We start from the raw sequence: 111,918 nt of genomic DNA, 5'->3' as shown, positions 1-111,918 counted from the left end.
CCGCCAGCGCTCGCGCCACCACGGCACGCGGGCGGCGAAATCGATGGTCGGATAGGCCAGCTGCCACGTCTGCTGCCACTGCGCGATCGCGGCGTCCTCGTCCGCTTCCCGATAGGGACGCAGGGTGAACGTTGAGGTCACCGCTCGGTCAGCTTGAGCTCGATGCGGCGGTTGCGGCGGAAGGCCTCGTCGGTGTTGGCGGCATCGAGCGGCTGGAATTCGGCGAAGCCGGCTGCGACCAGGCGTTGCGCCGGCACGCCGAGCGAGATCAGATATTGCACCACCGAGATCGCGCGCGCCGACGACAATTCCCAGTTCGACTTGAACACCGGGCTGTTGATCGGACGGACATCGGTGTGGCCGTCGACCCGGAGCACCCAGGAGATCTCGGCTGGAATCTGCTTGTCGAGATCGACCAGGGCCGTCGCCACCGAGTTCAGCTCCTGCTGGCCTTCGGGGAGCAGGGTCGCCTGTCCGGTGTCGAAGAACACCTCCGACTGGAACACGAAGCGGTCGCCGACGACGCGGATGTCGGGACGATTGCCGAGGATCGCACGCAGCCGGCCGAAGAATTCGGAGCGGTAGCGCGTCAGCTCCTGCACCCGCTGCGCCAGCGCGACGTTGAGGCGCGAGCCGAGATCGGCGATCCGGCTCTGTGATTCCTTGTCGCGCTTCTCCGAGGCGTCGAGCGCGTCCTCGAGCGCGGCGAGCTGGCGGCGCAGCGCGCTGATCTGCTGGTTCAGCACCTCGATCTGGGCCAGCGCCCGCGACGTGACCTGCTTCTCCGAGTCGAGCGCCCGGTTGAGCTCGTTGGCGCGGCCCGCCGCGTTGCTGCCGGCATTGGCCAGCCCGTCATAGAGGCCCTTGACGCGGTCGCGCTCGGACTCGGCCGAGGCCAGTCCCGCGCGCAATTGTCCGATCTGGTCATCCAGCGTGAGCTTGCTGAGCTTCTCCAGCGACAGCATCTCGTTGAGCTGCGCGATCTTGGCGTTCAATTGCTCCAGCGCCTTGTCCTTGCCGGTGACCTCCTGCGACAGGAAGAACTGCACCACCAGGAATACGGTCAGCAGGAACACGATCGACAGCACCAGCGTCGACAGCGCGTCGACAAAGCCGGGCCAGTAGTTGAGGCCTGAATCTCCGCGGCGGGTACGGGCAAGCGCCATTCAGCTTCTCCTCAAGTAGCTATCGGCCTGAGACATCGTCTAACGATTCCCGATAGAACCGATGGCGGATCTGCGAACTCGGTGCACCCTCTCCCCCAGCGCGATCGCGAAGCGATCGTCGCGATGTGGGAGAGGGTGGCATGGTCGAGCGAAGCTCGATCATGCCGGGTGAGGGGTCTGTCTCCGCGGATGCAGACCCCTCACCCGGCGTGCATATCGCTGCGCTCATGCCCGCCACCCTCTCCCCTTGTGGGAGAGGGTGCACCGCCACTGTGGCGAGAGCATTCAGCACGGTAGCCGTCAACGGCGACGACCTCCGGTGCCCAAGCCAATCCATCTGGTCAAGCCGCGATCACGCTGCTCAACTCTTCTCCGTCTGCCGCGCGAGCCGCTCCAGGAGACGTTTGATCTCGCGGTTCTGCTCGCCCTGGCCGTCGGCCCATTCGCGGATCATCTGCTGCTCGGTGCGCATGTGTGCAACCAGCCCCTGGATGGCCTCGGCAAGGTTCGCCATCGCCGCGGTCGCGCCCCGGCCCGACCCTTCCTCCATGGCCGTCCGCAGCCGTTCGACGGCGATCGCGATGTCTCCGCCCGCGCCGTCGCCGCTGCCGCCAAATTCACGCACCGTGCCAGCGAGCCAATCCTCGAGATCGGTGTAGAATCGATTCTGGGCCTGGCTCGACTGCAGGTCGAGGAAACCCAGGATCAGCGAGCCCGCAAGGCCGAACAGCGACGACGAGAACGAGATGCCCATGCCGCTGAGCGGGGCGGCGAGGCCTCCCTTCAGCGTGTCGAACAGCGCACCGGCATCGCCGCCGACCTTCAGCCCATCGATGACCTTGCCGACCGAGCCGACGGTCTCGATCAGGCCCCAGAAGGTGCCGAGCAGGCCGAGGAACACGAGCAGGCCCGTCATGTAGCGGGAAATGTCGCGGGCCTCGTCGAGCCGGGTGGCGATCGAATCGAGCAAATGACGCATGGTCTGCTGCGAGATCGACATCCGCCCGGTGCGCTCGCGGCCGAGGATCGCGGCCATGGGGGCGAGCAGGATCGGATGGCGGGGCACCGCCAGGCCGGGATCGGCGATACGGAAATTGTTGACCCACGAGACTTCCGGATAGAGCCGAATGACCTGGCGGAACGCCAGAACGACACCGATCAGCAGCACCGCCCCGATCAGGGCGTTGAGGCCGGGGTTGGCGAAGAAGGCCAGGATGATCTGTTTGTAGAGCACGACGCCGACCAGGGCGCACAGCACCAGGAAGACCAGCATCCGCACCAGGAATATCCGGGGCGAGGACAGCTTGGTCATCTCGACGTCCATCGCGGAGCGGGTAGGGGAGCCTTGAGCCATTGTCGATGACATCCGTTGCGGGGACCGGTCTCGAAAATCCACTATGGCACAGCAGCGGCAGGAGAAAAGCCGCGATCGGCGCAATCCCCGTCCTCTGCGCGGAACATGGCTGAAACCGGCGGATATCCGCGGCGTAGTTAGTTCCGTGGCTCATATCTAGCGGGAACGCCCGGGCTTTGTCATGACCATCGTTGAATATCTGCAAGCCCTGCTCGCAATGGCGCTGGCGCTCTCCCTGCTCATGGCGGCCGCCTGGGTCGTGCAGCAGCGCACCGGAAATTCCGGCTGGGTCGACACGATCTGGACATTTTCCATCGGCCTGGTCGGCACCCTCGGCGCGATCTGGCCGGCAGGCGGCGCGGCGCCCAACGCGCGGCAATGGCTGGTTGCGGTGCTGGTGGCGACCTGGTCGCTGCGGTTGGGCAGCCATGTGGCAGTGCGGAGCCGCGGCGTCGCCGACGATCCCCGCTACGCCGAATACGCACGGCAATGGGGCGCCGCCGCGCCACGGCGCATGTTCTTGTTTCTACAGCAGCAGGCCTGGGGCTCGAGCCCGCTGTTGTTTGCGATGTTCGTCGCGGCCCATGCGCCGGCCATCGGCTTGCGTCTGCAGGACTATCTCGGCATCCTGGTTCTGCTCGCCGGCATCGCGGGCGAGGCGCTCGCCGACGCCCAGCTGAAGGCCTTCCGCGCTGATCCCGCCAACAAGGGCAAGGTCTGTGACGTCGGCCTGTGGCGCTGGTCGCGCCATCCCAACTACTTCTTCGAGTGGGTGTGCTGGCTGTCCTACCCTGTCATCGCGCTGTCGTTCGACAACCCATGGGGCCTCGCGAGCCTGCTTGCGCCGGTGCTGATGTACTGGTTCCTGGTGCACGTCACCGGCATCCCTCCACTGGAGCAGCAGATGCTGCGCTCGCGCGGCGAGCGCTATCGGGCCTATCAGGCGCGCACCAGCGCGTTCTTTCCACTGCCGCCTCACAACGGAACGGCTGCGTGAACGCCGCCGTGTTGGTTTCGTCATGATGAAGGCCGCGAATAGGGGCGTCCGTCGCGGCCGCCCGCGCCCGGTTAACTCATGGCCGGACGCGGCAGGATGCCGCGGGAGCCGTTGCGGGATTCGGACTTCGCTGCCTGGAACCGCTCGGAACCTGCTTGCCACAAAGCGCTCACAATTGAGTGAGTCGTCAAAAGGCGCGTTCGATCAAGCAAGTAGTTGATGTGACATCAAGCCGCCCGGCCTCCGCGTTGCGTCGCAGCACCACCTTTCTATGTTGCAGGCAACGTTCGGCGCCAGAATGGCGCCATGACCAGGACATCTGGTCGGCCGTTTTTCATCGCAATTGAGGGGGCTCCACCACCCATGACTCGTTTTCGCGCGTCGCTGGTCGGCAGTGCATTGATGCTCGCAGCCGCCGCGCCGCTGCTGGCCGGCTGCAATGAGGCGACCCAGGCTCAGGCCTCCGCCAATGAGCAGGTCGTCATTCCCGACGTCGGGATCGTCACTGTCGAGCAGAAGGCGCGGGCCATCATTCGCGAGCTTCCGGGCCGCATCGCGCCGACCCGCGTCTCCGACGTGCGGCCACGCGTCTCGGGCATCGTGGTCGAGCGCACATTCCGCCAGGGCAGCGAGGTGAAGGCGGGCGATCCGCTCTACCGCATCGATCCGAAGCCGTTCGAGGTGGAGATCCTGTCGAGCAGGGCGGCGCTGGCCAAGGCCGAGGCGGTGCATGAGCGCGCCGTGCAGCAGGCCCGCCGCATCGCCACGCTGTTCAAGGAGCGCGCCGCGCCCGAGGTCGAGCACGAGAAGGCGATCGCGACCGAGCGCGAGGCCGCAGCCGATATCGAGGCCCGCAAGGCCGAGATCGCGCGCGCCCAGCTCAACCTCGACTACGCCACCGTGCGGGCGCCGATCGACGGCATCGTCGGCGCCGCCCAGGTCAGCGAGGGCGCCATCGCGGTCCAGAACGAGACCAGCCTGGTGACGATCCAGCAGCTCGATCCGATCTATGCGGATTTCACCCAGTCGGTCAGCGAGCTCAACCGATTGCGCCGGGCGTTCGAATCCGGCGACCTCGACCAGATCGCGTCCGACGCGATCAAGGTCCGGCTCGTGCTCGACGACGGCACGCCTTATTCCCTGCCCGGCAAGCTGCTGTTCTCCGACGCCAAGGTGGATGCCGCCACCGGCCAGGTTACCTTGCGCGGCGAGTTCGCCAACCCGAAGCGCGAGCTGTTGCCGGGCATGTATGTGCGGGTCCGCATCGAGCAGGGCATCGACAGCGATTCGGTCGCGGTGCCGCAGCAGGCCGTGCAGCGCAACGCCGCCGGCGGCGCCGAGGTCTTCATCATCCGCGATGACAATCGCGCGATTGCGCAGCCGATCCGCACCGGCCCGATCCAGGACGGCGTCGTGCTGATCACCGACGGCCTGCGGGCCGGCGACAAGGTCGTCGTCGATGGCTTCCAGAAATTCGCCGCCGGCGACAAGGTCGTGCCGCAGGCCTGGACCGAGGTCAGCGCGGCGAGCCAGCTTCCAGTGCCTTCGAAATAACGGTCAGCCCGATGCCGAGCTTCTTCATCGACAGGCCGATCTTCGCCTGGGTCGTCGCGCTGTTCATTTGTCTCCTGGGCGCGATCTCGATTCCGCTGCTGGCGGTGGCGCAATATCCGATCATCGCGCCGCCCTCGATCTCGATCTCGACCAGCTATCCCGGCGCGTCTCCGGAAAATCTCTACAACAGCGTCACGCGGCTGATCGAGGAGGAGCTCAACGGCGCCTCCGGCATTCTCAATTTCGAATCGACCAGCGACTCGCTGGGACAGGTCGAGATCACGGCGAACTTCGTGCCGGGCACGTCGACCAACGACGCCTCGGTCGAGGTGCAGAACCGCCTCAAGCGCGTCGAGGCGCGGCTGCCGCGCGCGGTGATGCAGCAGGGCATCCTGGTCGAGGAAGCCTCCGCCGCGGTGCTGCAGATCATCACGCTGCAATCCACCGACGGCCGGCTCGACGAGATCGGCCTCGGCGATTTCATGATCCGCAACATCCTGGGCGAGATCCGGCGCATTCCCGGCGTCGGCCGGGCCACGCTGTATTCGACCGAGCGCTCGCTGCGCGTCTGGCTCGATCCCGCCAAGCTGATCGGCTACGGGCTGACCGCCGACGACGTCACCAAGGCGATCGGTGCGCAGAACGCGCAGGTCGCCTCGGGCAGCATCGGCGCCGAGCCCGCGACGACTGCGCAGCGCACCTCGGCGCTGGTGCTCGTCAAGGGCCAGCTCGATTCGCCCGACGAGTTCGGCTCGATCATCCTGCGCGCCAATGCCGACGGCTCGACGGTGCGGCTGCACGACGTCGCCCGCATCGAGATCGGCGGCCTGAGCTATCAGTTCAATACCCGTCTCAACGGCAAGCCGACCGCCGGCCTGTCGGTGCTGCTGTCGCCGACCGGCAACGCGCTGGCGACGGCTGGCGCGGTCGACGCCAAGATGAAGGAGCTGTCACGGTTCTTCCCTGCCAACATCACCTATGACATTCCCTACGACATCACGCCGGTGGTGAAGGCGTCGATCAAGCGGGTGCTGATGACCCTGGTCGAGGCCGTCGTGCTGGTGTTCGTGGTGATGTTCCTGTTCCTGCAGAACATCCGCTACACGATCATTCCCACCATTGTCGTTCCGGTGGCGCTGCTCGGCACCTGCGCGACCCTGATGCTGGTCGGCTACTCCATCAACATGCTGACGATGTTCGGCATGGTGCTCGCGGTCGGCATCCTCGTCGACGACGCCATCGTCGTGGTCGAGAACGTCGAGCGCATCATGGCGGAGGAGGGACTGTCGCCCAAGCAGGCGACGCGCAAGGCGATGAGCCAGATCACCGGCGCCATCATCGGCATCACCCTGGTGCTGATGGCGGTGTTCGTGCCGATGGCGTTCTTCCCCGGCTCGGTCGGCATCATCTACCGCCAGTTCTCGGTGACGATGGTGGCGGCCATCGGCTTCTCGGCGCTGCTGGCGCTGTCGCTGACTCCGGCCTTGTGCGCGACCTTGCTGAAGCCGGTCGAGGCCGGTCACGGCCATGCGAAGACAGGCGTGTTCGGCTGGTTCAACCGCTTCATGGATGGCAGTCGCAACCGCTACACCGGCGTGGTCGGCGGCGCGCTGAAGCGCACCGGGCGTCTGATGCTGATCTACGCGATCTTCCTGGTCGGGCTCAGCTTCGCCTTCATCCGTCTGCCCGGCGGCTTCCTGCCGGTCGACGACCAGGGCTTCATCACCACCGACGTACAGACGCCGGCCGATTCGTCCTATGCGCGGACGCAGGCGGCCGTCGAGGCGGTCGAAAAGTATCTCGCCAGGCGCGAGGGCATCGACAACGTCACCTTCCTCACCGGCTTCAGCTATGCCGGGCAGGGCGTGAACACGGCGCAGGCGTTCATCTCGCTCAAGGACTGGTCGGAGCGCGGCAAGAAGGACAGCGCGGCGGCGCTCGTCGCCGATGTCAACCGCGATCTCGCCGGCTTGCGCGATGCCAAGATCACCGCGCTGCAGCCGCCGCCGATCGACAATCTCGGCAATTCCTCCGGCTTCAGCTTCCGGCTGCAGGACCGCGGCCAGAAGGGCTATGCCGCGCTCACCGCGGCCGCCGACCAGCTGATCGCGGAGGCCAATGCGAGCCCGGTGCTGCAGAAGGTCTATGTCGAAGGCCTGCCGCCCGGACCGCAGGTCAACCTGATGATCGATCGCGAAAAGGCGGGCGCCTTCGGCGTCACCTTCGAGGACATCAACAACACCATCTCGACCAATCTCGGCTCCACCTACGTCAACGACTTCCCGAACCGCGGCCGCATGCAGCGCGTCGTCGTGCAGGCCGACCGCCTCAGCCGCATGAACGCGGACGATATCCTGAACTACAGCGTCAAGAACACCAGGGGCCAGCTGGTGCCGTTCTCGTCGTTCGCGACGATCCAGTGGGCCAAGGGGCCGAGCCAGATCGCCGGCTTCAACTACTATCCGGCGATCCGCATCTCCGGCGAGGCCAGGCCGGGCTTTACGTCGGGCGACGCGCTCAAGGAGATGGAGCGCCTTGCCGGCAAGCTGCCGCGCGGCTTCGGCTATGAGTGGACCGGCCAGTCGCTGCAGGAGAAGCTGTCGGGCTCGCAGGCGCCGCTGCTGCTCGGGCTGTCGGCGCTGGTCGTGTTCCTGTGCCTGGCCGCGCTCTATGAGAGCTGGACCATTCCGCTCGCGGTGCTGCTGACGGTGCCGCTCGGCATCCTCGGTGCGGTGGTCGCGGCCAACCTGCGCGGGCTCTCGAACGACGTCTACTTCACGGTCGCGCTGATCACCATCATCGGCCTCGCCGCCAAGGACGCTATCCTGATCATCGAGTTCGCCAAGGACCTGCGCGCCCACGGCAAGCCGCTGGTCGAGGCGACGATCGAGGCCTGCTCGCTGCGCTTCCGGCCGATCATCATGACCGGCCTCGCCTTCGTCTGCGGCGTGCTGCCGATGTCGATCGCCACCGGCGCCGGCGGCGCCAGCCAGCAAGCGCTCGGCACCAACGTGATGGGCGGCATGATCGCGGTGGTGATCCTGGCGCTGCTGATGGTGCCGGTGTTCTTCGTCTCGGTGCAGCGCGTGCTGGCTGGCGATCGGGAGAAAACGGTGCCGACATCGCAGAGCGATGCTTACGGGCCTCCTGCGCCGGTGAAATCGTGATTGTCTGGCGTTGTTCGCGATCGTGTAGTCGCGGACACGGTGCTCACCTCTCCCCGCTCTTGTCCGCCGTAGCTCGAAGAGCGAAGGCGGATGCGGGGGCGCGACGAGCTTCGCTCGCGCTGAGAGGTCGGATTGCATCGTCAGATGCAATCCGGGTGAGGGGGTACAGGTCTCTCCACTCACGTTTCCCGAGCGTCTGCCCCTCACCCCAACCCTCTCATTGCGAGCGAAGCTCGTCGCGGCGCCGTAAGAACGGGGAGAGGGAGCCTACTGTCCGTGCCGCCACACCGCGTGTCTCATCAAAATCTACGCTGCCACTTTCGTTCGCTCTGCGGCCCGCCGGCACGGCCTCTGGAGTTCCCGGCTGTCTGAGTGTATGATCTGTCGACATGTAACGGTAACGGCATGTCGATGGTCTTTCGCAACACTGCTCTCGCGTTCGTGCTCGCCGGACTTTGCTTTGGCGCTCACGCAGCTCACGCCCAGACGGCTCCCTTGAAGTATTGGCTGCCGGGCTGGCCGATCGGCTTCAGCGATTCCGGCGGCAGCCAGGGCCTGGACTCCTACGGCAACTTCCCGAGCTTCACCGGCAACGCCAGCGACAGCGGCTTCTTTTCGCGGCGCTACAGTGTCGCGAACAACTGGTCGGCGCTGTCAGGCGTTGGCCTCAGCTCCAACATCGTCAATCGCTACGGTTCGCTCGGCTCGTACACGACCGAAGGCGCGCAGTACGGCTATACGTTCAAGAGCGGCGTCAGCTTCTATGGCGGTTTCGATACGCTGAAATACAATCCCGGCCTCGGCGGACCGTTCGCCACCTTCGATTCGCGATCGACCTCGACACCCGCTTACGCGATCAACGGCGGCGTCGAGTTCAAGCCGACACCCAATGTCAGCCTGTCGCTCGGCTTCAGCTACGCCGGCCAGTCGTCGGACCGCATCGACAGCGACATCACCTCGCCGGCGCTGCCGGGCGCGACGCCACAGGCGTTCACCAGCGGCCGGCGGTAGCGTCCGCTCGGTCGAAGAACAGGCGAGGCCAACCCAATCCTCGGTGTCGTCCCGGACAAGCGGGCGGCACGCGCGCGCAGATCCGGGATCCATAACCCCAGGGAGATCTTTGAGGCACGCTGTTCGATCGTTCTCGTCAGGCCATGACCGACGGTGGCTATGGGTCCCGGCTCAAGGCCGGGACGACCTCGAGTGTGAGGCGAGTGGCGACGTCACCATACGAAGGCGAATTGCGGCGTCGCGCTGAATCAAACTACCCAGCCGCCTTCAGCACCTTCAACAGCTCGCGATGGATGACCTCGTTGCCGCAGATGACATGGCCCGTGGTCAGCGCGTCGTCCTTGCCGTCGATACCGGAGATCGTGCCGCCGGCCTCGCGCACCATGATCAGCCCGGCTGCGATGTCCCAGGCCTGCAGGTCGCGCTCCCAATAGGCGTCGAAGCGGCCGGCGGCGACGAAGGCGAGGTCGAGCGAGGCCGCGCCGAAGCGGCGCAGCCCTGCGACCTTGGTCTGCAGTGCGGCGATCTCGCGCAGGAACAGCTGATGGTCGCCGCGGCCGATATGCGGCAGGCCGCAGGCGATCACGGATTCATTGAGCTGGCGGCGCGCGGCGACGCGCAGCCGCTGGTCGTTGAGGAACGCGCCCTTGCCGCGCTCGGCGATATAGAGCTCGTCATTGGCCGGATTGTAGATGACGCCGGCGATCACGGTGTCGTCGCGCTGGAGCGCGATCGAGATCGCGAATTGCGGAATGCCGTGCAGGAAATTGGTGGTGCCGTCGAGCGGATCGACGATCCAGGTGTGCGACTTGTCGCTGCCTTCCCGCTTGCCGCCTTCCTCGCCGATGAAGCCGTAGCCGGGGCGGGCCTTGGAGAGATCCTCGTAGAGCATCTCCTCGGCCTTCTTGTCGGCACGCGAGACGAAATTCGCGGGCCCCTTCAGCGACACCTGCAGGTGCTCGATTTCGCCGAGGTCGCGCTTGAGGTTGCGGCCGGCACGGCGCGCGGCCTTGACCATGACATTGATGAGGGCGGAATGGATCATGAGCTCGATGCGCTGGGCTGACCGCACCTTGCGGTGCGCGCCTCGCCCATGCACGGGCGGAGGCGGTTGAAAATGGCTGGCTGTGGGTGCCCTGCCGGCGCCGCCGCGTCAAGGGCGGATCAGCTGCCGATCATTTGATGGTGCCGAGCCAGCGCTTGGCGGCCTGCTCGCCCTTGGCGCGGTCCTCCGGCGGCATGTCGGCGAACTTCTCGTCCAGCTTGGGGTCGCCCTTGCCCGCGGTCTTGGCGACCAGGTGCCATTTGTAGCCCTCGATCTTGTCCATCGGGGTGCCGGCGCCGTAATAGAGCACCCACGCCAGCCGGTTCTGTGCGATCGGGCTGTTCTGCCGGGCCGCCCGGCGCAACAGCGACACCGCGGCTGGCTTGTTCTCGGGTGTGCCGATGCCGTTGTAGAGCGCGATCGCGTATTCCACTTCGGCATCGACGTTGTCGGCGACGGCCGCCGCCTGCAGCAGCCGGGCGGCCTTTTCCGGGTCCTTTGGGACGCCGGTTCCTTCCTTGTAGAAGGTCGCCAGCGCATATTGCGCTTCCGGGTTGCCGGCATCCGCGGCGATGCGCAGCAGCTCGGCCGAGCGCTTGAGGTCCTGCGGCAGGGTCTGGCCGTCGAGATAGAGCAGCGCGAGATTGTAGGCGGCCTTGGGCTCGCCGAGCTTGGCGGAGGAGGCGAGCAGCCTCACGGCCTCCGGCTTGTCGACCGTGCCGCCGCGTCCGGCGAGCCGCATCATCGCCAGCGCGAACATCGCCTCGCGGTCGCCGGCCTCGGAGGCGCGCTTGTACCAGATCGCGGCCTTGTCGTAGTCGCGGCGGATGCCCATGGCATTTTCATAGAGCTGCCCCAGCATCGCCATCGCCTTGGGATCGCCGGCCTGCGCACGCGGCGAGGCCAGGTCGAAGGCGGTCTTGTACTGGCCGCGCTGATAGGCGCCGTAGACCAGGTCCGCATTGGGATCCGGGGGAGCGGGCGGCGGCGGCGCTGGCGCCGGGGCGGCCGGCTTGGCCGCTGCGGCGGGCGCCGGCTTCTTCGCGGCCGCGGGTGGCTTCGGCTTCTCCGCCTGCTTTTCGGCAGGCTTGGGCTTGTCGGCCGGCGGCGGCTGCAGGGCGGGGGGTGTCAGCGAGATCTGCGCGCGCGCCCCCGCCCCCAGGACCAGGAGCGCTGCAAACAGGCATGTCAGGCGCAGGATCGTCATCGGTCGCCGTTCAGCTCTGTCCAGCGGCGTCGACCGGCGCTGCCGCATGGACGTTGCGGATCGCCGTGGCGATCTCGCCCAGCGCCGCTGCCGGACCGCGGGCGTCGCTCCAGACGAGGTCGTCGACCAGCACGAAATCGGCTCCGGCGGCGACGAAGTCGGTCGCCTCCTTGAGCGAGACGGCGTAGCCGACGCAAGGCGGCTCGAACAGTTCGGCCCACCAGGCCAGGCGCTCGTTGACGGCGTCGGGCGACGGCCGCCGGCCCTGCGCGTCGCGCTCGCCGAACAGCACGTAGTCGGCGCCGAGCTCGCCCGCGCGCATCGAATCATGGCGGGTCGAGAGGCCGCCGCTGCCGGCAATGCGGTCCGGCTTCAGGCTGGGCAGGGCGTCCTCGAGCGCGGCAATGCCGGTCAGATGCGCGCCGTCGGCGCCGGCGCGGGCCACGATGTCGGGATGCCCGTCGATCAGCAGCGCCGCGCCCGTGCTCTGGATGGCCGGCGCCAGCGCCTTGACGATCGTGATCATGCTGCGCGGATCGCTCTCCGTCAGCCGCACCAGCACCGCAGCGACGTCGGCGCCGGCGAGGAGCGCAGGCAGGCTGGCGGCAAGCGGCGCCGGATCGGTCACGACCGGCGTCGCCAGATAGAGCCGCGGTGTGGGCCGCGCGGAGGTGGTCTTACCGGACAATTTATGCCGCCTTCTCGAGTTCATGCGTCCACTGGCCGCGGCTCGCAAGCGCGTTCATGCGGGCGCGGTGGGTGAAGGCGCGCTGGCCGGCGGGGACGTTCGCGGCCTTGCCGGACCAGGCCCGCTGCGGCGCCGCCTGCAGCGCGCGACCGTAGGAGAAGGTGAGCTTCCATGGCAAGGGACCGAGCCTGTTGATGGCATCGAGATGTGCCGTCGCATCCTCATCCGACTGGCCGCCGGACAGGAAGGCGATGCCCGGCACCGCCGCCGGCACGCACTCCTTCAAGAGCTGCACGGTCCTTTCGGCGACCTCGGCGACGCCGGCCTGGACAGGGCATGTCTTGCCCGAGACCACCATGTTGGGTTTCAGGATCATGCCCTCGAGCGCCACTCGCTGGAGGCGCAATTCGCGGAACACCTCGTTGAGCACGGGCCGCGTGACGTCGAAACAGCGTCCGATGTCGTGATCGCCATCCATCAGCACCTCTGGTTCGACAATCGGCACAATGTTCGCGGCTTGGCACAGCGCCGCGTAGCGGCCGAGCGCATGCGCATTGACATGAACAGCGGTCATCGAAGGGATCTTGTCCTTGTCGATATCGATCACCGCCCGCCATTTGGCGAAGCGCGCGCCCTGCGCGTAGTACGCCGCCAGCCGATCCGCAAGCCTGTCGAGGCCGACCGTGACGGTCTCGCCGGCGCAGCCGGGCAGGGGCTGCGTGCCCTCGTCGACCTTGATGCCGGGGATGCTGCCGGCCCGTTCGATCAGCTTCACCAGCGGCGTGCCGTCCGCAGCGTTCTGCCGGATGGTCTCGTCGTAGAGGATGACGCCGGAGATGCAATTCATGCCGTCGCTGCGGAACAGCATCTCGCGGTAGTCGCGGCGAGTCTGGTCGGTCGATTCGACCTTGATCGCATCGAAGCGCTTCTTGATCGTCCCTGTCGATTCGTCGGCGGCGAGAATGCCTTTGCCGGGCGTCACCATCGCAACGGCAACTGCGTTGAGTGCGGAGATGTCCATCATCTGCTCCAGACTGCACCTGCCCTGCGCGTCAAAATAGACGGTTCTCGGGCGGTTGCCGAGCAAACATTGGCCGCAGCTGAGGCAGGCTCTCAGAGAGGTGAACGACGAGTTGCTCGGAGTTGAGCGTTCATGCGGTGCACCGGCACCCTCGCTACCACTTCACAGCGCTCGTCAGGATTGAGCGGGAGCTGCGTGCTGCGAGCTCGGTGCTCACCTCGCCCCGCTTGCGGGGAGAGGTCGGATTGCATCGAAGATGCAATCCGGGTGAGGCGGACTCTCCACGAGCTCGCTCTGCGGAGAGTCCCCCTCACCCCAACCCTCTCCCCGCAAGCGGGCGAGGGAGCGCTCCTCGGTGTGGGAGGAGAGTTGCAAACCTCCGCACGGATGAACCGCTCACGCCACCTTGGGGGCGAGCTCACCCTTGGCGTAGCGCTTGGCCATTTCGGCTGTCGTTAGCACGCGCTTGATCTTGGAGGCCTGGCCCGCGGTGTTGAACTCCTGCAGGCGCTGCTTGCACAGCTTGGCCATCGCCTCCATCGCCGGCTTCAGGTACTTGCGCGGATCGAACTCCTCCGGATGTTCCGACAGAACCTTGCGGATCTGGCCGGTCATCGCCATGCGGTTGTCGGTGTCGATGTTGATCTTGCGCACGCCGTTCTTGATGCCGCGCTGGATCTCGCTGACCGGCACGCCCCAGGTCGGCTTCATCTTGCCGCCGTGGGCGTTGATGATCTCCTGCAGGTCCTGCGGCACCGACGACGAGCCGTGCATCACGAGATGCGTGCTCGGTAGCTTGCGGTGGATCTCCTCGATCACCTTCATGGCGAGGATGTCGCCGTCCGGCTTGCGGGTAAATTTATAGGCGCCGTGAGAAGTCCCCATCGCGATCGCGAGCGCGTCGACCTGGGTCTCCTTGACGAACTTCACGGCCTCGTCGGGATTGGTCAGCAACTGGTCGTGTGACAGCTTGCCTTCGGCGCCGTGGCCGTCCTCCTTGTCGCCCATGCCGGTCTCGAGCGAGCCGAGCACGCCGAGTTCGCCCTCGACCGAGATGCCGCCGAGATGTGCCATGGTGGTGACGGTCTTGGTGACGCCGACATTGTAGTCCCAGTCAGCCGGCGTCTTGCCGTCGGCCTTGAGCGAGCCGTCCATCATCACCGAGGTGAAGCCGGACTGGATCGCGGTCATGCAGGTGTCGGGTCCGTTGCCGTGGTCGAGATGCACGCAGACCGGGATGTGCGGATAGATCTCGGTGACCGCGTCCATCATGTGCTTGAGCATGATGTCATTGGCGTAGGAGCGCGCGCCGCGCGAGGCTTGGATGATCACCGGAGCGTCGACGGTATTGGCCGCCTCCATGATCGCCAGCGCCTGCTCCATGTTGTTGATGTTGAAGGCCGGAACGCCGTAGTCATGCTCCGCCGCGTGATCGAGCAATTGCCGCAACGTGATACGAGCCATGGCTGGAACTCCTTAAAGGGCTGAGGACCGTGCGGCTGATGACGCACGCGTCGAAACTGCTGCACCGTGCATAACGCGCCGGTCGGCAGATTCCAAGGCTGGCGGCGACGCAGGCGGCCGGAGCGGCGGTTCGGGCGACGTTTAGGCTATCCGGCCTGGCCGACCAGCTGGCCCTCAGCGAGCTGGTAGCTCGTTAACTCGTCTTTCCTTCGAGAGCCGCGACACGTTCTTCGACCTCCCGGACGCGCTCGTCGAAGTCGCCGGCAGTTGCACGCATCATGACGAGCATGCCAGCGCTGTCGCGGCGCTGCTTGCGGATGAGCGTCTCGACCCGCTCAAAGCGTGTCTCGACCGAGTCCCTGAACTGCCCCATCTCGGATCGGAGCACAGCGATGCTCTCCTGAATCTTCATCAGGATGAGAGGAACGGCGTCTGTTGTCGATGTATCGGCCACAAATGGAACATAACAGAAACATCCATGGCCGACAAGGTCCGAGAAATCAGATCTTCAGCACCTCGACGCCCGGCAGCGGCTTGCCTTCCATCCACTCCAGGAAGGCGCCGCCGGCGGTGGAGACGTAGGTGAAGTCTGAGGCGACGCCGGCCTGGTTGAGTGCCGCGACGGTGTCGCCGCCGCCGGCGACCGAGACCAGCTTCTTGGCCTTGGTGCGCTCGGCTGCATGCTTGGCCGCCACCATCGTGCCGCGGTCGAACGGGTTAAGCTCGAAGGCGCCGAGCGGGCCGTTCCAGACCAGGGTCGCGGCATCGTCGATCGCCGAATGGATGCGCGCGGTCGATTGCGGGCCGACGTCAAGGATCATGCTGTCCGGCGGGATCGCGTCGAGGCCATAGGCGAAGGACGGCGAGTTGGCCGCGAAGTGGAAGGAGACGGTGGCGTCCACGGGCAGGATGATCGCGCAGTTCGAGGCTTCCGCCTTGTCCATGATCCGGAGAGCGGTGGCTGCCAGATCCTTTTCAGCCAGGGACTTGCCGATCTGCACGCCCTGCGCATGCAGGAAGGTGTTGGCCATGCCGCCGCCGATCACCAGCGCATCGACCTTGGTGACGAGGTTTTCCAACAGGTCGATCTTGGTCGAGACCTTGGCGCCACCGACGATCGCGATCACGGGCTTGGCCGGCGACCCCAGCGCCTTCTCCAACGCGACGAGCTCGGCCTGCATGGTGCGGCCGGCATAGGCCGGCAGCTTGTGGCCGAGGCCCTCGGTCGAGGCATGGGCGCGATGCGCAGCCGAGAACGCGTCGTTGACCCAGATGTCGCCAAGCTTGGCGAGCTCGGCCACGAACGCCGGATCGTTCTTCTCTTCCTCTTTGTGGAAGCGCGTGTTCTCCAGGCACAGCACGTCGCCGTCCTTCATGGCGGCGATCGCGGTCGCGGCTGGCGCGCCGATGCAGTCATCGGCAAAGGCGACCGGGCGCTTGATCACCGCGGACAGCGCGGCGGCGACCGGCTTCAGCGACTCCTTCAGATCACGGCCCTTGGGCCGGCCGAAATGGGCGAGCAGGATGACCTTGCCGCCCTTGGTCGCGATTTCATTGATGGTCGGCGCGACGCGCTCCAGGCGGGTGGCGTCCGTCACGTGACCATTTTCCATGGGGACGTTGAGGTCGACGCGCAGCAGCACGCGTTTGCCTTTGACGTCGACGTCGTCGAGGGTGCGGAATTTTGTCATGTCATGCTCGCTTGTTGGCCGACATCATGAGGGGCCCGGCGGCTGATGCTCTGGCGGGTTGCCCTCTTGCTGAGACGAAACCTTGCCGCCCTGACGGACCCCATACACGATCAAGCCGATCAGCAGGATCACGCCGGGAATTCCGAGCCAGTGCGGAAGGGCCATGATGCTTCCTCAGTCGTCATTCCGGGGCGGTCCGCAGGACCGAACCCGGAATCTCGAGATCCCGGGTTCGATGCTTTGCATCGCCCCGGAATGACTGGGAGATAGTTACAGCAGCTTGCCGATCGCGACGGCCGTGTCGGCCATGCGGTTCGAGAAGCCCCACTCATTGTCGTACCAGGACATCACGCGCACGAGGTTGCCGTTCATGACCTTGGTCTGGTCCTGGTGGAACGTCGACGAATGCGGATCGTGGTTGAAGTCGATCGAGACGTTCGGCGCGGTGGTGTAGCCGAGGATACCCTTGAGCTCCTGCTCGCTGGCGCGCTTCATCGCCTCGTTGATCTCCTTCGGATCGGTGTTGCGCTTGGCGACGATCTTGAGGTCGATCACCGAGACGTTCGGCGTCGGCACGCGGATCGCGACGCCGTCGAGCTTGCCCTTCAGCTCCGGCAGCACCAGGCCGATCGCCTTGGCCGCGCCGGTCGAGGTCGGGATCATCGACATCGCCGCCGCACGGCCGCGATAGAGATCCTTGTGCATGGTGTCGAGCGTCGGCTGGTCGCCGGTGTAGGCGTGGATCGTGGTCATGAAGCCGGTCTCGATGCCGACCGTGTCGTTCAGCACCTTGGCGATCGGCGCCAGGCAGTTGGTGGTGCAGGAGCCGTTGGAGATGACGAGGTGCTCCCTGGTCAGCGTCGCGTGGTTGACGCCGTAGACGATGGTGGCATCGGCGCCGTCGGCCGGAGCCGAGACCAGCACGCGTTTGGCTCCGGCGGTCAGATGCGCGGAGGCCTTGTCCTTGGAGGTGAAGATGCCGGTGCATTCCAGCGCGATGTCGACGCCGAGATCCTTCCAGGGCAGCTTCGACGGGTCGCGCTCGGCCGTCACCTTGATCTTGCCGTTGCCGATGTCGATGCTGTCACCGTCGACGGTCACCGTGTGGGGGAAGCGGCCATGCACGCTGTCGAAGCGCAGCAAATGCGCATTGGTCTCGACCGGACCGAGATCGTTGATGCCGACCACCTCGATGTCCTTGCGGCCCGATTCCGCGATGGCGCGCAGAACGTTGCGGCCGATGCGGCCAAACCCGTTGATCCCGACCCGGATTGCCATTTTCGTCTCCTTCAATGACGTTTCTCGTCCCCGTCGGCGGCCTTCCTGAAGGGCGCCACGAGGGTTTTGGAACTATGCCACCCGGTTCTGCCGGGCGGGAGCGGACGATATGGACCTTTGGTAGCCCTTTTTCGTGCCAATCTCAACCGTCTGGTGGCGATCCTGATCCTGACGGCCTTGCCGCCGCGATCAGCGCCAACAGCTCGTCGCCGTAATGCTCGAGCTTCTTGTCGCCGATGCCGGGGATGTCGCGGAGCTGGCCTGATGTCGTTGGACGCGCGGCTGCGATGCCGTCGATCGTGGCATCGTGCAGCACCACATAGGCCGGCACGCCGCGCTTGCGGGCGATGTCCGAGCGCCACGCCCGCAGACTCGCGAGCAGGGGTGCATCGGCTGCCTGGCCCGGCCGCGGCACCAGATCGCCGCGCCGCGATTTGCTGCGGATCGCGCGCGCTGTGCTCGCCGTCTCCTCGCGCAGCATCACCGCGGTCTCGCCCTTGAGGACGCCGCGCGACGTCTCCGTCAGCTTCAGCGCGCCATAGGCTTCGCTGTCCGGCGCAAGATGGCCCATCGCCACCACCTGGCGCAGCGCGGCGCGCCATTGCTTCTCGTTGAGCTCGCGGCCGATGCCGAACACCGACAATTGATCGTGTCCGAACTGCTTGACGCGCTCGGTCGCGCGTCCGACCAGCACGTCGATCAGGTGCATGGCGCCGAACCGCTGCCCGGTGCGATAGGCGCAGGACAACAGCTTCTGCGCGATCACCTTGCCGTCGCGGACCTTCGGCGGCGACAGGCAGTTGTCGCAATTGCCGCATGTCTCTGCCGCTGGGCTCTCGCCGAAATAGCTCAAGAGCAGCCTGCGCCGGCAGCCGGCGGTCTCGGCGAGCGCCACCAGCGCGTCGAGCTTGCGGATCGATACCCGCTTGAACGCCTCGGCGCCATTGGACTCGTCGATCATCCGGCGCTGCTGCACGATGTCGGACAGGCCGTAGGCCATCCAGGCGGTCGAGGGCTTGCCGTCGCGCCCCGCACGCCCCGTCTCCTGGTAGTAGGCCTCGATGCTCTTCGGCAGATCGAGATGCGCAACGAAGCGTACGTCCGGCTTGTCGATGCCCATGCCGAACGCGACGGTGGCGACGACCACGATGCCGTCCTCGTTGATAAAGCGGTCCTGGTTGCGCGCACGAACGCCAGCGTCGAGTCCGGCGTGATAGGGCAGCGCCGTGATGCCGGCCTCGGTCAGTGCGGCCGCGGTGTCCTCGACCTTGGCGCGCGACAGGCAGTAGACGACGCCGGCATCTCCGGCGTGACGGTCCTTGATGAAGGCCTTGAGCTGGGCCGGTCCGTTATTCTTGTCGACGATCTCGTAGCGGATGTTGGGACGATCGAAGCTCGCCACGAACTGCGGCGCGTCAGTGAGGCTAAGCCGCTCGGCGATCTCCTTGCGGGTCAGCTCGTCGGCGGTCGCGGTCAGCGCGATGCGCGGCACGTCGGGAAAGCGCTCGGCGATGACCGAGAGGCCGATATATTCGGGGCGGAAATCATGCCCCCATTGCGACACGCAATGCGCCTCGTCGATGGCGAACAGCGCAATCTCCGCGCGCTCCAGCAGCGACAGGCAGCGCGGCGTCACCAGCCGCTCGGGCGCGACGTAGAGCAGATCGAGATCGCCTGATATGAGCCGTCGCTCGACCTCGTGGGCTTCCTCGCGTGACAGCGTGGAGTTCAGCACCGCGGCGTTGACGCCGGCCTCGAGCAGGCCGGCGACCTGGTCGCGCATCAGCGCGATCAGCGGCGACACCACGATGCCGCAGCCTTTGCGCAGCAAAGCCGGCAGTTGATAGCACAGCGACTTGCCGCCGCCGGTCGGCATCAGCACCAGGCAGTTGCCGCCGTCCGCGACATGCCGGACCACCTTCTCCTGCGCGCCCCGGAAGCCGGGGAGCCCGAACACCGAATGCAGCACGGACAGCGCGCGATCGGCCGTGTCGGTGGTGGCGTTGGGGGCTGGGGGCATGGTGGGAGAAAGCGTCCGCAGGTCAAACGAACAGGCGCGTCAAGCCGCGCCCGTTCTCGTATTGTCCCCGTCTTTGCGCGTCATAGTCAATGCCGCTCCTCATCCTGAGGAGCTTGGCGAAGCCAAGCGTCTCGAAGGACGAGGCCGGCACTCTGGCCTCATGGTTCGGGCCTCATGGTTCGAGACGGCGCTTTGCGCCTCCTCACCATGAGGGTTGGGCTCCGAGACTGACCATGTAGCTGCTTGCGCCAGGGCGATCAGCCCAGCCGCTTGACGGCCGCTTCCACCGCCGCCTCGGCGGTGATGCCGAAATGCTTGTACAGCTCCTTGGCCGGGCCGCTCTCGCCGAATGAATGCATGCCGACGAAGAGGCCGTCCTGGCCGATGACCGCATCCCAGCCCCAGCGCACCGCGGCCTCGATCGCGATCTTGACCGGCGCCTTGCCGATGATCGCCGCCTTGGTCTCGGCGGGCTGCTCCAGCAGCAGCTCCAGCGACGGCACCGAGACGACGCGCGCAGGGATGCCGCGCTCGGCGAGCTGCTTCTGTGCGGCGACCGCGATCTCGACCTCGGAGCCGGTCGCGAACAGCGACACCTTGGCCTCGCCCTGGGCTGCGACCAGCTCATAGCCGCCGCGGCTGCATGGATTGTCCGCCGGCGCCGAGGTGCGCAGCTGCGGTAGGTTCTGCCGCGTCAGCGCCAGCACGGTCGGGCCGTTGGTGCGGTTCAGCGCGATCTCCCAGCACTCCGCGGTCTCGACCGCATCGCACGGGCGGAACACGCGCATGTTGGGGATCGCGCGCAGCGCCGCCAGATGCTCGACCGGCTGATGCGTCGGACCGTCCTCGCCGAGGCCGATGGAGTCGTGGGTCAGCACGTAGACGACGCCCGCGCCCATCAGCGCCGCCAGGCGCATCGCGCCGCGGGCATAGTCGGAGAACACCAGGAAGGTGGCGCCGTTCGGCGCGAAGCCGCCATGCAGGAAGATGCCGTTCATGGCCGCGGCCATGCCGTGCTCGCGGATGCCGTAATGGATGAAGCGGCCCTTCGGCGTCTTGGCCGAGAACGCGGTCACCGACTTGGCCTTGTTGTTGTTGGAGCCGGTCAGGTCGGCGGAGCCCGCCAGGAATTCGGTCGGCATCGCAGCCGCGATGACCTCGATCGCGGCCTCGGAGGATTTGCGGGTGGCGGCGTTGAGCGGCGTTTCGAGCAGCGCCTTCTTGTGGTCCTTCAGCGCCTTGGCCAGTGAGGCCGGGCGCTCGTGGCGCAGCCGCCGCTCGAATTCGGCGCGCTTGCGCGGGCCCATCTCGGCGAGCCGCGTCTCCCACTCGGTCCTGACAGCTGCGCCGCGCCGGCCGGCCTCGCGCCAGGCGGCGAGCACGTCGTCGGGCACCGAGAACGGCTCGAGCGAGATGCCGAGCTTCTCCTTGGCGCCCTTCAGCTCCTCAGCGCCGAGCGCCTCGCCGTGCACCTTCGAGGTGCCGGCCTTGGTCGGCGCGCCATAGCCGATCGTCGTCTTGCAGGCGATCAGCGATGGCCTGGAGGACTTCTGCGCCCGGGTGATGGCGGCCTCGATGGCCTGGGGATCATGGCCGTCGATCAGCTCGGCGGCCCAGCCGCAGGCCTTGAAGCGCTTCACCTGGTCGACCGAGTCGGCGATCGAGAGCGGTCCGTCGATCGAGATGCCGTTGTCGTCCCATAGCACGATCAGCTTGTTGAGCTTCCAGTGCCCGGCCATCGCGATCGCTTCCTGGGAGATGCCCTCCATCAGGTCGCCGTCCGACGCCAGCACATAGGTGTGGTGATCGACGGTCTTCTTGCCGTATTCGGCCTGCAGCATCTTCTCCGCCAGCGCCATGCCGACCGCGGTCGAGATGCCCTGGCCGAGCGGGCCGGTGGTGGTCTCGATGCCCTTGGTGCGGAAATTCTCCGGATGCCCAGGGGTCAGCGAATCGACCTGGCGGAAACGCTTGATCTGGTCGAGCGTCATGTCCTCGTTGCCGGTCAGATACAGCAGCGCGTAGAGCAGCATCGAGCCGTGGCCGGCCGACAGCACGAAGCGGTCGCGGTCCGGCCAGGCGGGCGCTGCGGCATCATATTTCAGGAAGCGGGTGAACAGCACGGTGGCGACGTCGGCCGCGCCCATCGGCAGGCCGGGATGGCCCGATTTCGCCTTCTCGACGGCGTCCATTGCGAGCCCGCGGATGGCGTTGGCCATGCGGGAATGTTCGACCTGCGTCATGCTGGAATCCGTCCAAACGTGAAATGCTGATGACAGGAGCGTCGCCGGTATTGCTGGCGGGCCGGGATTTTGCGGGCTGATTAGCACCTCGGTTCCGGGAATCAAAGGTTATGCAACGTCGGGAACCTCCCAAAAGTTGCTTAGTAGTGCATAGTTTCGGCCGAGCGTTGCGCTTGGCTCGCCCAGCACGTAAGATTTTGCCTGTAAGCGCTTGCCGGACAGCGGCTTTTGTCGCAATCCCCAGCGCGCTGTAAGGGCCTCGCATCCGTGCCATGAACGATCACCCTGCCAATCTAGCCGGCCAGGTGGAACCCGGCGCCGCCGATCTCGAGGCGGCGACGCGGCGACTCATGACGGCCCTCGACGCGCTGGAGAGCGCGGTCGAGCGGCGGCGCGAGGCCGATCGCGACGAGGACGAGCTCGCCACGCGCATCCAGGCGCTCGGCGCCGACCGCTCGCGGCTCGCCGATGAGCTCGATGGCTCCCTGATGAAATCGCGCCGGCTGGAGCGCACCAATCGCGAGATCGCCGAACGCCTGGACACAGCGATCGGCACCATCCGCGCGGTGCTCAATGGCGGCGAGGCGCAAGACAACGCGCACGATGATGAGCAAGACGACGAGGATGACGAATGAGCCACATCAACGTCACCATCAACGGTCGCCAATATCGCATGGCCTGCGAGGAAGGCCAGGAGCTCCGGCTGCTGAAGCTCGCCGAGAGCCTCGAGACGCGCATCACCAACCTGCGCGGCAAGTTCGGCGAGATCGGTGACGCCAGGCTCACCGTGATGGCCGCGCTCACCGTGTGCGACGAGCTGATCGATGCCAACCAGCGCGTCCAGGTGCTGGAGCAGGAGCTCGAAGGCCTGCGCAACGTGCGCAACCAGGCGAGCGACCGCGCCCGCGCTACCCAGGTCGCCGTCGCCAAGGCCCTGAACGCCGCCGCCGAGCGCATCGAGAAAACGACGCAGGTGCTCAACCGCACCATCGGTGGTGGGGTGGCGATCGGGTGAGGCTGTTACGTACTAATAGGTTCTCGGCGCACTGGTTCTGCCAACTTCTCCGTCATTGCGAGCGCAGCGAAGCAATCCAGGCGGCGCAAAAATTCTGGATGGCTTCGCTGCACTCGCAATGACGCCACGAGATCGAACTAATAGCCGCAGGGTGGGCAAAGGCGCGCCCGCGATGCTGCTGCGTCATACGCAGATGTCTCGCGCGACGTGCCCACCGCTCTCACGCGTGGAGGCAATGGTGGGCACGGCGCGCCGGGCAATGGTGCAAGCCGCGAGAGCCCCGGCGCGCCTTTGCCCACCCTACGCGTTCGTACTCACAGCTGCGACTCGATCGCGGCCTTGTCGATGACCGACCACACCTCGGCGATCCTTCCCTCGCGGAATTCGTAGAACACGTTCTCGGTGAAGGCGACGCGCCTGCCGTTGACGGCGAGGCCGAGAAATGCGCCTCGAGGCCGGCAGTCGAAAATCAGAATGCTCGCGACATAAGGCGGGTCGGACAGCAGCAGGCGGATGTCGAAGCGAAGGTCGGGAATGTCGGCGAAGTTGCCCACCAGCATGTCGCGATAGCCGGAGAGCCCAAACCGTCGGCCATTGTGCACGACGTGATCGTGCACGAAGTTACCGAGCTGCGGCCAGGCCTGTGCGTTCAGGCAGGCGATGTAGGCGCGATAGAGATCGGCGAGTTCGGGTCCGGTCATGGCGCGGCGATCCGTTCGAAGCTGAGCGACACTAAGCCGCTCCCGACGCCGACTGTTCCCACGATGTGCCGTCGGCTCAGAGCCCGTCCACGATCAGCGCGATGGTTTCCAGCGGGAAAGCTGCTGCCAAGGCACCGACGCCGAGGCCGATGAGGCCGAAAACGACGGCGCCGATCCAACCAATCCAGTGAAAGCCGAGCGCTGCACCCAGCGATGTACCAATCGCAAGCGTGCAGATGGCCCAGAGCGTTTGAAGGATGTGTCCGATCGTCCTCAGCATGCGTGACCTCGCCGCAGCGGTCTCACCCGTTCCCTCTGATTCGTCGCGCCGGCGTCCCATTGTGCGGCCGCGAAGCCGATCAAATCATCGCGATGCGATTGTGTTGCAACCGCTTGTCGTTCTCCGCCGCCTGACCTAGCCTTGAGGCAGCGGACCTGTCGAATCTCGCAAGCCATAAGCGGGATCGTCCGCGCATCAGGGAGGTGCACTTGAATAAGCTGATCCTCGCGGCCGCGGCCGTCGCGTTCACCACGATCGTCACGCCGCTCGCTGCCGCGCCCTTGCCGGAGGCGAAGCCCGACGATGTCGGCTTCTCGCAAGGTGGCCTCGCGCGCATGGACGACTTCTTCGCCCGCGAGATCGCGGCCAAGCGCGTGCCTGGCGCGGTCGTTGCGATCGCGCGCGACGGCAAGCTCGTGCACTACAAGGCCTATGGCGAGCTCGATCCGGTCAAGGGCACGCCGATGCCGCTCGACGCGATCTTCGCTTTGGCCTCGATGACCAAGCCGATGGCCGCGGTCGGCGCGCTCACCTTGATGGAGCAGGGACGGCTGCCGCTGCAGGCGAAGCTGTCAGACTATTATCCCGCCTTCGCCGACATGAAGGTCGGCGTGGCGCAGGAGGACGGATCGCTGCTGCTGGTGCCGCAGGCGCGGCCGATCCTGATCCACGATCTCTATCGCCACACCTCCGGCCTGATGTATGGCGGCCGGCCCGACAGTTCGAGCCCGGTGGCAAGGCTCTATCCGGACGGCACGGCGCCGGCAGTCGAGGGCGACACGCAGGCCTTCATCGAGCGCATCACCAAGCTGCCGCTGGCGCACCAGCCGGGCACGCAGTTCGAATACGGCTTCTCGATCGACGTGCTCGGCGCTGTCGTCGAGAAGGTCAGCGAGCAGCGCCTCGGCGAGTATCTCTCGAACAATCTGTGGAAGCCGCTCGGCATGGCCGACGCGACATTCGCGCCCACGGACGCGCAGCGGCCGCGGCTGGCGCGGCCGTTCCCGAATGATCCGCTCACCGGCAAGCCGCAGGCGATCAGGCTACTGGACACCCCGACCAAGTCGGACTGCGGCGGCGCCTGCTCGTTCGCGACCGTGGGCGATTATATCCGCTTCGGCCAGATGCTGCTCAACGGCGGCGAGCTCGACGGGCAGCGCATCCTGAGCCCGAAGACCGTTCATCACATGACCTCGAACCATCTCGGGCCGGAGATCAAGAACACCGTCGCCACGATCGAGCCGCATCGCGCTGGCTTCGGCTTCGGGCTCAGCGTCGCCGTGCGCACCGGCGAGGGCCTGTCGGCCGTGCCTGGCAATCCCGGGGAATTCAGCTGGAACGGCGCCTTCGGCACCCAGTTCTTCTGCGACCCGAAGGAGCGCCTCGTGGTGGTGGTCGGCACGGCTGCGCCCGGGGACCTGCGCAAATATTATCGCGAGCAGGTGCAGAACATCGTCTATGGCGCGATGGTGCGGTGAGTGCAGCCATCGTTGGACGTCAGCGCGCGGCGCGGCCGCTTTCGGTCCAATCAGGCATTGGTGTGGAACGGGCGGCTCGAGCGCCACTGCTCGACCAGGAAGTCGACGAACAGCTGCGTCTTCGGCGAGGCGATGCGAGATGGTTGAAAGAGAGCATGGAGCGGGACGGGGGCCCGCTCCCGCTCGCGCAAGATGCGGTGCAGCCGTCCCACGGCAAGCTCCCGCTCCACCTGCCATAGGGGCACCCGTGCGATACCCGCACCGTCGACGGCCGCCGCGACCAGCGCGTCCAGGCTGTTGACCCAGAGCCGACCGGTGACCCGGACGGTGCACTCCGTTTCCGGATGCCGAGCGAAGCGCCAGACGGCGGCGCCTGGACTATCCGAGAACACCAGGCAGTCATGATGCGCCAGGTCATCGGGCGATTCCGGCACACCGCGCGCGTGGAGATAGGCTGGCGACGCGCAGACGATCATCTGCAGGTCGGCGAGCTTGCGTGCGACCAGCTGAGAATCGGCGAGGGCGCCGATCCGCAATGACAGGTGGACGTCCTCTTCGACCATGTCGACGGGGCGGTCGACCAGCAGCAGATCGACCGACATTGCCGGGTGGCTGCGCAGGAATGCCCCGAGCAAAGGTGCGATCAGCTGCCGTCCGATCAGGCTTGGCGAACTGATGCGGACACGACCGGATGGTTCGCCGCGACCTCGCGACAGCGCCGCTTCAATGTCCTTGACGTCGCTGAGAATGGACTTGGCGCGCACATAGAGGATGCGACCATCGTCCGTGAGCGCAAGCTGTCGGGTGGTTCGCAGCAGCAGGCGGGTGCCGAATTGCTGCTCCAGGGCGGCAATCTGCCGGCTCACCGCCGTCAGCGAACTCGGCAGCGACCTTGCTGCAGCGGACAGGCTGCCCGTCTCCACGACTTTGACAAAGGCTTCCATCGCAGCCAGCTGGTTCATCGGCATTCTTCCGAATTTCGCAAGATAGCTCCCCTCAATCTACCGATACCGCCGGAATGCGAAAGGCACTACGTTGGCCTCGGTGCTCGTTGCGGGCGCAGCCAGCGCCAGCTGCGATGGCCGCCGGCGTCGGCCGTGTTCGGCGATGGCGTTGATGCAGACAGGGATTGTGATGTTCCTCCTCGACGTCTCCGAGTTGGTTGAACTGGCGCTGCTCCTGGTCGCGGTCGGCGCGGTCGCCGGCTTCCTTGCCGGCGTCTTCGGCATCGGTGGCGGGGCCATCCTGGTTCCGGTGCTCTACGAGTGTTTCCGGATTGCCGACGTTCCGCTGCAAGTCCGCATGCCGTTGTGTGTCGGCACGTCGCTGGCGATCATCATCCCGACCTCGATCCGCTCCTACCGGGCGCACTTCCAGCGCGGTGCGGTGGATATGGCGATCATCAGAGCCTGGTGGATCCCCATCGTGATCGGGGTCGCCGCCGGCAGCGTGGTTGCGCGCTTCGCGCCGGAGCGGTTGTTCAAGATCGTGTTCGTCGGCGTCGCCTATGCTGCCGCCGCGCGGCTGCTGCTGGTGCGCGCGACCTGGAAATTCGGAGACGATCTGCCGACCGGTCTGTGGATGCGGGTCTATGGTTTCGGCGTCGGCATCCTCTCGACGTTGATGGGCATCGGCGGCGGCCTGTTTTCCAATTTGCTGATGACCTTCTACGGGCGGCCGATTCACCAGGCCGTCGCGACATCATCGGCGCTCGCTGTGCTGATCTCGATCCTTGGCGCGGCCGGCTACGTCTATGCCGGGTGGCCGGTGGCCGCGCACTATCCCGGCGTTGCGGCACTACAGCCGCCCTTTGCGTTGGGTTATGTGTCCCTGATCGGCGCCATGCTGGTGATGCCGACAAGCCTGATGACGGCACCGCTCGGGGTCAGGGCCGCGCATGCCATGTCTCCGCGCAGGCTCGAAGTGGCCTTCGGCTGCTATCTCTTTCTCGTCGGCAGTCGTTTCGCGCTCAGCCTGGCGAGTGGTGGCTGATGCCGGTCGTTCCGCGCCCCGCGGGCGTCGGGCTTGAGGTCTTGGTCCGAACGTCCGGCCACGCGCGGCCGCCACGTTGACGGTGCAGGTCAGGGCGCCGCGTCGTACCGGCTTGACCACATGGCGGGCGCTGCCTAGGAGGTCACCCCGGAAGGCAGTTCCTCGATATATCCTCCTCACGGCAGCGGACATCTCCATGCTCACCGTCCATCACCTCGGCAAGTCCCAATCCGAACGCATCGTCTGGCTCTGCGAGGAGCTGGAGATTCCCTATGAGTTGAAGTGCTACGCGCGTGACGCCCGCACTATGCTGGCGCCGGCGGAGTACAAGGCGCTGCATCCGATCGGCTCGGCGCCGGTCATCACCGACGGCGATCTGGTGCTGGCGGAATCCGGCGCGATCGTCGACTACATCATCGCGAAGTACGGCCAGGGCCGGCTGCGGCACGGCCCCGATGATCCGGCCTTCGCGCCGTTCCTGTATTGGTTTTACTTCGCCAACGGCACCTTGCAGCCCGGCATGGGCCGGGTGATGATGCTGAACCGGCTGCATCTCCCGGACGACAATGCGGTGCTCGGCATGATGCGGGCGCGGCTCGACCGCGCGTTCGCATCCGTCGAGGCGCGCTGCGGCGAGGCCGACTACCTGGCCGGAAGCACGCTCACCACGGCCGACATCATGACGGTGTTCTCGCTGACCACGATGCGCTATTTCCTGCCCTATGATCTAGCGCCGTTCCCCAACATCCGCGCCTATCTGGCGCGCGTCGGTGCGCGGCCGGCCTACCGGCGCGCCATGGCCAAGGGCGACCCGGGCATGGCGCTGCTGTTGGACTGAGGCGCGCCGGCGGATTGCAGGAAACGCCTGGCTCCGGCGGCGTTGGTCGATGGCGGGCGCTTGAAGGCGTCCAAGAATGGCGGCAAGCTGCCGCCTTGTCGCGACCGTCCGCTCCGCGGAGGAAGTTCGCCATGCCGGATATCAAGACCGCCGATGATGGCTGCAGCAACGGCGACTGCTGCGCACCACCGCCGCTGACATTGCCGCCGAAGGCCACGGCCGGCGGCGACGGCTGCTGTGCCGGCGCGCTCGATCAATCCGTCTCCACCTATCGGCGCGCGCTATGGATCGTCTTCGCCATCAATGCGCTGATGTTCGCGATCGAGATCGGCGCCGGACTGAAGGCCGGCTCGGCCGCGCTGCAGGCCGACGCGCTGGACTTCCTCGGCGACGCCGCGAACTATGCCATCAGCCTGCTGGTGATCGGCATGTCGCTGCGTGCGCGGGCCGGTGCAGCGCTCGTGAAGGGAGTTTCGATGGGGATGCTTGGGACCTGGGTGCTGGCCGTCACGGCCTGGCACGCCTGGCACCAGACATTGCCGGAGGCGGTCACGATGGGCTCGGTCGGGATCGCCGCGCTGCTCGCGAATGCGGCATCGTTCGCGGTGCTGTGGCGGCACCGCGGCGGCGATGCCAACATGCATTCGGCCTGGATCTGCACCCGTAACGATGTGCTTGGCAATTGCGCCGTGCTGCTGGCGGCGGCCGGCGTGTTCGGCACCAGCACCGGTTGGCCCGATTTGATCGTGTCGACCATCATGGCGGGCCTCGGTCTGCAGGGCGCCCTGGTCGTGATCCGGCGCGCATCCGCGGAGTGGGGGCGGGCCGCATGGCCCGCGCCAGTGCAGGGCGTGCGCTGAGCGCGGATGCGGTGATCATTTTCCCTGTCGCTTCCGGCTCCATTCCAGGAACGAGCGGTACAGCTCCTCCTTCTCGGCCTTCGAGGTCGGTGCCTTCGCCTGCGATGCCAGGAACGCCTCGAAGCGCTCCTGCGGCGAGAGGCTGCCGGTGGTGGCCGGCGGCAGGCCGACATCGGCCTCCTTCTTCATCCGCTCCAGCACGGCGTCGACGTAAGGGTAGCGCTGCCAGCCCGGGACCTGGGCCTCCAAGTTGAGATCCTTCCAGCCCGGATGAAACGGCGGCTGCTGCAGCCGCGCGAGGTTGGTGAACAGCGTGTCGACGAAGCGGTTGACGCGGTCGGCGCGGTCGCTGCCCGGCTTCCAATTGTACACGGCCAGCACGGAGGGGACCGCGATCGTCTCGACCGCCGTGTCCGGCGCCAGCAGCGCCGGGTAGTTCTCGGCCTTGATGCTGGTGGGATAGTAGAAATCCGAGAACTGCTGCGTGTACGGCACGGGCACGAAGTGAAAGCCGGGGTCGGCCTTCATGCCGCTGAATACTTCGCCGGGCTTTGATGCGACGTAGACCATCGCGGCGATCTCGCGCTTGTGCAGTTTTTCCAGTGCGACCGGGCCGCCGATGGGGACGGGCTCGATGTCGATGCCGAGCCGGCGGAAGATCAGCGGGCCCGTATGGGCCGCCGCGACGCCTGCAGTGCCGACCGCGATCTTCTGTCCCTTCAGATCCTGTAGCGTCTTGAACTCGTCGCGGGCATAGATGTGCACGTCGGAGATGAAGAAGCGCAGCACGTAGCGGATGCGGTCGTTGATGTTGGAGAGCCCGGCCTGCTTGGCGTAGAAGTCGAAGGCGTCCGCATAGGTGATCGCGACGTCGACGCCGCGCAGATACAAGAGGTCGGCGATGTTCGACGTCGTGCCGCGCGTGACCATCGGAATCAGGCGCATGTTGTCGCCGTCATCCATCGTCCGCGCCATCTCGCTGGCAAAGCGCACGAAGCCGCCGTCGGGCAGGCCCGCGGCAAGGCCGACGGTCCATTGGTTCATGCGGGTCTTGATGGCCGCTTCGTCCGAAGCGCCGCGGGGCTCGGGCGTGCGTGGTTCGGGCGTCCGTCGTTCGGAAACACGCGGCTCGGGCACACGCGGTTCGGGCGCGCGCGCCGGCTTGAGGGAGAGAGGGGCCGCGGTCCGCTCCTGCGCGAGCGCAGCGCTGCCGGGAGTGAACAAGGCAGCCGAAAGCATCGCCAGCGCCAGCGGCGCTGGAACAGCAAGAATTCTGCGCATGAGATTTGATCCCCGATCGTCTCTGTTCGGCGGACTCGTCGACTTCGCCGATGATCACGCTTCAATCAAAGGTCGTGATTTTCTGAGCGCAAAACCGGGCGGATTTGGGGCGATGCCTACCTAGGGTTTCAGGTAGCTCCAACCGCTCTCCTGCAGTTCCATCAATCGCACCGCGCCTGATGGCACCAGGCTCGCCTCGGCGACGATGGGGATCGGATGTCCCTCGCGCTTCTCCATGCCGCGCTTGGTGACGTTGCAGGCGGAGAATCTGATCTTCGAGGGAAAGCTGAGATCGGCGATCTGCTTGAGCCGGTCCTTCACCGGCGAGGTGTCGTCGCGCAGCATGTTCAGGCCCGGCCCGTAGGTGACGACCTCGATCTCGACCTCCTCGCCCTTTTCCTTGTAGGTCTCCATGATGTTGCTGGCATTGTTCAGCGCCAGATTCATGATCGCAGGATCGTTCTGATCGACCTGGATCGACACGCGGTGGATCTTGACGTCGGTGGCGAGGCTCGCACCAGCCGTCGCCAACAGCAGCGCGCAGGCGGCCATCAATCGTCTGAGGTCGAAACGCATACCAGGACTCCAATGTACGAAAGTGGGCATTGGGATGTGATCATGGCCTGCCACAACCTCAGCCTCGAAATCGATGAGCCCGAATCGTGGCAACACTATGCGCGCGCGGACGCCGCCTCGCCTCGCGGACGCCGTGATGATCCATCCCCTGAGCATCCTCCGTCATTGCGAGCGGAGCGAAGCAATCCCGTCTGCCTCTCCCGAGATATCCTGGATTGCTTCGGTGCAAGGGCGCCTCGCAATGACGACGTGGAAAGAGCCGAGATTGAAATTCACCTCTGTCGTCCCGCCTCAAGGCCGGGACGACAGCGTCGCGCTGATCTGGCGGTTGCCTCCGCCGCCGCATTCCGCTTCATTGCCGTCATGCTAGGCGAATTGATCATACGTGATGCGGTCACCGCCGATTTGCAGGCGTTGCAATCGCTGTATCAGCATCTGTCCACGGGCGACGCCGTCTGCTCGCCGGACGAAGCGGAGAGGATCTTCGCGCGCCTGCTGCTCTATCCGGGCAGCACCATCGTGGTCGGAGAGGTCGACAGCCGGATCGTCACGACCTGCACGCTGGTTGTGATTCCCAATCTGACCCGCGGCGGCAAGTCCTATGGTCTGATCGAGAACGTGGTCACGAATGCCGACTGGCGCGGCTTCGGTTTTGGGCGGCAAGTCCTGAGCGCCGCAACCGAGCGGGCCTGGGCGGCCGGCTGCTACAAGGTGATGCTGATGACCGGATCGACGAAGCCGCAGACGCTGGCGTTCTATGAGCGCGCGGGATTCGCGCAGAGCAAGACCGGCTTCCAGATCAGGAGGCATCCCGTTCGACCGGATTGAGGGGCTGGCGACTTATGCCTACGTTGGCCACCGCATGAGACGCCTGCTCAGTGCCGCCTCTTTCTGAAGGCACTGGTCCGTCGCAAGAAGGAATGACGAAGTGACCAAGCGATACGGAGAGATATATCCACCGTTCCAGGACATGGAGGCCGTATTGCAGGCGCGTCCGTCGCTGGCGCTGCACGTCCCCGATCTGGCGCGAACCATTGCCAACGAGCTGGCGCTTCGCTTCGTGGCCGGGACGCGCCGTCTGTTCTGGTGGGAGGGGCTGAAGGTCCCTTACGTGTGGGGGCGGACTGCGTCGTTCGGCGACCTGTGCGACAAGATGCGGCTGCTGTTTCCCGACCCGGACGAGGTGCTGCTCCTGTTTCCGACCAATTCGAACTACCCGCCCTGGCTGCTCTTCGAGGGCGTACGTGAAGAGGTTGTGTTCGTCATGGGCGAGAGCTTTTCGTCCGAGTTCATGATTGCACGCCGTCCATTGGACGTGATCGTCTTCGTCAACCATCACGACATCATGGTTGTTGCTGGTGCGGATGCGCGTGCCGTCGAGCGTCTCGGTTCGGCATTCCGGCGCGAAGATCCTGCCGTGGATCAGGATACGACTGCCCTGGTCAATCGATTGGATCACGATCGGCGCGCCGCAAGACGCAGCTTCGGCTCCTCCCTGATGTCGGACGCCAAGTGGTGCAGCCTATTGGTTGCCGTGCGTAGCGCAGGGCTGGATGTCAGGCAGGTCGTCGTCAAGTTCGTGGACGTGGCCGATGCGAGGCGTATCTGGCTGCCAATGCCGCATGGGCAAGCCTATGCCGACAGCCTGGAGTTGGGTCCGTTTCCCTTCGTCGGTATCGAATGGTTGGAATTTCCACACATGGCGTTGTTGGAGATTGGCAAGGACCTTCCGCCGCAGCCGCACCGGCAAGACGTGGTAGCAATCCGCGCCACGCTCGACGCGACCGGCAAGCGTTTTCCATTGGAGGAGACGCCGACAGGACTCTGTGTCATCGGTCACGCGGCCAGCGACGCCGCTCTGTCGTCCCGACCTTGACCATGACGAAGGCGGTTGTTGCAGCGAGGATCGTCTGACATCGTGAGCCATCACAACTCCCTGGAGTATGGGTCCCAGGTCGGCGCCGCGACGGCGCTTCCGCGCCGTTGCGGCTTGCCCGGGACGACAGCGGAGGGCGGAGCGAGGCATGAGACCCAACCGACGAATGGTGCGTCGTGCTGCGAACTGAGAGTTGAGGCGAGCGCACCCTGTCTCCTCCGTCATTGCGAGCGCCGCGAAGCGATCCAGAGTCTCTCCTGAGCAAAATTCTGGATTGCTTCGCGGCGCTCGCAATGACGGCGTGGTGATAGTTGCGGACCCAACGCCGGTGACGTTGCGGAGGCGGACCGACGACCTGCAGTGCGCGTTCTGGCGCGCACGATGTTCGCTGACGAAGGCGGTGCCACGGCGCAAACTTCGGCCGGCCTAGACGCGGATGATGGCGTCCCGCATCACGTCCGCTGTACGACCTCCCACTGCACGACGGGCAATCCGCGCATGTCCATCATGCGCAAACTGCCCGTCGCGTTGAGATGTCGCAGGCTGCAGGGCTTGCCGCGTCGGGCAAATCAGGCCGATCTTTCCGCTCGTCCTGCTGCCGCATGAGGGGCGTTTCGCGACCGTCACGGACCGTTGGCAGTGGGATGCGATGGGCGCGTGTCGACGCAGCGTGAGAAATCTTGCGCGGACGAACGGCGATGCACGCACGGTCAAGTCGCGTGGTCCTGACACCCCGATGCTGGTGTCCCGCGCAACGCGCGTAAGCGCGTTGTCGCGCATGGTGGCCAACAAGCCCGGCGCACCAGGGAGATCGCGAAGTACGCCGTAAAGCCGTCGCGCAGGGAAGGCCGGGCGATCCGGCTGCACCTGTGGTACCTGCCGCCTGCATTTTTTTCGCAGGCGGGCCACGGGCGTCAGCCGACGCCCGGCCTTCCCTGTGCCCTCTGCTCGCGGAGGGTGATCCAGATGAACAGCTCGGACGCGATCGGCGCCGCGAGGAGGCGATGGCATGTGTTGTCGCCGCATCCGGCCCAATGGGCGTCCGTCATGGGGATGTGAGAGATGATTGCGACAACCCTCGATATCGTCCCGGAGACGGGCGTCGTGCCGGCCGGGCCTCATGGTTCTCAACGCGATGCGAGCGCATCGCCTGAACGCGCCGGGGGCGGCGCTCCTCACCATGTGGGTTTGGGTGCTCGCCCAGAACTCAGGCCTCGTCCTCGCCCTTTCCTCCACACGACGCGGCGCGAGACAATGGACCGGCAGCCGTGGCTCGAACGCGTCCTTGACGGGCCGCATTGGCGCCCGATGCCTCACGGATCGCACGGGACAGCTGCAATTCGTCTCGATCTCGTCGCGCCCGCTGGCAAAATCACCCCGTCGTGGTTACATTGCGGTTGCGAGGCTGCGACGCGCGTCCGGAACCAACATATCCCCGGGGCCTTATCGATCCTTAAGGGAACTGTCCCTGGCCGGGTCCGTGGATCCGGACATATGGTGCCCACCTACTTTCGTAGGGAACTCCGGGATCGAGCGTTTCAACGGCGATTGCGGCTTCGCGCTTTTCTCTCGGGTCTCCCCTGGTCGGGTCTCCCCGGTCCGGTCTCGTCAAGTCTCCTCCGGTTGCCGATCTGCTGCGTTTCTGAGAACGTGCGATCGCCCGCCATCCGCGGGCTTCCAGCGGAGACACGTCGCATGCCGATGAAGGCCGCTCAGCACACCAAGCAGCAACTGCGCACCGCAGCGCTCGCCGCGCGTGACCTCCTGAGCGAGGACGAGCGCAAGGCGGCTGCTGAGACGATCGCGGCGCGCGGCCTGCCGTTAACTCTGCAGCCCGGTGCGGTGGTCTCGGGCTATGCGCCGATCCGCAGCGAGCTCGATCCGACGCCATTGATGCGCGAGCTGGCAGGGCGGGGCGCGCGGCTGGCGCTGCCGGTCGTCCTGGCGCGCGGCCATTCGCTGTCGTTCCGGGCCTGGTCGCCGGGCGATCGGCTGACGCTCGGCTCGCTCGGCATCCCCGAGCCGTCGCCGGCCGCCGCCGAGCTGGTGCCCGACATCATGCTGGTCCCGCTCGCTGCCTTCGATCGCGCCGGGCATCGCATCGGCTATGGCGGCGGCTACTACGACTACACCTTTTCGCACCTGCGGAAGGTGCATCACGTCATCGGGGTCGGCCTCGGCTTTGCCATCCAGGAGATCAAGGCTGTTCCGGCCTTGTCGCACGACGCGGTGCTCGATTATGTGCTAACCGAACGCGAGACCTTGGATTTCCGGAGCAGTTAAGTTGCGAATTCTCTTCGTCGGCGACGTGGTTGGCCGCGCCGGCCGCAGCGCCGTCTCAGACCACCTTCCAGGCCTGATCCGCGACTGGGCGCTCGATCTCGTCGTCGTCAACGGCGAGAACGCGGCCGGCGGCTTCGGCATCACCGAGGCGATCTATCAGGAGCTGATCGACGCCGGCGCCGACGCGATCACGCTCGGCAACCATTCCTGGGACCAGCGCGAAGCCTTGGTGTTCATCGAGCGCGCGCCGCGGCTGGTGCGGCCGGCCAATTATCCCCTGGGCACGCCCGGTCGGGGCGCAGCACTGGTCGAAGCCAAGAATGGCGCCCACGTGCTGGTCGTCAACGTGCTGGGACGCGTGTTCATGACCCCGTTCGACGATCCGTTTGCGGCGGTGGGGCGCGAGCTCAGCGCCTGTCCCTTGCGCGAGGCGGCGGATGCGATCGTGGTCGACGTGCATTGCGAGGCCTCCAGCGAGAAGCAGGGGCTCGGCTTTTTCTGCGACGGTCGCGCCAGCCTCGTCGTCGGCACCCACACCCACGTGCCGACCGCCGACCATCAGATCCTGCCCGGCGGCACCGCCTACATGACCGACGCCGGCATGACCGGCGACTACGACTCGATCATCGGCATGCAGAAGGACGAGCCGCTGCGCCGCTTCCAGTCGGGGATCCCGTCGGCGCGGTTCGAGCCGGCGTCGGGCGAGGCCACGCTGAGCGGGGTGGCGGTCGAGACGGATGATGGGACGGGACTGGCGGCCAAGGTCGCGCCGGTGCGCATCGGCGGCCGGCTGTCGCAGACCCGGCCGTCGTTCTGGGGCGTGTGAGAACCGGCGTCAGGTGTTGAGCCGAAAACCCATCCGGAACGCGCCCCAATGGCGGCCCTTGACGAAGATCGGCGCGGAGAGGTCCTTCATCAACACGAACTGGCCGCCGCCCATGTCGCGGCGGTAGGTCTGCAGCAGGAACGGCCGGTCGCTTGCGGCGGCGACCTTCTTCACCGCGCGATCCTCGAACAGGCGGCGGTTGCGGCAATTGGCGTTGTTCCAGACGGGGTCGGGACCCTGCGGCTTGCGGTAGTTCGGGTTGTGCGTCGGCAAATAGCCTCCGCGCGCCCAGGCGACGCAGAACGCGATGCGCGGATCGCTGCCCTGGATCGGGTCCTGGATGTCAGGCAGGACGCGGTCGGTGAACGCGACGTAGCGCGTCATGTACTGCTTGGGATTGGTGCCGGGGATCTCGCGATAGCTCTCGTCCATCAGGTCGGCGAGCGTGATCTCGCCGCGATCGACGGCGGCCTCGAAGGTCGAGGAGATCTGCCGGGCTGTTTCGATGACGGCGCGGATCAGCGGCGCATCTGTCGTCTGCACGCCGCTCTCGGCGATCAGCCCGATCAGCGCCTCGGAATGGTCGAGCAGCTTGGCGATGCGGCTGTCGGCCTGTTTCAGCTCGATCGAGGACTGGTCGACGCCCTTGGCGAGCTCAGCCAGCTCGGTGATCACGGTGTCGCAATGGGCGAGGTTGGAGGTGGCGGCCCGCGCCACGCCGTCGATCTCCTGGCCGACGCTGGTGAAGCCGTCCTGGACGCGGACGATGATGCCACCGATCTGCTGGGCACCTTCGCCCGCGGTCTTGGCGCGGGACGACGCCTGGCCGCTCTCGCCGAGCAGGCTCTTCACCTGCGAATCCAGCCCGCGCAGCGTGTCGCCGATCTGCTGCGTCGCCTGCCGTGTCGCCTCGGCGAGCGACTTCACCTCGCTCGCCACCACAGCGAAGCCGCGCCCGGCGCTGCCGGCGCGCGCGGCCTCGATCGTGGCATTCAGCGCGAGCAGATTGGTCTGCTTGGCGATGGCTTCGATCGCGACCGAGACCTTGGCGACCTGCGACAGCGCATCGCCGACCGAGCCGAGCCGCTGCTCGATGCGCTCGACCGAGTCGACCAGCTCGGTGATGTGCTGCATCGCCGCTTCCACCACGCTGCGCGACTGGGCGATGTCGCCCACGGCCGCCGATGTGGCCGATTGAACCGCTTGCGACGCGGTGGCGATGTCGCGGTTGGCCGCCACCATCGTCTTGGCCGTCGTCTGCAGATGGCCGAACCGCTGCGACTGGTAGCTGACGCGGTTGGCAACCTCCTGGACGTTGCCGGCGACGTCGGCGAGCTCGACGCCGAGCCCGCCGATGCGGTCCGCGATCTCGTCGATCAGGCGTTCGGCACCGGTGCGCGCATCGTGACTTTCCAGGATGGCGCGTTGCGCGACGGACATTTCCAGGCTCCCCGACTTGATAAGTTCGACAGGATTATTGGCAGGTCTCTGCTCGGCTCACAGCTTGTAGGCGGTGCGGAAGCCGCCCCAATGTCGCCCGCGCACGCGGATCGGCACGTCGATTTCGCGCATCATGACGGTGTTGCCGTTGCCCATGTCGCGCGCGTAGCTCTGGATCAGATAGGGGCGCTGGTTGCGGCCGGCGGCAAGCCCGGCCGGATCGTTGAAGATCCGGCGGTTGCGGCTATTGGCGGTATTGAAGGTTGTGTCGCCGGGCCGCTGCGGATGCGAATAGATCTTGTTGTGCACCGGCAGGTAGCCGTTGCGATCGATCGCGACACAGAACGCCATCCGCGCGTCCTTGACCAGGAAGGCCTCCTGGAACGGCGGCAGGGTGCGCTCGGCCCAGTCGAGAATCCGGCTGCGGTGCTGCTGCGGGTTGGTGCCGGGGATCTCGACGTAGTCGGTGTCGAACATGTCCTCCAGCGCAATTTGGCCGCGGGCGACCGCGCTCTCGAAGATCCCGTTCAACTCGGTCCCCGCCTCCATCGCGCGGGTGACGAACTCGTTGTTCTCCTCGTGGAGCGCCCAGAGCTTGTCCTCGATCTTCTCGCGCAGCTCGGCGCTGGGAGCGTCGAATCGCGCCAGGGCACCGGCCTTCACTTGTTCTGTGACGCGCAGCCGGCACGGCCCGACATCCTCCAGCACGGCCTCGAAGCGCTCGTTCACCGGCAGGCGGCTCGCGTCCGCACCGGTGATCAGCACGCCGTCGGCGGAAATCTCGTAGACCGGCGCCGTGGTGGTGCGTCCGCCGGCCTTGATCTCCAGCTTGAGATGGCAGGGCAGGCGCTCGTTGCCGCTGCGCGCGGCCCGATCGCCCTGGCGCAGCAGCACCGCGCAGCGCGCCTTCAGCTTCTGGGCGTGCATCGTCACGGCGCGGCCGGCGTTGGTGACCCGCTCGCCATAGCTTTCGGCCTGCTGGGTGGCGCTGCTGATGTCGGCTGCGCTGTCGACCACCGAGGCGATGAAGTGCGACGCCTGGGCCGCATTGCCGGACATCTCGCCGGTGGTCTGGTCCTGTTCGGCAACCGCCCCGTTGACGTTGGTGAACACCGGGCGGATCGCCTCGATCGCCTGGGCGATCCGGTGCACGGCGTCGGCCGAACCTGCGGCATCCTTCTGCAACGCCTCGATCTTGCGGGTGATCTCCTCGGTCGCGTTCTGGGTCTGCACGGCCAGCGCCTTGACCTCGGTCGCGACCACGGCAAAGCCGCGTCCTGCCTCACCGGCCCGCGCCGCCTCGATGGTCGAATTGAGCGCGAGCAAGGTGGTCTGGCGGGCGATCTGGGAGATCAGGTTGACGACGTTGCCAATCGCCGCCGACGATTCGCGCAAGCGGTCGACATTGGCACGGGCCTCCCGGGCGGCGGTGCTGGCCGCATCGGCGAGCTGCCCGGCGTCCTGAACCTGGGTGCGAATGCCGTGCGCCGACTGGGTCACCTTCTCCGCCGCGTGCGCAAAGGTCGCGGCTGCGCTCTGGGCAGCGCTGCTGCGGCCGCTCAGCGCCTCGGCGCGCTGGCGGATGTCCGTCAACGTTCCGGCGGTTGCCTCGGCGCCGCTGGACACTGCGTTCGCTGCGCGTTCGAGCTGGCGGATCATGCCGCCGAGCTCCAGCTCCAGCAGGTCGAGAATGGCCTTCGCCGAATCGGCGTCCGAGGCCGCCGGCGGCTCGGGCGCAGCGACCGGCTTGGCCTCGACCGCGGGGGCGGGCGCAGCTGCATGTCGTCTTGCAAAGAAGCCAAGCGCCATGGGGGCGACCCAGGTCCGAGTGAGTTGAAAAGGTGCAAATCGCCCGGCATCCTTGCACCTGACAGTGAAGCCATGGTTAACTTTTGCCTTATGGTGCAGGGCAGCCCGAGGGAACTCCAAGGATGCGCGCTCCCCTTGAAACCACCCCAAATCTTTGATTTTGACGCTCCCGCAGCCTATAAGGCCGCGCTTCCCCCACTGACCTCAGACGATTGCAAGAGACTTCGCATGGCCGGCCATTCCCAATTCAAGAACATCATGCATCGCAAGGGCCGGCAGGACGCGATGAAGTCCAAGCTGTTCGGCAAGCTGGCCCGCGAAATTACGGTGTCGGCCAAGCTGGGCACGCCCGATCCGGCGATGAATCCGCGCCTGCGTGCCGCCGTGGTCGCGGCCCGCGCCGAGAACATGCCGAAGGACAATATCGAGCGCGCCATCAAGAAGGCGTTGGGCGGCGAGGGCGACAACTATGACGAGATCCGCTACGAGGGCTACGGCCCGGGCGGCGTCGCCGTCATCGTCGAGGCGCTGACCGACAACCGCAACCGCGCCGCCTCCGACATCCGCTCCTACTTCACCAAGTCCGGCGGCAATCTCGGCGAGACCGGCTCGGTATCGTTCATGTTCGACCGCCTCGGCATCATCGAATACGACCACGCCGTCGCCTCCGATGACGGCATGCTCGACGCGGCCATCGAGGCCGGTGCCGACGATGTGCTCTCGAGCGAGAGCGGCCACGAGGTCTACGCCTCGCAGGAGAATTTTCGCGAGGTCGCCAAGAACCTGGAGGCCAAGTTCGGCGAGCCGCGCAAGGCGGCGCTGACCTGGAAGCCGCAGAACACGGTCGCGGTCGACGACGAGACCGGCGAGAAGCTGTTGAAGCTGATGGACCTGCTCAACGAGCACGACGACGTCCAGAACGTCTACGCCAATTTCGAGATTTCCGACGCGTTGATGGCGAAGATGGGCGGTTGACGGACGCTTAACCACGTCGCCGCGCCGGGGGACGGCTGTTCCGTTTATGTTTCCCCGAGGGCGGCGCGAGGCTATCTCTATCCCATGAAAGCCCAGCCGATTCGCGCAGCCGTCCGCATCATAGGGATCGATCCCGGCCTCCGCCGCACCGGCTGGGGCGTGATCGAGAGCGAGGGCAACCGGCTGATCTATGTCGGCTGCGGCTCGGTCGAGCCGCCCGATGATCTTCCGCTGGCGAGCCGCCTGCTGGCGATCCATGAGGGGCTTTCGGCCGTGCTCGGCCGCTTTTCGCCGATGGAGGCGGCCGTCGAGCAGACCTTCGTCAACAAGGATGGCGTCGCCACGCTGAAGCTCGGCCAGGCCCGCGGCATCGCGATGCTGGCGCCGGCGATGTTCGGGATTTCGGTGGCCGAGTACGCCCCCAACCAGGTCAAGAAGACCGTGGTCGGCGCCGGCCACGCCGACAAGGGCCAGATCGCGGTGATGCTGAAGATCCTGCTGCCCAAGGCCGATCCGCCGTCGGCCGATGCGGCCGATGCGCTCGCCATCGCCATCACCCATGCGCATCACCGCCAGGGCACCGCGCTGCGCATGAAGGTGGCCGGGCTATGATCGGCAAGCTCAAGGGGCTGATCGACTCCACCAGCGAGGATTTCGTGATCCTCGACGTCGGTGGCGTCGGCTACCAGGTGCATTGCTCGGCGCGCACGCTGCAGGCCTTGCCGTCGCCGGGTGAAGCCGCCACATTGTCGATCGAGACTTATGTGCGCGAGGACCAGATCAAGCTGTTCGGTTTTCGCTCGGATGTCGAACGGGAATGGTTTCGCCTTTTGCAGACCGTGCAGGGCGTCGGCGCCAAGGTCGCCCTCGCCGTGCTCGGCACCTTGCCGCCGGCAGATCTCGCCAATGCGATCGCGTTGCGCGACAAGGCCGCGGTGGCACGCACGCCGGGCGTTGGTCCCAAGGTCGCCGAGCGCATCGTGACCGAGCTGAAGGACAAGGCGCCGGCCTTCGCCAACGTCGATCCCGGCGCGGTGCGGCTGTCTGGAGCCATCGAGGAGTCCCGCGCGCCGCAGCCGGTGGCGGACGCGATCTCCGCTCTCATCAATCTCGGCTATGGCCAGCCGCAGGCGGCGGCGGCGATCGCCGCCGCGTCGCGCGCCGCCGGCGACAAGGCCGAAACTGCGCAACTCATCCGCCTCGGCCTCAAAGAGCTGGCCAAATAGGTTATCGTCGTCCGGCCGGGCGAGCAGAAGGACATCCGTTTCCCCCATGGTGAGCAAGAAGGACAAGGAGCTGATCGCGGCGGCGGCATCAGCGGTGAAGAGCCGCTATCGCAACGATTGGCAGGAGGTCGGCGCGGCCATGCGCACCCGCGACGGGCGCATCATCACCGGTGTCAACATCGACGCCTATCTCGGCCGCAACGCCGTCTGCGCCGAGGCGATCGCGATCGGCCGGGCCATCACTGAGCATGGTGATCACGGCATCGAGACCATCGTGGCGGTGCGCCATCCCAAGCCCGGCGAGCCGGGCGAGGTTGCGGTGGTCTCGCCCTGCGGCACCTGCCGCGAGTTGATCCACGACTACGATGCGAAGGCGCGCGTCATCGTGCCGTCGAACGGCAAGGGGCCTGCGGCGGTGACCATCGGCGAGCTGCTGCCGAACAAATACCGGCGCGGCAACGAATGAAGCCGCCCGCGCGCATGGTCAGCCCGGAGCGCCGCTCCGACGATGTCGGCGACACCGCGCTGCGTCCGCAGCAGCTCTCGGAGTTCGTCGGCCAGCAGCAGGCGCGCGCCAATCTCTCGATCTTCATCGAGGCGGCGCGCAAGCGCGGCGAGGCGCTCGACCATGTGCTGTTCGTGGGTCCTCCCGGCCTTGGTAAGACCACCTTGGCCCAGATCGTAGCGCGCGAGCTCGGCGTCGGCTTTCGCGCCACGTCGGGTCCGGTCATCGCCAAGGCCGGCGATCTCGCGGCTCTCCTGACCAACCTCGAAGAGCGCGACGTGCTGTTCATCGACGAGATCCATCGTCTGAGCCCAGCCGTCGAGGAGGTGCTCTATCCGGCGATGGAGGATTTCCAGCTCGATCTCATCATCGGCGAGGGCCCGGCGGCGCGCTCGGTCAAGATCGATCTGTCGAAATTCACCCTGGTCGGCGCCACCACGCGCGCGGGCCTGCTGACCAATCCCTTGCGCGACCGTTTCGGCATTCCGATCCGGCTGAACTTCTACACGGTCGAGGAGCTGGAGGGCATCGTCACGCGCGGCGCCCGCGTGCTCGGGATCGGCATGACCGCTGACGGTGCCAACGAGATCGCGCGCCGCGCCCGCGGTACGCCACGCATCGCTGGCCGCCTGCTGCGCCGGGTGCGTGACTTCGCGTCCGCCGCCGATGCGGCCGCCATCGACCGCGCCATCGCCGATCATGCGCTAAGCGCGCTGGAGGTCGATGCCGCAGGCCTCGATGCGATGGATCGGCGTTATCTCACGACCATCGCGCTGAACTATGGCGGCGGACCGGTCGGCGTCGAGACTATGGCCGCGGCGCTGTCGGAGCCGCGCGACGCGATCGAGGACATCATCGAGCCGTATCTGATCCAGTGCGGCTATCTGCAGCGCACCCCGCGCGGCCGGCTGCTGACCTCGCACGCCTTTCGTCACCTCGGCATGGCCGAGCCGAACCGCGATGCCAGCCAGTTCGGCCTGTTCGGCAATGAGGACGACGCTTAACGAATCTGCTGACAATCTGCACGGACCCACCCGAAATCGGTTGCAATGATCGGCGAAACGGATTGCGTGCGAGGAGTTTGCCCATGCTGTCACGCCGTCGCTTTCTCTCATTCTCCGGCGGTCTTGCCGCGACCGGTTTTTCCACCGCGACCTATGGCGTCGGCGTTGAGCCGCTCCGGCTCAGCGTCACCGACTATCATGTTCGTCCGCGCAACTGGCCAGCCGGCCTGACACTGAAGATCGCCGCGATCGCGGACATCCACGCCTGCGATCCCTGGATGTCGCTCGCGCATATCGAAACGATCGTCGGGCGAACCAACGCGCTGCAGCCGGATCTGATCGTCCTGCTCGGCGACTACGTCGTCGGTCATCGCCATCACATCGGGCGCATTGACGCTGCAGCGTGGGCGCCGGTGCTGGCTGGATTGAAAGCGCCGCTGGGTGTTCACGCCATTCTCGGCAATCACGACTACTGGGATGATCGAACCGTGCAGCGCGATGGCCACGGAGCGCCGGTGGCTCAGAAGGCGCTCGAAGCGGTTGGCATTCCCGTCTACGAGAACGACGTCGTGCGTCTCACCAGGGATGGCCATGCATTCTGGCTCGCAGGCCTTGGCGATCAGCTGGCCTACATGCCTGCCCGCCGGTTCCGACCGGTGCCACGAATCGGCGTCGACGATCTCGCTGGTGTGCTGCGGAAAGTGACGGACCATGCGCCGGTCATCCTGCTCGCGCATGAGCCGGACGTCGCGCTGCGCGTGCCGGCGCGGGTGTCGCTGCAGCTGTCCGGCCATACCCATGGCGGCCAAGTCCGGCTGCTGGGTTGGTCGCCGGCTGTTCCGACCCGCAACGGCGTCAATCTTGCCTATGGTCACATCCGCACGCAATGTGACGTCATCGTCTCCGGCGGGCTCGGATGCAGCATCATGCCGGTGCGGATCGGCATGCCGCCGGAGATCGTGCTGGTGAGCGTCGGCGGGGAACCGATGGAGGCCACTTCGTAGTTTACCCTGGCGCTTGCGCGAGCCGCGGAATTGGGCGAAACGACCGCCATTCCCGGCAACCGAGGGCCATCCGGTGACCCATCAACATCTCGACGGCGAGATCCGCGACGGCCACCACCACATGCAGGTCCGCGTCTATTACGAGGACACGGATTTTTCCGGCATCGTCTATCACGCCAACTATCTCCGCTTCATGGAGCGCGGCCGCACCAACCATCTGCGGCTGATGGGCGCCGAGCAGCATGCGCTGTTCGCCCAGGCCGAAAGCGAAGCGCCGGGCTTCGCCTTCGTGGTGCGCTCGATGACGCTCGATTTTCTCCGTCCGGCGCGCATGGACGATGTGCTGGACGTGGTCACGTGGCCGATCGCGGTCAAGGGCGCATCGATCACGCTGGCCCAGGAAGTCCGCCGTGGCGAGGACGTGCTGGTGAAGGCCGATGTGCGCGTCGCCTTCGTCAGCAGCGGCCGGGCGCATCCGATTCCGAAAGCGCTGCGCGATCTGTTCAAGGCCGACCTGGCTTAGTGACGGACGATCGGCGCGCGCCGGGCAGCAGTGCCTGCCCTCACAGGCCGTCGGCGAGCGGCGCTTCCTGAGGCTTGGTGACCAGTTCTCCCTCCCGGCGCAGCAGGCCATCGTCGAGGAGCTCGGTGAGGCAGCCCCGAACGGCTTCGCGCAACTGCGCGCTCGTCGCTCCGAAGCCGAACAGGCGGGCGACCGCCTGGATCAACTGGTCCTCCTCGGCGCCGTAGTTCTGCTCCACCACCCGAATCATCGCGATCTTGATTTCTTCCGGCGGCAGCATCTCGGGCTTCCGCAGCGTCTGCGATTGCACGTTCTCACGGCTTCGCACGGCCAGAGTCTGGCCGGGGACGGCGTAGAACGGGCCTCCCGAGATTTGTCCCTTCGCAGCGGCGGATGTCAGCGCCGCCCGCACCGCGTCGCGAATGCGGTTGCCGGCGCGGGCGAGGCCCCACGACGATCTGATCCGGACGATGATCTCCGATTCATGGATGGGGCCTTCGACCGTGACGATCTCGACGATGTGCCGCGTCATGTCGGCAAGCGAGGTCTCGTGCGGCTCGATCTCCCGGCGCACGCGCAGTTTGGCTTCCTCGTAAGCGACCACCGTCGGCGCCTGCGGGGCTACCGCTGCGGTGCTGCCTATGGTCTCCTCCTGTGCGGGCGCATCGCTCCGTTCTGGAGGTTCAGGAGGCGCTGCGACCGCGCCTTCGTCGACCTCCCGCCAGTGCATCTTCGCCTCCTCGATCGCACGGACGACCTTATCGGTTTCCTCCTTGGGCCGCAGAAACCAGTCCGTCGACCAGATGCGATGCAGCACCCAGCCATGCGCCTCAAGGACGTTCTGTCTGAGGCGATCGCGGTCTCGCGCGGAGCGTGACGCGTGATATGGGGCGCCATCGCATTCGATGCCGAGCAGAAAGCGGCCGGGCTTGTCGGGATCGACGACGGCGAGGTCGACGAAGAAACCGGCTGTGCCGATCTGGGTCTTGACGTCGTGGCCGAGCGCTCGCAGCCGTGCTGCGACCTGCTCCTCGAAGATGGAATCCGGATCCCGCCCGGTTTCCTGCGCGATGCCGAGCTGTCCGGTCTGCGCGAAGGTCAGGAACGTCTTGAGCGCCGCGATGCCTCGGCCCTTGGCGCGCGACAGATCGATGTCGTCGCCGGTGATCGAGGAAAACACCTCGCATCGGAGCTTCGCGCGCGAGATCAGGACGTTCAGGCGGCGTTCTCCCCCGTCGGAGTTGAGAGGGCCGAAGCTCATCGACACGAAGCCGTCCTTGGTTCGTCCATATCCCATGGAGATGAAGATGACGTCGCGCTCGTCGCCCTGGATGTTCTCGAGGTTCTTGACGAAGAACGGCTCGCTCGTGCCGCGCACGAAGAAGTCCTCGGTCTCCGGCCGCTCCTTGCGCAGCAGTTCGAGCTCGTCCTGGATCGCCTGACGCTGTGCCACCGAAAAGGTTGCGACCCCGAGGCTCCGCTCCGGCGTCTCGCGCGCATGGCGCATGACCGCCTCGGCCACGAGTCGTGCTTCCCGGGGATTGGTGCGGCTGTTGCCGCGATCATAATGCGCATCGGGGTTGTAGTTGAATTTCAGTCCCATGCCGGCGACCGCGTCATACGGGCTCGGCACGATGAACAGCCGGTTGTCGTAGAACTGCTTGTTGGAGACGGCGATCAGCGACTGGTGCTTGCTGCGGTAGTGCCAGTTGAGCATCCGATGCGGGACGCCCTTGGCCAGACAGAGGTCGAGAATGCTTTCGGCATCCTTGACCTGAAAGGTCGGCTGGTCTTCGTCATCGCCGTCGTCGTCGTTGCCCGTCAACTTCGCAAAGAAGCGCGTCGGCGGCAATTGGCGCTCGTCGCCGACCACCACCATCTGCCTGCAGCGCGCGACGGCGCCGAGCGCATCGACCGGCTCGATCTGCGAGGCCTCATCGACGACGAGCAGATCGAAGGCGATGGCGCCGGGCTTGAGGAACTGGGCCACCGACAACGGGCTCATCAGGAAGATCGGCTTGATCTGCTGGATGACGGGGCCGGCGCGCTCCAGAAGCTGGCGGATCGGCAGATGATTGCGCTTCTTGGCGAGCTCGCCGTTCAGGACGCCGAGCGGGCCGATGCCGCCGCCGTTGCGTGGCAGCGCCGAGGCATGCTCATGGGCGATCTGGTCGCGGGCCAGCCGCATGCGCTCGATATCGAGTTTACAGAATCCTTCGACGAGCCGGCTATGCGACTCTCCATCGAAGCGCTTCAGCTCCGGATGGTCAGCGAAGATCACGCTGCGCATGGCTTCGTAATAGGACCTGTCGAACGTCTCTTCCAGCGCGCTGTCCGGCAGCGAGCCGTCGAGTGCGACATCGACCAGTGCCGCGAGACCATCCGCGCGTGCGAGGCGGACCCGTTCCATGAACGCGATCCAGCGGGTGAGGCGCTCGGTCGAATTCCGCCACTCCGACAGGGTCTGCAACAGTTCGCCGAACCGAATCCGATTGCCGGTGTCGAGCGGAATGCGGCTAGGTTCGAGATGCAGAAAGTCGATGAGCCGCTGCAGACCGGATTTCGTGCTCGCGAGATCGCTTTTCAATCGTTCGATCGATTGTCGATCGTCTGCCGACAGCGTCAAACGCGTCAGACGCTCCCGCGTCGCATCGTCCGCAAACTGTTTCGGAAAGGCTCCCCACCAGCCCGTGAACCTCGAAAGTAACTCCCAATCCGACTGGTCCTTTTGCCATGAGGTTCCGAAGGCTGTGCTGCCTGCGGCCTGGACGTCATCGAAGGATCGGCGCGCGGCTTGCGCGGCCATGAGCCCGTCGATCAGCAAAAGCCGCTGCTCGAGCGATTTCGGCATCGGCACTTTCAGGTAGGAGTTCAGCAGCGCCATCTGCTCGCGATAGCGCGAGCTCAGCATGCGCAACCAGGAGCGGCCTTTCTCCGCGATCACTTTGCGGCATTCGGCGACCGATGCATCCCAGGCGGAATCCACGAACGCGGATTCGAAAGCCGCTTTCAGTTTCGAGTAGCGGAGTCCCTTGTCGATGATGTCGGCGACCTCGGCACCGCGGCTCCAGATCGGATCGCGAAATGCAGCCCGGTCGCAGTCCGGCATCGCGGCAGCCGCTTCCGCGAAGGCCAGGATGTCGGTTGCGCCGCCAAGGGTTGCGGGCGCCGGCAGGTCGAACAGGCCGCTCACTTTGGCTGCGCCTGTTGAGACACGGGTGAGGGCCTGCGAGACGCTGTCCATGGATTTCTGCAGCTCGGCCATTTCGGCAGGATCGAGCGCCTCCCGGCCGACACCGCGCCACGGATGGAGGTGAGGCGGTCCGTCTGATGCAATCCGCGCGGCCAGCTCTGCAACCAGCTCTCGGCGCCGTTCCAGGTCCAAAGGAGACCATGATGGCGCGCCCAGCAATGGGAGAGCTGGTCGCGTCGACGCCTCCCAGCAACGCACGAGATGGCCGAGCAGCCTGAACGGCGTCAGTTGGCTCGGTTGATGCGGCTGATGCATCATTTCAGCGTGCCGATTGAGGCTGTCGCGGCTCTCGGTCAGGCGCTGCACCAGCGTCGCATCGCCGCGAGGTGCAGGGATCGCAGCCGATTTGCAGCGCCTCAGCTCCTCGAGCAGAACGCGCTTGTTCGCCTTGTTCGAATGCAGCTCGAGTGCGAGCGAACCGAGACCGACGTCTTTCAGCCGACGATGCACGACGTCCAGCGCCGCCATCTTCTCAGCGACGAAGAGCACGGTTTTCCCCTCGGCTGCAGCTGACGCGATGATGTTGGTGATGGTCTGCGACTTGCCGGTGCCCGGTGGTCCCTTGACGACGAGGTCGCGTCCCCGGACCACTTCCTCGATCACCACGGCCTGTGACGAATCGGCATCGACGACGTGGTTCATCGCGATCGGCTGAATCACAGCGTCGATCTTGCCGTCGTCGGCCACAATCGGCTCGGATCCCTCGAAACCGTCCTGTAGCAGCGCTGCGATCAGCGGATGCTGGTCGAGGCCGCCATCCGCGGGCCAGTTCTCGGGATCCAGATCGCGATACATCAGGAACTTGGAGAACGAGAAGAACCCGAGCACCATCGCGTCCGGGTTCACCGTCCAGCGCGTCTTGCCGGCGACGGTGTCGGCAATTCCGCTCATATAGGCGGCAAGATCGACATCGTCCTCGTCGCCGAAGTCCTCGACCTTCAATCCGAATTCGGCGTCGAGCTTCGCCTGGAGGGAGAGATTGGGAGAAGGCGGCTCGGCGCGCGAGACGAGATGGAAGCGGTCGGCGGCGCTGTTGCGTTCGAGACGAACGGGCAGGAGGATCAGCGGCGCAATGCGCTCGACGTCCGATTTATCGTCCTCGAACCATTTGAGCAGTCCGAAGGCGAGATAGAGAATATTGACGCCCTGTTCTTCTTCCAGGGTTCTGGCATCGTACCAGATATCCAGGAGCCGCTTTTGCAGCGCCTCATTGACCAGCTTCGTCTGCAGCCGCGTGTCTGGCTGCCGCGCCGGCGCTGCGGCATCGTCGTCATGCTCGGAAGGACGCGCTCGTCGCGGGCGGCCCTCCTTCGGTTCCAGCGGGAGCGATGGCTCGTCCTCGATCGCCGCCGCTAGAAACGTGAAGCGCTTGCCTTCGCCCAGCAACTCGAAGACTCGGGCAGAGCGGTCGCCGACGATCTCGACGGTGCGGACGTTCTTGGTCTTGAGCGGAAGGTGCACGAGCCGGTTCCGCGTGCCCAGGTCGAGCAGCGTGCGTCGGTCCGCCAGCAATCGGTCTCGTACGGATGTCCCTTGCAAAGCAGCCCCCTGGTTGGACCGAGGATTGCAACCTGCAATCGCTTCGGTCAAGCAGGGGGCGGCTCTTTGTCTGGCCGGCCGCGGCTACGCTGCTGCCTTGTGTCGCGCGAGCTCGGCCTTGTAGAGCTGGAACTCCTCGGCAATGGCTTTGGCAATGGATGCACGCGCGCGCAGCCGCTCGTAATAGGCCTTCAGCGCCGGCCATTTCGCGAGTTCGATCGGCGGCGTTGCCATCGTCCAGTTGATCACCGTAACGAGATAGGCGTCGGCAACGCTGAAATGGTCGAGCAGATACTCACGGCCGCGGAGATGGTTGTCGAGATAGTCGAGGCGCGACAGGTTCTTCTTCAAGACATGCGTCTTCATGTCGTCCGGCGCGGTCTTGTCGAGGATCGGAATGAAGAGTCCCTTGTGCAGCTCAGTGCCGATGAAGCAGAGCCATTGCTGCAGCCGGCTGCGGTCCATGCCGGGGCCAGTGCCGAGCTTCGCCTCCGCGAACCGCTCGGCGACATATTGGAGGATCGCGGCATTCTCGGTCAGCAGGTCACCGTTGTCGGTGCGTAGCGTCGGAACAAGACCGAGCGGATTGACGGCGCGGAAGTCTGATCCATCGTTGAGGACGATCTTGGTCTTGGGATCGACCTCGAGATAATTCGCCTCCGCGCCGGCTTCATAGAGCGCGATGCGGGTGGCGAGCGAGCAGGCGAGCGGTGAGAAATAGAGGTCCATGAACGTCTCCTCCTGTTGCTCCGGTCCGGAGCTTTGATTGATTTTTATACTGTCTTGCATAATATGGGGCTGGTCAAGGAATTGATTGCGAAATGGTACAAAAAAAGAAGGGCCCGCCCGGCGTGCCATCCGAGACGCCTGCCGAGGCCGCAGAACCGAAGCGGCGCGGCCGGCCGCGCGCCTACGAGCCCGAGGTGGCGCTCGGCAAGGCGCTCGATCTTTTCAGAGCGACCGGTTTTGCCGCGACCTCGCTCGACGATCTCAGTGCAGCCACCGGCATGAACCGGCCGAGCCTCTATGGCGCGTTCGGCGACAAGCGCGAGCTCTACATCAAGAGCTATCAGCGCTATCGCGACAACGCCCGTGCCGCGCTCGGCGAGATCTTCCGTCAGGACTGGCCGGTCCGCAAACGGCTCGAGCGGATCTATGCCGCTGCCCTCGACATCTATCTCTCCGGCGAGGACGGACCGCGCGGCTGCTTCACGGTCACGACTGCCGGCTCGGAGGCGATCGCGGATCCCGACATCCGCGCCATGGTGCAGAACGCGCTGACCGAGCTCGACAAGGCGTTCGCGCATGGCTTCCGCCTCGCCAAGGAGAAGGGCGAGCTGCCCGGCGACGCCAATCCCGTCATGCTGGCGCAGCTGGCATCGGCGACGATCCACTCCATCGCGATCCGCGCCCGCGCGCGGGCGTCGCGCAAGGAGCTGGAGGCGATCGTCGCAGGGGCGATCGATCTGATGGTGGGCGGCAAATAACGCTTCAGTACCCCCTGACGCGATCGACCAGGTTGCGCAACGTGCCGCCTGCTTCGAATTGCGCGATCTGCTCGGCGACATAGCGCGAGATCGCGTCGGCATCGGTGTCGGCCGCATTGTGCGGGGTCAGGACGACCTTCGGATGGGTCCAGAAGGCGCTGTCGGCCGGCAGCGGCTCCTGGCCGAACACGTCGAGCGACACCGAGCCGAGGGTACCGTCGTCGAGGCAGGCGAGGATGTCGGCCTCGTTCTGCAGGCCGCCGCGTCCGGCGTTGATCATGACCGGCGCGCCGAGCGGCGAGCTGCGCCGGAGCTTCGCGAACATCTTGCGGTCGAGAACGCCTCGGGTATCCGGCGTCAGCGGCAGCAGCGACACCAGGATGTCGGTCCGCGCCAGGAATGCGTCGAGCTGCGCCGCGCCATGGAAGCATTCGATGCCCTCGGCCTGCTTGGCGCTGCGGCTCCAGCCGGCAACCTGGAAGCCCAGGCGCTTGAGCACCTCGGCGGCGTCGAGACCCAAGGTGCCCAGCCCGAGAATGCCGACGCCGATCGCGGCCGCTGGCCATTGGTACTTCGGCGCCCAGCGCTTCAGGCGCTGCGACTCGCGCAGATACAGCTCCTGACGATGATGCATCAGCACGTGCAGCACGACATATTCGGTCATCCGCGCCGTGAGATCGTCGACTGCGACCCGGACCAGCGGCACGCCGGGCAGGGTCTTGTCGGCCATCAGCGCGTCGACGCCGGCGCCGAGATTGAAGATCACGCGCAGGTTCGGAAAGCCAGCGAGTTCGCCGGGGACCGGCTTCCACACCGCGGCATAGCGGACATCGGCCGGGTCGAGCCCGGCATCGGGCAGCAGCACCACGGAGCGGTCGCCGCAGACGTCGTCGAAGCGCGCCTTCCAGCGCTGCGGCGACCAGTTGTCGGTGCCGCCATGGATCAGGAGCGCCAGCGCGCCTTTGGTCATCGGATGGTCCTCGGAGCTTAAGTGACCTGCCCCACATACCAGATCGTACGGGCAGGCCAATCTCCGGTCATCAACACAGGAGACATCGTCATGCGCAAACTGCTTCTCGCCACAGCTTTCGTCATCGCATCCGCCGCGATCCAGGCCCAGGCCCAGGCCCAGACCGTCGACGTCGGCTCGATCCTGTCGGCCAACGGCATTTCCATCGGCAAGGGCGGCGGGCAGCCGCAGGCCGGCGGCCAGCAGCAGGGCGGTAACGCGCCGTCCGTCATGGCGCAGGGCGCGGGCAACCAGGGTGACCAGAGCGCCGCAGGGCAAGGGCAGGGCCAGTCGCAGCGGCAGGCGGGGCGTGCCAAGCAGCCGCGCGAGAGCGCCCAGGAGACGCGGGCGCGGAAAATCGCCGCCAAATACGGCATCTCCTGGTAGGCAGGATTATTCCTGCCGGCGGAACTCGCGAAAAATTCTTCGTGGGCCTGTCGGCCGAAGGCATACTCCGCCGTCTTGATGATGGATGGAGATGTGTTCCGATGCTGTACGCGCTGCTTTGCTATCACGACGAGGATTTCGTCTGCTCCTGGAGCAAGGACCAGGATGAAGCGGTCATGGCCAAGCTTGCCGTCGTGCAGGAGAAGCTTGCCAAGCAGGGACGGCTCGGACCGGTGGCCCGGCTGCTGCCGACCACGGCCGCCACGACCCTGCGCAAGGACGATCCGCCGTTGGTGGTCGATGGTCCCTATGCCGAGACCAAGGAGCAGTTGCTCGGCTTCTATCTCGTCGATTGCAACAATCTCGACGAGGCGGTCGAGGTCGCGCGCGAACTCGGCGAGGCCAATCCGGGCGGCTCCTACGAGATCCGTCCCGTCGGTACGTTCAGGCCCGGCGGAGCGCTGGCATGACAGATGCGGCCTGGATCGATGCGGCCCTGACATCAGCGCGTCCCCAGGCCGTCGGCGCGCTGCTGCGCTATTTCCGCGATCTCGACACGGCCGAGGAGGCGTTCCAGAACGCCTGCCTGCGTGCGCTGAAGAGCTGGCCGCAGAACGGGCCGCCGCGGGATCCCGCGGCGTGGCTGATCATGGTCGGCCGCAACGCCGCGATCGACGATGTCCGGCGCGGCCGCCGCGAGCAGCCGCTCCCGGACGACGAAGCCATCTCCGATCTCGATGATGCCGAGAGCGCACTCGCCGACCGGCTCGACGGCTCGCATTATCGCGACGACATCCTCAGGCTGTTGTTCATCTGCTGCCACAAGGAACTGCCGGCGACGCAGCAGATCGCACTGGCGCTGCGCGTGGTCTCCGGGCTGACGGTGAAGCAGATCTCGCGCGCCTTCCTGGTCAGCGAGGCCGCGATGGAGCAGCGCATCACGCGCGCCAAGGCACGCGTCGCGCAGGCCGACGTGCCGTTCGAGACCCCGGGCGCGGTCGAGCGCTCCGAGCGCCTGGTGGCGGTCGCCGCCATGATCTATCTGATCTTCAACGAGGGCTATTCGGCCAGCGGCGAGACCGCCGAGCTGCGCAAGCCGCTGTCGGAGGAGGCGATCCGGCTGGCGCGGCTGCTGCTGCGGCTGTTCCCGGGCGAACCGGAGATCATGGGGCTGACGGCGCTGCTCCTGCTGCAGCATGCACGGATCGCGGCGCGCTTCGATGCCGAGGGATCGCTAATCCTCCTGGAAGATCAGGATCGCTCGCTCTGGAACGAGCCGATGATCGCGGAGGGGCTTGCGCTGATCGACAAGGCGATGCGCCATCGCCGCAGCGGGCCCTACCAGATCCAGGCGGCGATCGCGGCGCTGCATGCGCGTGCCGCTCGGCCTGAGGACACCGATTGGACGCAGATCGACCTGCTCTATGGCGCGCTCGAAGTCGTGCAGCCCTCGCCGGTCGTGACGCTCAACCGCGCCGTGGCGACCTCCAAGGTCAGAGGTGCGCAGGCGGCGCTCGACATGATCGCGCCGCTGGAGACGCGGCTCGCCAACTACTTCTATTTCTTCGGCGTGCGTGGCGCGCTGCTGATGCAGCTCGGGCGCAATGACGAGGCGCGCACAGCCTTTGACCGTGCCATCGCGCTGGCGCACAGCTCGGCGGAGGCCGCGCACATCCGTATGCAGCTCGACCGTCTGATGCGGGACGGTGCGACGGCGACGGCCCAGGCGGGACGATGAACCGTGGCCCGATGCGCTCGGGCCACGGCCGACGATCGGCCCGGAATTTTTAGCACTGCTGTCGGCTGCGTGATCCTTCGTTCGTCCTTGGAGCAGCATCACGAAGAGGAGTTGGAGATGTCGATGGTCACGTTGGATGCGCCGGTCTCGCGCGCCGAATTGTGGAGCGGTCGCGCCCTGAGCGGGCTGGTGACCCTGTTCCTGGTGTTCGATGGCGCGATCAAGCTCGTTCCACTCGGCGTCGTCACTCAGACCCTGGACCAGATAGGCTACGGCGCGAGTGATTCCACGGCGCGCGCGCTCGGCCTCATCACGCTTCTCTGCACCGTGCTCTATGCGTTTCCGCCGACGTCCTTCGTCGGTGCGATCCTGCTCACCGGCTATCTCGGCGGCGCCATCGCGTCGCATGTCCGCATCGGCAGTCCGTTGTTCAGCCACGTGCTGTTCGGCCTCTATCTCGGGCTGATGGTGTGGGGCGGCTTGTGGCTGCGCGACCGCCGCCTGCGCGCGCTGCTGCCGCAGCTCCGCTGACGCATGACCTTTTCAACCAAGGAGGAAGCGATGATCTGTCCCTATCTCACCTTCAACGGCGACTGCGAGCAGGCTCTCAAGCACTACGGCGACGCGCTCGGCGCCAAGATCGACATGATGATGCGCTACGGCGAGGCTCCGCCGGAGATGCCTTCTGCACCGGAGCACAAGGACAGGATCATGCACGTCCGTTTCTCGATCGGAGGTGATGTCGTCATGGCCTCCGATTCGCCGCCCGCATATTATCAAGGGAAGCCACACGGAATCTCGGTCTCGCTTCAGATCACGGACGTCGTCGAGGCCGAGCGCAAGTTCCACGCGCTGCTCGAATGCGGCAGCGTCACCATGCCGTTCGGCAAGACGTTCTGGTCCAAGGGCTTCGGCATGGGCGTCGATCGCTTCGGGATTCCCTGGATGATCAATTGCCCGGCCGACGGCTACTGATCGGCTATCGGCACGACGCGTACATCGCCTTCAGGTCGCGTCCACGCAGCACGAGAAGCCGCGACGTCAGTCCGCCGCGGTGCTCGATCCAGCTGCGCACCGGCGCCGGGTAGGTGCGCAGCACGATCTGCGAAGCCTCCGGCTCCGCATACGTGCGGCCGCGCCGATCGACCGAGCGTGCGGCGTGGAAGCCGAGGGTGGCTCGCCGCGTCACGCAGATGCGATCCTCCGGCACGACGCTCAGCACCAGCGTGCAGGCCGACAGGCATGGGCCGTCGATGATCACGCGCTCGCCGGAGGCGCGCACCTTCTCGAACAGTTCGAGGAACGGCCCGACCTCGCCGCCGGGCGAGGAGATGATGCGGACGTCGGCGCGCGCCAGCATCGTCGCGATCACCCACAGCGCGACCGCGAGCAGCAAGGTCAGGATGATGCGCATCCGGCTCGGCATCGTCTCATGCGTTCCCGCGTTGACCACGCAAGGTCGGCAGTCCGATTCCGGCGGCATCGAAGCCGCCGTCCACGGCCAGGACCTGGCCTGTAATGTAGCTCGATCGCTCGGAGCTGAGGAAGAAGATGGCTTCCGCCAGCTCCTCTTCAAGGCCGTAGCGGTTGAGCGGAATGGCGTCGTGATAGTCGGCGCGGATCTCCGGCGTGTGCACCGCCTTGGCCATCGCCGTCTCGACCGGCCCGGGCGCCACGGCGTTGACGCGGATGCCGGCGGACGCGAGCTCGACCGCAAGCTGCTTGGTCAGATGCGCGAGCGCCGCCTTGCTGGTGCCGTAGGCCGAGCGCAGCGTGGAGGCGCGCACGGCCGAAATCGATGTGATGTTGACGATGGCGCCGCCATGCTCGCGCATCAGGGGCACCGCGGCCCGCGTGCATAGAAACGGCCCCGTCAGATTGACGTCGAGGATGCGCTGCCAGTCGGTTTCGCTGGTTTCCATGATCGGCGCGAAGCGTGCAACGCCGGCATTGTTGACCAGCGCATCGAGGCGGCCGAACCGGTTTGTGAGACTTTCCAGCGCGTCTGCCACCATCGCCGCATCGGAGACGTCGCAATGCAGCGCCAGCGTCCGCTCGGAACAGTTGAGAGCGGACGTCGCGTCGTCCAGCAGATTCTTTTCGATGTCGAGCAGGGCCACGCGCCAGCCCTCGTCGAGGAATCTCTTGGCGGTCGCAAGCCCGATGCCGCGCGCCGCCCCAGTGATCAGCGCGACCTTTTCGTTCAACACCGTCGTCGATGATTCCGTCACGGCAGTCGACTCCTCCGGCCGGCGGCCCGGCTCTTTAGTATATCGTCAATATATCGTCGTCCTAACACGCACGGCGTGGAACAGCTGTGAAGGCCGTCACAATTGTCAGTGTGCGTTCAATCGGCAGATCCGCGAACAGGGGGAGGGCAACGAAGTTCAGGGCCCTTGTCAAACAACCAAAAGTAGTAAGTGACGCATCGGTTCGCGTTCTCGCGGCGCAGCAGCGCCCGAGTTTTGCTTGATTTCGTGTCCCTCGCTGGCCGGAGGGCGCAGGGAAGACCGGGAGCTCGCCGCCCCCATGGCCCCCGTGCGAAAAAATGCACGGGGCAGGAACCACAGGTTCGGCTGGGACATCCCGGCCTTCCCTGCACGATGGTCTGACGGCTTATACGCGCTCTCCCCGGGGACCGGCTGTCTTGCCCCCGTTTCCGTCACAATGCGCGCATGCATCGGACACGGCATCAGCATCGGGATGCCAGGACCACACGATTTCGCCGTACGCGCCGCGTTGTTCGTCTGCGTGTCCACATATGAGCATGATCTTGTCGGAAAGCTGTGGCGCAATGCGCGTCAACGGCCTCCGGTTCCGAATCATGCTCCACGCTGCAACATCGACGCGTCCACCGCACCCCGCTCCCCACGTTCGTGACGACCGCGAAACGTCCCTCTCGGTCGGGAACAGGATGTGGTTAAGAAAGCATAAATTCGGTAAAAACGAAAGAAGAATATTTTTACGGGAAGGACTGGACAAGGGTGATCGACTTGAAAGTCTTCACGAAAAAGCCTCTTTGCCGCAGCGAATTCGTGGCTGCGCCGACGCCTCCAGGAGCGCATTCCGTGTGTCATGCGATCGTCGCGCCGCCAGCTGATTTGCCCGTCGTGCCGTGCGGTCTGGTCCTGCTCTTGGACGAATCCTGAACTGGTAACATAAAGTCAGAGTCTCGGTAGAATCGACATGGGCGGTCAATTCATCAGCCAGCGAATCACATCCGTCTCCCGAAGCATGGAGCGGCAGGCGCTGTCGCGCGGGCCGGCCGGCCTGGCGCGCGCACGTCAGGCACTGCTTCTGTCCTGCGTCGTCCTCGGTCTGGCGGCGAACGGGAGCGCGTGGGCGGACGGCACGGTTGCTGCGAAGCCCGCAGAGGCCGAGCAGGCTGCGCGCGATGTCGCCCCGCCGCCCCAGCCACCGAAAACAGAGCCTGAGACGGTCGGACGCCCGGCAGAGGTGCAGACGCCCGGTCTGAAGGTGGTGGTGCCGTCAACCGAGCCGTCGAAGCCGGTTGCGACCGAGCGCAAGGGCGACGCGCGCAATCCAGGGCGCGATGCCAAGGACACGAAGAATCTGTCGGTGCCGCAACGGATGCTGCCGGCCGATGTGGCGCAGATGATCGGCCGCAAGATCTGGCTCAACGAAGCTGGCGGCCGGCGCGACGCGATCACCTCGTGGAATGCGGGTGAAGAATTCGCCTCGCTCGGCATCGGCCATTTCATCTGGTACCCGACCACCGCAAAGCCGCCGTTCGAGGAAGGCTTTCCTGGGCTGATCACATTCTTGCGCAAGGGCAAGACGCCGCTTCCGTCGTGGCTCGACAAGACGCCGATCCCGGCATGCCCATGGACCAGCCGTGCCGACTTCAAGCGGAATTTCAATTCGCCGCAGATGCGGCAGTTGCGGCAATTCCTGCTAGACACGATGGCGGAGCAGACGCAGTTCCTGGTGGCGCGTGCGCAAGGTGCGATGGACAAGATCCTCGCCAACACGCCCGACAGCGCTGAGCGCGAGCACATCGTCGCGCAATATTCGCGCGTCGTGCGCGCGTCGGAGGATCTCTATCCGCTGATCGACTACATCAACTTCAAGGGTGAGGGCACCAATCCCTCCGAGACTGCCGTCGACAAGGAGACGGGGCAGCGCCAGGGCTGGGGTCTCAAGCAAGTGCTGCTCAAGATGAACGGCACCATCACCGAGCCCAAGGCCGTGCTTGCGGAATATTCCGAAGCGGTGCAGGTCGTGCTGCAGCAGCGGGTTCGCAATCTGCCCTCCAACCGCGTCTGGGAGGCAGGTTGGCTGCGTCGCGCCGAGACCTACCGCCGGCCGATCGCGCAACTGGAGCAGGTCCCTGAACGGGCTCCGCGCAGATCATCGCGCTACAGAGCCGACAACACGCGGTTCTGATGCGGAGCGGCGCGGGCCGTACGATCCCCGTCGTGTGTCCGGCGTAGGATCACGTTTTGCCCGCCGCGGCTTTCTTGCTGGCGACCACCTTCTCATAAGCCGCCCGCAGTCGCTCGCCGACGCTCGGTCCGGCCTTCCTGCGCTTTTGCACGCCGAGGTGGATCTCGCGCAACTCATCCATGAATTCGGCCCACATCTTCGGACCGCCTTCCGTCAGCAGTCTTGCGCGGATGCCGAGCTCCTCCGAAACGGGCAGATATTTGTAACCCCAGCCGGCCATCTGCGCGAGAATCGGCAACAGCTCGATGCCCTGCTCGGTCAGGGAGTAGATACCCTTCTGCTTGTGGCTCGGATCATCCTCGCGGCTGATGATGCGGGCCTCGAGCAGCGTCTTCAGCCGGTCGGCCAGAATGTTCGAGGAGATGCCTTCCTCGGACTTGCCGAGCAGCTCGCGATAGTGCCGGCGGTTTCCGAACATCATGTCGCGGATGATCAGAAGGCTCCATTTGTCGCCGACCACCTCGAGCGTGAGGTTGATCGGGCAGCCGGAGCGCTGGACGTCGGACATCGGGATTCCATGGTCGGTCGTGGCGAATAAACCGCTTGCAATATTGCACCGGTCTCTGCATCTTCCAACTGGTTGCAAAACACAAGCAGTCAAGGAGGTGGCGCGATGGCGCGGCTGGTGATGTGGAACCTGATGACGCTCGACGGGATGGTCACGGGCCCGGGCGGGGACATTTCATGGCATGAGGATGTGTGGGGCCCGGAGCTGGAGCAGCTGTCCGAGGCCCAGCTGGAGGAGGCAGGTGGCCTGCTGTTCGGCCGGCTGACCTACGACCTGATGGCGGGGTACTGGCCGACAGCGAACGGCGTCATTGCCGACTTCATGAACGGCGCGCCGAAATATGTCGCCTCGCGCACGCTCTCCCACCTCGAATGGTCGAACGCGCATCTGCTGGGCCCGGAGCTCGCGACCGAGGTCAACAGGCTCAAGCGCGACAGCGCCAAGGATCTGTTCCTGTTCGGCAGCGCCGACCTCGCCGGGACTCTCATCGCGCACGATCTGATCGACGAGTTCCGGATCGGTATCAACCCGCGCGTGCTCGGGGGTGGAATGCCGCTGTTCAAGCCGGGGCGAGCGGTGAGGCTCAAGCTGATCGACAGCCGGGCGCTCTCGAACGCGTCGTGATCGTGCGTTATGTCCCCGTGCGAAACGCGTGAGCGCATATCTCGCGGCTCGCTCGGTGCACCTCGCCCCGCTTGCGGGGAGAGGTCGGATTGCATCGCAAGATGCAATCCAGGTGAGGGGGTACACGTCTCACCACGAAGACCATCCGGGCGACTGCCCCTCACCCCAACCCTCTCCCCGTGAAGAACGGGGAGAGGGAGCGCAGCCTTCGCGACGCGCGAATTCGGGCTCTATTGAACGTGTTGTTACTCAAGCCAATCCGGAGCGAGCATGTCCCTCACCCTCTACTATCACCCGCTGTCGTCGTTCTGCTGGAAGGTGCTCATCGCGCTGTACGAGAACGACATTCCGTTCACGCCGAAGCTCGTCAATCTCGGCGATGCGGACGAGCGCGCCGTGTTCCTGAAACTGTGGCCGGTCGGCAAGTTTCCGGTGCTGCGTGACGACGCCCGACAGCGCACGATTCCGGAGTCGAGCATCATCATCGAATATCTCGATCAGCATCATCGCGGCGCGACGCGCTTCATTCCGGATGATGCCGATCTGGCGCTGCAGACGCGCTTGCGCGACCGCTTGCTCGATCTCTACGTCCACTTGCCGACGCAGACCATCGTCGGCGACCGGCTGCGTCCGGCGGATGCGCGCGATCCGTTCGGGGTCGCGGACGCACGGAGGCGGCTGCGCACGTCTTATGCCATGCTCGAGGCCGAGCTGGCGCAGGGCGGCTGGGCGATGGGCGACCGGTTCACCCTGGCCGATTGTGCTGCCCTGCCGGCGCTGTTCTATGCCGCGAAGGTCGAGCCGTTCGGCGACGATCTCGATGCCGTGCCGGCCTATCTCGACCGGCTCAAGGCGCGGCCATCCGTCGCGCGCGTCCTCGCTGAGGCCGAGCCATATTTCCACATGTTCCCGCAGGCGCAGGGCTGAGCCGGCAGCCCTGCAAAATAATTGCAGGGCTGTGTCGGCGGTACCGCAATCGGATCGTCTTACTGTCGAGGGCGGGCCAGTTCCGCCTGAGAGCATCAGGGAGAGCGACCATGCGGTTCATGGTGATCGTAAAGGCGACCAAGGATACGGAAGCCGGCATCTTGCCGAGCACCGAGGAATTTGCGGCCATGGGCCGGTTCAACGAAGAGCTGGTCAAGGCCGGCATGATGGAGGCCGGGGAGGGCCTGCATCCAACGGCCAAGGGCGCGCGGATCGATTTCTCGGACGGACAGGCCCACGTCGCGCGCGGCCCGTTCGACTTTTCTGGCGATCTCGCCGCCGGTTTCTGGATGATCAAGGCCGGCTCGCTCGACGAGGTGATCGAGCACATGCAACGTGCGCCGTTCCCGAGCGGCCAGATCGAGATCCGGCAGGTCTATGCGCCTGAGGATTTCGGCGAGACGGTCGCGCCGGAGCTGCGTGAGCGGGTCGAGCGGCTGCGCGCGCGGGCCGCGAAGAGCTGATCGAAAAAGAATCTGGAGAGGAGCACGCACGATGCGATTCATGATGCTGATGATCCCGCTTGGCTACGAGAGCGCGCCGCCGGACGTCGAGCTCGATCCGGAACGGGTCGCGGCGATGATGCGCTACAACGAGGCGCTCAAGGATGCCGGCGTGCTGATCACACTGGACGGACTGCATCCGCCGTCGATGGGCGCGCGGGTCTCGTTCGCCGGCGGCAAGCCCGTCGTGACCGACGGCCCGTTCGCGGAGGCCAAGGAGGTGCTCGGCGGCTATTGGATGATCGAGGTCGCCTCGCGCGAGGAGGCGGTTGCCTGGGCGAAGCAATGCCCGGCCTCCGACAACGAGATCATCGAGATCCGCCAGGTCCAGGAGATGGCCGACTTTTCGGACGAGGTGCAGAAGGCCGCGGCCGGCTTCGCCGAGCTTCCGCGTGCCGGCCGCGCCTGATCAATCCAACTTCAGCAAGAGGGAACTGCAATGAGCGACAACAGCAACGCCTATCTCGCCGTCTTTCTCGGCAGCAAGACCGGTTCGGCCTGGCAGGCCTGGGAAGCGCTGTCGGAGGCCGAGCGCAATGCCCGGGGACAGCAGGGCATGGCCGCCTGGCACGCCTGGGTCGACAAATACAAGGATGCGATCGTCAGCATGGGCGGGCCGCTCGGCAAGACCAAGCGGGTCGACAAGGGTGGCGTCAATGACATCGCCAACGAGATGGGCGCATTCACGGTGGTCCTCGCAGCCTCGCACGAGGATGCCGCCAAGATGTTCGTGAACCATCCGCACTTTGCGATCTTTCCCGGCGAGCGGGTCGAGATCATGCCGGTGCTGCCGGTTCCAGGCGGTTAGTTTCGGTGCGCGAGGACGCGCGGCTTCTGCCGCGCGATCCCGCGTTTCAGGCCGGGCTCTGGCGAGCCGGCATCTGGCGTCGGTGTCAGCTATCCGCCGCTCGTGGGCCGTCACGACGTCAAGCGGGAAAGTGCTCGACATGCGTCTCGGCGGTGCGGCCGAAATACACCACGCGGCGGCCCAGGAAAGACACGAGGTAACCCGCGCAGCCGGCAGCTTTCGCTTTCTCGCAGAAGGCGACGTAGGTGTAGTCGGCGGGACTTGCCTGCGCCCATCGCACCAGGCGCTCGAGTTCATGGGCATCAAAGGCAGATGCAACGCGTCCGGCTGATGGCGGCATCGGGAGTGTCAGATGGTCGCCGTCGGGCAGGTAGCAGGTCTGGGTGTTGCAGCGATAGTCGACGGTGTAGCTCTCGAAGCCGGCAGCGATCAGCCTGCCGACGATCTCCGGAAAGCTCAGGCTTCCGTCGTGGGCAGCATCGAGGCAGGTCTTGGCAATGGCAATCCGGTCCGCGTCCATGTCGGCATCCTTCTCTGTCGATGAGTTGAGGGGTGTTCAGTCCACCGGGGTCGTCTTGAGGCCGCGTCGTTCGGCGAGGGCCCTCAGGATGCGGTTGAGCGTGTCGTGCTCGCTCTTGCTCAGCACCCCGAAATAAGTGGCGTCATTCTCGTCGGCCAGCGCGGCCAGCGCGGGCACCTTGACCCTTCCGTCGCCCGTCAAGGAGAGGCGATGGGCGCGCTTGTCTCGTGGGTTCTCCGTCCGCTCGATCAGACCTTTGGTCAGAAGCCGATCCGCAAGCTTGCTGACGGCGCCCTTGGTCAGGCCCATCCTGTCGGCGAGAACGGAGGGGGGCATCGGGTCTTGATCGTAGAGCGCCCGCATAAACGACCATTCCGCAACCGTGACCCCTTCGGCGGCTACTTTTCGCGCGAATTCCTGCGACACGGCGTTCGACACCATCCGCATCCAGAAGCCGGTGTGATCGGTCAGGTCTGAGACAAGGGTCATGCGATCGCCAGATTATTGACTAGGAAACTAAATGGGTTTGATTTCCTAGTCAACTATATTTGCGGCGGGGCTGGTCGACCTCTGGAAATGCGAGTGAGCCGGCTGCGCGACTGCGGATCCGATCGACGCAGGCGCGTCAGAGGGAGTCCTGAGCGCCGCGGCGCTACGTGAAGGGAACTCTTCGCGCCTGTTGGGGACTTTCGAAAAGTCTCTGGCCTCTTTTCACTTGGCTCATGTAAAAGCCCTTCACATGAGCTGGCGCAAGGAAGAGCGCCGCGCCGAGCGCGGCTATCATCACGGCAACCTCAAGGAAGCGCTGCTGCAGGCGGCGCTTGACCTGATCGCGCAGAAGGGGGCCGCCGGCTTTACCTTCGCCGACGCCGCGCGCATGGCCGGGGTCAGCCCAGCCGCGCCGTACCGCCACTTCCGCGACCGCGACGAGCTGCTGTCCAGCATCGCCCAGCGTGGCTTCGAGCAGTTCGAGGCGCGATTGTCGGCGGCCTGGGACGACGGCCGTCCGGACACGGTCACCGCCTTCGAACGCGTCGGCAAGGCCTATCTCGCCTTCGCCCGCGAGGAGCCGGCGTTCTATTCGGCAATGTTCGAATCCGGCATAGCGGCCGACTCTACGGCCGGCCTGCTCGCCGCCGGTGAGCGGGCCTTCGGCGTGATCCGCGCCGCAGCCGAGCGGCTGGCAGCGCTGGCGCCGCCGGGCGTGCCGCGGCCGCCGGCGCTGATGATGGCGCTGCACATCTGGTCGATGGCCCACGGCATCGCCTCGCTGTTCGCGCGCGGCGACGCCGCCCGGCGCAAGCTGCCGATGTCGCCCGAGGAGCTGCTGGAAGCCGAGGTGCTGATCTATCTGCGCGGGCTCGGCTTCCCGACCGACCGCCGGCCCGCGCCGGCCGCGGCCGCCGAGCCGCCGCCGCTGCCGGACGACGAGAAGCCGGCGGGGCCCTGGGGCCGGCCGAAATAAGGTTCAAACGACAGCCAAAAATAATTCGAGCGACGCGTCAGGCGGTCGCCTTGACAAAATCCCGGGTTGAGCTAGCTATGTGAATGTTATTTACATTCACACGGCATGGCGCCGCGAATGGAGAGGGAGATGGCCTACACCGCAGATGTCAATCGATGGCGCGGTCCGGAGGAGGAGGGGAGATCCCGGCCACAGATGCTGGAGTCGCCCTGGCACCCCGGCTGGATCGCCGTGACCGTGCTCGGCTTCATCATTTGGTGGCCGATCGGACTTGCCCTTCTCTTTTTCACACTCGGGAGCAGAAAGATGGCGTGCTGGAACGGCGGGGACCGCTGGCAGAACAAGATGGAACGGATGCAGTGGAAGATGGACCGCATGCGTGACCGGATGGAGCGCAGGGGCTTCGGCTTCGGGTTCTCCGCGCCGTCGTCGACGAGCGGCAATCGCGCCTTCGACGAGTACCGCATGGAGACCCTGCGGCGGCTCGAGGAGGAGCAGCAGGAGTTCCGTGACTTCCTGACACGCCTGCGCCACGCCAAGGACAAGGAAGAGTTCGACGCGTTCATGGCCCAGCACAAGCCGCGCCCGGCGACGCCGCCGAGCGATCAGCCGCAGAGCTGACCGGCCACGACCTGACGCCGCAGGGCTTTCAGCCCCAGCCCTGACGGCACGAGACGCCCGCCTGCGGTTCCCGCTGGCGGGCGTCTTGCGTTCTGGTGGGCGCCCCTGCGGCAGCTCGCCGCTGGCTCTCCGGCGACCAATTGGCCAAGGGCCTGATCACAAAGGCTCTATCTGGCTGTCCCGCCGACACCTTTGACCTCCGCAAAACTCCGCGGTAACCCCGCCTTAACTGCGAAGGGGGTTTGGTTAAGGGGCGCTTACGCGCGCCAAGAGCCCTTGTTTTGACACGTTGGCAGAGGATGCAGGCCGCTTATGGCTTCGGCGGGCCTCTTAAAGCGATCAAGACAGGTTTTTCTCGCGCAGGCGCTTTCCGCCGCGACGGCGTCTGCCGTGGAACGGCGGCTGCATGGTCCCGGGAGTACCGGGATGGTTGGTTGAGAGGATACTGCGGATGACGCCTGGCGATAGCACCGGCCTATCCCTGATCGATCTGTTCGGCAACGCCGGTTGGGTAGTTCGGATCATCATGCTTGGCCTGATCTCGTGTTCGATCTGGGTCTGGGCGATCGCGATCGACAAGATGTTCCTGTATTCGCGGACGCGCCGCGCGATGGACCGGTTCGAACAGGCGTTCTGGTCCGGGGAATCGATCGAGGAACTGTATCGGGTGCTGTCGGCGAAGCCGACGCAATCCATGGCGGCCTGCTTCGTGGCGGCGATGCGGGAGTGGAAGCGCTCCTTCGAGGGCCATGCGCGGTCCTTCGCCGGCCTCCAGATGCGGATCGAAAAGGTGATGAACGTCTCCATCGCGCGCGAGGTCGAGCGGCTGGAACGCCGTCTGCTGGTGCTCGCGACGGTCGGCTCGGCCGGCCCCTTCGTCGGCCTGTTCGGCACGGTCTGGGGCATCATGACGAGCTTCCAGGCGATCGCGGCGTCGAAGAACACCTCGCTGGCGGTGGTCGCGCCGGGCATCGCGGAGGCGCTGTTCGCCACGGCAATCGGCCTGATCGCGGCCATTCCGGCGACGATTTTCTACAACAAGTTCACTTCCGAGGTGAACCGACAGGCGCAGCGGCTGGAAGGCTTCGCAGATGAATTTTCGGCCATCCTGTCCCGTCAGATCGACGAGCGGGGATGAGGACAGGTATAGTGGCGTCCGGATCGTGAGTACCAGACCATGGGCATGAGCACGGGAAGCGCCTCCGGCGGCGGTGGCCGCCGCGGTCGGCGCAAGGCGGCGGTGATGGCGGAGATCAACGTCACGCCGATGGTCGACGTCATGCTGGTGCTGCTGATCATCTTCATGGTCGCCGCACCGCTGCTCACCGTGAACATCCAGGTCGATTTACCGCAGGCCCAAGGTGGCTCGGCCTCGACGGCCGATGCCAAGCCGCCGCTCGAGGTGACCGTGAAGAAGACCGGCGGCGGCTGCGCCTCCAAGGTCGACGTCTATCTCGGCGAGACGCAGATCGCGATCAACGAGCTCGGCCCCAAGATCAAGGCGATCAAGGAGGCCAACACCGCCAGCGGCGACAACGTCGTCAAGATCCGCGGCGATCGGGACGCCTGCTATTCCGACATGATGAAGGTGCTGGGGCTCGCACGTGACGCCGGCTACCGCGCCAGCATCGTCGTGCTGCCGGAACAGGGCTCATGACGTTCTCGGACCTCACCCGGTTCGTCCGCTCGCGCAAGGGCACGGTCCTGTCCGTCGCTCTGCACGTGCTTGTGCTGTGCTGGGGTCTGTTCAGTTTCTCCGCACGTTCGATGGTGGTGCCGCCGGAGGATCTGGTGCCGGTCGACGTCATCTCGGAGGACAACACGTCGAAGGCCAAGGCAGGTGCTCTGACCGGCAAGAAGGAAGCCACGAAGCTGCTGGCCGACAAGATCGGCGAGAAGAAGCCGACCGAGGACATCGTCGGCAAGGTCGATCCCAAGCCGGTCACCGAGACCGATGCCGCGCCGACGCCGCAGCCCAAGCCGGAGAAGCCGGTCGAGAAGAGGCCCGACCCGCCGAAGCCCGTCGAGAAGCAGCCGGATCCGCCGAAGCCGGTGGCTGAGACCAAGCCGGAGCCGCCCAAGCCTGCGCCCGCGGAAAAGCCGAAGCCGGAGGAGAAGAAGCCTGACGCGTTCAATCCGGACCAGATCGCGAATGTGCTGAACAAGGAGAAGGCGAAGCAGCCGGCGAAGCCGCAGCAGGCCGCCGCGCCTCCAGAGCCGCCGAAGCACAAGAGCGAACGGAAGTTCGACGTGGAGAAGATGGCGAACCTGATCAATCAGAAGGACCCGACCCGGCAGTCGGTGACCGGGACGGAGCTGAATGCCAACGCACAGGCGGGAAACATGCGGGGGATGGCCGAGGACAATTCGGCGAGTTGGGGAGCCATGTTCCGCTCTCAGGTCGACCGATGCTGGAAGCCGCCGTACTCGAGTGTCGATGCCAAGCCGGTCGTCCTCTTCAACATCAGGCTGCGCCGCGACGGTAGTCTCGAAGGTGCGCCGGTTCCTGTTGGAGCAACTGATACGCCGTTTCTGCGCGCTTATCAGGAAAGCGCATTGCGAGCGATCGTTGCCTGTCAGCCCTACAATCTTCCACCGGCGTTTTTCGACGAATGGAAGTATTTTCAACCCGCGTTCAACGCCGATGACCGACGCGGCTAGCTAGGGTTAGTTGTCCTCATGAAGCGAATTCTCTCGATGACCGATCAAGCTGAGCCGCATAGCCCGATCCTCCGACCCACCCGGCGTCAGTTGATTGCCGGAGCGGTTGCGCTGGGCGCAGCAGGACTTGGCTCCATGCGTTCAGCAATGGCGCAGACGCGGGTGCCGATCCCGGCTGGCGAATTCGCGCCGATCCCGATCGCGATCCCGCCTTTCGTGCCGGGTGGCGCGGGTGATGCCGACGTCGCTAACGGCATCGCCCAAGTCATCAACAACAACCTCAAGCGCAGCGGCCTGTTCGCGCCGGTCGACCCGGCCGCGTTTCCCGAGCGCATCAGCAATTTCGACGCTCCGCCGCAATTTGCCAGCTGGAAGCCGCTCAACATCCAGGGGCTGGTCACCGGTCGCGCCACGCGGCAACCGGACGGACGGCTGAAGGCCGAGTTCCGGCTCTGGGATGCGGTGTCCGGGCAGCAGCGCACAGGGCAGCAATATGTCACGGCGCCGGAATACTGGCGGCGCATCGCCCACATCATCTCCGACCAGATCTACACCGCGATGACCAGCGAGAAGGGCTATTTCGACAGCCGGGTCGTGTTCGTCGACGAGACCGGTCCGTCGGATCGCCGCGTCAAGCGTCTCGCGCTGATGGACCAGGACGGCGCCAACGTCCGCTATCTCACCCGCGGTGCCGACCTCGTGCTGACGCCGCGGTTCTCGCCGTCGAGCCAGGAAATCACCTACATGGAGTTCGGGCAGGGCGACCCGAAGGTCTATCTGTTCAACATCGAGACCGGCCAGCGCGAGATCGTCGGCAACTTCCCGGGCATGTCGTTCTCGCCGCGGTTCTCGCCGGATGGCCAGCGCATCATCCTGAGCCTGCAGCAGGGCGGCAACTCCAATCTGTTCGTGATGGACCTGCGCTCGCGCTCGACCACGCGACTGACCGATACGCCGGCGATCGACACCTCGCCCTGCTATTCGCCCGACGGCAGCCAGCTCTGCTTCGAGTCGGATCGCGGCGGCAAGCCGCAGATCTACGTGATGTCCGCCAATGGCGGCAGCGCGCAGCGCATTTCGTTCGGCGAGGGCAGCTACTCGACGCCGGTGTGGTCGCCGCGCGGCGACTACATTGCCTTCACCAAGCAGGGCGGCGGCCAGTTCTCGATCGGCATCATGAAGACGGACGGCTCGGGCGAGCGCATTCTCACCTCCGGCTTCCATAATGAAGGGCCGACCTTCGCGCCAAACGGCCGCGTGCTGATGTTCTTCAAGGACCCCGGCGGCACCGCCGGACCATCCCTCTATACGATCGACGTGTCCGGCCGCTTCGAGCAGAAGGTTCCGACGCCCGGCTACGCTTCGGACCCGGCCTGGTCGCCGCTGTTGTCCTGAGTGAGAGCGGCGCCCGCTGCGGTCCGCTCACGCAGTGATGCATACGGTTTTCGAGGTCGCGCAATGCGTGTTGTCGGAAAAAATGGAACCATTCGTTGCAGGAACTGGGTAGTGTTTGCCTAGTTCTCTGAATTTTCGAGGATATTTCCGCCCTTCGCGGTTGCCGCAACGATGCGCTAACGATGTTCCCTCAGAAAGGCTTCACCTGCAAACGGTAATAGTACGCACCGAACAGGACGCGTGCGCACGAATGCAGCTTGCCAGTCAGAACGGAGAAGACGATCGAAAGTTGTCGCCTGCAATCCAGGCGGCGCTCGTCGACTCTCTCTTCCAGGATCCCGGCCCGATGTTTGCTGGCGCACTGTGCGCGGCGATCGCGGCTGTCATGACCGCTATCAAGAGCGGCGACGTCAATCTCTGGCCATGTGCCGCGATGCTGATCGTCGCCGGCGCGTTTCGCTCGATCGACATGCGCTACTACCGGCGCCTGTGCGACAGCGGCCGGCTGACGCAGGAGGCGGTCGCGCGCTGGGAGATTCGCTACCAGGTCGGCGCGATGATCTATGCGCTCGTGCTCGGAGTCTGGTGTGTCGTCGCCGTGGTCGACAACAGCGACCCCGTGGTGCACCTGATCGTGATCGCGGTGACACTCTGCTATATGTCGGCTGGCGCCGGCCGCACCTATGGTCGGCCCTGGATCTTCCACGTTCAGATCCTGCTCGCCTGCGGACCGCTCGCGCTGGTTCTCGCGATGAACGGCAGTCCCTATTACATGGGAATGGCGGCGTTCTGCGTGCTCTTCTTCCTGTCGCTGAAGCACATCTCGACGAACCTGCAGCGGATCTTCGTTCAGGCCTTCGTGGCACGTGAGGGCGAGGCCGCCCTGGCGAGGCAGTTCGACACGGCGCTGAACAACATGCCGCACGGCCTGTGCATGTTCCGCCCCGACGGGCGCCTCGCCGTCATGAACCATCGCTTCGGCGAGATGATGAGCCTGCCGGACGACATTCTGCAGCGTGGCGGCAGGGCGGCCGACATCATCAACGGCTGCGTGATCTCGGGATCGATCTCGGCCTCCAGCGGCCGAATGATCCTCTCGGAGATCGAGAATACCAAGACCCACAACATCATCACCAGCGACCCGGACGTGGTGCGCGACCGGTCGCTGTCCTGGACCTTCCAGCCGATGGCGGACGGCGGCGCGGTGGTGCTGCTCGAGGACATCACCGAGCGCCGGCACGCCGAGGCGCGAATCTCGCATCTTGCGCGCTACGACGAGCTCACGACATTGCCGAACCGCGTCAGCTTCCGCGACGAGATCGAGCGCCTGCTCAAGATCCCGCAGCGGAACGGCGAGCTGTCGGCGCTGCTGTTCGTTGATCTCGACCGGTTCAAGCAGGTCAATGACACGCTCGGCCATCCCTGCGGCGACCAGCTGCTCTGCGCGGTCTCCGAACGGCTGCGCGACATGCTGCGGCCGGAGGACTACGTTGCGCGGTTCGGCGGCGATGAGTTCGTCGTGTTCCAGCGCAATATCCGTTCCAACGACGACGCCGCCGTGCTCGCACGCCGCATCGTCGACCAGCTGAGCGAACGCTACAAGATCGACAATCACCTGGTCGAGATCGGCGCCAGCGTCGGCATCGCGATGACCGCGCCCGGAATCAGCGCCGACACGCTGCTGAAGAACGCCGACATGGCGCTCTACCGGGCCAAGGCCGAGGGACGCGGCACCTTCTGCTTCTTCCGCGACGAGCTTGCCCAGACCGTCGAGGCGCGCCGGATCCTCGAGCTCGACCTGCGCAAGGCGCTCGCGAACGAGGAGTTCGAGCTGTTCTACCAGCCGCTGGTCAACCTGAAGTCCGGCAAGATCTCCACCTGCGAGGCATTGCTGCGCTGGAATCATCCGGTCCGTGGCACCGTCTCGCCCGTCGACATCATCCCGGTCGCCGAGGACATGGGCCTGATCGTCGATCTCGGCCGCTGGATCCTGCGCAAGGCCTGCCTCGAATGCATGAAGTGGCCGGAGGCGGTGAGTGTCGCGGTCAATTTCTCCCCGCAGCAATTCCATCAGCGCGACGTCCTGAGCGAGGTCCGTTACGCGCTCGAAGTCTCCGGACTTCCGCCGCACCGTCTCGAGATCGAGATCACGGAATCGTCGCTCCTGCGCAACACGCAATTGACGCATGACGTGCTGTCGCAGCTGCACATGCTCGGCGTCCGCATCTCGCTTGACGATTTCGGCACCGGCTATTCCAGCCTCAGCTATCTGCACAACTTCCCGCTGGAAAAGGTCAAGATCGATCGCTCCTTCCTGGAGGGCATCGATAGTGATCGGCCGCTGACCCTGCTGCGCGGTGTCGCGCGGCTGTCCGCCGATCTCGGCATGTCGGTCGTTGTCGAGGGCATCGAGACCAACGAGCAGCTGGAGCTCGTCAGCGTCGACGGCACCGTCACCGAGGCACAGGGCTATCTGTTCAGCCGGCCGGTGCCCGCGGTGCGGATCCGCCAGCTCCTGAACGCCTCACACGGCCGGCGTTCGACCGAAGAGCCCGGCACTGCAATCGGGCAGGTGCGCTCGATCGCCTGAGCGCGACCGCCGCGACGCCCTGGCATGGCTGCGCCCCGCACCCGTGCAGGACAACCGCACGTCGTATCATCGACGGGCAGGGCCGCGCGTATACCACGCGATTTCGTTTCGAATTGGCACGCAAGTGATCCGAGGCGATCCATGCGATGCGATGGCGTACCCGGTAAGCTACGGTTGTAGCACCGGGATTCTACGTGCCGTTAACTTTGTACCGGCGAAAGCTTTGCATCGGAATTAACGAACTGTTAAGCTCGCGCTGCTCGTAGGAGTTGTGTGAGAAGGGGTTGCGAATGAAGTCGGCGGCTAGAGTGACTGCCGTTCCTGAACAGAAGTCGGATGCGCTCGAAAACGTGGATTATCGTCTGGCTCTGACCGCTGAAGACAAGGATGAGATCTATCGTCTGCGCTACCGCGCCTATTTGCGCGAAGGGGCCATCCTCCCGTCGGCTAGTGAACGGGTCACCGACGAATATGACGATCTTCCCAACAGCTTCATCTTCGGCGTCTATCTCGATGGCGAGCTCTACAGCTCGATCCGCATCAGCGTGCTGAACTCGCAATGGCGCAAGTCGTTGTCGTCGGACATGTTCGTTGATCTGCTGCATCCGGAACTCGACCGCGGCAAGGTCATCGTCGATCCCACCCGCTTCGTCGCCGACCACGACAAGGCACGGCTGTTTCCGGCGCTGCCCTATGTGACGGTACGGCTCGGCTATGTCGCGTGTGCCCATTTCAACGCCGACATAGGTCTCGCGAATGTCCGGCCGGAACATCGCGCCTTCTACAAGAAGGTGTTTCTCCAGGAACCGTGGGGCGAGCCGCGGCTCTACTCCGGTCTGACCAAGCCGGTGGGCCTGGTGGCGGCGCATTATCCCTCGATCCGCGACCGGGTGTTCCAGCGTTTTCCCTTCATGCGCTCCAGCGCCTTCGAACGGCGTATGCTGTTCGACCGGCCGTCGCCCGATGCCTTCACTGATTCGTTCAGGATTCACCCGGTCTCGCGCGCGGGCTGACCGCGCCGCCGGCGTTGCGCCCGGTCCGGCCCGTGCGGCCGTTCGATCCGTGGCTTTGGTGCCAAAATCAGCGAAAAAGCGCCCCCATGCGGGCGCTGCACCGCTTGCCTTCACCCTGGTGCCACATTTACAACCCATTAACCATCGCGGTCGCTTTTTCGGGTTTCGTTAGCATTTGAGCGGGTTCGGCAAGTCCGCATCAAGGTTGACGGAACGTTCGCTTAACCATCGCCCTGTAGACCGGATGGCAGTCTAAGAACGTGAGCGTGGAGGCTCCGGGAATGAAATATCAGATGCGTATCCTCCAGGGATTGAAGCTGGCCGCTGTGTTTGCGGTCGCGCTGTCGATGGGTGCTTGCGCCAACAAGAACCTCACCGGAGCTGATGGTGCGATGGCCAGCGCTGCGACTCCAGGCAGCCAGCAGGACTTCGTGGTGAATGTCGGCGATCGCGTCTTCTTCGAAAGCGATCAGACCGATCTCACGCCGCAGGCGATCGCGACGCTGGAGAAGCAGGCGCAGTGGCTGCAGAGCTATCCGCGCTATACATTCACCGTCGAGGGGCACGCCGACGAGCGCGGCACCCGCGAATACAACATCGCGCTCGGCGCGCGCCGCGCCCAGTCGGTGCGCAACTTCCTGGCCTCTCGTGGCATCGACCAGGGCCGGATGCGCACGATCTCCTACGGCAAGGAACGGCCGGTCGCGGTCTGTAACGATATCTCGTGCTGGTCGCAGAACCGACGTGCGGTGACGGTGCTGAACGCCAGTTCATAAACCTGAACAAACTCGTCTTTGAAGAAGCCGGCGTCGTTGATCGACGTCGGCTTCTTTGTTTGTTGTTCGCTTGAACGTCATTTGTCTCTGTTCCAAATCTGACGTACAGCCTCACTCACGAGGCAGATTTTCCAACCTCTCGCCGATCCGGTCGTCAGGGCAGCATGTCATTCAAGTTTCTTCCAAGCAGCGCCGCCGCAGTTCTTGCCGCGCTCGTCATGATCTCTTCGCTGGCAATGTCGTCGCTGGCTTTCGCCCAGGCTGACGACGACGACCCGGAAATCCGGATCCAGCGGTTGGAAAATCAGCTCCGGCAGCTCACCGGTCAGAACGAGGAGCTGCAGTATCGCAATCGCCAGCTGGAAGAGCGGTTGCGGCAGTTGCAGAACGGCGCGCCGGCCGCGGCGCAGCCGACCGCGGCAGCGCCGCCGCCTGCACAGACCAGCCCGTCATATGGCCAGCCGGCTCAGCCGGCCTATGGCCAGCCCCAATACGGTCAGTCGCAGCAGCCCTATCCGCAGCAGCAGCCGGCCTATGCGCAGCCGCAGGGCGCTGCCCCGGCCCCGATCGTGTCGGACCAGCCGGCTGCGGGCACCGGCGGTCGGCGCCGCGGCGATGCGTTCGACCCCAATCAGAACCCGACTGCGCCGGGCGCGCCGCAGGCGCTGGGCGGCGGCCAGCTGCCGGTTCAGGGCGGTGGGGGGCAGCCGCCCGGCCGGGCCGCCGGCGATCCGGTGAATCTCTCCGCCGGCCGCGGCGGGCGTTCCGAGCAAAGCCCGCCTGCGGCTGCCGCACCGGGCGGACTTGCGACCGCGCCGCCGACGCAGACGCCGCGTGACGAATACGACCTCGGCATCGGCTACATGCAGCGCCGCGACTACGCGCTGGCAGAGCAGACGATGCGCAGCTTCACGCAGAAATATCCGAACGACCCGATGATCGGCGACGCCCAATACTGGCTCGGCGAAAGCTTCTACCAGCGTCAGCAATATCGCGACGCCGCCGAAGTCTTCCTGGCGGTGACGACGAAACACGAGAAGTCGTCGAAGGCGCCTGACGCGCTGCTGCGGCTTGGCCAGTCGCTGGCGGCGCTGAAGGAGAAGGAGGCTGCCTGCGCGGCCTTCGGCGAGATTGCGCGCAAATATCCGCGCGCCGCTGCAGGCGTGAAGGCCACGGTCGACCGCGAGCAGAAGCGGGTGAAGTGCTGAGCGCGCGGGGAGCCTAGGGCTCTCGCGTGAGATCGGCGGGGCGGGTAGTCTCTGCCACGCCATGTCGAACAGACGCTCCGAGGACGATCTGCCTGTCTCCGCCGCCGAAGCGGAGCGCCTGTTCGCGCCGTTCGCGGATGAAGCCGCGCTCGTGCTCGCCGTCTCGGGCGGGCCGGACTCGATGGCGCTGATGTGGCTGGCGGCGCGCTGGCGGGGGGCACGTCCGATGGGTCCCCGTCTCGTCGCCATCACCGTCGATCACGGCTTGCGGCGCGACTCCGCGCGTGAGGCGCGGCTGGTGAAAGAGACCGCGCGCCGGCTCGACGTTCTGCACCGGACCTTGCGATGGCGGGATGAGAAGCCGGAAGCCGGAATTCCCGAGGCGGCACGTGTGGCAAGATACGGCCTGCTGGCACGCGCGGCCCGCCAAGCCAGCGCCAGCCACGTGGTCACGGCTCACACCCGCGACGACCAGGCCGAGACGGTCTTGATGCGGCTCCTGCGCGGCAGCGGCATCGTCGGGCTCGCGGCGATGGCGCCGGTCAGCCGGCGCGAGGGGCTGCTGCTGGCCCGTCCGTTGCTGGAGATTCCCAAGGCCCGGCTGGTTGCGACGCTCCAGTCCGCCGGCGTCCCATTTGCTGACGATCCGACCAATCGCGATCCGACCTTTACCCGGCCCCGCCTGCGCGTCCTGATGCCGGCTCTCGCCGCCGAAGGCGGCGATGCACGGACGCTGGCGACGCTGGCCGCGCGGCTCGCACGGGCCAATACCGCCATCGAGCTGATGACGGACGGCGCCGAACGATATCTCGCGCTGCTTGCAGCCAGCCGCGGACCGGCCAATCCGGCTGACGATGGAGACAGCTTCGAGCCGCGCGCCTTTGTCGCACTCCCAGCGGAAATCAGGCTGAGGCTGCTGATGCGCGCCATCAACCGCGTTGGGACGGAAGGGCCGGTGGAACTCGGCAAGGCGGAGGCGCTGCTCGATCGCCTGGACCGGACTCTTGCGGGGATCGCAGATGGTGGTATGGCCGGCCCGGGACGGCTAAAACAGACGCTTGCTGGTGCGCTGGTAAGCCTGACGAGAGAGGCGATCCGCATCGCGCCCGCACCGCCTCGGCGGCGACGCGGGACTTGATGCGGCGCAACGCTGTCGAGGACCCTTAACCACCTGCGTCGGCGGCGCTTTCCTCGGCCATTTTTTGAGCGGGAATCGGGCTAGGATGCGATAAATAGTCCTGTCTGGTTCCCTTGGCATTGGTGCGGGTGGTACCTAGATTACGTGGCGGTTGACCGGGGGATTCCTCGTGGCTACCCAGGGATGAGTCCGAGGATAGACGGCCGCGATCCGCGCGACCACGAAGGAAAATCGATGAACGCCAATCTGCGCAATTTCGCCCTTTGGGTCATTATTGTCCTATTGCTGTTGGCGCTGTTCACACTCTTCCAGAATCCGGGTCAACGTGCGTCCTCGACCGACATCTCGTTCTCGCAGCTCCTGACCGAAGTCGATCAGGGCAATGTGCGCGACGTCGTGATCCAGGGCCCGGAGATCCACGGCACCTTCAAGAACGGCTCGTCGTTCCAGACCTACGCCCCGAACGATCCTTCGCTCGTGACGCGCCTGTACAACGGCAAGGTCTCGATCACGGCGAAGCCGCCGGGTGACAACGTGCCGTGGTTCGTGTCGCTGCTGGTGTCCTGGCTGCCATTCATTGCGCTGATCGGCGTCTGGATCTTCCTGTCGCGGCAGATGCAGGGCGGCGCCGGCAAGGCGATGGGCTTCGGCAAGTCGCGCGCCAAGATGCTGACGGAGGCGCATGGCCGCGTCACCTTCGAGGACGTCGCCGGTGTCGACGAGGCCAAGCAGGACCTGCAGGAAATCGTCGAGTTTCTCCGCGATCCCGGCAAATTCCAGCGCCTCGGCGGCCGCATTCCGCGCGGCGTGCTGCTCGTCGGCCCCCCCGGCACCGGCAAGACCCTGATCGCGCGTGCGGTCGCGGGCGAAGCCAACGTGCCGTTCTTCACCATCTCCGGCTCTGACTTCGTCGAGATGTTCGTCGGCGTCGGCGCGAGCCGCGTCCGCGACATGTTCGAGCAGGCCAAGAAGAACGCGCCCTGCATCATCTTCATCGACGAAATCGACGCGGTCGGCCGCCATCGCGGCGCCGGCCTCGGCGGCGGCAATGACGAGCGCGAGCAGACCCTCAACCAGCTGCTGGTCGAGATGGACGGCTTCGAGGCCAATGAGGGCGTGATCCTGATCGCCGCCACCAACCGTCCCGACGTGCTCGATCCGGCCTTGATGCGCCCGGGCCGCTTCGACCGCCAGGTCGTGGTCTCCAACCCGGACATCATGGGCCGCGAGCAGATCCTCAAGGTTCACGTCCGCAAGGTGCCGCTGGCGCCGGACGTCAACCTCAAGACCATCGCCCGCGGCACGCCTGGCTTCTCGGGCGCCGACCTGATGAACCTCGTCAACGAGGCCGCGCTGACCGCCGCCCGCCGCAACAAGCGGATGGTGACGCAGTCCGAGTTCGAGGAAGCCAAGGACAAGGTGCTGATGGGCGCCGAGCGCCGCTCGATGGTCATGACCGAGGAAGAGAAGATGCTGACCGCCTATCACGAGGCGGGCCATGCGATCGTCGGCCTCAACGTCCCGAGCCACGACCCGATCCACAAGGCCACCATCATTCCGCGTGGCCGTGCGCTCGGCATGGTGCAGTCGCTGCCTGAGGCCGACCGTCACTCCCATACGCGGGAATGGTGCGTCTCCAAGCTGGCCATGATGTTCGGCGGCCGCGAGGCCGAGGTGCAGAAGTTCGGTGCAGAGAAGGTGACCAACGGCGCGACCGGCGACATTCAGCAGGCCACCAACCTCGCGCGCGCGATGGTCATGGAATGGGGCATGTCCGACAAGCTCGGCCGTGTGCGCTACCAGAGCAATGAGCAGGAGGTCTTCCTGGGTCATTCGGTGGCGCGCTCGACCAACATCTCGGACGATACCGCCCGCCTGATCGACTCCGAAATCCGCGGCCTGATCGAGGCCGGCGAACTCGAGGCGCGCCGCATCATCACCGAGAAGCGTGAGCACTGGGAGGCGATTGCCCAGGCGCTGCTCGAATACGAGACGCTGACCGGCGAGGAGATCAACGACCTGTTGAAGGGCAAGAAGCCGAACCGCGAGTCGGCGGTCGAGCCGTCGACGCCGCGCGCCTCGGCCGTGCCGCCCGCAGGCAAGCCACGGCCGCGTCCCGATCCGGATCCCGGCCTGGAGCCGCAACCGCAGGCGTGACCTGATTGCAGGGGCGGCCGCGATGAGGTCGACCTGACATAGAAGATCAAGAGATTGAGACGACAGGCCCGGTTCGCAGCCGGGCTTTTCGTTGCCTGCAACCCGTTGTCGTTGTTAACGAATATCCAAAGGCTGGGTATTCAGATGATGACGATTTCACGGGCGGTGCGCCGTCCGGCTCGCGTATTTCCCGTCGTGTTGTTGGCAGCTCTGGCTTCGCTCGATGGCGGCGATGCTGCCGCGCAGGGCATTTTCGAGACGGCGTCGGCTCCTTTCACGTCGAGCTATTTCGGCGAGGCAACCTACGCCATGGGCGGCGGCGGCTGCTTCGGCCGCTATGTCCACGGCAGCGCAATGAGCGCGTCGGGGCTCGCGGTCGGCAGCGCCGGCAAGCTCTGCGAGACGCCCTACATGGCTGTGAATGCGATCGAGGTGCCGATCGTCTGGGCGCCCAACACGGCCGTCGGCGGATTAGGCTCCGGGACTGTGACCGAGCTCAGCTTGCCGAAGGACCGCCTGACCAGTTTCGTCAGTGGTGCTGCGACCGGGGTCGATGCCGCCGGCAAGACCGTGGTGGGCGTCGTGCTGGGCGCCGACGGCACCCAGAACGATTACGACATCTATCCCTACATCTGGCGGGCCACCACCGCGGGCGCCTTCGCGGGCGTAGCGCCGACGCAGCTGTCGCTGCATGGCGCCGACAAGGATGGCGCGGCCTATGGCATCAGTCCGAACGCGGCCTATGCGACCGGATGGAGCGGCGCGCTGCAGTTCGATGCCAGCTGGCCGAATGCGCTCCTGACCGGCACGAGCACGATGCAGGCGGCCGTGTGGAACCTCTCGACCAACGCGGTGCAACTGCTCGGCGCCACGCCGGACCCGGTCATTTCGCCCGCAAGCTCCGGCAAGGCCGTGGCCGACAACGGCACGGTCGTCGGCTGGTACGGGCTGTTTCCCCGCGGCGCCTTCAGCAACGACGTCAATCTGGCGCGCGGCTCGGGCCTGCTGCTGTCGGATACGAGCGGGTTCGGCGACTACGCGACGATCTGGCAGCCCAAGCCGTTCGTCTGGACGCTGGCCTCAGGCACGATGAGCCAGCTCGGCATGACGCCGCTGAACAACGTGTCGACCACCTATGCCTATGGCGAGGCGCGTGCGCTGAATGCCGGCAACGGTAGCGTCGCTAGCGCGAGCGTCGCCGTCGGCTGGCTCGGCAATACGGCCACGAACTTCGAGGCGGTTCGCTGGACCACGACCGACAATTGGGCCACGCATTCCACCTTGCAGCTTGCCGCGGTCGCCCCGACCGACGCCGACAATCTCGGCCGTTTGGGCGCTGTCGCCAACGCCGTCGATGCCTCGGGAAGCAACATCGTTGGCCGCGTGGAGTACAGCTGCACGGCGGGTAGCAGCGGCTCCTGCTCGCAGGCGGTCTACTGGTCCGTCTCGTCCGACGGCCAGTCGTCGTCGGGGGCGACACTGGCGTCGATTCTCGCGAGTCTCGGCGTCGGCACCAGCAACGTGACGCTGACGGACGCGACCGGCATCGCGGCGTCTGCGACCAGCTCGTCGTTGAACATCCTGATCCTGGGCAATGGCACCCGCAACGATGCCGGCAGCACGCAGGACCTGTTCCTGATCCAGCTGAAGCGGACCTCGTCATCGACGCCGCCGACATCGGGCAGCATCACCAGCGTACTAGAGCAGCAGGCGTCGCTGGCGAGCATCGGCGTCATTGCCAATCAAGGCGTGGCGGCAACGGATGCGGCGATGGGAGCGCTTGCCACCGCTGCGGACTACTATCGCTGCACCAGGTCCGCAGGCGGCGAGGCGTCGCGATGGTGCGGCTTTGCCTATGGACTCGTGGCGGGCAATACGAGCTACGGCACCAGCGGCAATGAGCTCGCCGGCACCTTCGGCCTGGCGCGCTCGCTCACGCCGTCGACCTCCATCGGCGTCAGCATCGGTGTGGCGGGCTTGCGCAATGGTCTCGGCTATGGCGGCCGCTTCGACGCGCCGGGCGCCACCTTCGGCGCCTATTTCGCGCATCGTCCCGAGACCGGCTTTCAGTTCCTGGCGATGGCCGTCGCCTCGCTCCATCCCGACCTGACCCTGACCCGCGGCTATCTGAACGGCACGACACTGGCCGGCTCGCAGGGGCAGACCCATGCCAGCTCCGCGGGCGCGATGGCGCGGCTCGGCTGGGCCCTCCCGGTGCCCGGCGCGAAGGCGACGGTGACGCCGTTCGCGCAGCTGTCCTATGTCAATGCGCGCGTCGGCGGCTTCGTCGAGAGCGGCGGGCCGTTTCCGGCGGTCATCTCGGCGTTCAGCGCGGCGGCAACGACGTTGCGGGTCGGCACCCAATTGCGCGGCTCGCTGACGCAGAGGATCACCGTGTTCGGCGGGCTGGCGTGGGCGAGCAATCTCCACACCGACGCCCCGCTGGTGCGCGGCTCGCTGCTGGCCGCCGATTGCAACGGCGCTGCGCCGCTCACGGCGTTCTGCGGCCTGTCCGGGCTCGGGCCGCGCATGAGCCGAAACTGGATCGAGGGCAACGCCGGTCTGCGCTTCGAACTCGCGCCGGGGTCGGCGGCCATGATCAGCGCCAACGCCGCCAGCCAGAACGCGCTGACCTATGGGCTTCAGATCGGCTACAGCCGCGCCTTCTGATCGCGGCTGCCCGCAGGCGAGGGCACCGCGTTACGGCTTGTCGAACCAGGCTTTCCATTGCGGGACGGCGGTCGCGAACGTGCCGCGATGCGTCGTGGGGCCGGTCGAGACCGCCTCGACCTTAGTGTTGCCGGCGCCGATCGCCTGTTGATAGGTCATCGCCAGCCGGCCGAGACCCGTCGAGATCGCCTCGTCGGTTTCGCCGTAATAGTTGCGCACCGGCGTCTTGATGATCCAGCGATAGGCCTGCGTCTGTGCGACAAGGCGTCCGTAGCTCGACGTCGCGAAATACTGCGCATCGAAATAGTCCGGCTTCAGCAGCTTGTGCAGATCGCTCGGAACGTCGGCGACGTTGAACGGCTCGCGCTCATAGGCCTTGCGGGCGACATCGTAGTAGGCGTCGCTGATCACTGAGCGCGCCAGTCCCGGTACGCCGTAATAGTTCTCGAACGAGAATGCCGACAGGATGAACAGCGAGTTGACCCAGGAGGCATCGTTGCTGCGCGGAAAGTTCAGGAACCCGTTCAGCGCGACGAACACGTCGACCGGCGCGCTCGCCGTCGCCGCCGCCGCGACCGGCACGCCCGCGCTTTCGAGCTTCTCGAGATAGGCCATGGTGACGAAGCCGCCCTGCGACCAGCCGGCGATCGCCAGTCTGGAGCTCGCGAGCTTCAACTGATCGAGCACGGCGCGGCTCGCGCGCAGCATGTCGTAGGTGGCCTGCTGATGGCTGGCTTTGACCATGTAGCCTTCGGGCGCGGTCGAGAGGCCCATGCCGAAATAGTCGGCGCCGATCACGAGATAGCCTTGGCCTGCGAACTGCGCGATCATCAGCTGCGTCTCCGGCGATTGCTCCGGAAACGACGGCACCTCCTGTTTTCCGTACACCGTGCCGTGCTGATAGGAGATCATCGGCAGCGTGGTGTCGCTGATCTCGGGGACCGCGAGCAGCCCCGTTGCGGTGATCGGCTTGTTGCCGCGCTCGGGGACGACGGAGGAATAGGTGATGCGATAGAGCCGGACGGCGTTGCGGGCTGCCGTGTAGGTGACCGTGATGCCGGCGAATTTCGGCGTGTCGACGGTCAGGATCTTGTTCAGCCGGTCGACGTCCCAGCGCGCGAGATACTCGTAGGAGACGTCCGAGGTGACGCGCACCGGCCCCTTGTCCTGGGCCAGGCTCGCGGCCGGCCAGATCAGGCAGAGCGCCAGCGCTAGGATGAGACGGGGAAGGGGCATGACAAACTCTCGCGTTGGCGTTCGGCCGGTTAGGGCTCGGCGCCAGCGATAGCAGTCGGTGCGTAAACAATCGGTGCGAGCATCAGCCCGCCGGCGGCGCGCCGCACGCTTAAGCCTTCCTCAAGCGGTTGACCCTTAAGGCTTTACTAGCAAGGCGCCGCAACGAGGCGCGGGGCGCGAGGTCCATATGGCTGACACTTCTTCTGTCGCCGCAATTCCACCGCAGCACGATCCCGTTCCGCGCAGCCTGTTCGCGATCTGCTTTGTGCTCGCCTGTGTCAACGCCGCTTTCTTTCCCGCCGGCCTGTGGTCGGGTGCCTGGATCTGGGACGGACAGGGGCTCGGCATTCCCACCGACTTCGTCAATGTCTGGGCCGCCGGCAAGCTCGCGCTGCAGGGCCAGCCGGCGCTGGCCTGGGACTGGGACGTCCAGCGCCAGGTCGAGCTCGAGCTGTTGCGACAGGATTTCCCCGGCTACTTCGCCTGGCACTATCCGCCGCCGTTCCTGCTGGTGGCGGCGTTCCTGGCGCAGTTTCCCTATGCGGTCGCCTTCATCGGCTGGGTCTATGCGAGCTTCATTCCCTACGCGCTGGTGATGCGCGCGATCGTCGGCCGCGGCTTCGGCCTGTTGCTCGCGGCCGGCTTTCCGGCCCTGTTCTCGAACGCCCTGGTCGGACAGAACGGATGTCTCACTGCGGCTCTCGTCGGCGGCACGCTGTATTTGTTGCCGGTCCGGCCTGTCCTGGCGGGCATCTGTCTCGGCTTCCTGACCTACAAGCCGCAATACGGCCTGTTGTTTCCGGTTCTGCTGATCGCCACCCAGCGCTGGACGGCGTTCGTCTCCGCAAGCCTCACCGCGATCGTGCTGGCGCTGATGTCCTGGCTCGCCTTCGGCTTCGAGAGCTGGCACGCCTTCTTTCATTGGCTGCCGAGGTTCTCGCAGGCGTTCCTGACCGAGGGCAAGGCCACGTGGTGGAAGCTGCAGAGTCTGTTCTCCCTGGTGCGCTATTTCGGCGGCTCCGAAGCGCTCGGCTGGACCTTCCAATGGGTGCTGACCGCTGCGGTCGCGGTGGTGCTGGTGACGCTGTGGCGCAGCCCGGTACGCTATTCGCTGAAGGCCGCGGCGCTGGCGGTCGGGCTGCTGCTGACCACGCCCTATCTGTTCATGTACGACATGATGGTGCAGGCGATTGCCGTGGCGTGGCTGGTCCGGATCGGCCTTAACGAGGGCTTTCGTCGTTACGAACTGCCCGCGCTCGGCTGCATCGCGGCGCTCCAGGTCACGTTCATGCTGTCCGGCATTCCCCTAGGGCTTGCCGCCAATGTGATTGTGGCCGCACTCGTGCTGGCGCGGGCTGGATCCTGGTGGCGGCGGCAGCCGGCGCCCTCCGAAGCGGCGCTCGCGGCGGCCTGAGGATCGACGCTCGCCGCGGCGACAAGCCACGATTCCCACTTGTGTTATTGCGTGAACAAGTGTTCAGTTCTTCCTAGAACTTTGCGAGGTCGATCCTCCAAAAACACTGAACCAGCGTTCGCCGGGTGCCGTCCTGGACGAGCGCGCCCGGGACGAGAAACGCCATGGTCTATCGGCGAACCCACCAGGTCGTGAAGCGGCTGGCCGCGCGGCGTAGCGCGATCCTGGCCGCCGCGCGCGAAACCGCCGCCGAGGGCGGCATGTCCGCCGTTCAGATTGCACCGGTTGCGATCCGGGCCAATGTCGCGGCCGGGACGGTCTATCGTTATTTCCCTTCCAAGGCCGATCTGATTTCGGAGCTGATCGCCGAAGTCTCGCGCGACGAGCTCACCGCGGTCAGGCGCGCTGCCGACGCGGCGCCGGGGCCGTCCTCGGCCCTCGCTGCGGCGGTTTCCACCGTGGCCGTTCATGTCCTGTCTCAGCGCAAGCTCGCCTGGGGCATCCTGGCCGAGCCGGTCGATGTCGACGTGACCGCGTCGCGGATCGCGAGCCGCCGCGAAATCGTCGGCGAGATCGCCTCGCGAATCGATGCGGCCGTGCGCGCGGGCCATCTGCCTGCGCAGGACACCCAGCTCGCGGCAACCGCGCTGCTCGGCGCACTGCACGAGGCGCTCGTCGGACCGCTGGCGACCGACACGCTCGAGGATCCCGCCAGGCTCCGCGACACAGTCCAGGCGGTCACCTTGCTGGCGCTGCGCGCGGTCGGCGTGATGGATGCACGCGCCCGCGGACTCGTCGTGCAGGCGGTGTTGCTGCCGGTCAAGAGCCTCGTCGGCGCATAGGCCCACGCGCACTGGCGCAGCGGCGGACACCGGCGCTTAAGCAAGGATTCATCCGTCGACGCCATGGTCGGGTGCGGCGCCGGGACGGCTGCCGCGGTTCGTGATCCCAGGCGTTTCCCTCACCGATGTCCGTCGCACGCAAACATCTGGCGATGCTGCTCGTGATCGCCGGATCAGCGGCCGCCGGCGCCCTCTATGCCTATCTGGCCGGCGAGGACATCAACTGGGACTGGCAGAACTATCACGAATATGCCGGCTTCGCGCTCGTGCATGGCCGGTTCGATATTGATGTCGCGCCCGGCGGCTTCCAGAGCTTCCTCAATCCGCTGATCTATCTTCTGCCCTACGTGGCCCGCCACGGGCTGGATGCACCCTGGTGGGGCATCGCTCTCGGTGCGCTGCACGGTCTGAATCTCGCGCTGGTCTGGTGGGTCGCGCGCGTGCTGCTGGCGCGTGCGGCCGACGCTTTCGCGCTCAGCGCTGTGATCGTCATCGCAGCCCTCAGTCCGATGGCATTGTCGGAGGTCGGCACCAGCTTCGCCGACATCCTGACTGCGATGCCGATCCTCGTCGGCATCGCGCTGATGTTCGGCGGCGAAGGCAACCGCGGCCGCCGCCTCCTCGTCGCGGGGCTGCTGATCGGCGCCGCCACCGGATTGAAGCTCACCAACGCGACTTTCCTGATCGGGGCCGGCGTCTCGCTCCTGCTCGTTGCGCAGCCTCTGCGCGCGAGCGTCGCGTTCGGTTCGGGCAGTGCGATCGGCGTGATCGCGACCGCCGCGCCGTGGGCGCTGAAGATGGCGCGCGACTACGGCAGTCCGCTGTTTCCGTTCTACAACACGATCTTCCGTTCGCCCGAGGCGCCGCTGGTCTCGATCGTCGACACGCGCTTCATGCCGCAGGGGCTGCTCGATGCACTCGCCTATCCGTTCTACTGGGCGATCGGCAGACATCCCTCGTCGGAATGGCCGTTCCGCGATCCGCGTTTCGCGGTCGTCATCGTGCTGCTGGTCGCGCTGGCCGTCACCGGCCTGTGGCAGAGGCGCGAGGTGCTGCCACTGCGCGACCGGCGTCTCGTGATCTTCTTCTGGGTCAGCTATGTCCTGTGGCTGCTGGCCTTCTCGATCCAGCGTTACCTGATTCCGCTGGAATTGCTGTCGGCGCCGCTGATCGTGCTGCTGCTCATCCGCCTGATCGACGCCTGGCGCACGCGCGAGGTGCCGGCCGGATCGCCGCCGCGGATCGTGCAGGCCGTCACCGTCATTGCCGCGCTCATCGTCGCGCTGTGGTCGCAGCCGACCGACTGGATGCGCCGGCCGTGGTCCGATCCGTACCGGCCGCAGCTGGCGCAAGCTCTGCAGCAACAAGCTTTGCAGCAACCGGCAACCTTCCTGCTGCTGCAGAAACCGCTTGGCTACATCACCTCGTCGCTGCCGGCAGGCTCGCGCGTCTATCAGTTGTCGGAGCTCGTCGTTCCGCTCGTCCCGGGCGGTGTGCTGGACGGTCGCGTCCGCAACGGCCTCGCCGATCCGCTTCCCGGCGGCGTCTGGGCGCTGTATTTCGCCAAGAGCCCGGCCGACAATCCGCCGCGGCTCGACGTGCTCGCCGACTACGGCCTCAAAATCGATGACTCACGGGGCTGCGCGCGGATTCCAGGCGCGGATGGCATCGGCATCATGGCCTGTCCGGTCGCCTCTGCTGCGGCCGCAGCCTCGACCGCAGGTTTGAAGCCGCGCAGCAACGCTGACTGACCGGTTCAGAGGCTGGCCTCGCTGGACGGCCCGACATAGGCGATGCGCACCATGTTGGTGGTGCCGTTGCGTGAGCCAATGGAGTTTGGTGTTCTTCAAGGCGTCCCGCTAATGTTCGGCTTCTTAGAAAGATCAGATATGAGCCTGCGCAATGCAATTTGATAAGAATCGTGATCTTTCCACTTTCGGAAGTCCCCGATATTTCTTTGATCCCTCAACTTGAGAGCCCATGGCTCGGAGGTCTGCATCACAGCGTTGTCAATCTTGATTGGGACCAGGACTATATCGCTACGGGTTCGTTCTTCAGCGAAGGCCTTGTTTACTTCGTCTTCGACCCAGTCGCTTGAAATTGCATTTTTTGATAGGATCAACAGGAGCTTGTCTCGCAACCTGATGGCCTCGTCTATTGAATCCCACGTCTTTGCCCCGATGGGGAGGTCGTGAGGAGCAAACCAGCATCTAACTCCGTGAGCTTGTAAGTCGGCGTAAAGGCGGGCCGCAAATGCTTGGTCTTTGCTTGAGTGACTTATGAAGCAGCTATAATGTTGAAGGGCTTGATTTTGGATGGCCGGCAAGTAGTCGATGTAGGCGTCAGACAATCCGATTCCTCGAAGGAATGCCAGGGGTAGTTGACCTGATGTTTCCAGAGTTCGGTTATCTGCGACGCTGGGGCCCTCATGCTCGATCATTTCCAAGCCAATACTCTTGGAAAGGTCTACCTCTATAAAGAGAGTGTTATTAGTTCTGGCGCCGCTAAAGATGGTCTCGACCAAAATTGAATTGCGGAAGTTTGTATTGTCAATCTGAGCGTTAATGAGATTTGCCTTCAATAGATCGCATCCTCCAAAATAAGCGCCAGAGAGACGGGCGTTCTCGAAATTAGCTTCCACTAAGTCAGTGTCGCCGAAGATTGCCATCCCTAGATCGGATGCACTTAGATTGGTGGAGTGAAGATCGCATTCGAAGAATTTTGCCCAACTGAGGTCTGCGCGGCTCAAATTTGAGTTGCTCAGATCGACGCTACTAAATGAAACATCCCCTAGATTTGCCCCGCTGAGATCAATTCCTCTGAGACTTATTCCCTCTACGACAATCGAAAATGAGAACCTTGTGAAGATCCTCCACGAATTCCAAACCTGAGATCCGCTCTTTAATAGATCAACGATCTTCTTCTTGCTTATGCCTCGTCCAGATGAGCGCCTTCTCATGGCTCCAGCCATCATCTTCTCAATTACGGGCCGGTATTATAAGTACCCTTTTTACAACCTTAAGAGGAATGTGTCGCTAACCAATGTTCAGAGGCTGGCCTCGCTGGACGGCCCGACATAGGCGATGCGGACCATGTTGGTGGTGCCGGGGGTGCCGAGCGGAACGCCGGCGACCACCAGGACACGCTGGCCGGCGCGCACGAAGCCGTCCCGGAACGCGATCGAGCCGGCACGTTCGACCATGTCGTCTTGGTCGCGGGCGTCCTCGGCCACGACGCAATGCACGCCCCACACGACCGACAATTTGCGCCCCGTGGCGACGTTCGGCGTGATCGCCACGATCGGGGGCCGTGGGCGTTCCCGTGCGACCCGGACCGCGGTCGAGCCCGACGAGGTCCAGCAGATGATGGTGGGCAGGTCGAGGTTCTCGGCAATCCGCCGCGCGGCTTCCGCGATCGCATCGCCCGCGGTCGATTCCGGTTCGGGGCGCTGCGCCGCGATCACGGAGCGGTAGACCGCGTCGCGTTCGACCTCCTCGCCGATCCGGTTCATGGTCGAGACCGCCTCGACCGGGAATTTGCCGGCCGCCGACTCCGCCGACAGCATGATGGCGTCGGCGCCCTCGTAGACGGCGGTGGCGACGTCGGAGACCTCGGCGCGCGTCGGCACCGGCGACTGGATCATCGACTCAAGCATCTGCGTCGCAACCACCACCGGCTTGCCGGCGCGGCGCGCCATCCGGGTCATCTGCTTCTGCAGGCCGGGGACGCGCTCCAGCGGCAGCTCGACGCCGAGATCGCCGCGCGCCACCATCAGGGCATCGGAGACATCGAGGATGTCGTTGAGCCGGTCGATCGCCTGCGGCTTCTCGATCTTGGACATGACGGCCGCGCGGCCGCGGATGATCTTCTTGGCTTCGAGCACGTCGTCGGCGCGCTGCACGAAGGACAGCGCGATCCAGTCGACGCCGATGTTCAGCGCAGCCTCGAGATCGGCACGGTCCTTCGGCGTCATCGCCGAGACCGGCAGGTCCGTGTCGGGCAGACTGACGCCCTTGCGGTCGGACATCTTGCCGCCGATCACGACTCGGGTGACGGCGCGGGTGGGGGAGGTCTCCTCCGCGATCAGGCGCACCTTGCCGTCGTCGAGCAGCAGCGCGTGGCCCGGCTGCAGCGCCGCCAGGATCTCCGGATGCGGCAGGTGAACCCGGGTCGCGTCGCCCGGCGTCTTGTCGGAATCGAGCACGAAGCTCTGGCCGTTGTTCAGCTGGACCGGGCCGTCGGCGAAGGTCCCGACCCGAAGCTTCGGGCCCTGCAGGTCGACCAGAATGCCGATCGGACGGCCATAGCTCGATTCGACGCTGCGGATCGTGGTCACCAGTTCCCGCAGCTTGTCATGCGGGGTGTGGCTCATGTTGATCCTGAAAATGTCGGCTCCGGCCTCGAACAGCTTGCGAATCATCGTGCTGTCGGAGGAGGCGGGGCCGAGCGTGGCGAGGATCTTGATGCGGCGCAGTCGCCTCATGGCTTGGGCGCTTGCCCCGAGGGCAGCCCCGGCGCGCCCGGAGGCGGCGTGCCCTGCGATCCATTGGGCAGCCCCGGCACGTTGCCGCCGGGACCGAACGTGCCGGGAATGCCCGGCACCCGCTGTTGCGCCGGCTGCTCGTTGGCTTCGGTCAGCTGCACCGTCCAGGCCCGCTGGTCGGCGGTGTCGACCTCGAAGAACCCCGTGCGGTCGAAGCCGCGGGCGAGGCAATTGTCCGTGCCCTTGATCGTGAACTCCTTGTCGCGCGAGCACATGAAGGCCTGTCCCGACCATTCACCGCCGCGGTCATAGTCCAGCGCGTAGATGTAGTAGTAGCGCGCGACCAGCGTGCCCTTGAGCAGGGTTTCGCAACTGCGCGACGACACGTTCCACCAGCCTTCGGTGGTCCAGCCCTCCGCGTCCTTGTAGCCGAGGGCGATCCCGACCCGGCTGGACGTGTTGTTGCAGAGCCGGAAATCGGCCGCCGCCGGGCTCGACGACAGACAGAGCATGGCCAACCCAAGCAGCGAAAGCAGTCCGAAACCGGGGAGACGGGGAATGCGATGCGGGAGAGAGGAGGTTTTCGAGATCATGGCGCGACGCTATATCAAACATTTGGCGATGTCGCGGGGGCTGGCTGCGGCTGTCAACGGCAAGGCGATCTGACGCGAAGGCGGGTGCGATCGAGCTCCTGGAGCCACCTGACGGCGCGGCGATATGGCCAAACCTGCGACGAAGCCACATTATATAGCAGACATCCGTTACGGCGCGGAACTGGGAACGAAAGGGATGACGATGGACAGCACCACCCGAACCGAGCTCGAAGCCGCTGCCTTCCGCCGGCTGCTCGACCACCTGCAGACGAGAACCGACGTTCAGAACATCGACCTGATGAATCTGGCCGGCTTCTGCCGCAACTGCCTGTCCAACTGGCTCAAGGATGCTGCCGACGCCAAGGGCGCGCCGATGACCAAGGACGAGAGCCGCGAGGCGGTCTATGGCATGCCTTATGACGAATGGAAGGCAAAATACCAGCGCGAGGCGAGCGCCGAGCAGCTCGATGCCATGAAGAAGGTGCATCCGGGCCATTGACCTCTACGGACCTGAGGCGCTCGGGAAGGACCTCATGGGCGCAGTTGCGGTGCCTGCTGCTGACGCGAACGGTCAGGGCCAGCGAATCGGGCCCTGCGCAGGACCTGCGGCGAAACGCAAGCGGTGCGGCTGGCCAGAGCGCGCTTCAGGTCGTATCCCGCAACAAGATGTGGGCGCTCTGTGGATGAGGGCGATGTTGCCTTGACGCAGGGCACGCCAGATTTGAGGGTCGCCCCGAACACGCGCGCCGCGTTGACGGGCGCCTTCATCGGACACACGAGTTCAATTCAGGAGTATCAGATGGCCACCTCCGCCGCCGCGAAGGACGACGAGTCGCCCGCGACCCGCTTTGCCGTAGACCAGCTCAAGTCGATCATCGAGCGGATCGAGCGGCTGGAGGAGGAGAAGAAGGCGATCTCCGAAGACATCAAGGATGTCTATGCCGAAAGCAAGGGCAACGGGTTCGACGTCAAGGCGCTGCGCACGATCATCCGGCTGCGCAAGCAGGACCCGAACGAGCGCCAGGAAGAAGAAAGCATCCTCGAGACCTACATGCAGGCGCTTGGCATGATGTGAGCTGCCGGCGGTCGGTTACAGCACCAGGCTGTTCGAATGCCCCTCGGGACGCATGATCCGGGGGCACTCGGACTTCGAGCCCTGATCTGGAGACCTGATTTGGAGACGGGCCTTGCCAGACGCGGCCTCACGGCCCGGCGGGACGGAGAGGCCCATGCTTGTCGGGGAGCGCGGGTGAAGACGGCCGCAGTCGTCAGCGCAAGGCTGCCGCGCGCATCGTGAAGGTCTTGGTTTCCAGCTTGATGATCGCCGGCCCGGTGAACTGGTCGTAGCTCAGGCCGGGTGTCGGATCGGCGGCGAAGCTCATGGCCAGCGCTGTTTGCGGCTTCACGAAATAGCTGCGCATCACGGTGAGATCGGCATCGCCGAGCATCGTGACCGACATCGATGTCGACGCGCTCGGCGTCAGCAGGATGGCGCGCATCCAGGTGGAATCGGTGCCCTTGGCGGCTGAGATACGGGTCGCCATCGTGATCAGGCCGTCCTGGCCTTGCCCGCTCTTGGAAGCTACCGCATTGGCCTCGGGCGCGGGTGCAGCGCTGCGCGTGGTCGGGCGGGAATTGCGCACTGGGATCGGCGCCGTCGCCCCGACCACATTGGCGCGATCGACCGGTGAAGATGCCGGCGGAGCGAAGGCCATCGCCTGCATCAGGCTCGAGCTCTGCGGCTGGTCGATCGCCGACAGCGCGCGGCGCGCCGTGATCGCAGCGACCTGCTCCGGCGTCGCCTGCTTCGGGGTGCCGGGATTGTCACCCCAGAAGCCGCGCGAATTGATGATGTCGGCGACGCTCTGGGGCGCGCCGGTCTGACGCTGGCCGGTGATCGAGCTCGTGGCCTCGGACTTCGTTTCCGACTTGGCTGTCGCCGGCTGCGCGATCTGCGAATCGGCAGACGCCAGCTGTAGGGCGTTGGCGAACTTGCCGCGGGGCGTCGACGGCCTGTTGTCTGCCGTCCGGTCCGCGCTGCGACTGTCCTTCTCGGACGTCTTGTCGGCCGACTTCGCGACGAGGGCGGCGGCGGTCTGAACAGGCTTGGCGTCGCTCTCCGCCGCTTCCTCGTCATCCTCGCTCGGACGTCCGCGGAACAGTCGCGCAAACAGACTGGACCGGCCCGGCGATGCATCGTCACCCGTGCCCCGTTTTTCGATCTCGGCTCGGGCCAGCTCGTAGCCCTTCAGCGGGACGCCGTTGCTTGGGACGTGGACGGTCTTGCCGTCCGGGAACACCCGGGCCAGCTGGTCAGCCGTCATCCGTGGCCAGTGGCGGATGTTGCCGGTGTCGAGGTGAACGAAGGGCGACCCGGAGGTCGGATAGAAGCCGACACCCCCGCGCTGCAGACGAAGACCCGCAAAGCGGATCTGCTCCAGCGGTACGTTGGGAATGTAGAAGTCCATCGCATGCCCCAGCATGTGCTGGCTGTGGCGGGCCACTCCGGTATGCGCCGAGCGGCGGCGCAGCATCGAATTGGTCGCGGGTGAGCGATAGGAGGAGATGATCTGGATCGGCTGCTTGCCGTCGACGTCGCGGTAGACTTCCCAGAGAATGTCGAACAGGTGACGGTCCATCACCGTCTCATCCTGGGTGCGCCAGTCGCGCAGGAAATGGTTGAGCCTCTTCAGCGCGTCGTCGTCATAGCGGCCGTCGCGCTTGAAGGTGATCGTCAGGTCTTCGCCGGAATGGGTGTGGTGAAAGGCGAGGCTACGGGTCTCGTTCAACGCCGTCGCATCATGCACCGATCCTGCCCCGAGCAGCAGGAGCAGCGATGCCAAACCGTACCGGCCCACAGCGTTCCAACCCGCTTTGGGCAGCGAATCAGATCGGCGCGCGAAAACAGACAGCAAGATGCAGCCCACCCGTCGACGAGCGTTTACTCGAATACCCTCTTGCGGCCCGTCCGGCGGAAGAGAGAGGAAACGCTTACCTAAGGCGGGATGGTTAAGGGATACTGACCGACCCGCCCCCCAATTAGCCTTAACATATACTCTTGAGTGTGGCGAAAAAGTGCCATCGAATCGCGGTTGTTCATTGTGGTTAACCAAAAACAAAAAAGACCTCGCCGACGGTGTCCCGATCGGCGAGGTCTTTGATTTCAAATCCAAATTTCAGGTCGGGGCCAGGCCCTGATCAGCGCGTGAACACCCGCCGCGACGGCCGGCCGACCGGAGCCGGCGGCGTCGGCTGCCCTCCGCCGCCGAACAGACGTTCGAAGAAGTTCGGGCTGGATGACCCCGACGAGAAGCTGTTGTCGCTGACGTTGACGGCGCTCGGCAGCGGTCCTTTCGGACGCGAATAGTTCGGCTGGGCGTGGGCGACGACGTTCTCGAGATCCTTGCCGCGGTTGTTCTTGAGGATCGAGATCATGGTCCCGTCCCGACCATAGACGTCCTTGCGGAATTGCAGCTTCCCGGCATCGTCGACGAAGGCGGTCTGGTACGTGATGTTGACCGGGATCGGCGTCGGGAACTTCAGGTCGATCTCGCTCGAGCCATACATGCTGCGGATGCGCTCAGGCGTATAGCGCTCGTTCGGCATCGTGATGTTCAACAGCACCGCCGCATACTGATCCGGATACTGCACGCGCATGCAGCCGTGGCTGAAGGCGCGCTCGTCCCGCGCGAACAGGTTCTTGTCCGGCGTGTCGTGCTGATAGACCAGGAACTTGTTGGGGAAGTTGAAGCGAACGCGGCCGAGCGCGTTGGCCTCGCCGGGTGGCTGCGAGATGTGGATCGAGCCGTCCCGCGCGCGCTCCAGACGCAGGCCCATGCGATCGAGCACGGTCGGATCCTGCTGCAGCGCCGGCAGATACTCATTGTAGATGATCGACGGCGGCACGTTCCAGGTCGGGTTGACCGTGATGAACTTCATGGTCTCGCTGAGCAGCGGCGTGGCATGTTGGCCGGGCTTGCCGGTCACGACGCGCGTCGTCCACACCTGGGCGCCCCGCTGCATCACCTTCAGCGTGTAGTCGGGGATGTTGAGGATGACATAGGCATCGCCGATGGCAGGCGCGCCGAGGTCGCGCGGCAGCCAGCGCCAGCGCTCCATGTTGACGATGACCGTATCGATCTGCTTGTCGCGCTTGGGCGTATTCAGCGCCTTGACGGTGCGGTCGTCGAGCACGCCGGTCGGCTTGAGATCGACGCTCTCCTGGAACTTGCGGACTGCGGCCGCAACCTTGGCGTCGTAGCGGATGTCGTCGGCGTTTTCAGTGATGCCGAGCTTGGCGCGCAGCTTCGGCACGCGCGGGTCGGACATCTGTGCGTCGGCCTCGGGCGCATTCTTGCCGCGCGCGGCGGTGTATTTCAGGGCCTCGCCATCCTCGATGATGATCGGCGCGCCGTCGCCGACGCCACGGAGCTCGGCGAGCTTGGCCTTCAGGAGCTTGTAGAGCTTGTGCGGCGGGTTGTAGCCGTCCAGCGCAGCGGAGGCGTCTTTCGCGCCCGTGACATTGGCGAGAACCTCGCTGGGATCGATCGGATGCTCGGGGTACTGGATATCGGCTGATACCTGCGACCAGTGCATGCGCCCGCTCTGCGCCTGCCGTGCGTAATCCAGCATGCTCTCGGTGAGCTTGAGATCGGCTTCCGCCAGCGCGTCTGGCGCTGACGCAGCGGCGGCGAAGTCCGGTACCGGATAGTCGGCAGGATTGAGGCCGTCCGCTGCAGCCTCCTTGAGGCGAGAGATCACGCCCTTTGCTGCTGCGGTCAGGTTGCCGCCTTGGGTCCAGATCGGCGCGTAGTCGCGGCCAGTGTAGAATTTCTCGACGGCGGCGCGTTCCGTCTTACGGTCGAAGTAACGCGTGGCCTTGGTTGCCATCATGTCGCGCAATCGCTCGGCGACCGGCTGGTCGGCGGCGGGAACATTGCTGGCGGCCTTGACCGGGTCTTTCCCAGGTTCGGGGGCCGTTGCGGTGGCGGGAGAGGCGGTCGGCGGGGCGGCGATGGTCTTGCCAGGGTCGTTCGTGGTCGGCTCGATTGAGGGAGCGGCTGCGGTGTCGGCCGGCTTCGTTGCGCCCTCGGGAGCCTTGCCCGGATTGGGCGACACGGTGGCTGTCGTGTCGGGCTTGAAATCGCTGGCGGTCGGAGGCGGCACGTTGGCCGGCTCGGGCAACGGGATGGCCGCGTCGATGGCGAGTTCGGCGGCGCTGGGGCGGGGCGGGTCGCTCTGGGCCAGAGCCGAGGTCGTCGACACCGCGAGGAAGGTCGCCGCGATAGCCATGAGCACGCGGTCATATCCGCCACGGGTGGTCAAACAATCTCGCATCGTCTGTTCCTCGGATGATCTGTCCCCTTCGGAACAGGGTCGGTAACAAGGTCGATTCTGCCCGCCAGCTTCAGCTCGAGCTCCCGCCCGTGAGAATGGGTCACGCCTGTACGCAATGATTCACGCCCAAACGATACTCAAGCCCGATTTCTGCGGCCAGCGCCACACGGGACAACTCACGACAAACTGACTCTTGGGAAACCCCGGCCAAACCGATCGTGCGTTTGTGCCACGCGTTTTTTCCTTTGTCTGTCACCGCAAGGCAACGGTTCAGATGTTCCATTGTTGCGCCGGGTTGCGGCGTTTTTCAGACGGCAGCGGAGCGCAACGATGGTCGCCGCGCCTTGCGCCTCATCGTCACAGCGGCGGCGACTCCGTCGATGGCGTCTCGCCACTGGCCTCGTCGAGCTTGCGGTAGAGCGTCGAGCGTCCGATTTTGAGACGGCGCGCCACCTCCGACATCTGGCCGCGGTAATGGGCGATGGCGAAGCGGATGATCTCATGCTCCATCTCCTCCAGCGGGCGAACGTCGCCGCCCGGGGTCAGCATCGCAAGGTTCCCATGCGAGGGCAGGGGAGACGGAGCGATGGGGACTTCACTCCCCGGCACCATGGCGGGCAACGCCGGGTGGATGGGGCGCTCCACAATGAGCGCGGGCGCGGGCTCCACCGGCGGTGCATGGGTGGGGATCAGCGGGAAATCAGCCACGCCGAGCTGGTCAGTCTCGCTCATGACGACGGCGCGATAGATCACGTTTTCGAGCTGGCGGATGTTGCCGGGCCAATCGAGCTTGGTCAGATAGGCCACGGCTTCGCCGCCGATACCCGACACGGCGCGATTCTCTTCGGCTGCGAACCGCGCGAGGAAATGCCGCAGCAAAGGCGGGATGTCCTCGCGGCGCGCGCGCAGCGGCGGGATCGTCAGCGGCAGGACGTGGAGCCGGTAGAACAGGTCTTCACGAAAGTGGCCTTCCTTGACGCGGTCGAGCAGCCGGCGATTGGTCGCCGAGATGATGCGGACATCGACCTTGACCGGCTTGCGGCCGCCGACCGCCTCGACGGCGCCTTCCTGCAGCGCGCGCAACAGCTTGACCTGGGCGGTGAGCGGCAGCTCGGACACCTCGTCGAGGAACAGCGTGCCGCCATGGGCTTCGACGAACTTGCCCATGTGCCGCTCGGTCGCGCCGGTGAACGCGCCTTTCTCGTGGCCGAACAGAATCGATTCGACCAGATTGTCAGGGATGGCGCCGCAATTGACGGCGACGAACGGCTTCGTCTTGCGTTCGCTCGTGCCATGGATGGCGCGGGCGAACAGCTCCTTGCCGACCCCGGATTCGCCTTCGATCAGCACGGGAATCGACGAGGCCGCAGCCTTCTCCGCGATGCGCAGGATCGGCGCCATGGCTTCGGCTCGCGTGATGATATCGGCGAATGTCAGCCGTCCTTCGCGGCTGTGCCGGATGCGCTGCAACTCGCCCTTCAGCGCCGACGTGTTGAGGGCGTTGCGGAGCGAGACCTGCAGCCGCTCGATGCCCACGGGCTTGACGACGAAGTCCTGGGCGCCGGCGCGCATCGCCGAGACCACGTTGTCGATACCGCCATGCGCGGTCTGCACGATCACGGGGATCGAGAGGCCGATCTCGCGCATCTTGGAGAGCACGCCCATGCCGTCGAGGCCGGGCATGACGAGATCCAGCAGGATGGCATCGATGGGACCGGCGTCGGCGCTGGTCAGCTTTTCGATGACGGCGTCGCCGGTCTCGACGACGATCGCCTCATAGCCGCATTTCTGCACCATGTTCTCCACCAGCCGGCGCTGGACCGGATCATCATCGGCGATCAAAATGCTGGCGGCCATGGCTTTCCCTGCACGCTACGACTATCTGTCTCGAATCGGGGCACTCTCGCCGACGCCGATTAACGCAACCTTAAACCTCGCTGGTCGGGACTCAGGTTTGAACAACAGGTTACCCATCCGATGACCTCGCGCGCTTCTTCCGCCCTTCGCAAGCCGACCAGACCCTCCCTCCAGACGAAATCCGCCAAGACCAAGGCTGCCGAGACCAAGGCCGCCAAGGTCAAGCCGGCCAAGAAACCGGCCGCCAAGGCTCCGTCGAAGAAGCCCCGCGCGGCTAAATCGGCTCCCGCATCTTCTTCCAAGTCGTCGGTTTCCAAGTCGTCGGCCAGGCTCTCTGTCAAAGCTAAGACGACATCGGCCGCGGCCTCTGTCGGCACGCTGCCCGAGTGGAACCTCGGCGACCTTTATTCGGGCATCGATGCGCCGGAGATCGCCCATGATCTCGCGAAGATGGATGCCGAATGCGTCGCGTTTGAGACCGACTACAAGGGCAAGCTCGCCGAGCATGTGGCGCGCGAGGACGGTGGCGAATGGCTCGCAGAAGCAGTGCGGCGCTACGAGACGATCGACGATCTCGCCGGGCGGCTCGGCTCGTTTGCGGGCCTCGCGCATGCCGGCGACAGCGTCGATCCTGCAATCTCTAAATTCTATGGCGACATCTCCGAGCGGCTCACCGCTGCGTTCACGCACCTCCTGTTTTTTCCGCTCGAACTCAACCGCATCGACGATGCGGTGATCGCGCGCGCGATGGAAACGCCGGCCCTCGGCCACTACCGGCCGTGGATCGAGGATCTGCGCAAGGACAAGCCCTATCAGCTCGAGGACCGCGTCGAGCAGCTGTTCCACGAGAAGTCGCAGACCGGCTATTCCGCCTGGAACCGGTTGTTCGACCAGACCATCGCCGGCCTGCGCTTCGAGGTCGGGGCCAAGGAGCTCGCGATCGAGCCGACGCTGAACTTCCTGCAGGACCGTGACGGTGCCAAGCGCAAGGCAGCAGCCGAGGCGCTGGCCAAGACCTTCAAGGCCAATGAGCGCACCTTCGCACTGATCACCAATACGCTGGCCAAGGACAAGGACATCTCCGATCGCTGGCGCGGCTTTCAGGATGTCGCGGACTCCCGCCACCTCAACAACCGCGTCGAGCGCGAGGTGGTGGACGCGCTGGTGGCCTCGGTGCGTGCAGCCTATCCGAAGCTGTCGCACCGCTACTATCGGCTCAAGGCGCGCTGGTTCAAGAAGAAGACGCTCGCGCATTGGGATCGCAATGCGCCGCTGCCCTTCGCGGCCAATGCCACCATTGCCTGGCCCGAGGCGAAGAGCATGGTGCTGACGGCCTATCGCGGCTTTTCGCCTGATATGGCCGACATCGCCCAGCGCTTCTTCGACGATCGCTGGATCGATGCGCCGGTGCGGCCGGGCAAGGCGCCGGGGGCGTTCTCGCATCCGACCACGCCGTCGGCGCATCCTTATGTGCTGATGAACTATCAGGGCAAGCCGCGCGACGTCATGACGCTCGCCCACGAGCTCGGCCACGGCGTGCACCAGGTGCTTGCAGCCAGGAACGGTGCGCTGATGGCGCCGACGCCGTTGACGCTGGCGGAGACCGCGAGCGTATTCGGCGAGATGCTGACGTTCAGGCGTCTGCTCTCGCAGACCAAGGACGCCAAGCAGCGCCAGGCGCTGCTCGCCGGCAAGGTCGAGGACATGATCAACACGGTGGTGCGGCAGATCGCGTTCTATTCGTTCGAGCGCGCGGTCCATACCGAGCGCAAGAATGGCGAGCTCACGGCCGAGCGGATCGGGCAGATCTGGCTGTCGGTGCAGACCGAGAGCCTCGGTGAGGCGATCGATATCAAGCCGGGCTACGAGAACTTCTGGATGTACATCCCGCACTTCATCCATTCGCCGTTTTATGTCTACGCCTATGCGTTCGGCGACTGCCTGGTAAACTCGCTCTATGCGGTCTACGAGCATGCCACCGAAGGCTTTGCCGAGCGCTATCTCGCGATGCTCGCGGCCGGCGGCACCAAGCATTACTCCGAGCTGCTCGCGCCGTTCGGCCTGGATGCCAAGGATCCCAAGTTCTGGGACGGCGGCCTGTCGGTCATCGCCGGCATGATCGATGAGCTGGAGGCGATGGGGTAGGGCGTATAACATTTGTTGAACCGGACGAAAAGGCGCGTTATACATATGTATAACGCGCCTTTTGCGTGCCGAGGAGGAGCCCGCCATGAAGATCGAGATCAAGAAGATCGGCAATTCCGATGGCCTGCTGCTGCCGCGCGAACTGATGCAGCGGTTGGATCTGAAGCGCGGCCAGCAGTTGCACATTGTGGAACTGCCCGGCGGTGGCTTCCAGGCTCTCCCGTATGATCCGGACTTCGAGCGGACCATGGAGATCGCTGACAAACTCATGGACGAGTATCGCGATACGCTCTCGGCTCTCGCCAAATGAGCGAGACTGAGGAGCCGCTCTGGATCAGCTACGAGCAGGCGATTGCGATCCATGCGCGGCAGCTGCGCCGGTTCGGTGGAGCGCCAGGACTGCGCGACGAAGGGATGCTGCGCTCTGCGCTGGAGCGTCCGGTCAACAAATGGACCTATGAGCAGGCGCCGCTGCCCGAGCTTGCTGCAGCCTATGCGTTCGGACTGGCCAAAAACCACGCCTTCGTCGACGGCAACAAGCGCATCGCCTTCATGGCCATGATGACCTTCCTGCGCCGCAACGGCATTGCGTTTGCGCCCGACCCCGCTCAGGCCACAACCGTCATCCTTGCCCTCGCCGCCGGCGAGGTCAGCGAGGCCAGCCTGACGCGCTGGATCCGCGATAATTGGCCTGGCCAATAGGTCGATCGGAAAAACCGATAAAACTGCCTCGCACGGCCGCCGTTGCCCTTGCATCTGCTTTGGGGTATGCGACCTTAACAAAGCATAGTTTCTCTGGGGGACCCCGATGGCAGACCATGGCCAGATCGCTTATTCGACGGCTGACGGCAACGACTATGTGGCGCATGAGGCCACCTATGAGGGCTTCATCAAGCTGGTGAAGTACGGCTCGATCGGCGTTGCCCTGATCGTCATCATGATGGCTATTTTCCTCACTTAAAGCCTTTATGGCCCGCAGGCATCCCCGCCGGCGGGCCATCAGCTGAGCGCGCAAGACGCTGCCTGCTGAAGACCATGGACGTCCCGCCCTTGTAAGCTCGCGCGCGCATTCGCGCCGGAGGCCTCATGAAGATTGCCGTCGCCAAGGAAATCGACCCTTTGGAGCCGCGGGTTGCCGCCTCTCCAGACACGGTGAAGAAGTTCAAGGCGTTGGGCGCCGAGATCACGGTTGAGCCCGGCGCCGGCATCAAGTCCGGTTTGCCGGACGGGGAGTTCACTGCGGCCGGGGCGACCGTGAGCGCGGATGCGCTCAAGGACGCCGACATCATCATCAAGGTGAAGCGGCCGGAAGCCTCCGAGCTCGCCAACTACCGGCGCGGCACGCTGGTCTTCGCAATCATGGACCCCTTCGGCAACGACGTCGCTCTCAAGGCAATGGCCGATGCCGGCATTGCCGCCTTTGCCATGGAGCTGATGCCGCGCATCACCCGCGCGCAGGTCATGGACGTGCTGTCCAGCCAGGCCAACCTCGCCGGCTACCGCGCCGTCATCGAAGGCGCCGAGGCATTCGGTCGCGCCTTTCCCATGATGATGACCGCGGCCGGCACCGTGCCGGCGACGAAGGTCTTCGTGATGGGCGTCGGCGTTGCCGGCCTGCAGGCGATTGCGACTGCGCGCCGGCTCGGCGCCATCGTCACGGCCACCGATGTGCGCCCGGCCACCAAGGAGCAAGTGGAAAGCCTCGGTGCCAAGTTCCTCGCGGTCGAGGATGAGGAGTTCAAGAACGCGCAGACGGCCGGCGGCTACGCCAAGGAGATGTCCAAGGAGTACCAGGCCAAGCAGGCGGCGCTGACGGCGGAACACATCAAGAAGCAGGACGTCATCATCACCACCGCGCTGATCCCAGGCCGTCCGGCACCGCGCCTCGTCACCCTGGAGATGGTGAAGTCGATGCGTCCGGGCTCGGTGCTGGTTGATCTCGCGGTCGAGCGTGGCGGCAATGTCGAGGGCGTCAAGCTCGGCGAAACCGTCGACATCGACGGCGTCAAGATCATCGGCTTCCCGAATCTGGCCGGCCGGGTCGCAGCCTCGGCCTCCAGCCTCTATGCACGCAACCTCTTTTCCTTCATCGAGACCATGGTCGACAAGAAGGACAAGGCGCTCGCGGTCAATTGGGACGACGAACTGGTCAAGGCCACGGCTTTGACAAAGGACGGCGCCATCATTCACCCGAACTTTCAGCCGAAGGCATAGTCGGAAGACATAAGGAGCAAAGCCATGGAGCATGTCGTCCAAGCCGTCGATCCCTTCATATTCCGGCTGTCGATTTTCGTGCTGGCGGTTTTCGTCGGCTATTTCGTGGTGTGGGCGGTGACGCCGGCCCTGCATACGCCGCTGATGTCGGTGACCAACGCGATCTCCTCGGTGATCGTGGTCGGCGCGCTGCTCGCGGTCGGCGTTCCCATGCTGTCGAGCGGCAGCGGTCTGGCGCGGGCGTTCGGCTTCATCGCGCTGATCTTCGCCTGCGTGAACATCTTCGGCGGCTTCCTCGTCACCCAGCGCATGCTGGCGATGTACAAGAAGAAGTCCAAGTAACAACGCCGCACCACGCGGGATGACGGGCACAACGGGGCATCTGCAATGAACGCCAATCTGTCGGCACTCCTTTATCTCGTGGCAGGTGTGCTGTTCATCCTGTCTCTTCGCGGACTGTCCAGCCCGGCGACCAGCCGGCAGGGCAACTTCTTCGGCATGGCCGGCATGGCGATCGCGGTTGCCACCACGCTGGCGGGCCATCCCCCGGCCGACGGCGTCGCGTGGGTCCTGGTGATCCTCGGCATCGCCATCGGCGGCGGCATCGGCGCGGTCATCGCCCGCCGCGTGCCGATGACCTCGATGCCGGAACTGGTCGCTGCCTTCCACTCGCTTGTCGGCATGGCGGCGGTCCTGGTCGCGGCCGGCGCGTTCTATGCACCCGAAGCGTTCGACATCGGCACGCCCGGCAACATCCATCCGCAGAGCCTGATCGAAATGTCGCTCGGCGTCGCGATCGGCGCCCTGACCTTCACCGGCTCGGTGATCGCGTTCCTGAAGCTCTCCGCCCGGATGAGCGGCGCGCCGATCATCCTGCCGTTCCGCCACATCATCAACATCGCGCTCGCCGTGGCGCTGGTGTTCTTCATCGTCGGGCTCGTGCTCTCCGGCAGCGCGTTCGACTTCTGGCTGATCACCATCCTCGCGCTGGCGCTCGGCGTGCTCATGATCATCCCGATCGGTGGCGCCGACATGCCGGTCGTGATCTCGATGCTGAACTCCTATTCGGGCTGGGCCGCGGCGGGTATCGGCTTCACGCTCGGCAATTCGGCGCTGATCATCACCGGTGCGCTGGTCGGCTCCTCGGGCGCCATCCTGTCCTACATCATGTGCCACGCGATGAACCGGTCCTTCATCTCGGTCATCCTCGGCGGCTTCGGCGGCGAGACTGCCGCGGCGGGCGGGGCGACCGGCGAGCAGAAGCCGGCCAAGCTCGGCTCGGCCGATGATGCCGCGTTCATCATGAAGAACGCGCAGAAGGTCATCATCGTGCCCGGCTACGGCATGGCGGTGGCGCAGGCCCAGCACGCGGTGCGCGAGCTGGCCGACACGCTGAAGAAGGAAGGCGTCGAGGTGAAATACGCCATCCATCCCGTCGCCGGCCGCATGCCGGGCCACATGAACGTGCTGCTCGCCGAGGCCAACGTGCCCTACGACGAGGTGTTCGAACTCGAGGACATCAACTCCGAATTCGCCCAGACTGACGTCGCCTTCGTGATCGGCGCCAATGACGTCACCAATCCGGCGGCCGAAGAGGATAAATCCTCGCCGATCTACGGCATGCCGGTGCTTCAGGTCTGGAAGGCCGGCACCGTGATGTTCATCAAGCGCTCGCTGGCGTCGGGCTATGCCGGCATCGACAATCCGCTGTTCTATCGCGACAACACGATGATGCTACTCGGCGACGCCAAGAAGATGACCGAGAACATCGTCAAGGCCATGTAGCCGCTCTCGGGGAGCCATGACCTTTCTCAAATGGCTCCTGATCGTCTTGGCGGGTCTCTATTGTGCCGGTCTTGCGATCCTGTTCGTCCGTCAGCGCGCGATGCTGTTTCCAATCCCTCCGGTCGGCCGCACTGCGCCGGCGGCCGCCGGATTTGCGCAGGCTGAAGAGCATGTGCTGACGTCGGCCGACGGTGAGAACGTCATCGTCTGGCACGTGCCGGCCAAGCCCGGCCGCAAGGTCGTGTTGTACTTTCCCGGCAACGGCGATTTCCTCGCCGGCGTGGTCTCGCGCTTCAAGGCGCTCACGGCCGACGGCACCGGCCTCGTCGCGTTGTCCTATCGCGGCTATGCGGGGTCGAGCGGCAGTCCCAGCGAGCAAGGCCTGCTTCAGGATGCCGCATCCGCCTATGCGTTCACCACGGAGCGCTATGATGCGGGACGGATCGTGGCCTGGGGCTTCTCGCTCGGGTCCGGCGTTGCGACCGCGATCGCGGCGGAGCACCCGATCGCCAAGCTGATCCTCGAAGCACCCTACACGTCCACCGTCGACGTTGCCTCCGCGATGCTGAGGGTTGTTCCGGTCAGCCTGCTGATGCGCGACCGCTTCCACTCCGATCGTCGCATCGGCAATGTGCATGTGCCGCTCCTGATCATGCATGGCGAAAAGGACCCGGCGATTTCGATCCGCTTCGGGGAGCGATTGTTCGCGCTTGCGCGTGACCCCAAGCGCTTCGTACGGTTTCCCGACGGCGGACATAATGATCTGGATCTGTTTGGTGCGACTGAGACAGCCAAAAGCTTCATCGACGGCCCGTAGCCTCCATCGGCCGCTGTGGCCGGCTCTGCTCGGTGCCCTCCTGATCTTTGTGCTTCTGCCGATGCCGGCGCGCGCGGCCGCCGGGCTGGACGGCGCCGCCATGACCTGGCCGTTCGCGTTGCCGTTCGCGGGATTGCTGCTGTCGATCGCGCTCGGGCCGCTGTTGTTTGCCGGCTTCTGGCACCATCATTATGGAAAGATCGCCGCGGCCTGGGCGCTGGTGACCCTGGCGGCGCTGACCTGGCAGGCCGGGATGGCTACGGCGCTCGCATCCTTCGTCCACGCGCTGCTCGGCGAATATCTCAGCTTCATCGTGCTGCTGTTTGCGCTCTATACGGTCGCTGGTGGCATCCTGGTGACCGGCACCATCAGAGGCACGCCAGTGACCAACACGGCGATTCTCGCGCTCGGGACGGTCATTGCGAGCGTCGTCGGCACGACGGGGGCCGCGATGATCCTGGTCCGCCCCCTGATCCGCGCCAATCTGGCGCGGCAGCACAATGTGCATGTGCTGATCTTCTTCATCATCCTGGCCGCCAATGTCGGAGGCGCACTGAGCCCGCTCGGCGATCCGCCACTGTTTGTCGGCTTCCTGCGCGGCGTCGACTTCTTCTGGACCACGCGGACCATCTGGCTGCAGACCGCGATCGTGGCCGGACTGCTGCTCGTGGTCTTTGCCGCGATCGATGCCTGGCGCTATCGTGCAGAACCCGCGCCAAAGGACGCCGGTCGTGGAGATCCCGTTCGCATTCGCGGTCTGGTCAACGTCGTCCTGATCGCGGCCATCGTTGCCAGCATGTTGATCTCGGCGACCTGGAAGCCAGGCATTGGTTTCGATGTCGTGGGGACGCATATCGAGCTTCAAAACCTCCTGCGTGACATTACTCTTGTCGTGATCGCCGGGCTGTCGCTCTGGCTCACGCCGGATGAGCACCGCGAAGCCAACGGCTTCAACTGGGAGCCGATCCGGGAGGTCGCGAAGCTGTTCGCGGCGATCTTCACCGCGATCGTCCCGGTCATCGCGATGCTGAATGCCGGCCACGACGGCACGTTCGGCTGGCTCCTGAATGCCGTGACGACGCCATCCGGTGCACCGAGAGAGGTCGCCTATTTCTGGTTCACCGGGCTGATGTCGGCCTTCCTCGACAATGCGCCGACTTATCTCTTGTTCTTCGAGCTTGCTGGCGGCGATCCCAAGGTGCTGATGAATGACCTCGCAGGCACGCTGGCCGCGATCTCGATGGGGGCGGTGTACATGGGCGCGCTGACCTACATCGGGAACGCGCCGAACTTCATGGTCGCTGCAATCGCCAATGAGCGCGGCATCAGGATGCCGAGCTTCTTCGGTTACACGCTGCGGGCGGCTGCTATCCTGATCCCGCTGTTCGTGCTGCTGACCGTGCTGCCGATTCACCCGCTGCTCAGCCCCCGTTGATCTGATCTGCGGCACTCTCAGCCACCGCCCGGGCTTCGGATAGTCACCGCCGGGCAGGGTGACGGTTGCCTCTCCGTCGCGCATACTCGGGCAGAACGGATCGAGGACGCGAATCATGAGCGTGCAGCACGCGACGCCGGCATCATCAGTGATTTTCCCGGGCCTGGCGGTCGCGCTGGTCGCGATCGTGACCGTCACGCACTACGATTTCACGCCCTCGGCTGCTGGCCTTGTCTTCGCTGCGGTGCTGCTGGTGATCCTGTTCGGCACTGTGTTCGCGGCCGTGCATCATGCCGAGGTGATCGCGCACGAGATCGGGGAGCCGTTCGGCACGCTGCTCCTGACCTTGGCGGTAACGGTCATCGAGGTGGCGCTGATCGTCACCATCATGCTCGGGGACAACGCCGCACCGGCACTGGCGCGCGACACGGTGTTTGCCGTCGTGATGATCGTCTGCAACGCTCTGGTCGGCATCTGCATCTTCATTGGCGGCGTGCGCTACCGCGAGCAGGACGTCCTGGTCTCCGGCGCCAACCTGTATCTGAGCGTGCTGTTCACGATGGCGACCATCACGCTGGTGCTGCCGAACTATACGCTGACCTCGCCGGGGCCGGTCTATTCGGCCGTGCAGCTCGCCTTCGTCAGCGTGGCTACGATCCTGCTCTACGCCGTGTTTCTGTACACCCAGACCACCCGCCACCGGGACTATTTCGTCGGCAACGCTGCCGGCTTCAGCGATGATGACGTCCGGCTGCCGCGGGGGAAGCTGGCGGTCAGCGTCGGACTCCTGTTGGTCGCGCTGCTCGCGGTGGTGCTGCTCGCAAAGAAATTCTCGCTGGTGGTCGACGCGGGTGTAGCCGCCACGGGCGCGCCGCCGGCCGTCGCCGGCGTATTGGTGGCGCTCCTGATCCTGCTGCCGGAGAGCGTGGCGGCGATCTCCGCGGCGCGCGCCAACGACCTGCAGAAGAGCATCAACCTTGCGCTCGGGTCCTCGCTCGCCACCATCGGACTGACGATTCCGGCGGTGGCGACGGCCGCTTATGCGCTCGACAAGCGGCTCGTGCTCGGGCTGGACGCCCAGGGGATGGTGCTGCTGCTTCTGACCTTCGTCCTGAGCATGCTGACCTTCGGCACGGGACGGACGAACATCCTGTTCGGGCTGGTGCACATGGTCGTATTCGCGATATTCGTCTTCCTGCTTTTCGTGCCCTGATTCCCAAAGAGATCCCCATGCTCAGCGCTCAATCCGACGTCCAGGTCGACACCCCCGAGGTTCGCGTCACGGAGTGGCGGCTGGCGCCCGGCAGTGCGACAGGGCGCCACATCCACGGAATGGATTACGTGATTGTGCCGGTTACCGCAGGCGAGATGACGATCGTGGCGCCGTCCGGCGAGCGCACGAAAGCGCAGCTTGCTGTCGGCAAATCCTATTTCCGCAAAGCGGGGGTGGAACACGATGTGCTGAACGAGACCAACTCCGAGATCATTTTCCTCGAAGTTGAATTGAAGCCGTAACCATTTGTTTACCGGGATGCCGCTGATTGTGGTATGTTGAGCCGGCGATCCGGAAGCTGTGGCAGTGCCCGCGTGATCTCGGACTGCGGCACGGCCCCGGTCTCAAAGGCTTTCAGGAAAACGATTTTCCGACGTTCGTCCTTGCTGGAGTAGCAGGCGTGCGAGCTGCGGAAGGTGGGGAATGGTCCCTTAATTGTGCCTCAAAGTTCCCGCAAATACCGCGCGGGAGTGGTCAGCATGCTGAAATATCTCACCAAGTTTGCCCTGGAGATCATTCCGTCGGTGATCGCCACCATCATCGGGGCGTACATCGTCAATCACTACATCAACACCAAGCCCGACGCGCCGCCATCGACCATGGCGGCCATGGCGTCGGCTGCCTATGCCAAGATCACCGGCTCCAAGGGCGACGCTCCCAAGACCGCGGCTGCTGACGCCGCGAAGGCTGACGCCAAGCCGGCCGAAACCTCTGCCGAGATTTCCAACGTACCTGCTCCGGGAATCAAGGCGAAGGGCGTCTCCGAGAAGTCGCTCGCCGACAAGGCTGCGGAAAAGACGGTCGAGGTGAAGCCGACCGAGACCGCCAGCCTTCCGGCCGAGTCACCGCGCCATCCGGTGTCGCCGCGCGAAAAGCTGATCGCGCGCACGACTCCGGCGGAGGTTCCGGCGGGCCAGCAGGAGGATCGTCGCGACGCGGCCGATCTGGCGCGGGCTGCGATCGAGCGGCTGCGGGCAAGCGAGGGAGCCAATAAGGCCTCCGCAGAAAAATCGTCCGCCGAAAAGCCGTCCGGTGAGGTCAGCCGCGGTGCTGGTGAGACACCGCGGGTTGTGACAGCGGCGCCGCAGATTTCTCCGGTCCGTCCACTGCCGCCGCCGATCACAGTGTCCACGCCGCCGGCTGAACAGGGCGTCGCGGTGCCGCCGGCCGCGGGCTCGAATCCCTCATATACGGGGTCGCTGCAGCTCGATCGTCCGACGCCGCCAGCCGAAATCCCCGCCCGGCAGCTGCGTCCGCTGGACCTGCGCGCCGATAAGCCCGATCCGTCGATCAAGGATCAGATGTCCAGCGTCGCTCAGGACATGATGTCCGCCGCGAAGTCGGTGTTCCACTCGGTGCTGCCGAAGTAGCGCTCGGATCATCACGCACCGACGGGCGCGTGATCCCCACACAAGCGGTGGACCCGGACGGTCCGCCGCTTTTTTGTTGGGCGCCGCCAGGTCCAGCCGTGCGCGGCTGCCGATTTCAGGTACGGCCGCCGAACGAGGCCCGCCGGAGGGCGGGGGGATCGGAATGCGGGCCAAAAACAAAAACGCGAGCCGAAGGCCCGCGCTTTCAGACGTCATCAGATGATGGTTGCAGATCAGCGCGGCGCGCCGGGGCGGGCACCACCTGCACCTGGACCACGACCGGCACCACCACGGTCGCCACCTGCGCCGGCGCCGAACACCGGCTTCGGCTTCATCGGCAGCAGACCTTCGCGCTGCAGCTTCTTGCGAGCAAGCTTGCGTGCGCGACGCACGGCCTCAGCCTTCTCGCGCGCTTTCTTCTCAGAGGGCTTCTCGTAATGACCGCGGAGCTTCATCTCGCGGAAAATACCCTCGCGCTGCATCTTCTTCTTGAGCGCCTTGAGGGCTTGATCGACATTGTTATCGCGAACGAGAACCTGCACGCGGCATCCTCTTTCTCAGTCTATCGGTTTGAAATCGGCTGAAGCCAGGGCCGGCAAATGGCCTTGCCCTTGACCTTGAGGGCGCCCGTGTATCAGACAACACCGTTGCTGTCCACCCGGTGACGGGACCTTGATGCAAGTTTAACGCGACGGAAGCCGCTTTTTTCGGTCAGCCCTGCTTCGGGGGAAGTGGCCCGACCTGCGTCACGTGCCCCATCTTGCGGCCGGGCCGGGCTGCGCCCTTGCCGTAGAGGTGAACGGTCGCACCGGGAACAGTCAGCCATTGTTCGTAGCTGTCGATTTCGTCCCCGATCAGATTGGTCATCGTGACGTGCCCGTGCCGCAGGGCCTTGCCCAGCGGCCATCCCGCGATGGCCCTGATGTGCTGCTCGAACTGCGAGATCGATGCGCCATCGAGGGTCCAGTGGCCGGAATTATGGACCCGCGGCGCGATCTCGTTGACCAGCACGCCGGGATTGGAATCGTCGGACACAACGAACATTTCGACGGCGAGGACCCCGACATAGTCGAGCGCGGTGGCGATCCGGCTCGCGATGTCGCGGGCTTCGTCGGCCAGGGTATCCGGAATTCGCGCCGGCGCGCGCGACACCTTCAGAATATGATCGCGATGCTCGTTCTCGGTGACGTCGAAACACTCGACCTGCCCGTCGGCGGCGCGAGCGGCAATGACCGAGATCTCGCGCTCGAACGGGATGAAGGCTTCGAGGATCGCGGACTTGGTGCCGAGCTCCGTCCAGACGCGCTCGAGGTCGTCACCCTGGCGGATCTTCACCTGGCCCTTGCCGTCATAGCCGAAGCGCCGTGTCTTCAGAACGGCCGGCAGACCGATCCGTAAGATGGCTTCGCGCAAGGTGGCTGGCGAAGACACGTCGGCATAGTTGGCGGTGCGGATCCCGAGCGAAGTGACGAAATCCTTCTCGGTCAGCCGGTCCTGCGTCGTTTCCAGCGCCGAGCGGCTCGGCAGAACCGGACGCCTGGAAGCCAGCACCATGGCTGCCGCCGACGGAACGTTCTCGAACTCGTAGGTGACGACATCGACGTCGTTGGCGAACAGTTCCAGCGCCTCGACATCGGCGTATTCGGCGCAGGTCGCGTTGAGCACCACGTCGAACGCAGGAGAGTCCGGGTCCGGCGAGAACACCTGACAGCGCAGCCCGAGCCGCGCCGCGGCCAGAGCCAGCATCCGGCCGAGCTGGCCTCCGCCAAGAATGCCGATCGTGTCGCCGGGCTTGAGCTTCACCCGATTGGACCCGGTCACGCCGCGCCCTCCGGACGTTCGGCGATTGCGTCGGTCTGCTGTTGTCGCCATGCCGAAAGGCGGTCGGCCAGCGCCGTGTCCGTCAGCGCCAGCACGCTCGCCGCCAGCAGGGCGGCATTGATCGCACCGGATCTGCCGATGGCAAGCGTACCTACGGGGATACCGGCAGGCATCTGGACGATCGAGTAAAGCGAATCGAGCCCGGACAAAGCCTTGGATTCGACCGGGACGCCGAATACCGGCAGCTCTGTCAGGGAGGCCGTCATCCCCGGCAGGTGGGCCGCGCCGCCGGCGCCGGCGATCACGACCTTGTAGCCGGCCGCCTTGGCGCCCTTGGCGAACGCATACAGCCGATCCGGGGTCCGGTGCGCCGAGACGATACGGGCGTCATAGCGCACGCCCAGCGCGCCAAGGGTGTCGGCCGTGTGACGCATGGTATCCCAGTCCGACTGGCTACCCATAATGATGGCGATCGGGGCGGTCATGAATTCAATTCTTCTCGGGAATCCAGAAGCATGGGCCGGAGTATAGGATCGGTCCCGACAGCGGCAAGCCATGGCATGGAGATCTGGATGCACTATCCTGTCTTGGTTAAACCCGGCAAGTCCAAACCACGGCGCGGCAAGGCATCCGATGAAAAAGAAGCGCATGATGAGGGCGGGACCTGCCGGCAAGCGTGGAGCCCGTTACCGTCGGAAGGTTCCGCCGGGGGTGCGCTCCCCGGGGCCTGGCTCCGGACCGGCAGGGGCGCGTCAGACCATTCGCCGTCTCAAGACCGAACTGACTGCGGCGCAGGCGCGCATCGCTGAACTGACGGCCTGCGCCGAGCGTGATTTCCTGCTCGACATCTTCAACCGGCGGGGCTTCGCGCGCGAGCTCCACCGCTCCATTGCGTTCATCAAGCGCTATGAAGCCACCGGTGCCCTGGTCGTACTCGACGTCGATCGTCTCAAGCCGATCAATGACACGTTCGGCCACGCCGCAGGCGACGAGGTCCTGAAGGCCGTTGCACGTGTCCTGGGCGAGCAGGTCCGTTCCTCCGATGTCATCGGGCGGCTCGGCGGGGACGAATTCGGCGTGCTGTTGTGGCACCTCTGCGAAACAGATGCGCGTGCCAAGGCGGCCGCGCTGGAGGAGGCGATCGACGGCATGACCTTCACCTTCGGCGGTCAGACCGTTCACGCCGGCGCATCAGCCGGGATGGCCCTCCTGGACAAGCGCGTCAACCCGGTGCGCGCCTTGGAAGAGGCCGATCGGGCGATGTACATCCGCAAGGCGCAGCGAAGGCACGAGATCCGTGCCTAGATCGGCGCGCCGCATCGCGACGATCACAACTCGCCGAGATCGTCCGGCAACTCGCCGAACTTGTGCAGGAGCCGCGCGTCGCTGAATTCACCCATCAGCGGATCGCCGCTACGGCTGAAGGCGATGGCGCCGATATTGTCGGACATGTGCGACATGGCCTCCGCACGACGGAGAGCGCTTGCAGAACTCTGGCATTCCTCTGCTGTTCCAGCAATCAACGCTCCCGAATCGTCCCGCCTGAAAGGCATTGCGACGTAGTAGGTGATGTCGGGCATTGCACGGTTCTCCTTGGTTCATGTCGAGAGACGGGCAAGTGCGGTCGCGATCAGCTAGCTGGAGAGGTTCAACGGCCGTCGGCTCAGGCCGCGCTGCTCTGGCCTTCGTCCGACGCGGTGTTCGGCATGCAGCCGCACGAGATTGCGGCACGCAACTCCTGCAGCTCGAGTTCGAGATATTCATTGGCCATGATCAGCGCCTTGATCGTGGAGCGCAGATTGCCATCGCACATTGCGATGGCCTGATCGCAGGCCTGCTCGTAGAGCCGGTCGTATGGAGAGAAGGAGGCGGGCATCAGAACCGTCCTTGCCGTTTTCGAGGTGCGCGGAACTGGTGTAATTGTTCATGATTTGTTCTAAATTGTCAAGACGGCTTCAATCACGAGTTCTCACCAGCTCGAGCAAGGCCATGCCGAAACGGTCAAGCCCGCTGACGCTTCCGATCAGGCGATAATATCGGGCGTGATCTGATCTTCGATGAAGGCGATCCGATCGCGTAGCAGAAGCTTCCGCTTCTTCAGCCGTTGCAGCCGCAACAAATCCGGCGCGGGCGATTGATGTAAAGCGTCAATCGCCGCGTCGAGGTCGCGGTGCTCCTGCTGCAGGCGCGCGAGTTCGGCCTGCAGTTCGCGCTCGTCTTGGTCAGCCATGATCTATGATAGCAACAAAGCGGAAAGAAGTGGAAAGCCTTGGGGAGGCGGGGAGGAAATATTGCGCTTGCGAAGCTGATGCGCAAGCCGCGAGCAGCGAGATCTCTGTAGCTGTCCCGTGAATTTCAAGTTGGCGACCGCTGCCAATTCGCGTCCGTCTGCTCACGCTTCATTACACACGGTGCTCAAATTTGCATGTGCGGTCTTTTGGCCCCATCGACAGGTCATGCGACTTGTGTAAACTCCTTAGCCCTGGTCGAATCTCAGGTTCACCTACCAAGGAGGTTTCGAATGGCGATTCAGGCGCATCTCGTTGAACTGGAGCGTAAGCATAAAGTTCTTGAAAACGAATTGCATGAAGCTCTCGTACATCCATCAACGGACGACCTGCGAATAGCCGAACTCAAGCGCCGGAAATTGATGGTGAAGGATGAGATTGAGCGCTTGAGGCAGGTCACCTGCGAAACGCTTCACTAATCTCTCGTATCCGATCTCAGTCGACGTAACTGCCAATTGCAATGCGCGTTCGCGCTGGGATGGTAACAATCCATCCCAGACGCGACCTTGATACAAATTATGTCGGTACACAGCGTTCCAACGCGCGCTTCGCCAGCGTCCGCCGTCGCTGGTTTCAGGCGTTGTCAGCTTTCGATGTCAGCTTGCGACGAGTTCACCGACATGATCGGCGATCGCGAGTGATGAGGTCAATCCAGGCGATTCGATTCCGAATAGGTTGATCAACCCATCGACCCCGTGATCGCACGGGCCCTGGATCACGAAGTCTTGCGACGCCACGGCGGGCGGTACGATCTTCGGCCGGATGCCCGAATAGCTCGGCATCAGGGCGCCATCCGGCAGCGCCGGCCAGTATCTGCGGATCGCCGGATAGAAGCGTTCGGCGCGCGCAGGGTCGACCGTGTAATCGATGGTATCGATCCATTGGACGTCGGGGCCGAACCGCGCTTGGCCTGCCATGTCCAGCGTCAGGTGGACCCCGAGGCCGCCGGGCTCGGGCACCGGATAGATCAGCCGCGAGAACGGCGCCCTGGCGCTGCAGCTGAAGTAGTTGCCCTTGGCGAGATAGGCCGTGGGTACCAGCGACGGCGGCATGCCGTCGATTATCCGGGCCACCGCCGGTGCGGTC

Annotated in this window: 107 protein-coding genes, 1 other RNA gene and 1 pseudogene (2 of these 109 cut by a window edge); 66 read left to right on the top strand and 43 right to left on the bottom strand. The window is 65.3% G+C overall.

Going from position 1 to position 111,918, the window contains the following annotated elements; all coding sequences use genetic code 11:
• From LQG66_RS19250 to LQG66_RS19240, 3 genes are all read right to left on the bottom strand, one after another.
• Positions 1-141: the beginning of a GNAT family N-acetyltransferase gene (locus LQG66_RS19250; RefSeq protein WP_231317264.1), read on the bottom strand. 330 nt of this gene lie to the left of the window's left edge; the window shows 141 of its 471 coding nt (coding positions 1-141); it begins with the start codon at positions 139-141; its stop codon lies beyond the left edge, outside the window.
• Complete coding sequence (locus LQG66_RS19245; RefSeq protein ID WP_231317263.1) at positions 138-1,166, bottom strand: peptidoglycan -binding protein; 1,029 nt, start codon at positions 1,164-1,166, stop codon at positions 138-140. Before LQG66_RS19245 ends, LQG66_RS19250 begins: the two co-directional genes overlap by 4 nt.
• 361 nt (positions 1,167-1,527) lie before the next feature.
• Positions 1,528-2,520 carry a MotA/TolQ/ExbB proton channel family protein gene (locus tag LQG66_RS19240; RefSeq protein WP_231317262.1) on the bottom strand — a complete coding sequence of 331 codons (993 nt, stop codon included), beginning with the start codon at positions 2,518-2,520 and terminating at the stop codon, positions 1,528-1,530.
• A gap of 181 nt (positions 2,521-2,701) precedes the next feature.
• Between LQG66_RS19240 and LQG66_RS19235 the strand changes: the two genes are divergently transcribed.
• The 4 genes from LQG66_RS19235 (at position 2,702) to LQG66_RS19220 (ending at position 9,249) form a co-directional block, all read left to right on the top strand.
• Positions 2,702-3,517, top strand: a complete 816-nt coding sequence (locus LQG66_RS19235) for a DUF1295 domain-containing protein (RefSeq protein ID WP_231317261.1) — start codon at positions 2,702-2,704, stop codon at positions 3,515-3,517.
• 363 nt (positions 3,518-3,880) lie between these two features.
• Complete coding sequence (locus LQG66_RS19230) at positions 3,881-5,071, top strand: efflux RND transporter periplasmic adaptor subunit (protein WP_231317260.1); 1,191 nt, start codon at positions 3,881-3,883, stop codon at positions 5,069-5,071.
• Between the two features lie 11 nt (positions 5,072-5,082).
• Positions 5,083-8,238 carry a multidrug efflux RND transporter permease subunit gene (locus LQG66_RS19225; protein ID WP_231317259.1) on the top strand — a complete coding sequence of 1,052 codons (3,156 nt, stop codon included), beginning with the start codon at positions 5,083-5,085 and terminating at the stop codon, positions 8,236-8,238.
• 405 nt (positions 8,239-8,643) lie between these two features.
• Positions 8,644-9,249, top strand: a complete 606-nt coding sequence (locus LQG66_RS19220) for an outer membrane protein (RefSeq protein WP_231317258.1) — start codon at positions 8,644-8,646, stop codon at positions 9,247-9,249.
• A 253-nt stretch (positions 9,250-9,502) separates the two neighbouring features.
• On the opposite strand, the gene LQG66_RS19215 is transcribed toward LQG66_RS19220, so the two are convergent.
• From LQG66_RS19215 to tkt, 11 genes are all read right to left on the bottom strand, one after another.
• Positions 9,503-10,294, bottom strand: coding sequence for an inositol monophosphatase family protein (locus LQG66_RS19215; protein WP_231317257.1), 792 nt, complete (start codon positions 10,292-10,294; stop codon positions 9,503-9,505).
• 130 nt (positions 10,295-10,424) lie between these two features.
• Positions 10,425-11,501 carry a tetratricopeptide repeat protein gene (locus tag LQG66_RS19210; protein WP_231317256.1) on the bottom strand — a complete coding sequence of 359 codons (1,077 nt, stop codon included), beginning with the start codon at positions 11,499-11,501 and terminating at the stop codon, positions 10,425-10,427.
• A gap of 10 nt (positions 11,502-11,511) precedes the next feature.
• On the bottom strand, positions 11,512-12,189 hold the full coding sequence (locus LQG66_RS19205) for a thiamine phosphate synthase (protein ID WP_231317255.1): 678 nt from the start codon (positions 12,187-12,189) through the stop codon (positions 11,512-11,514).
• 1 nt (position 12,190) lies between these two features.
• Positions 12,191-13,210, bottom strand: a complete 1,020-nt coding sequence (locus tag LQG66_RS19200) for a class I fructose-bisphosphate aldolase (protein ID WP_231317254.1) — start codon at positions 13,208-13,210, stop codon at positions 12,191-12,193.
• Positions 13,211-13,606: 396 nt separating this feature from the next.
• Positions 13,607-14,674, bottom strand: coding sequence for a class II fructose-bisphosphate aldolase (fba, locus tag LQG66_RS19195; protein WP_231317253.1), 1,068 nt, complete (start codon positions 14,672-14,674; stop codon positions 13,607-13,609).
• A gap of 193 nt (positions 14,675-14,867) precedes the next feature.
• Positions 14,868-15,128, bottom strand: a complete 261-nt coding sequence (locus tag LQG66_RS19190) for a hypothetical protein (RefSeq protein WP_231317252.1) — start codon at positions 15,126-15,128, stop codon at positions 14,868-14,870.
• Between the two features lie 46 nt (positions 15,129-15,174).
• A complete protein-coding gene (locus LQG66_RS19185) occupies positions 15,175-16,365 on the bottom strand; it encodes a phosphoglycerate kinase (protein ID WP_231317251.1) in 1,191 nt (396 codons plus the stop codon).
• 24 nt (positions 16,366-16,389) lie between these two features.
• Entirely contained in the window at positions 16,390-16,530 is a 141-nt protein-coding gene (locus LQG66_RS19180) for a hypothetical protein (RefSeq protein ID WP_231317250.1), read from the bottom strand.
• A gap of 105 nt (positions 16,531-16,635) precedes the next feature.
• Positions 16,636-17,643 (bottom strand): type I glyceraldehyde-3-phosphate dehydrogenase, encoded by a 1,008-nt coding sequence (gene gap, locus LQG66_RS19175; protein WP_231317249.1) that lies wholly within the window; start codon positions 17,641-17,643, stop codon positions 16,636-16,638.
• 142 nt (positions 17,644-17,785) lie between these two features.
• Positions 17,786-19,663 carry a DNA helicase RecQ gene (gene recQ / locus LQG66_RS19170; protein WP_231317248.1) on the bottom strand — a complete coding sequence of 626 codons (1,878 nt, stop codon included), beginning with the start codon at positions 19,661-19,663 and terminating at the stop codon, positions 17,786-17,788.
• Positions 19,664-19,920: 257 nt separating this feature from the next.
• Positions 19,921-21,906 carry a transketolase gene (tkt, locus tag LQG66_RS19165; RefSeq protein ID WP_231317247.1) on the bottom strand — a complete coding sequence of 662 codons (1,986 nt, stop codon included), beginning with the start codon at positions 21,904-21,906 and terminating at the stop codon, positions 19,921-19,923.
• 272 nt (positions 21,907-22,178) lie between these two features.
• On the opposite strand from tkt, the gene LQG66_RS19160 reads away from it, so the two are divergent.
• A complete protein-coding gene (locus LQG66_RS19160) occupies positions 22,179-22,541 on the top strand; it encodes a DUF4164 domain-containing protein (protein ID WP_231317246.1) in 363 nt (120 codons plus the stop codon).
• A complete protein-coding gene (locus LQG66_RS19155; protein ID WP_231317245.1) occupies positions 22,538-22,921 on the top strand; it encodes a cell division protein ZapA in 384 nt (127 codons plus the stop codon). The genes LQG66_RS19160 and LQG66_RS19155 overlap by 4 nt, the downstream gene beginning before the upstream one ends.
• Positions 22,922-23,235: 314 nt before the next feature.
• Here the strand turns inward: LQG66_RS19155 and LQG66_RS19150 are convergent, their stop codons facing one another.
• The gene (locus LQG66_RS19150; protein WP_231317244.1) at positions 23,236-23,622 is read right to left on the bottom strand and encodes an ester cyclase; all 387 of its coding nucleotides are present in this window, start codon (positions 23,620-23,622) and stop codon (positions 23,236-23,238) included.
• Positions 23,623-23,698: 76 nt separating this feature from the next.
• Positions 23,699-23,902: a hypothetical protein gene (locus LQG66_RS19145; RefSeq protein ID WP_231317243.1), complete on the bottom strand. Its 204-nt coding sequence runs from the start codon at positions 23,900-23,902 to the stop codon at positions 23,699-23,701.
• A gap of 209 nt (positions 23,903-24,111) precedes the next feature.
• Here LQG66_RS19145 and LQG66_RS19140 point away from each other — a divergent pair, with 209 nt between their 5' ends.
• Positions 24,112-25,380, top strand: a complete 1,269-nt coding sequence (locus tag LQG66_RS19140; RefSeq protein ID WP_425601226.1) for a serine hydrolase domain-containing protein — start codon at positions 24,112-24,114, stop codon at positions 25,378-25,380.
• Between the two features lie 50 nt (positions 25,381-25,430).
• Here LQG66_RS19140 and LQG66_RS19135 read toward each other — a convergent pair whose 3' ends face one another.
• Entirely contained in the window at positions 25,431-26,342 is a 912-nt protein-coding gene (locus LQG66_RS19135) for a LysR family transcriptional regulator (RefSeq protein WP_231317242.1), read from the bottom strand.
• A 154-nt stretch (positions 26,343-26,496) separates the two neighbouring features.
• On the opposite strand from LQG66_RS19135, the gene LQG66_RS19130 reads away from it, so the two are divergent.
• The 3 genes from LQG66_RS19130 to LQG66_RS19120 all read left to right on the top strand — a co-directional run bounded on the left by LQG66_RS19130 (position 26,497) and on the right by LQG66_RS19120 (position 29,070).
• Positions 26,497-27,372, top strand: coding sequence for a sulfite exporter TauE/SafE family protein (locus LQG66_RS19130; RefSeq protein WP_425601225.1), 876 nt, complete (start codon positions 26,497-26,499; stop codon positions 27,370-27,372).
• A gap of 196 nt (positions 27,373-27,568) precedes the next feature.
• Positions 27,569-28,210 (top strand): glutathione S-transferase family protein, encoded by a 642-nt coding sequence (locus LQG66_RS19125; protein WP_231317241.1) that lies wholly within the window; start codon positions 27,569-27,571, stop codon positions 28,208-28,210.
• Positions 28,211-28,341: 131 nt separating this feature from the next.
• Complete coding sequence (locus LQG66_RS19120) at positions 28,342-29,070, top strand: cation efflux transmembrane domain-containing protein (protein ID WP_231317240.1); 729 nt, start codon at positions 28,342-28,344, stop codon at positions 29,068-29,070.
• Positions 29,071-29,085: 15 nt separating this feature from the next.
• Here the strand turns inward: LQG66_RS19120 and LQG66_RS19115 are convergent, their stop codons facing one another.
• Complete coding sequence (locus tag LQG66_RS19115) at positions 29,086-30,351, bottom strand: TAXI family TRAP transporter solute-binding subunit (RefSeq protein WP_231317239.1); 1,266 nt, start codon at positions 30,349-30,351, stop codon at positions 29,086-29,088.
• Positions 30,352-30,471: 120 nt separating this feature from the next.
• A complete protein-coding gene (locus LQG66_RS19110) occupies positions 30,472-30,927 on the bottom strand; it encodes a DsrE family protein (protein ID WP_231317238.1) in 456 nt (151 codons plus the stop codon).
• Positions 30,928-30,969: 42 nt separating this feature from the next.
• Here LQG66_RS19110 and LQG66_RS37350 point away from each other — a divergent pair, with 42 nt between their 5' ends.
• From LQG66_RS37350 to LQG66_RS19085, 5 genes are all read left to right on the top strand, one after another.
• A complete protein-coding gene (locus tag LQG66_RS37350; RefSeq protein WP_345778965.1) occupies positions 30,970-31,755 on the top strand; it encodes a GNAT family N-acetyltransferase in 786 nt (261 codons plus the stop codon).
• A 100-nt stretch (positions 31,756-31,855) separates the two neighbouring features.
• Positions 31,856-32,803, top strand: coding sequence for a hypothetical protein (locus tag LQG66_RS19100; protein WP_231317237.1), 948 nt, complete (start codon positions 31,856-31,858; stop codon positions 32,801-32,803).
• 1,399 nt (positions 32,804-34,202) lie between these two features.
• Positions 34,203-34,364: non-coding RNA, 6S RNA (gene ssrS / locus LQG66_RS19095), on the top strand.
• 140 nt (positions 34,365-34,504) lie between these two features.
• Positions 34,505-35,086 (top strand): 5-formyltetrahydrofolate cyclo-ligase, encoded by a 582-nt coding sequence (locus LQG66_RS19090; protein ID WP_231327852.1) that lies wholly within the window; start codon positions 34,505-34,507, stop codon positions 35,084-35,086.
• A gap of 1 nt (position 35,087) precedes the next feature.
• Entirely contained in the window at positions 35,088-35,912 is an 825-nt protein-coding gene (locus LQG66_RS19085) for a TIGR00282 family metallophosphoesterase (RefSeq protein WP_231317236.1), read from the top strand.
• 9 nt (positions 35,913-35,921) lie between these two features.
• Here the strand turns inward: LQG66_RS19085 and LQG66_RS19080 are convergent, their stop codons facing one another.
• Both LQG66_RS19080 and LQG66_RS19075 read right to left on the bottom strand, forming a co-directional pair.
• Positions 35,922-37,352 carry a methyl-accepting chemotaxis protein gene (locus LQG66_RS19080; RefSeq protein ID WP_231317235.1) on the bottom strand — a complete coding sequence of 477 codons (1,431 nt, stop codon included), beginning with the start codon at positions 37,350-37,352 and terminating at the stop codon, positions 35,922-35,924.
• A 57-nt stretch (positions 37,353-37,409) separates the two neighbouring features.
• On the bottom strand, positions 37,410-39,161 hold the full coding sequence (locus LQG66_RS19075) for a methyl-accepting chemotaxis protein (protein ID WP_231327851.1): 1,752 nt from the start codon (positions 39,159-39,161) through the stop codon (positions 37,410-37,412).
• A 228-nt stretch (positions 39,162-39,389) separates the two neighbouring features.
• On the opposite strand from LQG66_RS19075, the gene LQG66_RS19070 reads away from it, so the two are divergent.
• The 7 genes from LQG66_RS19070 (at position 39,390) to ybgC (ending at position 44,398) form a co-directional block, all read left to right on the top strand.
• Positions 39,390-40,136, top strand: a complete 747-nt coding sequence (locus tag LQG66_RS19070) for a YebC/PmpR family DNA-binding transcriptional regulator (protein ID WP_231317234.1) — start codon at positions 39,390-39,392, stop codon at positions 40,134-40,136.
• Between the two features lie 84 nt (positions 40,137-40,220).
• On the top strand, positions 40,221-40,748 hold the full coding sequence (ruvC, locus tag LQG66_RS19065; protein WP_231317233.1) for a crossover junction endodeoxyribonuclease RuvC: 528 nt from the start codon (positions 40,221-40,223) through the stop codon (positions 40,746-40,748).
• On the top strand, positions 40,745-41,362 hold the full coding sequence (gene ruvA / locus LQG66_RS19060; protein ID WP_231317232.1) for a Holliday junction branch migration protein RuvA: 618 nt from the start codon (positions 40,745-40,747) through the stop codon (positions 41,360-41,362). The genes ruvC and ruvA overlap by 4 nt, the downstream gene beginning before the upstream one ends.
• A gap of 46 nt (positions 41,363-41,408) precedes the next feature.
• A complete protein-coding gene (locus LQG66_RS19055) occupies positions 41,409-41,828 on the top strand; it encodes a cytidine deaminase (protein WP_231317231.1) in 420 nt (139 codons plus the stop codon).
• Positions 41,825-42,871, top strand: a complete 1,047-nt coding sequence (ruvB, locus tag LQG66_RS19050; protein ID WP_231317230.1) for a Holliday junction branch migration DNA helicase RuvB — start codon at positions 41,825-41,827, stop codon at positions 42,869-42,871. Before LQG66_RS19055 ends, ruvB begins: the two co-directional genes overlap by 4 nt.
• 83 nt (positions 42,872-42,954) lie before the next feature.
• Positions 42,955-43,875, top strand: a complete 921-nt coding sequence (locus LQG66_RS19045; RefSeq protein WP_231317229.1) for a metallophosphoesterase — start codon at positions 42,955-42,957, stop codon at positions 43,873-43,875.
• 73 nt (positions 43,876-43,948) lie between these two features.
• A complete protein-coding gene (gene ybgC, locus LQG66_RS19040; RefSeq protein WP_231317228.1) occupies positions 43,949-44,398 on the top strand; it encodes a tol-pal system-associated acyl-CoA thioesterase in 450 nt (149 codons plus the stop codon).
• A 40-nt stretch (positions 44,399-44,438) separates the two neighbouring features.
• Here the strand turns inward: ybgC and proA are convergent, their stop codons facing one another.
• On the bottom strand, positions 44,439-49,163 hold the full coding sequence (gene proA / locus LQG66_RS19035) for an anti-phage protein ProA (RefSeq protein ID WP_231317227.1): 4,725 nt from the start codon (positions 49,161-49,163) through the stop codon (positions 44,439-44,441).
• A gap of 111 nt (positions 49,164-49,274) precedes the next feature.
• A complete protein-coding gene (locus tag LQG66_RS19030; RefSeq protein WP_231317226.1) occupies positions 49,275-49,919 on the bottom strand; it encodes a glutathione binding-like protein in 645 nt (214 codons plus the stop codon).
• A 92-nt stretch (positions 49,920-50,011) separates the two neighbouring features.
• Here LQG66_RS19030 and LQG66_RS19025 point away from each other — a divergent pair, with 92 nt between their 5' ends.
• Positions 50,012-50,677 (top strand): TetR/AcrR family transcriptional regulator, encoded by a 666-nt coding sequence (locus LQG66_RS19025; protein WP_231317225.1) that lies wholly within the window; start codon positions 50,012-50,014, stop codon positions 50,675-50,677.
• Positions 50,678-50,681: 4 nt separating this feature from the next.
• Here the strand turns inward: LQG66_RS19025 and LQG66_RS19020 are convergent, their stop codons facing one another.
• Positions 50,682-51,647, bottom strand: coding sequence for a 2-hydroxyacid dehydrogenase (locus tag LQG66_RS19020; RefSeq protein ID WP_231317224.1), 966 nt, complete (start codon positions 51,645-51,647; stop codon positions 50,682-50,684).
• 90 nt (positions 51,648-51,737) lie between these two features.
• Here LQG66_RS19020 and LQG66_RS19015 point away from each other — a divergent pair, with 90 nt between their 5' ends.
• From LQG66_RS19015 to LQG66_RS18995, 5 genes are all read left to right on the top strand, one after another.
• The gene (locus tag LQG66_RS19015; RefSeq protein ID WP_231317223.1) at positions 51,738-52,073 is read left to right on the top strand and encodes a hypothetical protein; all 336 of its coding nucleotides are present in this window, start codon (positions 51,738-51,740) and stop codon (positions 52,071-52,073) included.
• A 101-nt stretch (positions 52,074-52,174) separates the two neighbouring features.
• Positions 52,175-52,543 (top strand): YciI family protein, encoded by a 369-nt coding sequence (locus tag LQG66_RS19010; protein ID WP_231317222.1) that lies wholly within the window; start codon positions 52,175-52,177, stop codon positions 52,541-52,543.
• A complete protein-coding gene (locus tag LQG66_RS19005) occupies positions 52,540-53,811 on the top strand; it encodes an RNA polymerase sigma factor (RefSeq protein WP_231317221.1) in 1,272 nt (423 codons plus the stop codon). The genes LQG66_RS19010 and LQG66_RS19005 overlap by 4 nt, the downstream gene beginning before the upstream one ends.
• Before the next feature lie 117 nt (positions 53,812-53,928).
• Positions 53,929-54,342 (top strand): DoxX family protein, encoded by a 414-nt coding sequence (locus LQG66_RS19000; RefSeq protein ID WP_231317220.1) that lies wholly within the window; start codon positions 53,929-53,931, stop codon positions 54,340-54,342.
• A 30-nt stretch (positions 54,343-54,372) separates the two neighbouring features.
• A complete protein-coding gene (locus LQG66_RS18995) occupies positions 54,373-54,786 on the top strand; it encodes a VOC family protein (protein WP_231327850.1) in 414 nt (137 codons plus the stop codon).
• 4 nt (positions 54,787-54,790) lie between these two features.
• On the opposite strand, the gene LQG66_RS18990 is transcribed toward LQG66_RS18995, so the two are convergent.
• Both LQG66_RS18990 and LQG66_RS18985 read right to left on the bottom strand, forming a co-directional pair.
• On the bottom strand, positions 54,791-55,237 hold the full coding sequence (locus LQG66_RS18990) for a hypothetical protein (RefSeq protein ID WP_231317219.1): 447 nt from the start codon (positions 55,235-55,237) through the stop codon (positions 54,791-54,793).
• Between the two features lie 4 nt (positions 55,238-55,241).
• Positions 55,242-56,042: an SDR family NAD(P)-dependent oxidoreductase gene (locus tag LQG66_RS18985; protein WP_231317218.1), complete on the bottom strand. Its 801-nt coding sequence runs from the start codon at positions 56,040-56,042 to the stop codon at positions 55,242-55,244.
• A gap of 955 nt (positions 56,043-56,997) precedes the next feature.
• Here LQG66_RS18985 and LQG66_RS18980 point away from each other — a divergent pair.
• Complete coding sequence (locus tag LQG66_RS18980) at positions 56,998-58,218, top strand: hypothetical protein (RefSeq protein WP_231317217.1); 1,221 nt, start codon at positions 56,998-57,000, stop codon at positions 58,216-58,218.
• Between the two features lie 49 nt (positions 58,219-58,267).
• Here the strand turns inward: LQG66_RS18980 and LQG66_RS18975 are convergent, their stop codons facing one another.
• Positions 58,268-58,786, bottom strand: a complete 519-nt coding sequence (locus tag LQG66_RS18975; RefSeq protein ID WP_231317216.1) for a winged helix-turn-helix transcriptional regulator — start codon at positions 58,784-58,786, stop codon at positions 58,268-58,270.
• 105 nt (positions 58,787-58,891) lie between these two features.
• Between LQG66_RS18975 and LQG66_RS18970 the strand changes: the two are divergent.
• From LQG66_RS18970 to LQG66_RS18950, 5 genes and pseudogenes are all read left to right on the top strand, one after another.
• Positions 58,892-59,442, top strand: a pseudogene (locus LQG66_RS18970) (dihydrofolate reductase family protein).
• Between the two features lie 238 nt (positions 59,443-59,680).
• Complete coding sequence (locus tag LQG66_RS18965; protein ID WP_231317214.1) at positions 59,681-60,337, top strand: glutathione S-transferase family protein; 657 nt, start codon at positions 59,681-59,683, stop codon at positions 60,335-60,337.
• 110 nt (positions 60,338-60,447) lie between these two features.
• Positions 60,448-60,861 (top strand): YciI family protein, encoded by a 414-nt coding sequence (locus LQG66_RS18960; RefSeq protein ID WP_231317213.1) that lies wholly within the window; start codon positions 60,448-60,450, stop codon positions 60,859-60,861.
• Positions 60,862-60,892: 31 nt separating this feature from the next.
• The gene (locus tag LQG66_RS18955; protein WP_231317212.1) at positions 60,893-61,309 is read left to right on the top strand and encodes a YciI family protein; all 417 of its coding nucleotides are present in this window, start codon (positions 60,893-60,895) and stop codon (positions 61,307-61,309) included.
• Positions 61,310-61,339: 30 nt separating this feature from the next.
• Positions 61,340-61,708 carry a YciI family protein gene (locus LQG66_RS18950; RefSeq protein WP_231317211.1) on the top strand — a complete coding sequence of 123 codons (369 nt, stop codon included), beginning with the start codon at positions 61,340-61,342 and terminating at the stop codon, positions 61,706-61,708.
• Positions 61,709-61,826: 118 nt separating this feature from the next.
• On the opposite strand, the gene LQG66_RS18945 is transcribed toward LQG66_RS18950, so the two are convergent.
• Both LQG66_RS18945 and LQG66_RS18940 read right to left on the bottom strand, forming a co-directional pair.
• A complete protein-coding gene (locus tag LQG66_RS18945) occupies positions 61,827-62,228 on the bottom strand; it encodes a DUF1398 domain-containing protein (RefSeq protein ID WP_231317210.1) in 402 nt (133 codons plus the stop codon).
• 36 nt (positions 62,229-62,264) lie between these two features.
• A complete protein-coding gene (locus tag LQG66_RS18940; protein ID WP_231317209.1) occupies positions 62,265-62,717 on the bottom strand; it encodes a MarR family winged helix-turn-helix transcriptional regulator in 453 nt (150 codons plus the stop codon).
• Between the two features lie 250 nt (positions 62,718-62,967).
• On the opposite strand from LQG66_RS18940, the gene LQG66_RS18935 reads away from it, so the two are divergent.
• From LQG66_RS18935 to LQG66_RS18875, 13 genes are all read left to right on the top strand, one after another.
• Entirely contained in the window at positions 62,968-63,693 is a 726-nt protein-coding gene (locus LQG66_RS18935; RefSeq protein ID WP_231317208.1) for a TetR/AcrR family transcriptional regulator, read from the top strand.
• Positions 63,694-63,822: 129 nt separating this feature from the next.
• Entirely contained in the window at positions 63,823-64,314 is a 492-nt protein-coding gene (locus LQG66_RS18930; RefSeq protein ID WP_231317207.1) for a DUF2852 domain-containing protein, read from the top strand.
• Between the two features lie 451 nt (positions 64,315-64,765).
• Entirely contained in the window at positions 64,766-65,452 is a 687-nt protein-coding gene (gene tolQ, locus LQG66_RS18925) for a protein TolQ (protein ID WP_231317206.1), read from the top strand.
• Between the two features lie 39 nt (positions 65,453-65,491).
• On the top strand, positions 65,492-65,971 hold the full coding sequence (locus tag LQG66_RS18920) for a biopolymer transporter ExbD (RefSeq protein ID WP_231317205.1): 480 nt from the start codon (positions 65,492-65,494) through the stop codon (positions 65,969-65,971).
• Positions 65,968-66,975 (top strand): cell envelope integrity TolA family protein, encoded by a 1,008-nt coding sequence (locus LQG66_RS18915; protein ID WP_231317204.1) that lies wholly within the window; start codon positions 65,968-65,970, stop codon positions 66,973-66,975. The genes LQG66_RS18920 and LQG66_RS18915 overlap by 4 nt, the downstream gene beginning before the upstream one ends.
• A gap of 36 nt (positions 66,976-67,011) precedes the next feature.
• Positions 67,012-68,370, top strand: coding sequence for a Tol-Pal system beta propeller repeat protein TolB (tolB, locus tag LQG66_RS18910; protein ID WP_231317203.1), 1,359 nt, complete (start codon positions 67,012-67,014; stop codon positions 68,368-68,370).
• Positions 68,371-68,620: 250 nt separating this feature from the next.
• Positions 68,621-70,960: a putative bifunctional diguanylate cyclase/phosphodiesterase gene (locus LQG66_RS18905; RefSeq protein WP_231317202.1), complete on the top strand. Its 2,340-nt coding sequence runs from the start codon at positions 68,621-68,623 to the stop codon at positions 70,958-70,960.
• Positions 70,961-71,250: 290 nt separating this feature from the next.
• Positions 71,251-71,973 (top strand): N-acyl amino acid synthase FeeM domain-containing protein, encoded by a 723-nt coding sequence (locus LQG66_RS18900; RefSeq protein WP_231317201.1) that lies wholly within the window; start codon positions 71,251-71,253, stop codon positions 71,971-71,973.
• A gap of 281 nt (positions 71,974-72,254) precedes the next feature.
• Positions 72,255-72,749 (top strand): peptidoglycan-associated lipoprotein Pal, encoded by a 495-nt coding sequence (gene pal, locus LQG66_RS18895; protein WP_231317200.1) that lies wholly within the window; start codon positions 72,255-72,257, stop codon positions 72,747-72,749.
• A 164-nt stretch (positions 72,750-72,913) separates the two neighbouring features.
• Positions 72,914-73,957: a tol-pal system protein YbgF gene (ybgF, locus tag LQG66_RS18890; protein ID WP_231317199.1), complete on the top strand. Its 1,044-nt coding sequence runs from the start codon at positions 72,914-72,916 to the stop codon at positions 73,955-73,957.
• Positions 73,958-74,018: 61 nt separating this feature from the next.
• Positions 74,019-75,095, top strand: a complete 1,077-nt coding sequence (gene tilS, locus LQG66_RS18885) for a tRNA lysidine(34) synthetase TilS (protein WP_231317198.1) — start codon at positions 74,019-74,021, stop codon at positions 75,093-75,095.
• 234 nt (positions 75,096-75,329) lie between these two features.
• Complete coding sequence (gene ftsH, locus LQG66_RS18880; protein ID WP_231317197.1) at positions 75,330-77,252, top strand: ATP-dependent zinc metalloprotease FtsH; 1,923 nt, start codon at positions 75,330-75,332, stop codon at positions 77,250-77,252.
• 144 nt (positions 77,253-77,396) lie between these two features.
• A complete protein-coding gene (locus LQG66_RS18875; RefSeq protein WP_231317196.1) occupies positions 77,397-79,922 on the top strand; it encodes an autotransporter outer membrane beta-barrel domain-containing protein in 2,526 nt (841 codons plus the stop codon).
• Between the two features lie 30 nt (positions 79,923-79,952).
• On the opposite strand, the gene LQG66_RS18870 is transcribed toward LQG66_RS18875, so the two are convergent.
• Complete coding sequence (locus LQG66_RS18870; protein ID WP_231317195.1) at positions 79,953-81,158, bottom strand: alpha/beta hydrolase family protein; 1,206 nt, start codon at positions 81,156-81,158, stop codon at positions 79,953-79,955.
• 187 nt (positions 81,159-81,345) lie between these two features.
• Here LQG66_RS18870 and LQG66_RS18865 point away from each other — a divergent pair, with 187 nt between their 5' ends.
• The 3 genes from LQG66_RS18865 to LQG66_RS18855 all read left to right on the top strand — a co-directional run bounded on the left by LQG66_RS18865 (position 81,346) and on the right by LQG66_RS18855 (position 85,165).
• Positions 81,346-82,572 (top strand): glycosyltransferase family 87 protein, encoded by a 1,227-nt coding sequence (locus tag LQG66_RS18865; RefSeq protein WP_231317194.1) that lies wholly within the window; start codon positions 81,346-81,348, stop codon positions 82,570-82,572.
• A gap of 164 nt (positions 82,573-82,736) precedes the next feature.
• Positions 82,737-83,414: a TetR/AcrR family transcriptional regulator gene (locus tag LQG66_RS18860; RefSeq protein ID WP_231317193.1), complete on the top strand. Its 678-nt coding sequence runs from the start codon at positions 82,737-82,739 to the stop codon at positions 83,412-83,414.
• Between the two features lie 125 nt (positions 83,415-83,539).
• Positions 83,540-85,165 carry a glycosyltransferase family 87 protein gene (locus LQG66_RS18855; RefSeq protein WP_231317192.1) on the top strand — a complete coding sequence of 542 codons (1,626 nt, stop codon included), beginning with the start codon at positions 83,540-83,542 and terminating at the stop codon, positions 85,163-85,165.
• Positions 85,166-85,260: 95 nt separating this feature from the next.
• On the opposite strand, the gene LQG66_RS18850 is transcribed toward LQG66_RS18855, so the two are convergent.
• The 3 genes from LQG66_RS18850 to LQG66_RS18840 form a co-directional block, all read right to left on the bottom strand.
• Positions 85,261-86,385, bottom strand: a complete 1,125-nt coding sequence (locus tag LQG66_RS18850) for a toll/interleukin-1 receptor domain-containing protein (protein ID WP_231317191.1) — start codon at positions 86,383-86,385, stop codon at positions 85,261-85,263.
• 75 nt (positions 86,386-86,460) lie between these two features.
• Positions 86,461-87,897 (bottom strand): pyruvate kinase, encoded by a 1,437-nt coding sequence (gene pyk, locus LQG66_RS18845; RefSeq protein ID WP_231317190.1) that lies wholly within the window; start codon positions 87,895-87,897, stop codon positions 86,461-86,463.
• Positions 87,894-88,490 carry a DUF1036 domain-containing protein gene (locus tag LQG66_RS18840; protein ID WP_231317189.1) on the bottom strand — a complete coding sequence of 199 codons (597 nt, stop codon included), beginning with the start codon at positions 88,488-88,490 and terminating at the stop codon, positions 87,894-87,896. The genes pyk and LQG66_RS18840 overlap by 4 nt, the downstream gene beginning before the upstream one ends.
• Positions 88,491-88,686: 196 nt before the next feature.
• Between LQG66_RS18840 and LQG66_RS18835 the strand changes: the two genes are divergently transcribed.
• Together LQG66_RS18835 and LQG66_RS18830 are read left to right on the top strand one after the other, a co-directional pair.
• A complete protein-coding gene (locus LQG66_RS18835) occupies positions 88,687-88,989 on the top strand; it encodes a DUF1244 domain-containing protein (protein WP_231317188.1) in 303 nt (100 codons plus the stop codon).
• 300 nt (positions 88,990-89,289) lie between these two features.
• Positions 89,290-89,565, top strand: coding sequence for a DUF2312 domain-containing protein (locus tag LQG66_RS18830; protein WP_231317187.1), 276 nt, complete (start codon positions 89,290-89,292; stop codon positions 89,563-89,565).
• 193 nt (positions 89,566-89,758) lie between these two features.
• Here the strand turns inward: LQG66_RS18830 and LQG66_RS18825 are convergent, their stop codons facing one another.
• The 3 genes from LQG66_RS18825 to LQG66_RS18815 all read right to left on the bottom strand — a co-directional run bounded on the left by LQG66_RS18825 (position 89,759) and on the right by LQG66_RS18815 (position 95,684).
• The gene (locus LQG66_RS18825) at positions 89,759-91,405 is read right to left on the bottom strand and encodes a peptidoglycan L,D-endopeptidase MepK (protein ID WP_425601224.1); all 1,647 of its coding nucleotides are present in this window, start codon (positions 91,403-91,405) and stop codon (positions 89,759-89,761) included.
• Between the two features lie 283 nt (positions 91,406-91,688).
• Positions 91,689-93,827 carry a L,D-transpeptidase family protein gene (locus LQG66_RS18820; RefSeq protein ID WP_486598881.1) on the bottom strand — a complete coding sequence of 713 codons (2,139 nt, stop codon included), beginning with the start codon at positions 93,825-93,827 and terminating at the stop codon, positions 91,689-91,691.
• A 357-nt stretch (positions 93,828-94,184) separates the two neighbouring features.
• Positions 94,185-95,684 (bottom strand): sigma-54-dependent transcriptional regulator, encoded by a 1,500-nt coding sequence (locus tag LQG66_RS18815; RefSeq protein WP_231317185.1) that lies wholly within the window; start codon positions 95,682-95,684, stop codon positions 94,185-94,187.
• A gap of 120 nt (positions 95,685-95,804) precedes the next feature.
• Here LQG66_RS18815 and LQG66_RS18810 point away from each other — a divergent pair, with 120 nt between their 5' ends.
• The 12 genes from LQG66_RS18810 to LQG66_RS18755 all read left to right on the top strand — a co-directional run bounded on the left by LQG66_RS18810 (position 95,805) and on the right by LQG66_RS18755 (position 106,723).
• Positions 95,805-97,829, top strand: coding sequence for a M3 family oligoendopeptidase (locus LQG66_RS18810; RefSeq protein WP_231317184.1), 2,025 nt, complete (start codon positions 95,805-95,807; stop codon positions 97,827-97,829).
• An 85-nt stretch (positions 97,830-97,914) separates the two neighbouring features.
• Positions 97,915-98,139: an AbrB/MazE/SpoVT family DNA-binding domain-containing protein gene (locus tag LQG66_RS18805; RefSeq protein ID WP_231317183.1), complete on the top strand. Its 225-nt coding sequence runs from the start codon at positions 97,915-97,917 to the stop codon at positions 98,137-98,139.
• Complete coding sequence (locus LQG66_RS18800) at positions 98,136-98,531, top strand: type II toxin-antitoxin system death-on-curing family toxin (RefSeq protein WP_231317182.1); 396 nt, start codon at positions 98,136-98,138, stop codon at positions 98,529-98,531. Before LQG66_RS18805 ends, LQG66_RS18800 begins: the two co-directional genes overlap by 4 nt.
• 106 nt (positions 98,532-98,637) lie before the next feature.
• Positions 98,638-98,790: an aa3-type cytochrome c oxidase subunit IV gene (locus LQG66_RS18795; protein WP_231317181.1), complete on the top strand. Its 153-nt coding sequence runs from the start codon at positions 98,638-98,640 to the stop codon at positions 98,788-98,790.
• Positions 98,791-98,915: 125 nt separating this feature from the next.
• Entirely contained in the window at positions 98,916-100,043 is a 1,128-nt protein-coding gene (locus LQG66_RS18790; protein ID WP_231317180.1) for a Re/Si-specific NAD(P)(+) transhydrogenase subunit alpha, read from the top strand.
• Between the two features lie 24 nt (positions 100,044-100,067).
• Positions 100,068-100,385 (top strand): proton-translocating transhydrogenase family protein, encoded by a 318-nt coding sequence (locus tag LQG66_RS18785; protein ID WP_231317179.1) that lies wholly within the window; start codon positions 100,068-100,070, stop codon positions 100,383-100,385.
• Positions 100,386-100,430: 45 nt separating this feature from the next.
• Positions 100,431-101,828, top strand: a complete 1,398-nt coding sequence (locus LQG66_RS18780; protein ID WP_231317178.1) for an NAD(P)(+) transhydrogenase (Re/Si-specific) subunit beta — start codon at positions 100,431-100,433, stop codon at positions 101,826-101,828.
• Between the two features lie 16 nt (positions 101,829-101,844).
• A complete protein-coding gene (locus LQG66_RS18775; protein ID WP_231317177.1) occupies positions 101,845-102,645 on the top strand; it encodes an alpha/beta hydrolase in 801 nt (266 codons plus the stop codon).
• Between the two features lie 100 nt (positions 102,646-102,745).
• Entirely contained in the window at positions 102,746-104,080 is a 1,335-nt protein-coding gene (locus tag LQG66_RS18770; RefSeq protein ID WP_231317176.1) for a sodium:proton antiporter, read from the top strand.
• A gap of 115 nt (positions 104,081-104,195) precedes the next feature.
• Positions 104,196-105,293, top strand: coding sequence for a calcium:cation antiporter (locus LQG66_RS18765; protein ID WP_231317175.1), 1,098 nt, complete (start codon positions 104,196-104,198; stop codon positions 105,291-105,293).
• Positions 105,294-105,310: 17 nt separating this feature from the next.
• Positions 105,311-105,595 (top strand): cupin domain-containing protein, encoded by a 285-nt coding sequence (locus LQG66_RS18760; RefSeq protein ID WP_231317174.1) that lies wholly within the window; start codon positions 105,311-105,313, stop codon positions 105,593-105,595.
• 237 nt (positions 105,596-105,832) lie between these two features.
• On the top strand, positions 105,833-106,723 hold the full coding sequence (locus tag LQG66_RS18755) for a hypothetical protein (RefSeq protein WP_231317173.1): 891 nt from the start codon (positions 105,833-105,835) through the stop codon (positions 106,721-106,723).
• A gap of 233 nt (positions 106,724-106,956) precedes the next feature.
• Here the strand turns inward: LQG66_RS18755 and rpsU are convergent, their stop codons facing one another.
• The 3 genes from rpsU to purE form a co-directional block, all read right to left on the bottom strand.
• Complete coding sequence (gene rpsU, locus LQG66_RS18750) at positions 106,957-107,265, bottom strand: 30S ribosomal protein S21 (protein ID WP_231317172.1); 309 nt, start codon at positions 107,263-107,265, stop codon at positions 106,957-106,959.
• 169 nt (positions 107,266-107,434) lie between these two features.
• The gene (locus LQG66_RS18745; RefSeq protein WP_231317171.1) at positions 107,435-108,544 is read right to left on the bottom strand and encodes a 5-(carboxyamino)imidazole ribonucleotide synthase; all 1,110 of its coding nucleotides are present in this window, start codon (positions 108,542-108,544) and stop codon (positions 107,435-107,437) included.
• Positions 108,541-109,029, bottom strand: a complete 489-nt coding sequence (purE, locus tag LQG66_RS18740) for a 5-(carboxyamino)imidazole ribonucleotide mutase (protein WP_231317170.1) — start codon at positions 109,027-109,029, stop codon at positions 108,541-108,543. Before purE ends, LQG66_RS18745 begins: the two co-directional genes overlap by 4 nt.
• A 163-nt stretch (positions 109,030-109,192) precedes the next feature.
• Between purE and LQG66_RS18735 the strand changes: the two genes are divergently transcribed.
• Positions 109,193-109,849: a GGDEF domain-containing protein gene (locus tag LQG66_RS18735; protein WP_305879340.1), complete on the top strand. Its 657-nt coding sequence runs from the start codon at positions 109,193-109,195 to the stop codon at positions 109,847-109,849.
• Between the two features lie 23 nt (positions 109,850-109,872).
• Here the strand turns inward: LQG66_RS18735 and LQG66_RS18730 are convergent, their stop codons facing one another.
• From LQG66_RS18730 to LQG66_RS18720, 3 genes are all read right to left on the bottom strand, one after another.
• Complete coding sequence (locus LQG66_RS18730; RefSeq protein WP_231317169.1) at positions 109,873-110,124, bottom strand: hypothetical protein; 252 nt, start codon at positions 110,122-110,124, stop codon at positions 109,873-109,875.
• Between the two features lie 83 nt (positions 110,125-110,207).
• A complete protein-coding gene (locus LQG66_RS18725) occupies positions 110,208-110,420 on the bottom strand; it encodes a hypothetical protein (protein ID WP_231317168.1) in 213 nt (70 codons plus the stop codon).
• Positions 110,421-110,567: 147 nt separating this feature from the next.
• On the bottom strand, positions 110,568-110,774 hold the full coding sequence (locus LQG66_RS18720) for a YdcH family protein (protein WP_009028242.1): 207 nt from the start codon (positions 110,772-110,774) through the stop codon (positions 110,568-110,570).
• Between the two features lie 291 nt (positions 110,775-111,065).
• On the opposite strand from LQG66_RS18720, the gene LQG66_RS18715 reads away from it, so the two are divergent.
• Positions 111,066-111,251, top strand: a complete 186-nt coding sequence (locus LQG66_RS18715; protein WP_231317167.1) for a YdcH family protein — start codon at positions 111,066-111,068, stop codon at positions 111,249-111,251.
• A gap of 177 nt (positions 111,252-111,428) precedes the next feature.
• Here the strand turns inward: LQG66_RS18715 and LQG66_RS18710 are convergent, their stop codons facing one another.
• Positions 111,429-111,918, bottom strand: the 3' portion of a protein-coding gene (locus tag LQG66_RS18710; RefSeq protein WP_231317166.1) for an NAD(P)/FAD-dependent oxidoreductase. 614 nt of this gene lie beyond the right edge of the window; 490 of the gene's 1,104 nt are visible here — the last part of the coding sequence; the start codon falls outside the window, past its right edge — the gene reads right to left on this strand; the stop codon is at positions 111,429-111,431.

The sequence above is a fragment of the Bradyrhizobium ontarionense genome, from assembly GCF_021088345.1.
GTDB classification, from domain to species: domain Bacteria; phylum Pseudomonadota; class Alphaproteobacteria; order Rhizobiales; family Xanthobacteraceae; genus Bradyrhizobium; species Bradyrhizobium ontarionense.
This window is presented reverse-complemented; position numbering and strand designations above follow the sequence as displayed.

Bases quoted from the DNA above. Each gene is read 5' to 3' on its own strand.
- LQG66_RS19245 (WP_231317263.1), bottom strand. From the start codon at position 1,166: ATGGCGCTTGCCCGTACCCGCCGCGGAGATTCAGGCCTCAACTACTGG.
- LQG66_RS19240 (WP_231317262.1), bottom strand. From the start codon at position 2,520: ATGGCTCAAGGCTCCCCTACCCGCTCCGCGATGGACGTCGAGATGACC.
- LQG66_RS19235 (WP_231317261.1), top strand. From the start codon at position 2,702: ATGACCATCGTTGAATATCTGCAAGCCCTGCTCGCAATGGCGCTGGCG.
- LQG66_RS19230 (WP_231317260.1), top strand. From the start codon at position 3,881: ATGACTCGTTTTCGCGCGTCGCTGGTCGGCAGTGCATTGATGCTCGCA.
- LQG66_RS19225 (WP_231317259.1), top strand. From the start codon at position 5,083: ATGCCGAGCTTCTTCATCGACAGGCCGATCTTCGCCTGGGTCGTCGCG.
- LQG66_RS19220 (WP_231317258.1), top strand. From the start codon at position 8,644: ATGTCGATGGTCTTTCGCAACACTGCTCTCGCGTTCGTGCTCGCCGGA.
- LQG66_RS19215 (WP_231317257.1), bottom strand. From the start codon at position 10,294: ATGATCCATTCCGCCCTCATCAATGTCATGGTCAAGGCCGCGCGCCGT.
- LQG66_RS19210 (WP_231317256.1), bottom strand. From the start codon at position 11,501: ATGACGATCCTGCGCCTGACATGCCTGTTTGCAGCGCTCCTGGTCCTG.
- LQG66_RS19200 (WP_231317254.1), bottom strand. From the start codon at position 13,210: ATGGACATCTCCGCACTCAACGCAGTTGCCGTTGCGATGGTGACGCCC.
- fba (WP_231317253.1), bottom strand. From the start codon at position 14,674: ATGGCTCGTATCACGTTGCGGCAATTGCTCGATCACGCGGCGGAGCAT.
- LQG66_RS19185 (WP_231317251.1), bottom strand. From the start codon at position 16,365: ATGACAAAATTCCGCACCCTCGACGACGTCGACGTCAAAGGCAAACGC.
- LQG66_RS19180 (WP_231317250.1), bottom strand. From the start codon at position 16,530: ATGGCCCTTCCGCACTGGCTCGGAATTCCCGGCGTGATCCTGCTGATC.
- gap (WP_231317249.1), bottom strand. From the start codon at position 17,643: ATGGCAATCCGGGTCGGGATCAACGGGTTTGGCCGCATCGGCCGCAAC.
- recQ (WP_231317248.1), bottom strand. From the start codon at position 19,663: ATGCCCCCAGCCCCCAACGCCACCACCGACACGGCCGATCGCGCGCTG.
- tkt (WP_231317247.1), bottom strand. From the start codon at position 21,906: ATGACGCAGGTCGAACATTCCCGCATGGCCAACGCCATCCGCGGGCTC.
- LQG66_RS19160 (WP_231317246.1), top strand. From the start codon at position 22,179: ATGAACGATCACCCTGCCAATCTAGCCGGCCAGGTGGAACCCGGCGCC.
- LQG66_RS19155 (WP_231317245.1), top strand. From the start codon at position 22,538: ATGAGCCACATCAACGTCACCATCAACGGTCGCCAATATCGCATGGCC.
- LQG66_RS19150 (WP_231317244.1), bottom strand. From the start codon at position 23,622: ATGACCGGACCCGAACTCGCCGATCTCTATCGCGCCTACATCGCCTGC.
- LQG66_RS19145 (WP_231317243.1), bottom strand. From the start codon at position 23,902: ATGCTGAGGACGATCGGACACATCCTTCAAACGCTCTGGGCCATCTGC.
- LQG66_RS19135 (WP_231317242.1), bottom strand. From the start codon at position 26,342: ATGAACCAGCTGGCTGCGATGGAAGCCTTTGTCAAAGTCGTGGAGACG.
- LQG66_RS19130 (WP_425601225.1), top strand. From the start codon at position 26,497: ATGCAGACAGGGATTGTGATGTTCCTCCTCGACGTCTCCGAGTTGGTT.
- LQG66_RS19125 (WP_231317241.1), top strand. From the start codon at position 27,569: ATGCTCACCGTCCATCACCTCGGCAAGTCCCAATCCGAACGCATCGTC.
- LQG66_RS19120 (WP_231317240.1), top strand. From the start codon at position 28,342: ATGCCGGATATCAAGACCGCCGATGATGGCTGCAGCAACGGCGACTGC.
- LQG66_RS19115 (WP_231317239.1), bottom strand. From the start codon at position 30,351: ATGCGCAGAATTCTTGCTGTTCCAGCGCCGCTGGCGCTGGCGATGCTT.
- LQG66_RS19110 (WP_231317238.1), bottom strand. From the start codon at position 30,927: ATGCGTTTCGACCTCAGACGATTGATGGCCGCCTGCGCGCTGCTGTTG.
- LQG66_RS37350 (WP_345778965.1), top strand. From the start codon at position 30,970: ATGGCCTGCCACAACCTCAGCCTCGAAATCGATGAGCCCGAATCGTGG.
- LQG66_RS19090 (WP_231327852.1), top strand. From the start codon at position 34,505: ATGAAGGCCGCTCAGCACACCAAGCAGCAACTGCGCACCGCAGCGCTC.
- LQG66_RS19080 (WP_231317235.1), bottom strand. From the start codon at position 37,352: ATGTCCGTCGCGCAACGCGCCATCCTGGAAAGTCACGATGCGCGCACC.
- LQG66_RS19075 (WP_231327851.1), bottom strand. From the start codon at position 39,161: ATGGCGCTTGGCTTCTTTGCAAGACGACATGCAGCTGCGCCCGCCCCC.
- LQG66_RS19070 (WP_231317234.1), top strand. From the start codon at position 39,390: ATGGCCGGCCATTCCCAATTCAAGAACATCATGCATCGCAAGGGCCGG.
- ruvC (WP_231317233.1), top strand. From the start codon at position 40,221: ATGAAAGCCCAGCCGATTCGCGCAGCCGTCCGCATCATAGGGATCGAT.
- ruvA (WP_231317232.1), top strand. From the start codon at position 40,745: ATGATCGGCAAGCTCAAGGGGCTGATCGACTCCACCAGCGAGGATTTC.
- LQG66_RS19055 (WP_231317231.1), top strand. From the start codon at position 41,409: ATGGTGAGCAAGAAGGACAAGGAGCTGATCGCGGCGGCGGCATCAGCG.
- ruvB (WP_231317230.1), top strand. From the start codon at position 41,825: ATGAAGCCGCCCGCGCGCATGGTCAGCCCGGAGCGCCGCTCCGACGAT.
- LQG66_RS19045 (WP_231317229.1), top strand. From the start codon at position 42,955: ATGCTGTCACGCCGTCGCTTTCTCTCATTCTCCGGCGGTCTTGCCGCG.
- LQG66_RS19030 (WP_231317226.1), bottom strand. From the start codon at position 49,919: ATGGACCTCTATTTCTCACCGCTCGCCTGCTCGCTCGCCACCCGCATC.
- LQG66_RS19025 (WP_231317225.1), top strand. From the start codon at position 50,012: ATGGTACAAAAAAAGAAGGGCCCGCCCGGCGTGCCATCCGAGACGCCT.
- LQG66_RS19020 (WP_231317224.1), bottom strand. From the start codon at position 51,647: ATGACCAAAGGCGCGCTGGCGCTCCTGATCCATGGCGGCACCGACAAC.
- LQG66_RS19015 (WP_231317223.1), top strand. From the start codon at position 51,738: ATGCGCAAACTGCTTCTCGCCACAGCTTTCGTCATCGCATCCGCCGCG.
- LQG66_RS19010 (WP_231317222.1), top strand. From the start codon at position 52,175: ATGCTGTACGCGCTGCTTTGCTATCACGACGAGGATTTCGTCTGCTCC.
- LQG66_RS19005 (WP_231317221.1), top strand. From the start codon at position 52,540: ATGACAGATGCGGCCTGGATCGATGCGGCCCTGACATCAGCGCGTCCC.
- LQG66_RS19000 (WP_231317220.1), top strand. From the start codon at position 53,929: ATGTCGATGGTCACGTTGGATGCGCCGGTCTCGCGCGCCGAATTGTGG.
- LQG66_RS18995 (WP_231327850.1), top strand. From the start codon at position 54,373: ATGATCTGTCCCTATCTCACCTTCAACGGCGACTGCGAGCAGGCTCTC.
- LQG66_RS18990 (WP_231317219.1), bottom strand. From the start codon at position 55,237: ATGCCGAGCCGGATGCGCATCATCCTGACCTTGCTGCTCGCGGTCGCG.
- LQG66_RS18980 (WP_231317217.1), top strand. From the start codon at position 56,998: ATGGGCGGTCAATTCATCAGCCAGCGAATCACATCCGTCTCCCGAAGC.
- LQG66_RS18975 (WP_231317216.1), bottom strand. From the start codon at position 58,786: ATGTCCGACGTCCAGCGCTCCGGCTGCCCGATCAACCTCACGCTCGAG.
- LQG66_RS18965 (WP_231317214.1), top strand. From the start codon at position 59,681: ATGTCCCTCACCCTCTACTATCACCCGCTGTCGTCGTTCTGCTGGAAG.
- LQG66_RS18960 (WP_231317213.1), top strand. From the start codon at position 60,448: ATGCGGTTCATGGTGATCGTAAAGGCGACCAAGGATACGGAAGCCGGC.
- LQG66_RS18955 (WP_231317212.1), top strand. From the start codon at position 60,893: ATGCGATTCATGATGCTGATGATCCCGCTTGGCTACGAGAGCGCGCCG.
- LQG66_RS18950 (WP_231317211.1), top strand. From the start codon at position 61,340: ATGAGCGACAACAGCAACGCCTATCTCGCCGTCTTTCTCGGCAGCAAG.
- LQG66_RS18945 (WP_231317210.1), bottom strand. From the start codon at position 62,228: ATGGACGCGGACCGGATTGCCATTGCCAAGACCTGCCTCGATGCTGCC.
- LQG66_RS18940 (WP_231317209.1), bottom strand. From the start codon at position 62,717: ATGACCCTTGTCTCAGACCTGACCGATCACACCGGCTTCTGGATGCGG.
- LQG66_RS18935 (WP_231317208.1), top strand. From the start codon at position 62,968: ATGAGCTGGCGCAAGGAAGAGCGCCGCGCCGAGCGCGGCTATCATCAC.
- LQG66_RS18930 (WP_231317207.1), top strand. From the start codon at position 63,823: ATGGCCTACACCGCAGATGTCAATCGATGGCGCGGTCCGGAGGAGGAG.
- tolQ (WP_231317206.1), top strand. From the start codon at position 64,766: ATGACGCCTGGCGATAGCACCGGCCTATCCCTGATCGATCTGTTCGGC.
- LQG66_RS18920 (WP_231317205.1), top strand. From the start codon at position 65,492: ATGGGCATGAGCACGGGAAGCGCCTCCGGCGGCGGTGGCCGCCGCGGT.
- LQG66_RS18915 (WP_231317204.1), top strand. From the start codon at position 65,968: ATGACGTTCTCGGACCTCACCCGGTTCGTCCGCTCGCGCAAGGGCACG.
- tolB (WP_231317203.1), top strand. From the start codon at position 67,012: ATGACCGATCAAGCTGAGCCGCATAGCCCGATCCTCCGACCCACCCGG.
- LQG66_RS18905 (WP_231317202.1), top strand. From the start codon at position 68,621: ATGCAGCTTGCCAGTCAGAACGGAGAAGACGATCGAAAGTTGTCGCCT.
- LQG66_RS18900 (WP_231317201.1), top strand. From the start codon at position 71,251: ATGAAGTCGGCGGCTAGAGTGACTGCCGTTCCTGAACAGAAGTCGGAT.
- pal (WP_231317200.1), top strand. From the start codon at position 72,255: ATGAAATATCAGATGCGTATCCTCCAGGGATTGAAGCTGGCCGCTGTG.
- ybgF (WP_231317199.1), top strand. From the start codon at position 72,914: ATGTCATTCAAGTTTCTTCCAAGCAGCGCCGCCGCAGTTCTTGCCGCG.
- tilS (WP_231317198.1), top strand. From the start codon at position 74,019: ATGTCGAACAGACGCTCCGAGGACGATCTGCCTGTCTCCGCCGCCGAA.
- ftsH (WP_231317197.1), top strand. From the start codon at position 75,330: ATGAACGCCAATCTGCGCAATTTCGCCCTTTGGGTCATTATTGTCCTA.
- LQG66_RS18875 (WP_231317196.1), top strand. From the start codon at position 77,397: ATGATGACGATTTCACGGGCGGTGCGCCGTCCGGCTCGCGTATTTCCC.
- LQG66_RS18870 (WP_231317195.1), bottom strand. From the start codon at position 81,158: ATGCCCCTTCCCCGTCTCATCCTAGCGCTGGCGCTCTGCCTGATCTGG.
- LQG66_RS18865 (WP_231317194.1), top strand. From the start codon at position 81,346: ATGGCTGACACTTCTTCTGTCGCCGCAATTCCACCGCAGCACGATCCC.
- LQG66_RS18860 (WP_231317193.1), top strand. From the start codon at position 82,737: ATGGTCTATCGGCGAACCCACCAGGTCGTGAAGCGGCTGGCCGCGCGG.
- LQG66_RS18855 (WP_231317192.1), top strand. From the start codon at position 83,540: ATGTCCGTCGCACGCAAACATCTGGCGATGCTGCTCGTGATCGCCGGA.
- LQG66_RS18850 (WP_231317191.1), bottom strand. From the start codon at position 86,385: ATGGCTGGAGCCATGAGAAGGCGCTCATCTGGACGAGGCATAAGCAAG.
- pyk (WP_231317190.1), bottom strand. From the start codon at position 87,897: ATGAGGCGACTGCGCCGCATCAAGATCCTCGCCACGCTCGGCCCCGCC.
- LQG66_RS18840 (WP_231317189.1), bottom strand. From the start codon at position 88,490: ATGATCTCGAAAACCTCCTCTCTCCCGCATCGCATTCCCCGTCTCCCC.
- LQG66_RS18835 (WP_231317188.1), top strand. From the start codon at position 88,687: ATGACGATGGACAGCACCACCCGAACCGAGCTCGAAGCCGCTGCCTTC.
- LQG66_RS18830 (WP_231317187.1), top strand. From the start codon at position 89,290: ATGGCCACCTCCGCCGCCGCGAAGGACGACGAGTCGCCCGCGACCCGC.
- LQG66_RS18820 (WP_486598881.1), bottom strand. From the start codon at position 93,827: ATGCGAGATTGTTTGACCACCCGTGGCGGATATGACCGCGTGCTCATG.
- LQG66_RS18815 (WP_231317185.1), bottom strand. From the start codon at position 95,684: ATGGCCGCCAGCATTTTGATCGCCGATGATGATCCGGTCCAGCGCCGG.
- LQG66_RS18810 (WP_231317184.1), top strand. From the start codon at position 95,805: ATGACCTCGCGCGCTTCTTCCGCCCTTCGCAAGCCGACCAGACCCTCC.
- LQG66_RS18805 (WP_231317183.1), top strand. From the start codon at position 97,915: ATGAAGATCGAGATCAAGAAGATCGGCAATTCCGATGGCCTGCTGCTG.
- LQG66_RS18800 (WP_231317182.1), top strand. From the start codon at position 98,136: ATGAGCGAGACTGAGGAGCCGCTCTGGATCAGCTACGAGCAGGCGATT.
- LQG66_RS18795 (WP_231317181.1), top strand. From the start codon at position 98,638: ATGGCAGACCATGGCCAGATCGCTTATTCGACGGCTGACGGCAACGAC.
- LQG66_RS18790 (WP_231317180.1), top strand. From the start codon at position 98,916: ATGAAGATTGCCGTCGCCAAGGAAATCGACCCTTTGGAGCCGCGGGTT.
- LQG66_RS18785 (WP_231317179.1), top strand. From the start codon at position 100,068: ATGGAGCATGTCGTCCAAGCCGTCGATCCCTTCATATTCCGGCTGTCG.
- LQG66_RS18780 (WP_231317178.1), top strand. From the start codon at position 100,431: ATGAACGCCAATCTGTCGGCACTCCTTTATCTCGTGGCAGGTGTGCTG.
- LQG66_RS18775 (WP_231317177.1), top strand. From the start codon at position 101,845: ATGACCTTTCTCAAATGGCTCCTGATCGTCTTGGCGGGTCTCTATTGT.
- LQG66_RS18770 (WP_231317176.1), top strand. From the start codon at position 102,746: ATGACCTGGCCGTTCGCGTTGCCGTTCGCGGGATTGCTGCTGTCGATC.
- LQG66_RS18765 (WP_231317175.1), top strand. From the start codon at position 104,196: ATGAGCGTGCAGCACGCGACGCCGGCATCATCAGTGATTTTCCCGGGC.
- LQG66_RS18760 (WP_231317174.1), top strand. From the start codon at position 105,311: ATGCTCAGCGCTCAATCCGACGTCCAGGTCGACACCCCCGAGGTTCGC.
- LQG66_RS18755 (WP_231317173.1), top strand. From the start codon at position 105,833: ATGCTGAAATATCTCACCAAGTTTGCCCTGGAGATCATTCCGTCGGTG.
- purE (WP_231317170.1), bottom strand. From the start codon at position 109,029: ATGACCGCCCCGATCGCCATCATTATGGGTAGCCAGTCGGACTGGGAT.
- LQG66_RS18735 (WP_305879340.1), top strand. From the start codon at position 109,193: ATGATGAGGGCGGGACCTGCCGGCAAGCGTGGAGCCCGTTACCGTCGG.
- LQG66_RS18730 (WP_231317169.1), bottom strand. From the start codon at position 110,124: ATGCCCGACATCACCTACTACGTCGCAATGCCTTTCAGGCGGGACGAT.
- LQG66_RS18725 (WP_231317168.1), bottom strand. From the start codon at position 110,420: ATGCCCGCCTCCTTCTCTCCATACGACCGGCTCTACGAGCAGGCCTGC.
- LQG66_RS18720 (WP_009028242.1), bottom strand. From the start codon at position 110,774: ATGGCTGACCAAGACGAGCGCGAACTGCAGGCCGAACTCGCGCGCCTG.
- LQG66_RS18715 (WP_231317167.1), top strand. From the start codon at position 111,066: ATGGCGATTCAGGCGCATCTCGTTGAACTGGAGCGTAAGCATAAAGTT.